This window comes from Bianquea renquensis, from assembly GCF_014384895.1.
Classification (GTDB): Bacteria; Bacillota; Clostridia; order Lachnospirales; family Bianqueaceae; genus Bianquea; species Bianquea renquensis.
On the sequence record NZ_JACRSQ010000009.1, the window covers coordinates 1 to 115,343 of the forward strand.

Consider the following 115,343-nt stretch of genomic DNA (forward strand, 5'->3'; position numbering starts at 1 on the left):
TTCTCAGGGCAGCGCCCTGAGCCCTCGGAGAGCTTTTCGGAATCAATATCTGCAATTTTCAAGGTTCATTTGAGCCTGTTTTTTTCGGCTCAGTTTTTCATAGATTACTTGACACTACCAATGAGTTTGTACCCAAGTCCTTTAACCGTTATTAAAGAAACAGGCTGGGAAGGATTCGCTTCAATTTTTTCTCTGATACGGCGAATATGTGCCATCAGCGAATTTTCATAGCCGAAAGGATTATCGCCCCAAGCTGCTTCACATAGCGCGTCGATCGTAACGATTCGTCCTGCGTTTCGATATAAAGCAGCGAGGATGTCGTGTTCTTTTGCCGTAAGAGAAATATGCTCTCCGTTCTTTATGATCTCTGCACGCGCAAAATCAATTTCGCTGTCGTGCAGTTTCACAAAAGGATTATCAGCTTTATAACTCCTGCGAAGAATGGCGTTCACACGGAACAAAAGCTCTTTTGGCAAAAACGGCTTTACCATATAATCGTCTGCACCAAGACCAAAGCCACGGAATTTATCGTCATCTTCGCCACGGGCGGTTAAAAACAGTACGGGATAATCATCCGCTTTTTTAAGTCGTTCCATCAGATTAAACCCATTTCCATCAGGGAGCATTACATCAAGAATTGCAAGCTCAGGTTGGTAAGTTTCAGAAATAGCAATCGCCTCAGCCACCGTTTTTGCCGTTTTGATATTTTGAAATCCGTCCTCATGTAAGATAGAAACAACCATATCGAAAAGCTCCTGTTCGTCATCGACAAGCAAAAGGCGTTTTTGTTTCAGGTAATCAAAGTCCATAGGTCTACCTCCTTTAGGATTCCTATTATACCATGGCCTCCGGCCATACTATCGCTCCGCGAGGTTGCACACGTCCGCGCAACGGTTTGTTCGCTTCGCTCACTGCGCGGCCGGCGCTTATAATCGCTAATGCGATTATTATACCATGGCCTCCGGCCATACTATCGCTCCGCGAGGTTGCACACGTCCGCGCAACGGTTTGTTCGCTTCGCTCACCGCGCGGCCGGCGCTTATAATCGCTAATGCGATTATTATACCATAGAAATGTGTCATTTTCTAATGTGCGATGAAATGTAAGGTAAATGTAAGGACACGAGAAGGTTAGCACAAGGCCCGTAAGTTACAATGTACTTGCGATGATAAGAAAGGAGCAGACACAATGAATATCATTGAAACAAGAGATTTAACGAAATCATATGCTGATTTTACAGCGGTTTCGGGTATCAATCTGCATATTCCGAAAGGTGCTGTCTATGGCTTTCTCGGTCCGAACGGAGCCGGCAAGTCCACTACTATGAAAATGTTTTTGGGGCTTACCAAACCGACAAGCGGCTCATTTACGATTGACGGAAAAAAGTATCCCGATAACAGGGTGCAAATTCTGAAAGAAATAGGCTCATTTATTGAAGCTCCCGCCTTTTACGGAAACCTAAGCGGTGAAGAAAATCTCGAAATTATCCGTAAAATATTGGGACTTCCCAAATCCTCCGTAGCGGAAGCTCTTGAAATTGTGGGGCTGACGCAGTATAAGAAACGACTTGCCAAAAAATATTCTCTTGGAATGAAACAAAGGTTAGGTCTTGCAAGTGCTTTAATCGGAAAGCCGCCAATCTTGATTTTGGACGAACCAACAAACGGACTTGATCCTGTCGGTATCCACGAAATCCGAACGCTGATCCGTTCCTTACCGGAAAAGTTTGATTGTACCGTTTTGGTATCATCGCATTTGCTTTCCGAAATAGAACGAATGGCTGATACCATCGGTATCCTAAATCACGGTCATTTGTTGTTTGAGGGAACGCTCGACCAGCTTAAACTCAGCGCAGCGTCACAGGGCTATCCTACGGATAATTTGGAAGATACATTCCTTGCCTTGATCGACGCTGACAACGGACAAAGGGGTGCGGTGCGATGAGCGTTTCTTTGGAATGTAAAAAGGTAAAACGAACTGGATTCTTGCCTGCGTTTTTAGGCGGCGGTATTTTGGCGGCGGCTGTTCCTGTTATTAATATGGCTGTTCGTTCGGAAATGTATCTTGACTTGCCGGGAAATTCGATACAAATTTTGCTTGACGCAAATTGGCAGATGATGACGATGTTAAATGTGCTGCTCGTTGTAGCCGGAGCTTGCCTTTTATATCATACTGAATATGCGGACAATGCTATGCAGAAAATGAAGTCTTTACCGATTCGGGAAAGTTCGATTTTCTTGGGCAAAGCAGTTTTAACGATTTGTATGAGCCTTTTTGTGCTTGCAATAGAGGCGGGAGCAGTCGCATTTTGTACCTATCATTGGTTTGAAATCGGAAATGGCTTTTTTAGTGAACTGTGCAAATATTTCGGGTTTTCATTTTTGTTGATGTTACCCTGTGTGATTTTGTCGCTTCTTATTTCGGAAGCCTGCAAAAATATGTGGGTATCGCTTGGAATTGGCGTCGTCTGCGTATTTACCGCAACTATGCTGCCGACAACAAACTTTGCCCTTTCACTCTTTCCCTTTGCAATGCCATTTCAGGTATTTGCGAGTACAGATGTAACACAGTCAATGCACTATATCGATTCGGCAATCGCAGAACTTGCGGTTCTTTGTTTGGCACAGTTGGCGTTTGTAAAGGCAAGGAGGTTATTGGAATGAGTTTTTTATCACTTGTTGGCGTAGAGTTCAAAAAAATTAAGCGCTCAAAGATACTACTGATTCTCCTTGTGGCGACGGTTATTTTATGGATACCATCCATTTTGAATGTTCACATGAATTTTGATATGCAGGCAGAGGGAATTTCGCCGGAAAATAATTTCTTTATACAGGGCTTTATGGGGATGTCATGGTTTATGTTCCCTGCAAGTATGGTAGTCGGGACAGTTCTTTTAAGCCAAACAGAAAGAGCAAACAAGGGCATTTTGAAAATGCTCTCCTTACCGATCAGCACAGCGAAGCTCTGTATGGCAAAGTTCGTCGTTCTGCTTGCGCTGGCAGCCCTCCAAATCGGTATGGCAGTCGGTATGTATTATGTAGGCGCAGCAATAGCTTCCAGTACGCAGAACTATAATTTCATTTTGCAGCCGTTGTTTGTTTTTAAGGAGGCAGGCTTGATATTTGGTGCAGCAATTCCAATGCTTGCATTTTTCTGGCTTTTGTCGGTGTGTATTCAGACACCGATTTTTTCTATCGGTATCGGCTTAGCTTCGATTGTGCCGTCCGTATTGATGATCAATACAAAAGCATGGTTTGCCTATCCGATGTCGTATCCGTTCTTTGTGATAACAGCAGAATATGGAAAACTTGCAACTAATCTTGACACAGCGCAAGTTGAACTAATACCGTGGATACCTGTTGCCATTGGTATAACAATCTTAGCTTTAAGCATTTCCTGCCTTCGTTTCGGGCAGGCTGAAAGGAGATAATTACTGTGAAAAACAAAATTTTAACCGTTGTTAGCGCCATTATGCTTTTTGTGCCGTGGACAATCTTACCGCTTCGTACTTTCGATTGGGCTTTAGAGTCACCCATTGCTGAAATTATGATTTCCTGTTATGCAGCGTTTATGATTTTCAGCGGTGTGTTTACAATCATTTCTTATGTTAAGGCAAAAGCCCAAAACAATTTGATGAAAGTCTGTTTGGTTGTGAACAGTCTTTATGCTGTTGCGGGTGTCGCAACATTTGGAATGATGGTTTTACCGAAAATTATGTAAGGAGATCATACAGACTATGAAAAGAACAAAAGTGTTTATTTCCCTGCTCTTGGTTCTATGTTTGACAGTTTCTTTTGCGGGCTGTAGTTCCAATCACGATAAAGGCAGTTTGAAAGATAATCTTATTGACGGTTGGGATAATTGGATTCAGTCTTTCAGCAAACACGCATTGACAAAAGAAAAAGATTTGCAGGGCGAGAAGACCAAAGGCGTAGACGCATATACAGGAACTTATACGGCTACCTATGACGGATTTAACGGAAAAGAATTTATCTTTGGTGGAACTGCGTTGGAGCGTGAAAATGGTAATCATCTACAAGTAACCTATAAGCTAACCATAGAGGAGGGGAGTGCGAAACTGAATTGGATTGCGGGTAGCGATGAATATTCGGTTGCGAATGCCAATTCAGAAGATACGAAAGAGTACACCATTTCATCCGGCGATAATTATATTGTTCTCAAAGGTGAAAATTTCAGCGGAAGCCTTGAACTGACGGTCAAAGATGCGGAAAACTAAGAAGTACAGAAAATTGGTAGTATATGCTGTAATGGGTATCGGCGGTATCTTTATAGGGATATTACGGATACCCACAGGCATGTCATAGTCTTATAAGCGTAATGGCAGAGATTAAAAAGAGCCGCGCTTGGGAAAAGCCGAAACGCCACGCACTTACAGAACGGCAGCAGGAGTCATTCGTGAATTTTACGGCTCAGTCTCACCAATATAGCCATTGGCTTCCGTTAATAACGACAATGTTGGGAACGGGCTGCCGCATAGGTGAAATTCTTGGCTTGCGCTGGGAGGACTGCGATGCTCTCCTCATCACAAAATGCAGACTCATGCCTGTAACAGAATTTCATTGATAATCTGTGCCATTTGCTTATTGTTGATCTGATCCCGGAAATGGACGGTATATCCTTCTTTGGATAGAATCTCAAAGAACACGCGGGCGCACTCAATTTTGGCAGCTTCATTACCTCTTAGTACATCTTTGCCCTCAACATCCTTCGTTTCAACGACAATGTTGAGTTCTTTTTCGCCAGATGCCTTCTTTACCACATACATAAAGTCTGGGCTATACATACTGCCGGTAATCGTTGGAATGGCAATGCTGCTGCATGGGATTTTTCCGTACACAACAACTTCTTCAATGTCTGCTGTGATATTATCCTTTTCCAGCGGCGAATCGTATGCATAAGCATCATACAGATATTTGCCGCTGGGCGTCCCTGGAACAATTTTGGTGCCGATACGGCCTTGGGCAATCTCTTCTCTTGGGGTGCCGTCGGCATAGGTCAATGCAGTAGCGCCGCATGGTGTATTATTCTTGACATAACGAAAGCGTCCTTGTAGCTTAGTAACTTTCCAATTCTGGAATTCGGCACAGAATGCGCTTGCAGAATTTTCGTTGATATACTTGGCATCAACCATTCCGTGTCTTTTGCTGTAAGCAACCATCGCCTTATGAAGAACTTCAATTGGAATACTGGTTACGCGCATAATACGAGTCAAAAATGTGCCGTATGGAATGGGGCGCATAATCGTATACTGCACGCCTGTACCCGTTGTCGTGCTCATTTGCGTACCATCGCTATGAACAATATCACGACTGCTTGTCATTACAACATCCGTGAAGACACCCGGCTTTTCAAGAAAAGAAAGTGCGACTTCTGCCATATCTGCATCCAAATCAGCATCGTAAAACAGCATATAACGCTGATTGATTCGCTCCCAGAATTCCCGCATTTCGTTGTAAACCGCCTTGCGGATCTTGATTGGCTTCAGTTTGATCTTATTTCTGTCTTTGACCTTGCCCTCTGACAAGCCAGACGCAAACGCAGGGTATTCTTCAAAGAACTGTGTCCTTGTTTCCGGACGGATGTTGTTGTGTCTGTCGATATAGCGCTTATCGTACAGTTTATCAAACAAATCATCGGCACTCATTCCGAGCTTCTGAGCCACTTGAGCCAACCGTTCCTCGGTAATAACAGATGCCTGCGGTATTTCGCCGTTAATTTGATCTACCAAGCGCTGCGCAAAGTCCGCTTCAGTGAAATCAACGATGTAGTTCAGCTGAAACTCCTCGTTGGAGATACGATTGCCATTTTCATCTACAGGCAGACGCAACCCTCTGCCGACTTCTTGTAATTTACTGTTATCACTGCCGCTGGAACGTAATTTAGTGATCGTAAACACATTAGGGTTGTCCCAGCCCTCTTTAAGAGTCCATTTAGAGAACAGGAACCGCAAGGTGTTGTATGCGCCATCCGCATTTCGGAAAGATAGCAATTGCATTTTACCATTGAGAATCGCATCTACCTCTTTGGCAATTTCTTCATCAGAATCACTGTTATCCTGTGAGAAATAGCCCGCATGGCAAGCGGAAATATCCGCAAGTGAAGCCTCCAGATATGTACGATACTCCGTATCATGCTCTGTGAGCGTGGAAATGGTGAGTTCAATTCGTTCTTTCAGAAGCCGCTCAAATGCAGTAAGCAGATAAGGATTCTTCCCTTTATTATTCGGACGATAGGAGGAAATGTCATCAATGAAGAACAGTGCCAGCGTCTTTATTTTGAACGAGCGATTACAGAAATTCTCCCGCTCGGTTTCAAAATGCCGCTCCAGAGCCAGCCGGAGCAGCTGCTCCTGGTAAGAGGACATATACACATCGACATCCATTTCTTCACCGGAGGTCTTACTCACACCATTAGAGAATTCGACGGTGTTGGCAGTAATCGCAGTGATGGTTATGCCCTCAAAGGCGTCGCTGACAATAGCAAGAGAATCACCTGTTTTCAGTACGAAGGTTTTTGTTCCTTCGTCTTTTTTCTTTCGTTGGAAGGTGACGGAATCCCTGCTTGCGATAGAGAGAAGTTTCACCTTTTCTTCCTGTTTGGATAACGGATTAAAATGCTCCTTTGCCACACCTTTAATCAGTCCCTGGTTGAAGGACTCACAGGCGTTGAGATCGTACAGGAGGTTTTGATAATCTTTTACTGTGATTTTATTCTTACCGTGCCCGGTAGTAATCTCTGGGAATGTAGCGCCGTAGCGAATGATGCACTGCGGCTGAATTTCGTCCATAATGACCTGAAACGCCTTCTGGTCACGAGAGAAACGATGCGGCTCGTCCATAATGACCACAGGCTTTGTTGCCCGAAGAGCGTCAAAAGGACGATAAAAACCCTCTGCGCCGTAATCGTAATCATCACGCCACAGCAAGCCGGCATCCCTGCCGTTGCGTTTGGAGTTGCTGGTTAAAAGCTGCATATTCACCAAAAGCACATAGATTTTCTTTGTGTTCTGGCAGCTGCCCTTAACGAAATCACTTACTACGCCGGGGAAATAGCTGCGCCCCTTTTTCTTATTCTTGGGAGCTTCGAGCACGCCAAGCTCGATTTCTGTGCCGTAGCCGCAACCATCGGCAAAGTGGCGGCGTGCATATTCATTCTGCATGAACTGCGCCGTGCCAGCCTTGATAGCCAGTGACGGTACGGCGATAATGAACTTGTTGATGCCGTAGCGCTTATACAGTTCATAAATGGTTTTCGTATACACATACGTCTTGCCGGTACCCGTTTCCATTTTTATGTCCAGATTCAAACAGGTACCCACTGGCGCAGAACTGCGGTATTCTGCTGGAACGGCATTCTGCAAAGTGCGCAGATTGGCAAACAGCTTTCTATCCGCCAGATCAATATGCGGATTTTCGTAAAACTGTACCGGCGGGGTCATTGTTACACCATCAAGCGCATCGCATACGGCATCGATTGCTTTTTGCTGATGTGGTAAACCTTGTTGGAGGATCAATTCCATAATGTCAGTCCTCCTTAATAGCGAACATCGAAATTGATACGCAGATTTTTTTCCGTGTCCTTTAACCGGGCAAGGTTGGTTTTCAGAGATTCCATCTCCGTCCACTTAAAGCTATAACCAAACAGAACCACATTCTCCGGGTTGAAAGCACCATCGGTTTCGCATTTTTCGGTAATAGCCGCAATGGCTTCGTTGCTCAGATCCTGTGTAATGAGATATAGATGCTTGTCCATGTAATAACCTGTGTATCCGGCAAAATCCACAGCTTCCACAGGTGCAGTAAAGCCATAGCCATCACGCACAAGCCAGGTTGCAAGAACTGTGGACAGGCCAAAATCCTCCAAAACGGTATTGGAGACAAACATTCCGTTGTCGTCAGGAGAGAACTGCTCCAATTTATCCAGCGTGGTGCCGGAAGGCTCTGTCAGTGTAAAATGGCGAAATCCCAGATCTGCCGTAACGCCAGGATATTCTTCACGAATCTGGGCAGATGAAAGGGCTATACGTGTCCTGCCGATATCGCATATTGTTCGATATCCTGCTTTATATGCGGTGGTAGACTCTGCACATAGTTCCGGCAATTGAACCATAATAAATTGGCGCGACTTTTGGTCAACACAATTTTGCCGCATTACTGCCTCAGCAGTTGACGCAGAACCCGAAAAGAAATCCAACACAATATCATCTTCCTGCGTACAAAGGGACACCAAAAGTTGCATTAATGAAATTGGTTTCGTATGTTCAAAAATTTTTTTACCAATTGTTACTGCAATATCTTTTGTTGCATTGTCATTAGAGTAACTATTTTCCGTAGTTTCCAGTGTGGATAAGCACTTGGTTCGGTCATCATATTCAATATAATAACCGTTATCATTTTCTTCAATAGTTGCCTTTTGATATGTCTTAGTATAGATTCTACTACCTTTTTTGCCCTTCTTTACAACAATAAATCCGTTAGCATATCCGAAGTCAAACTTAGCTCTACTCCAACGCCATGCCCAGTCGGCAGTATTATGAGTTCCACTCTGGCGCTCTTGCCATAATTCCTCTGAAGAACCAGGATAAAAAATTTCTCCGTCAATTTCAAGAGGATAGTCAAGGCTTTTACTATACTGTAGACTATCGTAATCCAAAGTTTGATTCAGTTTATAGAATCCTCTTTCCTCCAAAAACTCGTCTTGATATTTGAATGCGCTATCATCATGGGCAACAGCGAATAAAGCGGGTTGTGTAGTTTTGGAATACATCAACACATAATCATGGTTTTTAGCAATCACTTCAGATGATTTACCACCACGTTTGGTTATGCGAGGAAATTCTGCAATATAATTCTCTTCTCCAAATACATCATCGCATAGCAATTTTAAGTTATGACATTCATTATCATCTATGGAAATATACATCACACCATCATTACGAAGCAGGTCTCTTGCGAGTAATAGTCTCGGATACATGTACATAAGCCACGCAGAATGAGAAGCGCTGCCACGCTTGGTCAGATCCAAAATACGCGCTGCCTCGTTTTCGCTAATACTAAGCTTTTCTACAAGTTCATCGGCGGTATAGTTAAAACTATCGTTATATACGAAGCCATCCGATCCTGTATTGTAGGGAGGATCGATGTATATGCACTTTATCTTTTTAGCATAGGACTTCAATAAATGTTTCAGAGCATCAAGGTTGTCACCGCTGATATACACATTTTTACTATTTGTATTTTCTGATTTACTGTTATGTTCCTCATCTGGCACGATAACCGTAGTGGTATCCACAGATGCCAGCAACCGCGCGTAGTTTTTACCGAGAAAACGGAGTTCATATCCCTCATTCGCAACAGCAACCTTATCGCTCAAAAATTCTTGAAAGCGCACCAAATCAAAACTGCCATCGCTGTGAAAGCAAGAAGGGAAATGCTCCTTCAGAATGGCAACCTCTTTGCTGCCCGGTGTTATGCCTTCATTGGCGGCAATGATATTCTTAATCATATTTTATTCCTCCTTGCCGCAATCCGGCACAAATTCCAAAATATCGTCAGGGGTACAACTCAAAGCAACACAAATGTTTTCTACTTTATCAAGAGCCATATATTGACCGTTTTTAATCTTTGATATGATATTCGCCGAAATATTTGCTTTTCGCATCAATTCAGCGTTGGATATCTCTCTTTCTATCATCAAATGCAGCAGCTTTTTATAACTTACAGCCATTCCGCGACCTCCTCTGACAGCTGTTATTTGAATAATATCACATTTCTGTGAAAAATTCAACAGATTTGAAATCAGGTTCCTAATGCGTTTACTGTTTATTGTTGCCTGCTGCGGCACTGCGACAAGGAGAATGGTTTCTGCTTTCCTTCACGAAAATCGGAACAGGAAGGGATGCCCCGCCATTGAGGAAGTCATGCTCCTGCGGAAAGAATGGTCTGCTTAATTAAAATAGCAGCAGCCGGAAGGATCTCTCCCTCCAGCTACATACTACCTCTTATTCTACGTTTATGACCGCACGCAATCAGGCGGGCGTTTTCTCTTATAAGGGAACACAAAATGAAAAAAACAATATGTACTATACTGATTGTGGCAGCATTTGTTCTCTGTTTTCCTCGGTACAGTTTGCGCATAAATATTTTCCGGCTGGCAGAACCTTTATCCGTCCATATCCACATAACGAATACGTGTGCTGAATATATCGCTGTCGTAAACGCTGTAAATCGAAAATCTTGTTGGGGCTGTGATGATGAGCGACAGGATTCACCGGAAGCGGTCACCGATTTGCAGCAGGCAAAAGCGTATATTACTGAGGAGCTTTGCAATGAGCAGGCGGCGGTGGATACGATTGCATATATTTCTGGCTTTCCTGAGAGCGGCGCTCCGCTTTCCTCTATCGTAGGCTTTGAAACGGACTACCGCATTTTGGTCTGCGGCAATGATACAGCGCTTTACCGAATCGAAAATCAGACGGTAAATATTGTCCGTGTGCTTTACGGACGGAGGAACTCTATGCAAATTCTGTTTGGAGAGCCGAGCGATAACTAAATACTGTGTAACAGAGCAAACGAATCGTCATCTGAAAAGGATGGCGATTTTTTTTGTTCAGTAGATGTGATTACAGGAAATTCAGATGCTGTTGATTTTTCGCCCATACAATTATATAATTGTGAGAGTGAAAGGAGGGAGATGCCCGATGCCCCGCAATTCTTTTGAAAACTATCCAATGTCATGGCGTCCAACACTGAAAAACGGCACAGGGCCTTTATATATTCGACTTGCCACACAGTTAGAAAATGATATTGCTCACGGCGTATTGCGGCCCGGAACAAAACTCCCGCCACAACGAGAGTTAGCAGACTTTTTAGACATCAATATCAGCACCGTATCGAGAGCGTTCAAAATCTGCTCTCAAAAGGGCTTGTTGAGCGGCACCGTAGGCAGCGGAACCTATGTTGCATACGATATTTGTACCAACATTTTTGCTACATCTACATTCAGCAAACCTCACTTAATTGAATTAGGCTCCATGATGCCTGAAACGATACCACAGGACGAAGTAGTTTCGCTGTTTCAAAAGATGTTGACAGAGCCGGATTTTGGGAAACTTTTTCAGTATTCTCACGGTATCGCAGACTGGCAAAGGGAGGCCGCCGCTAAGCTGATGGAGCGTGTGGGCTGTCCTGTCCCAGCAGATCAAGTGCTTACTGCAAGCGGCGGTCAAAATTCCATAGCGGCAATTTTTGCTGGATTATTTCAGCCGGGAGATCGCTTAGGTGTTGATCCGCTGGTCTACCCGGGACTAAAGAGCGCCGCAAAGTTATTTGGGATTCAGCTTGTTCCGATACAGCAGGAAAATGGTGAAATGTCGGAAGCTGGTTTGCGCTACGCAGTAAAAAATGATGGCATCCGTGGAATTTATGTCATGCCAGATTGTCAAAATCCAACGACACATACCATGACCGCTGGGTGCCGTGAGATGATTGCTCGTGTTGCAAGAGAACGCAACTTGATTGTGATAGAGGATGGCATCAACAGCCTTTTGCTGGAAGAAAAACGAAAAGCGATTTATGCGGACGCCCCGGAAAAAACTATTTTCTTGTTGAGCCTGTCAAAAACAGTGAACCCGGCTCTGCGTCTGGCCTACCTTGCTGTCCCCAAGCGATACTATCAGGAGGTAGATAACGCCCTATACAATATCAATCTTTCCCAATCGTCACTATTGCTGGAACTTGCATCCAGACTGATTGTTTCAGGACAGGTAGATGCCCTTTTAGAAAGACGGCGTAAAGGCTTGCTACTCAGAAACCAGATTACAGATCAAGTGCTGAGTCATTATGATGTTTTGGGGGATAGTACCAGTTTGAGTAGATGGCTGCGTCTGCCGTATGGTATTACCGGAACAGAGTTTGAGCATATCGCCTTAGAACATGGGGTATTTGTATATGGATCGGAGCGGTTTACTGTTGGGAAAGACGCTCCAGCCGGTGCCGCTCGACTGGCGATCTGTGCGCCTGACAGTATCAAGGCGTTAGAGCATGGGCTGCTGATTTTAACTGGATTGTTGAACTCGCTGTAAGCGGAAAATTGTATTGCACACAATTCTTCCATTGTGTGCAATACTTTTTTGCGCTACAATAAGAGTCAGAAAACTGTATTGTAGCCTAAAGGAGATAGTACCATGAAACAATATGTTGTGGATGCGTTTACCGACGAAGTGTTTGGTGGAAATCCCGCCGCCGTATGCGTTATGGAAAACTGGCTTTCTGATGACCTGCTTTTGAAGATCGCCTGTGAAAATAATTTGTCCGAAACCGCTTTTGCCGTATGGGAGCAGGACCAATACCATCTTCGCTGGTTTACGCCAGGTGGAGAAATTGATTTGTGCGGACACGCCACTCTTGCGACAGCCTATGTCATTATGCGTTTTCGTCATGCGGACACTCAAATTGTCCGCTTTAAGACCAAAAGCGGACAATTGACCGTAGAAAAGAAAGGCAACCTGTTTGAGATGGATTTCCCAGCCTACAAACTGCGTCCAGTTCCTGTCACAGATGAAATGGCGAAGGCGATTGGGGCAAGGCCGGAAAAAGCCTTTATGGGGCGCGATCTGTTGTGCGTCATGGACAGTGAGGAAACGGTACGGCAGTTAAGACCGGATATGCATAAGCTACTTGGTTTAGACGGATTGCTTCTACAAGTGACGGCGAGAGGAACGGACTATGATTGCGTGTCCCGCTCTTTTGCCCCCAAATTGAATGTAACAGAAGATCCTGTTTGCGGTTCCGGGCACTGTCACATCATGCCATACTGGGCACAGGAAATGAACAAAACAGAACTTGTCGCATATCAGGCATCCCGGCGTGGTGGTGTCTTATATGGGAAAATGGATGGAGAGCGCATCCGTATCAGTGGAAATGCCGCCTTGTACTCGGAGGCAACAATCTATGTCAAATAAAAATCCAAAAGCACAATATTTTACGGGAGTGCGTGCCGGCATCCCTGTGATCCTCGGCTTTGTTCCTGTCGGTATCGCTTATGCGATTATGGCAAGGCAGGCGGGTTTTTCGGCCTTTGAAACAGTTTTCATGTCCATAGCTGTTTTTGCGGGAGCCAGCCAGATGATGGCGGTTGGTATGTATGTGCAGGGAGCCAGTATTATCGCTATGATCTTGGCGACTTTCATTCTAAACCTTCGTCATCTGATTATGAGTACCTGCGTTGTCAATCGGATGAAAAATGAGCCGACAAAGCGCAAATTGCTGGCAACCTTTGGCGTAACAGACGAGTCCTTTGCAATTTTTACAACCGAAAAGAAAGAAAACTGTTCTGGATTGTATTTTCTCGGATTGATTACGGTTACTTATTCTTCATGGATTGCTGGCTCTGCGATTGGCGCAATTGCATCCGATTTTCTTCCGGCCATTGTAACTGCAAGTTTGGGAATTGCTTTGTATGCGATGTTCATTGGAATTTTAATTCCCAATCTGACACATAATCTAAAGCTGGGCCTGTTAGTCGTTCTGACTGCTGTTTGCAATTCTATTTTGACGCAGCTCATGGCTTCGAGTTGGGCGCTGATCCTGTCAACTCTTGTTTGTGCGGCCATCGGTGTGTTTTTTGTTGACTTGGACGGACAGGAGGTGGCTGACGATGAACACTAATATTTTGATTCTGATTTTAGGGATGGCCATTGTAACCTACATTCCCCGAGCGATGCCGGCTGTCCTGATCGACAAGATGAAGTTCACTCCAAAAGCAGAAAAATTCCTGCGGCTAATTCCCTATACTGCTATGGCGGCGTTGATCTTTCCTGGCGTGTTCTCGGTAGATAGTGCCCGCCTTGAGATTGGTATTGTTGGAGGTACAGTAGCCGGAGTGTTGGCGTGGAAAAAACTTCCCGTCATGGTATGTGTGCTTGCGGCTATTGCAGCGGATTTTATTCTCTATCTTGTGATTTAGTAAGCATCATTTTTGATTTATATACCCGCCCGTTGCTTTGGCGGGCAAGTAGTCATGCTCATTTCAACTTAAAGCAAATTGCCGATATAACAACGACAGTGGAGATATTGGAGGGGAAAATCAAGATATGCCGATACAGGGTAGCTTGCCACGACTGGCAGGCTACTTGCTTTTTAGGCTTAAATGTGCTATAGTATTTCTCACTTACACCTTACACCAAATTTACACTAAACGGTGCAGGAAAATGTGCGGGGGCGAAACTATCGCATATTTTACAGATTGAGTGGGCAGTCCCGAAGTGGATTGCCCATTTTCAAAAGGAACGGAGAATCGAGCTACTGATTATAGTGGAACGATAAATCCTCGATTATTGGAGGTGCATTATGATTATCGAAACTGAAAGATTGATTTTGCGCCCTTTCCTTGAAAGCGACGCGGCGGATGTGTTTGAATATCTGGCTGAGCCGGCAGTGAATTGTTTTGCTTCTATGAAACTGAAATCTGTTGACGAAGCAAAGGCAGAAATGAAAGAGCGGGCAAAAGAAACGGAATATTATTTTGCCATTACTTTGAAGGATACAGGAAAGGTCATCGGTGAGATTGACGCTTTCCCTGAGCGAGGAGAACAGCACGATACAACTTCTCCTTTGGATACCTTCAGCCCGTGCTGGATGCTCAATGGAGCGTATCAGGGAAATGGTTATGCTTACGAAGCGGCACACGCTTTTATCAAGTATCTGTTTGAAGAAAAAGGCGCAAGGCGTATATATGCCTATGTTGAGGACTATAATTGCGCAAGCGGACGTCTTTGCGAAAAGCTTGGTATGCGTAAAGAGGGACTGTTCAAAGAATTTGTTTCTTTTGTAAACAATCCTGACGGAACACCGCGGTATGAGAACACAGTGCAATACGCTATTCTGAAAAAAGAATGGCGTGGATAACAGTGTATTATGTTTTTGAGGGCAAAAGGTTTGTCATATTGCGCAGGCTGACGCCCAGCGTGGACAGGTTGTGGAGCATGGCGGAGGTGGCTGGGGCCAGAACGCCAAGAGCGCCCAGAACAATCAGGCTTCCGTTGAAGCCGATAACAAACCGGTAATTGGAGTGAATCCGTCCCATCAGCGCCGCAGAAAGGGCGCGCAGCTTGACCAGCTCGAACAGATCATCTGCGGCAATGGTGATATCCGCAATCTCCCGGGCGATGGCCGCCCCGTCGCTGATGGCAACGCCCACATTGGCGGCGGAAAGGGCGGGAGAGTCGTTGATTCCATCGCCAATCATTACCACCGTGCGGCCCTGTTCCCGTTCTGCCTGGACAAAGTGAGCCTTGTCCTCAGGCAGAACCTCCGAACGATATTCGTCCGCGCCTACCTGGGCGGCGATGGCGGCGGCGGTGCGCTCACTGTCTCCCGTGAGCATGACAATCTTGCTCACACCCAGCTTCCGCAGGGCGGCTACCGCGTCAGCTGCCTCCGCCCGCAGCGGGTCGGAGATGCAGATTACAGCAGCCAGTACGCCGCCTACCGCCAGATACAAGTGGCTGAATTCTCCAGGGAGGGAGTCAAAGACATTCCGCTCTTCCGGCGGAATGACACAGCTCTCATCTTCAAAGACGAAGTGGGCGCTGCCGATAATGACGCGCTGCCCATCCACTGTGCTGGAGATTCCGTGGGCAACCAGATATTCCACTTGGGAGTGCATTTCTTCATGGGCCAGCCCCCGGTCCCGGGCAGCCTGAACCACGGCGTTGGCCATAGAATGGGGGAAATGCTCCTCCAGACAGGCGGCCAGGCGGAGCATTTCCCCCTCATCCCGTCCACTGAAGGATATCACCTGGGCCACCATGGGGCTGGCGTGGGTCAGGGTGCCGGTCTTGTCAAAGATGATGGTGTCCGCCTGAGCAACCGCCTCCAGATATTTTCCGCCCTTTACTGTGACATGGAACCGGCTAGCCTCGCCCATGGCCGACAGCACTGCCAGCGGCATGGACAGCTTCAATGCGCAGGAGAAATCCACCATCAGCACCGACAGCGCGCGGGTGGTGTTGCGGGTGAGCAGATAGACCAGGCCACTTCCCGCCAGGGTATAAGGCACCAGCCGGTCCGCCAGATGGGATGCCCGGTTCTCCGCCGCAGCCTTGAGCTGTTCCGACTGCTCAATCATAGCTACGATCTTGTCATAGCGCCCCTGACCGGACTGCTGGGTCACCTGGAGGACGCACTCGCCCTCCTCCACGACAGTGCCGGCATAGACGCTGCTGCCGGGTCGCTTAGGTACGGGGCTGGATTCGCCGGTGAGAGATGCCTGGTTGACCATGACCTCCCCCTCCACCAGCAAGCCATCCAAGGGGACCATTCCGCCCATGCGGATAGCTACCCGGTCGCCGGTCTGAATCTGATGCAGCGGAACCAGCACTTCACCGTCCTCTGTTTTGAGCCACACCCGGTCGATGTTCAGGGACATGCTCCTGGCCAGATCATCCACGGATTTCTTGTGAGTCCACTCCTCCAACAGCTCTCCCAGACTCAGCAGAAACATCACGGAGCCTGCCGTGTCGAAATCCCGCCTGAGGATGGACAGCCCGATGGAGATACCGTCCAGCACCTCTACACGGAGATGACCCCGGAGCAGGCAGCGAACTGCCCGGAACAGATAGGGGATTGCCTTGACCACCGCATAGGCCGCCCGCAGGGATGCGGGAAAGAACAGGGAGCGCACTGCCTTGAAGACCGCCTTGCCCACCAGCTTTTCCTCATAGGTCCGGTTGAGGGCGCGGCTGCTATGTACAGGGGACAGTTCCCCGGACGCCTGAGTCTGGTAGGAAAAGCCTTTCAGAGACTCCAGCAGGGCCTGACGGTCGCCCTCATACTCGATGATGGCACATCGGGTCCGCTCATGGACGATTGCCCGCGATACATCCGGCAGGGCCTGAAGCCAGGCCTCCAGGCAATCGGCCTGCTCAAGTGTCATCCGGGGCTGCACGATTTCCACGCGGATTCGTCCCCGGCATTCGTGTTTGATGCGAAATTTCATAGTTTGCCTCCAGAGAGCAAAGGGGCCGCCCTTCGGCAGCCCCTCGCTCGTTTCTTATGCTTCCGCGCCTTCCGCTTCCGCGACGGCGTCTTCCTGATCGCGCTGCTCATTGATTTCCTTGGCAGCGGCCAGAACATCAGCTGCATTCTCCTGAACGCAGGTGACCGTTTCCATTACAGAATTCTTCATCCGCAGAACGGCGGCAGTCGTATGTGTATATACCTTTTTGGCGTCCTTGCTGGACAACAACTTGATACCAGCGGAACCGAACAGCACACCGCCTGCAAACAGGGCAAGTCCTTTATACAGATTCATATTGCATTACCTCACTATTAATGGTGACGGTACCCGGTGATCATGACCATGACCATGCAGATCACGGCGCCCCAGGCCCAGAATCGATGATGCTTCATATGGGTCCTCTCCTTTACCAGGCAATGGTAACCAAAATGTTCTACTATTATACTGCGTTTGTTTGACCATTTCGCTCCAATTTAGTCAAAAATAGTCGGAAATAGACATTTTTCTTCCTTCCTTTCTGAATTGAGAAGGAGACATTTGATAGCGGGCCTTAAACGCAACACCAAACTGGCTGACGCTCCCATAGCCCACGGCCACTGCAATTTGCAGAACGGTTTGGCCTGTGGAGCAGAGCAGGTGCGCTGCCTTTGCCATGCGGCGATCCAGAAAGTATTGGTGGATGGGCGTACCATACATCTGCCGGAAACAGGATTTCAAAAAGGTTTCGGAGATGTGGAATTGCTGCGACATCTGGCGGATGGTCAGCTGCTGATCCAGGTGTTCCAGCATGTAGTCATGAATTTTTTGTACGGTCTGCAGCTGGCGCCGGTCGTAATAGCTGCCCGCACTCGCCTGGAAAATACCAGCCCCCCCTGCGTGAAACAGATAGAGCAGCTCCAGGACTTTGAGCGCACAGAAATATCCGTGGCGCTCTTCAGGCAATTGATCCAGCGCGATGAAAAGTGCCTCGCACCAAAGGTTAATTTTAATTACTGCGCAGCCAAGACCTTTCTCTGGCAGGGATTGTCCAAGACTGGGCCAGAGAGCGCACAGCGATGTCAGTGCGGAATGTTCATCCTCCTGCACGAGAATTCCCTGAAACGGCTCCTGCACAAACCGGCAGCGGAAGGGCTCCATCCTCCCCGGGAGGAAAAGCGCTTGCCCGGCATTCACTTCCAGCCGCCGCCCGTTGGACATCTCAAGCTGAAACCCTCCCTGCCGGCAGAACAGCACTTCCAGGATGCTGCTTTCTTCTGAGATGGGGAGCTCGGTCGCCGGAGGAATGCCATTCAACATGTTTACCTCGGCGCCATCCGCAGGCAGAGCGGTACAATCCCAGCCGGTCCAGGATCGCATTGCATTCAACATCGCGCTACTTTCCAAAGGAGAACAGCCCCTTTCTCGCATAAGAGGCAGACTGTATGGGCAATACCCCATAGCCCGTGGCGGAAATGGCCTGCCGCATGACGTCCTCGGCCACGGGGGCCTCTGAAACCACCGTGGTTTCCTTTTTGCTGCGGGAGGAGGACACTTTTTTCACCGGCAGCGCCTTGCGCACTGCATCATTGACAGGACTCTCGCACATCCCACACATCATGCTATCTACCTGCACCGTATATATCCACATAGGTTGTTCCTCCTGTTTTCTGGAGGTTAGCTATTGCTAACTACCATATAATTATATCCACACCTCCCTGTTTTGTCAATGTGGTAGGCCAGCTTTTTGGCGTTTCAGACTGATATGCATATCTATACCGATCAGATTTTGATGAACGCCACAGTACGGCGGAGAGTGTTGTGACTTTTATATGTGCAGAAAAGGTTCCCAGTGGGACTGGGAGAAACAGCGGGAGAGCAGAGGTCAAAGGGATATTGCAACTGAAATCCTGCCTGGGTTGCTACAAGAAAAAAGATTGAAAATCGAAGGATTTTATGGTAGATTTATAAATATACAGGCACAAAATCAGAAGGCGTATTCTGCCCAGTCTACCGTGGGTGGGAGGCACCTTTTTGGTTATATAAACTGGCAATACAAAATAAAGGAGAATGTTGGATGAAAAAGAAAAAACGACGGGCGGTACTGCTGGCAGTGGTGATGTTGCTGGCGATGACTCCCATGACGGCGTTTGCCGTGCCGGAAGATGAGGTTATTGCTGTTGTCATAGGCAATAGCGACGGGACGGGAATCGGATTGGATGCAGACACGCCTTACTATGTAAATGGAGATCTCTCGGCTACCGATGTGGAACCGCAGAATTGGAACGCCTACTTCGATGCCGGGAGCAGTACGCTCTATCTCAATAATCTGAGCATCAGTGGCTATTACAAGTATCACGATTCCTATTACTGGACAACCGGACTGCTTGCCCGCCGCGACCTGACGATCTCCGTCAGCGGCACGAACACAATACGAAACACGGCCCCAGATACCACAGCATTTCCGGCGAACTACAACGGCCTCCTTGCGTGGAGCAACGACGAGGTCACATCCGGGCAGAACTACGATCTCGTCATAACCAGCAGCGACGGGGGCAGCCTCGAGGTATCTACGCCGAGCCAGACGGCGCAGGACAACAACGGCATCGTCTGCAAGGAGATGGCAATCTCCGGCAGCGCGCAGGTCAAGGCAACGGGTGGCGTGAGCACTGCATCCGACAGCTCGGGCATCACCGCCCGCTCGCTCGCCGTTTCCGGCAGCGCACAGGTTGAAGCAACCGCGTCCGACGCCGGTAGGGAAAGCATGGGGGTTGCGGCCGTTCATTCCACGACCTCTGCGGTGACAGTTTCCGGCAACGCCAGCTTGAAGGCCAGCTCAGGAACAAGCAACACCAATGTGAACTGCGGCATCTACACAGGCACGTTCAGTGCCTCCGGCAACGCACAGGTGGAGGCGCGCGGAAACTCCGGCTCCGGGTACAGCGCAGGTATCTACGCCCGTGGTGGAAGCGTGGTCATCGAGGACAGCGCTTCGGTCTACGCGGCTGGCGGGGAATCAAGGGCATCCTCGATCACTGCGTGGAACGGCAGCTACGGCGTCATGTGTTTGGGCTTAACCTCGCAAACCTTTTTCGATGCAACCCTCACCATAAAGGGAGGATCTCTGACCGCCATCGGGAACCAGTGGGCTGTCTACTGGAACCCGGTCGATCTGAGCGGCTATACCGCCCCGTACACGGTGACCTCCAGCGCCAATATAGACGGCAGCAACCCCGCCACCTACGCCCCCAACGATAATCAGACCTACAAGTATCTGAGCATCGCCCTCCATGAGCATCAGTGGGGCGAGTCTTGGACAGGCGCCTCCACCCACCACTGGCATGAATGCCTGGCGGCAGGCTGTCCAGTCACCGATAACAGCGCAAAGGATGGCTATGCAGAGCATGTGTATAATCAGAAAGTTGTAGACGATGGCTATAAAGCAAACGGCGCCACCTGTACGGAACCAGCGGAGTATTATTACTCCTGCGTGTGCGGCGCAAAGGGAGCGGAAACCTTTATCAGCGGAGAAGCAACCGGCCATGACTGGGGTGAGCCGGTATGGAACTGGGCGGAGGATTACTCCAGTGCCACAGTGACATTCACCTGTCAAAACGACCAAAGCCATACAGCGTCCCCGGAGGTTACTGTCACCAGCAGGACTACAGCCGCTAGCTGTACTGAAAGCGGAGAAACGACATATACTGCCAGCGCGACTTTTAATGGTATGAACTATACCGACACAAAGACGGCAGGTATCCATGCTACAGGACACACCCCAGGAACAAAGTGGATGTCAGACGGGACAAACCACTGGCACGAGTGTACTGCCTGCGGCGAGAAGCTGGACGAAGTTGCCCACTCCTTTGAATGGGTGACGGATAAAGCCGCCACCGCAACAGAGGCAGGCTCAAAGCATGAGGAATGTACGGTCTGTGGATACAAGAAAGCATCGGTAGAAATCCCCGCAACGGGAACATCGTCCGAGCCAGCTGAACCGTCTGAGCCAACTGAACCGACTGAACCGGCAGGAACGCCGTCGGCATCGGGAGATGAGACAGACAGCACAACCGCTCCGGCGACCGGCGATAACACGAATGTCATCCTCTGGCTTGCCATCCTGCTGACAGCGGGCGCTGCCCTCACCGGCACGGTGATGTACAGACGAAAGAGAGCCTATAACCGATAACAACATCAGCGCCCTGTGGATACCGAAATCCACAGGGCGCCCTCTGCCTTGCGGTAGGCCGCCATGAACGCCTGCATATCGGGATAGCCATCCTCTTTGGGCTTTTCGGGCGCACTTTTTCTCTTTTTGGGAGCCCCCAAACCCTGTAATTACTCGAACTTTCTATCGTATAGCAAGGCCGCAATCAAGACGACAAAACAGGAGCCAGCATTATGTACCAGTGCCCCGGTAGTAGGGGTTAGCACTTCCATAAGCGACAGGGCAATCGCCACAAAATTGATGCCCATCGATAGCAAAATGCTGACTTTAATTGTCTTAACAGTTGCGTTGGATAAGCGTTTTAAATAGGGTATTTTGGATATATCATCACTCATCAGAGCAACATCTGCGGCGTCTACGGCGATATCACTTCCTATGCTTCCCATCGCCACGCTCATATCAGCCGTTATCAAAGCCGGCGCATCGTTGACACCATCGCCGGTCATGCATACCGTATGGTTTTCTCTCTGCAATTTCTCAATGGTCTGTACCTTTTCTTCCGGAAGCAGATCCGCCCGGACTTCGGAGATACCGACCTGCTCCGCAAAATAGTTAGCCGTCTTTTTGTTATCGCCGGTAAGCAAAACTGTGCGGGTGTGCATATCGGTCAAACGGGAAACCATATCCTTCGCTTCCGGGCGCAGCACATCAGAAAGTGCGATAACACCAATGCATTTTTGGGTATCTGCCACAAGAATAGCGGCTTTTCCCTGTGTGCGCAGACGCTCCAATGCGGATTGAGCGCTGGTATCAATCGAGACTCCGTTTTCGGCAAGGAACTTTTCATTGCCGCAAAGCAATTTGCGGTTCTTAACCTCTGCCAATATTCCCTTGCCGGCCGTCATACTAAAAGCAACCGGCTCAACCAGCGGCACTTCTTTCATTTTAGCATAAGACACAATCGCCTTTCCCAGCGGGTGTTCGCTTTTGGATTCGGCAGAAGCCGCCAGCGAAAGCAATTCTGTTTCGCTGACCGCTTCATCGAAGGAAATACTATCGCTGACATCTAAGCGGCCATAGGTCAAAGTGCCGGTTTTATCGAAAGCAATTGTGTCCACTTTTCCCATTTTTTCAAGGGCCTCGCCGGATTTGATAATGACACCGTGTTTGGCCGCCTGACCGATTGCCGCCATGATCGCCGTTGGCGTTGCCAGCACGAGAGCGCAGGGGCAGAACACAACTAGCACTGTTACGGCGGTAACAATATTCCCGGTGAATACAAAGGACAAAATCGCAATAAGCAGGGCAACCGGCACCAGCCAACTGGCTACCCTATCGGCAATTCGCTGCATAGGGGCCTGTTTACTCTCTGCGTCCTGTACCATGTGGATCAGTTTTTGTAGAGAACTGTTTTCGCCTACTTTTGTTGCCAAAATATCAATCGAACCGAACCGATTGATTGTGCCACAAAAGACTTCCTCCCCCACACCCTTATCAATCGGCAGGGATTCACCTGTCATAATGGACTGGTCAACGGATGTTTCACCGCTTATGATCTTTCCGTCAACCGGGATTGTTTCACCGGGCAGAATACGCAGAATATCGCCTTGTTCTATTTCCTCTGCCGGTATCATTTCTTCTCTGCCATCATTCAGCCTGCGCCCTCTTGTAGGCGCAAGGCGAATCAGTTTTTTTAATCCCTTTTTTGCCCGGTTGGTTGTGGCTTCCTCCAAAAGTGCGCCGATAGCCATGATGAATACGACTTCCCCCGCCGCAAACAAATCCCCGATTGCAATGGAGGCAAACATGGCAATGCAAATCAAGAGAGCGGAAGAAATCTTGCTGATACCGGGGTTATGGAGAATCCGCCATATTGCCAGATATAGCAAAGGAATGCCGCTGATGGCGATAGTTACCCATGCAGGATCAAAAGGTAAAAAGGCCAGTTGTACCGGATTCCCACCGAACTCCTCAATCAAATGAGGAACTAAATCCAGCAGCAGGAATACACCAGCTACAATCGTCATGGGAAGTCCGGCAAGAAAATCGTGGAGTCTCTTTAACATTGTGGTTCCTCCAATCTGCACGGCACTCCAAACAGTCTGCCCTTGACAGATCACTGTACTTGCCGTACAATAAATTTGGTAACAAACATTTTGTTCTCTTTTATTGTAGGCAAGACGATGACAAAATACAAGGGATAATATTGTCCCTGCGTTTCGTATGGAACACTGTTGAAAAATTGTACGGAAGGAGCCACTATGGACAGACGGCAGCAGAAAACACGAGCGGCTATTTTTGCTTCATTTAGCGCCCTATTAGCAGAAAAGAGTTACAGCAAAATTACGGTGCAGGACATTATTGATACCGCCAATGTAGGTCGGACTACATTCTATGCGCACTTTGAGACAAAAGACGACTTGCTGAAAGCCCTATGCGAAGAACTTTTCGGGCATATTATCAGCAGCGCAATGGACTGTACCCATACTCACGGGCTGTATTCGGGCAGGAATGCACCGGAATCGGTATTCTGCCATTTATTACAGCATTTACAGGAAAATGACAATAACATTCTCGGACTGCTCTCCTGCGAAAGCAGCGAACTTTTTCTACGGTATTTCAAGGACAGTTTGAACGAATTGATACAAAATCAATTTGTAAACCGAAATCGGAAAGCCAATCAAGAGATTCCGCAGGACTTTTTAGTCAACCATGTTTCCGGCAGTTTTGTGGAAATGGTAATGTGGTGGATCAAGAGCCGAATGAAGCAGACACCAGAAGAATTGGACCGATATTTTCGGGCGGTTATTGAGCCAGTTTTGTAGACCGTTTCGATGCTTGAGGGCGCTGGGGGATGGGGGCTTCTTCTTATCAGCCGCTCTGCTTGGAGTGACCTACGGTTACAGGTTTTATGAAAGCGAGAGCCATCCCGGCAACTAGAAGAGAAATCCCCATATACCAATCGATCCTGGTCAGACGGTTGGTTGTTCCATAGATGTCCAGAATTCCCTGCACGATGCTGCCGACGGTGAGCGTCGCAATTCCGGAGTGATACAGGTTCCGGCCAATCGTTCCCGGGTACCAGCGGATGTGGAATAGAAGAATGCTTAGAATTAGAAAGGGAAGCGCGCCGCCGGCCAGCGGGAACACGAAGGCATAAATCATATAGAAGGAATAGACCTCATGGCTGAACATTTCGTAGACCGCGCCAAACAGAGCGCAGAACAGGGAGATAAGCAGATAGACGGAGGAGGTTTTGGCCGCCTGTTTTATAAAATCAATATCCGATATATACAATGTCGCTCACGCTCCTTTCCTTAATGCTTCGACCGCTTGAGGTTGGATTGTTGATGACTTCGCCGTTGAAAACCATAGTCGAGGATCCGCCACCGTCCAGGTTATAGCCGGTGGTAACGCCGAGGGACTGCATGAAGTCAGCCAGTTCATAGAGAGAAAGCCCTTCGCTTTCCTCTGTTCGCCCGTCGGAAACGACAAAGACATAGTGAAGGGGATCGATGACGCCGATGGCAGTCCTGGGGTTGCTGCTTTTTGCTTTTCCAACTTCCTCGCCCTCCGACACGGCAATGGTGCCATCAACGATGAGGGCCGGACCAAAGGAGAGTATCTGCTGGGCGCCGTCTGCTAACAATTCCTCAGCGGAGATTTCCCCTTCCGTGATAATGGAGAAGGAGCCGTCTGCGTTGATGACCAGATCCTCCTGATTTTTTGAAGCGGAGCTTCGGTACAATACGCCGTCGCGAAGGACATAGCCGGTTTCCTGAGCACCATAGTAATCGCCGTTGATGGCCAGAATCGCGCCGTTTCGCTCTGCAATAGAGGAGGTCTTTTCCGTCACGTTTTTGCCGTAGGAGTCCTCTGCAAATGCTGTTTTTAAATATTCCACAGACGAGAGCTGAATGTCTGCAACATAAACCGCAGAGTCATACACCCGGCACTCTGTAATGGCAATGGAAATGGTTTCGTCTTCATACGAGCGGTCGGTTATGGTCACTTCTTTTGAAGAACTTTCCGCATCATTGCCTGCGGAGTCTAGATTGGATTCCGTTAAGCCAGAGAGATTTGACAGATCTGCCTCTGTGTCCCCATGGGAGGCTTGGTCCTGTTCAGAGGGGATGACAGTATAGACCTGTTTGAGCACAAACGTGTCCAGGAGGATATAGCCAGTAAAGGCAGTCAGGAGAATACCATAGCAGATTCCCCAGAGGTATTTCTTGAAACCCATGGTGTTACTCTCCTTTCTTTTTGAATATGAGGAACCGCTGTACACTCCAGTTGATCAGGAAAAACAGAATTTCCGTAAGGAGTTTTGCGAGCATTTGATGGATCCCAATGGTATTGACAAGAAGCTCCAGGCAGAGGGTATTTCCAAGCAGGACGGCCATAGCCAGAAGCGCATACTGGGAAACGGATTTTACAAGGCGGCCTTGACTTTGAAAAACAAATTTGCGGTTGACCGTGTAATTGACCGCCGCGCTGACGATCCTCGCGCCCACATTTGAAAACAGAAGATTTCCCGTCAATAGAAGCAGCAGGCTGTAAAGCAGGTAGTCCACCAGAAACCCGAGAAAAGAGGAAGCGGAGAATTTCAGGATTTCTTTATAAATGCGAATGGAATCCCACAGGGCGTCAAAATGAGAAGCAGCGTTATTGTCGATATAAATGGTCTCAATTTCTGTTTCTATGATTGGAATTTTCCTGCGGGCAAATTCCAGAAGCACATTCATCTCATACTCATACCGGTTTCCGGGAACAATCAGCAGATCCGGCAGGAGCCGGGCGCTGAATGCCCTCAGCCCAGTCTGGGTATCGTATACCGTTGTATGAGTGGTTGCGCGGTAGACATACCGTGTGATGGTATTGCCAATCTTGCTTTTAGCAGGGACATTGTCCTGCAGGTTTCGGCTTCCCAGGATCAATGCATTGGGATGCTGCCTTGCCATCTGGCACAGCAGAAGTGCATCTTCAGCTCGATGCTGTCCGTCACCGTCCACTGTAACGATGACGCTTTCCGTACCATAGGCGGCATTGATATAGCTCATTCCCGTTTTCAATGCTGCACCTTTTCCCTTGTTTCCAGCATGGGAAAGCACCTTGGCAGTGGAGGAGGCCCGGTCGAAGATGCCAGAATAGCGAGGCCCGCTGCCGTCATCGATCAAAACGATCTCCATACCCGATGTCTTGAGCTGGTCCAGTACTTCCAAAAGGACTGACTGCGGCTCAAATGAAGGAACGAGCGCTATATTTTTACAGGTCAAAGAAATCCCTCCCTTCCGGTTAAAAATTGCGGGCAGGGGCAAGTTTCGATTGCCCCTGCCCTTGAGTGTCAACTGGCGGTGAAGGTGTTGGAGGAAGAACCTACCGTGACGGTATAGGTTTCCCCGCTGATGATCGCAGGACTGCTGAGAATGACAACTGAGAAATCAAGGGCCGGAACATATGTGATCACAGTGTTTCCCTCGCTGTCAGATAGCTGGATTTGGGTTCCGGCGGACTGTGTGCCGGCATTGATCGAGATAACACCCTGTTTGGAACTGCTGAAAGTTTGGGCCATGCCAGAAGCGCCGGTTCCAATAAAGGTGCCGCCGGAGATGGTGCCGCTCACATCATAGTCAAGAGTGGCGGTATCACCCTGCGTCGGACCGCAGACGGTAATATAGCCGCCGGTAATCTCTAACGTGCCGTTTGCGTCGATGCCGTCGCCGTATGCGGTAATGGCAATGGTACCGCCGGAGATGAGGATAGTCCCATTGGAGGAAGAGGAGGAGCCAGGGCCGCCGAACATACCGTCCCGTCCGCCGCTGCCGCTGGAATCCGTACCACCTGCGGCATTCAGGCCGTCGTCGCTGGCAACCAGCGCTATGTCGCCGCCGGAGATCACCACATGAAGACCTTCCAATCCTTCATAGCTTTCCGTGATGTTGATGGTTCCGGCTGTGACAGTTAAGGTATCATCGGCATGGAAGGCGTCGTCACCGGAGGCAATTTCAAAGGTGCCGCCATTCACAGCCAAAGAGGCATTGGAATGGAGGGAATCATCTGCAGAGTCGATGGCAAATGTGCCGCCGTTGATTGTCAGACTGTCAGAAGCTTTGATCCCCTTCATGCTGGTGCTATCCGTAGAATCTGTTTCGGCCGCGGATGTACCAGAAGAATTACCCGTGAAACCGTTCATCTGGCCGCCTCCATGGCGGCCGCCACCCTTGAAATTCCCCCAAGAGTCTGAGCTTGCGGATGCGGCGTTAACGCTTCCGCCTCCAGCCGTGATATCGAAGCTGCCATCCTCAATCTGCAGCCAGGAGGAGGCGCTAATGCCGTCGCCCTCGGCGTCGATGGAAAACGTGCCGCTTTGGATATAGACATAGCCCAGGGAAGCGTCGTCCTCGTTGTCCGCGTGAATCCCATCCTTGCCGGAAACCATGGTAAAATCGGCGTTTGCAATGCAGACTTCATCCTTGCCGGAAAGGGCGTGGGACGCGCAGTTGATGTCATAGCTGCCGCTGGTAATTCTCAGTGAATCTTTGGATACGATGCCGTGTCCCGCCGGGGAAGTGATACGCAGAGTGCCGGAGCCGTTCAGCGTCAGATCTTCCTTGGAAAAAATAACGGCGTCGATGGCATTTTCGTCAATCGCAGTGAAAGTACCGCCGTTGGAGAGGGTATTGGTGGAGCCGGAAGCCATTGTGATAAATACCTTATCCGCCTGTAAAATGTAGATTGGCGCACAGGTTTCGCTGTGAATGGTTACAGTATCCAGAACTAGCTGGACCTTGTCTGATTTATCGGTATCGATTATGATCATGCCGTCGTCCAGCGTTCCCGAAACAATATAGGTCCCTTCATCGGTAATGGTGATTGTGCTGCCGGAAATTTCCACAGCATCGGAGCTGCAGGATGCCGTGTCGCCGTTTAACTTGATCAGAGCACTCTCACTTTCCTCATAACCGACCTCGAAATCCCGGTTGGAAAAGATGTCGCGGGTATCGGTTCCAACCGAAGTTTCGGAGGTTGCAGAGCTGTCAGCGTCAGAATCAATAATTGAAGCAGCAGAGTTGGAATCATTGCGGACAGAAGAACTTTCTGTGCCGTAGACGGACTCGATATTTTGTTCGCCGCACCCGGCTGTTATCACGGCGAGCATGAGAAAAATCACAAGGATCGATAAGTTTTTCATCATGACGGGGGCCTCCTTTCTTTTATAGCTCCGCTGCAGAGGTTTCCTGTTTGGATACGGAGACTTCCAGATTCCCGTTCCTGCAGCGGAGTTTGTCAATCATTTCTTTTTCCTTTGTGGCGTCCTGAAGGGTTAGATTATAGGTCAGATGAAACATGCTTCCCATGTTGGTGGTTTTGACCCGAACGAGCTCACAGGAAGTGGTATACCGGCTGAGAATCCCGTCAAACACGCCGGTATAATCCAAGTCTTCTGGGATTGTGATGTTCAGCGTCTTATAGAGGGCCGCACTTTTTGTCGTGCCAAAGCTCAAACGGTTATAGAGAATGACGAGGGCGATCATAATGACCGTAAACAGCAGAGCGAAGCCGAGATATCCCATGCCGGCAATCAGGCCGGCGCCCATGCCCAGAAACAGCATCGTGATCTCTTTGCCTGTACCGGGAACAGAGCGGAACCGAACCAGACTGAATGCGCCGGCCACAGCGACGCCTGCCCCCACGTTGCCGTTGACCATCATAATGACCACACAGACAACCGTGGGCAGCAAAGCCAGAGTGACGAGAAAGCTCTTGGTACAGCGGGAGCGGTACATGTATCCGAATGCCAGAATCAGGCCGATCAGCAGGGAGCAGCCGATACAGAGCAGGAAGTCGGAAACACTGATGACACTTGTCATATCCGTATCGAACAGACCGTGAAAGAATGAATTAAGCATAGCAGGCAACCTCCTTTAATTGGGGAAAAATTATGTTCTGGTAAGCCGTTCCATATTTCGAGAACGAGGTTTTGTAAATCTGATTCTCTGTCAGCACATGGGTCATCCAGAGGGGGATGCCGCCGGAGCATTTGATTTCCATCAAGGCCATGTCCTCTGGGAGAAGAGGGGTTCCATAGACCTCAGATCTCAGGGAAAGATCCTCCTGCCGACACAGAATGTGATCATCAAAGGTAATGCGGAAATCGGAGCCGTCCCGGGAATAGAAGGCTTCCCTTTCATAGGAAAGAAAGACCGCCGGGTACAACCTCCTGTAATAGTCGAGGAAATAATCGATTTCTTCGGAGATCTGAGAAGAAACCGGACAGTCACGCTCTCCGCACACCCACCCCATGGCGTCCTCTTCCGAAAGGGAGATGCGGCGTTTGTAGACTACCTGGCGATATTTCTTCTTTAACTCCACGAACACAGTGCTGTCCGGAGCGGCCCTGTCATAGCTGCGGATCCGCAGTTTCTCTTTGTAAGCCGGCCTCTCAATGGAGTGACGGACAAGCCGGTAACTGCTTGTGTCAAAATAGATGTTGCGGATGGTGGTGCGGCCAAAGGCATCTAAGGCCATGTACGGCGCCATCGCATCGGTAATCTGTTTCTTCTGCTCGATTGTGAGCAGGTATTTCAGTTCATATCGCGTAAATACGGCTTGATATTTCATAGGAAGCCCTCCTTTTGCGGAAAAGTATAAAGGGGTTAACCTAAGTGGACTTAAAAAAATCATAAAAATTTAATTTTTTTCCGCCGCCGCTTTTTTTGCTGAAGTAAGTTTGCATTCTCCTTTCGCTTCAAGTATAATGATCTTAACTCCGCGAGGAGAGCGTTTCCAGGATGGCTTTCCTATTTTTAATCCCATTTTAGGTATGTGTAGTATCGTAAAAAAAAACAAATAGAAAGCAGGTGTGAGATGAAACTGTTATTGGCCGAGGACGAACAGTCCTTGTCGCGGGCTGTCGTGAAAATATTGGAAAAGAACAAGTATACCGTTGAGGCGGTTTACGACGGAGAGGATGCGCTGGCCTATCTGGAAATGGGTGACTATGATGCGGCAATTTTGGATATTATGATGCCGAAAATGGACGGGATCTCTGTCTTAAAAAAGCTGCGCGCAATGGGAAACCCGATTCCGATTCTCATGTTGACGGCAAAATCCGAGATTGACGACAAGGTTTTGGGATTGGACAGCGGCGCCAATGATTATCTGACAAAGCCCTTTGACACCAAAGAGCTGCTTGCCAGAATCCGGGCCATGACTCGCACACAGACGGCGCCGGACAATAAGATGAGCTTTGGGAATATTGCGTTAGATCGGGCGACCTTTGAGCTGGCCTCCCCAACAGGCAGCTTCCGGCTGGCCAATAAGGAATTTCAGATGATGGAGATCCTCATGTCTCATCCCCAGCATGTGATTTCCACGGAACGGCTAATGGAACGGATCTGGGGCTATGAGGCGGATGTGGAGATCAATGTAGTTTGGGTCTATATTTCCTATCTGCGAAAAAAATTGGCGGCACTGCACGCCGACATCCAGATTAAAGCTATGCGCAATTCCGGATATTCCCTGGAGAAACTACAATGATTCGAAAACTGCGAATTAAGTTTATCGCATTATCCATGGCGGCACTGTTTGTGCTACTGGCGATCATCCTGACGAGCATGAATGTGATAAACTACAGAACGGTTGTGGCAGAAGCGGACACCACGCTACTTCTGCTTGCGAAAAACGGGGGCGTATTCCCAGACTTTGATGGAAGCAAAAAAAACGATCTGCCGCGCGATATGTCGCCGGAGACACCTTATGAGACTCGCTACTTTTTCGTTCTGCTGGACGGAAATGGCAATGTCATTCAGGCGAATACCAGCAGGATCAAGTCAATTGATACAAAACAGGCGATTGAGTATGCCACACAGGTACTGTCGGATGGAAAGCAGGATGGATTTATCGATGACTACCGCTATGTGACGTATGCAGAAGAAAATCGAATCCGGATCACGTTTTTAAACTGTGAGCAGAAGCTGAAATTCTTTTATTCCTTCTTGATGACCAGCTTATGGATCGCACTGACCGGGTATCTGCTCTTCTTCGCTGTAGTCGTATTCTTTTCCAAAAAAATCATGCGGCCGGTGGCGGAAAGCTATGAGAAACAGAAGCAGTTTATCACCGATGCGGGGCATGAAATCAAAACGCCGCTTACCATCATTAAGGCGGATACGGATGTCCTGGAAATGGATTTCGGTGAAAACGAATGGCTGTCCGATATCAGGAAACAGACTGTCAGGCTGACATCCCTGACCAACGATTTGGTGTACCTATCCCGCATGGAGGAAGCTGGAGATTCCATGGCGATGATTGAATTCCCCTTCTCCGATGTGGTTGGCGAGGCGGCGGCTTCTTTTCAGGCGCTGGCCCAGACGCAGGGGAAGGAATTTCAGTGTGACATACAGCCAATGCTTTCCCTGAACGGAAATGAAAAGGCCATACAGCAGTTGGTCGGAATCCTGTTAGACAATGCCTTGAAGTACTCGCCGAAAAACGGAATGGTTTCATTAAAAGTGTGGAAGCAAAACAGAGCGGTATACCTGTCTGTATTGAATACAACGGAAAGCCCCGTGCAGAAAGACAAACTGGATCTGTTGTTTGAGCGGTTTTACCGCACGGATACTTCCCGAAATTCCCAGACAGGCGGTTATGGGATTGGCTTGTCAGTGGCAAAGGCGATTGTTTCCGCTCATAGCGGCAGGATACAGGCAACGACAACAGAGGATGGCATGTCCTTGCGGATGACCGTTTGCTTTTCTGCATAAGGAAACAATTCGCAATTCCATAATGAAAATGCGGCTGGAGGGAAGCTTTTGACCTATGAAGAATTTTACGGGTCTTCTTATGAAGTTATGAAGAAGGCCGAGGGGCAATTACTTGAACTGATACGACAGTATCCGGGAACCGAACCCGAAGATGTAAATTCCATTATCTATTGCTGCTCCCGGATCAAATCCCCAGAAAGCATGACAGAGAAGCTGGAAAAACGGCAGTTGCCTGTTACATGTGAAGCGGCACTTCATGAGGTATACGATGCTGTGGGCATACGTGTTGTATGTGCCTTTGCGGAAGATGTCTATCAGGTCGTGTCTTGGCTGGCGGATCGGCCTTATATAAGGGTGATTCAGAGCAAAGACTATATTGCGTATCCAAAGCCCAACGGCTACCGGAGTTATCATATGCTGATTGAGCTGCAGGAAGGGGAAGAAAAAGGATATTTCGCAGAGATACAGGTACGAACCATCGCCACTGATTTCTGGGCGACTCTGGAGCATCAAATCAAATACAAGAAGAGCATTCCCAATGAAGCCTTGATTCGGGCTGAACTGAAGCGCTGTGCCGACGAGATTGCCTCCGTTGACTTATCCATGCAGACAATTCGGGAGATCATACGAGGACTGGGCGAATGACGGAGCTTTACGCCCCTGCAATAAGGTAAAGACCAGATACTGTAAATAGCATAGGGCAGAGATTTCATTGTATCGGTGAAATCTCTGCCCTATTTTATATTTGTCGATTCCGTCCAACAGTTTGAAAAAATCATAGAAAAACACATGCCAACATGATACAATGATGCTGGCGGGAGGCTATCGCCTTTAAAAAAAGCCATGGAAAAGAATTTTGACAGCCGATTTTTGTGAATGGAAAAGCCGTTTGATAGACATTGTCTCTGCTTTAGCACATAATAAAGGAATAGGAGGAACCCATCATGGAAATAGGACAAAAACTTAAGAGCGCACGTGTGGAGGCAGGTTTAACGCAGGAGACCGTAGCTGAAAAAATCGGGGTAAGCCGGCAAACCATATCGAATTGGGAAAACAATCGTTATTATCCCGACATAATCAGTGTCATATCGTTGAGTGACCTGTATTCCATCAGCCTTGATGAATTGCTGAAGGAGGACAAAAAAATGATTCAATATTTAGAGGAAAGTACAGATGTAGTAAAGAGCAGACAGAAAGTTTCAAAACTGATATTGAGTATCTCCTATCTGTTGGTATGGGCGCTGTCAATTTTAGTCTTCTGGATTGGCGGGGCATCAGATGCCATGGGCTATTCAATCGTCACCTTTTATTTGGTCTTGCCGATCACCACATTCATTATTTCCATTTTTATTGGAAAAGACGATGGATGGGCGAATCACAGATGGAGTATGCTTCTCTTCTTTGGCTTCATGTACATGGTAGCCTCATACGCAACATTTTCGCTATCCAATATGCTTTCCTTTGAAAAGGTCAACGCCCCTGAACTTGAGGGAATGCTGCCGGGAATCCTAAGTGCGGGATTGGGAATGTTTGTTGGCTCAGTGATACGGTTGTTTGTAGAAAAGAGGAAAAAATAATTCTGCTTAAGTCTGGGTTCCGATATGAAGCTCGAACATGAAGGTTGCAATATTCTTCCATGTGTAGTACAATGTCGCTAGGCGTTTTATTTTGGACAAGAGGCAACTTTACTCAAGGAGGACTCACATGAAGAAAACAGGAAGCATTATCATCTGTATCTGCGAGCTGTTGGTCGGGATCCTGCTGCTTATCAATCCAGTTGGTTTCACGACAACCATCATCATCGCGGTTGGTATCGTTTTAATCTTGACAGGCATCGGGAGTCTCATCTCGTACTTTCGCACAGAGCCGGTCTATGCGGCGAGATCGCAAAATCTCGCAAAGGGCTTGATTTCCATTGTGGCCGGTCTCTTCTGTGCATTCCGATCCCGTTGGTTTATTGCGGTCTTTCCTCTGCTGACAATGCTGTATGGTGTGGCCATTTTGCTGACCGGCATTGCAAAGATCCAATGGGCTGTGGATATGCTGCGTTTGAAAATGTCAAAATGGTTTTTGGCGGCCATCGGCGCCGCGCTGTCGATTCTGTTTGCCGCTGTCATTTTGATGAATCCATTTAACTCCACTACATTTCTGTGGACTTTTGTTGCCGTATCTCTCATCGTGGAGGCCGCGCTGGATGCAATCGCATTGCTTTTGAGCCGGAGCAGAGCACATTCCGACCTGTATTAAAGTTCGCGAATGATGGGGGACGGCAATGCAATATGAAATCAGAAAATGGAGGCAGAGCGATGCAAAGGCTCTCGCCGCTGCTTTGTCCAATATGAATATTTTGAATAATCTGCGGGATGGACTTCCCTATCCCTACACCGAGACCGCTGCATTGGAATATATCAATGCGATGCTGTCAGCGGACGAACATGCTACCTTTGCCTTTGCTGTCACAGCCGACGATGAGGCAATCGGTAGCATTGGCGCGTTCCGTCAGGGAAATATCCATAATCGTACCGCCGAGCTCGGCTATTATCTTGCGGAAAGCTATTGGGGACAAGGGATCATGACCCATGCCGTAAAAGAACTTTGCCGCTATATCTTTGAGAATACAGATATCCTACGAATTTTTGCCGAACCCTTCGCCTATAACATCGGTTCATGTCGAGTGCTAGAGAAAGCGGGATTTCAGTGTGAAGGGACGCTGAAAAGCAATGCCTTCAAAAACGGCAAGGTGTTGGACATGAAGATGTATGCACTGACACGCAAGGTTTTTTAATGCAACAGTACGGGACAGCGGGGAGCGACCTCCGCTGTCCCTTTTTCGGGAACGGTTTTGCTGAGAAAGGATTGAAAATCACTACAATCTGTGATATAGTACTTCACAGAAGGAGGAGGGGATTTGATGGATAACAATATTGCCGACTCAGAAAAACGATTCCATCTTTTCCACGGAAATGTTTCAGAGAAATATAAAGATTGGCCTTCGCCCGATGTGATAATCTCGGATGGAGCTTATGGTGTTAGAGGATTCAGGGGCGATACGTCAGACGCATATGAGTTGAGTGAATGGTATCAACCGCATGTTCTGGCATGGGCAAAGGCAGCAAAACCGTCTACAAGTTTGTGGTTCTGGAATACAGAAGTTGGATGGGCTACAGTTCATCCCCTTCTGCTTGCGACAGGTTGGGAATATGTTCAATTAGCCATATGGGACAAGGGGCTGGCCCATATTGCTGGGAACGTTAACGGCCAGACGATACGCCAACTTCCCGTCGTAACTGAAGTATCTGCGCTTTATAGACGTAAAGTATTTCTGGATACTGGCGATGGTCAGACGCTTGATGCTAAAGGTTGGCTTCGGGCTGAGTGGCGAAGAAGCGGCTTGCCTATGTCAAAATCAAATGACGCATGTGGAGTCAAGAATGCGGCGACGCGAAAATACCTAACTTCGGATTGGTTGTGGTACTGGCCGCCGGGTGAAGCTGTTCAAAAAATGGCTGAATACTGCACGAAGTATGGAGCTCCGACAGATTGGCCCTATTTTTCCTTGGACGGAAAACACCCCATAACTGCGGCAGATTGGGATAAGTTGCGTGCAATATGGAATCATAAAAACGGAATTACGAATGTATGGAGCCGTCCGCCATTGGCAGATTCAGAGCGGCTTAAAGGTACGATGGAGAGAAGCGCACCGCGGACTTATAAGCCCACGAAGCAGTCCGCAGCGCATCTCAACCAGAAGCCGTTAGACTTGATGCTGACACAGGTTGCTTCAACCACAAATGAAGGGGATATAGTATGGGAACCTTTCGGCGGTCTTGCCACTGGGTCTGTCGCGTCTGTTCTGCTTGGACGGTATTCATATTCTGCTGAGATAGATGATACATTCTTTGATCTTGCCCTAGCAAGACTGGAAGAAGCCAATGAATATTTCAGAATGAACGGGATTTATGAGGGGGTACAGTGATGCCAGAAAGATATGAATTGCCGGGAGATGACGAGCGTACTTTACTTCGGGAAGGTGTGGTACGGGCTTTAAGGGCGGTTCCGATGCATTTTACATCCACAATCAACATGGAGGGACTTTCAGCAATCGATCTGTTTGCCCTGAACACCCTATTAGGTGGCGCAATTGAAGAGCAGACGGTGGCCACTCTAAATGAGACACGTGCGATCTGGGATCCAGAAGGGAGATGGGCCGATTATGAGTTTAAGAGGTATGCTGAGAGTTTTCCAGATGTTCGTCTCGAGCGTAATGGCGGGGATGCCCCTGTGATAGGCATTGAATTAAAAGGCTGGTATCTTCTTGCTAAAGAAGAAATGCCGTCTTTCCGTTTCCGAGCCTCTGCAAATGCAATGACAATATGGGATTTGATCGCGGTGTTCCCGTGGTCACTATCGAATGTGATATCTGGCACTCCTATACTGGAATCACCTTATATTGAGCAGGCAAAATATGTAGCCGACCTTCGGACCTATTATTGGGAGCATAGAAGCGCGACCGCCAAACCTGTTGATCATGCGGATACTCACCCATATCCCGATGCAGGCAGTTCATATTCGGATACCGTCCATGATGACAAGGGAGGGAACTTTGGAAGAATTGCCCGCGTACCTGGTCTGATGGATGATTGGATAGAAGAGGCAATGAAGACCAATCTTGCCGGTATTGAAGCCCGGTGGTGGGTGCGATTCTTGAAACTGTTTGATGAGCGCGGTGACGAGGAAGCGATTCGGATACGGTTTGAACGATTGGCACAATCCATAGGTCGGGGGACAGAATGGACGGAGGAAGTCGTCCAACATGTGATGAGGCTTATGGAAATGTGAGAGGCTCTAATGTCCCTGTCCACAGTTACAGCGAGCAATAGTGAATAGTGAAATCGGCGGACCACAGCGGTCACGCCGATTTTCATCATATCCAAAAGCAGTCATCAGGGCGCCTTTCTTGCGGAGGGCGCCTCGACTGCGATCTTTTTTTTAAATACACCATTGACAAATATGTAATTACTGTATATACTGTTTATATACAGATGAGCGAAAGAGGTGACAAGGTGAATATCTTCATTGATAATAAAAGCGGTGCGCCGATATACGATCAGATCTATTCCCAGATCAAAAACCAGATCATTAGCGGAACGCTGCAGGAAGATGAGGCGCTTCCTTCGATTCGAAATCTGGCAAAGGATCTTCGGATCAGCGTGGTGACAACAAAGCGCGCCTACGATGAACTTGAAAAAGAGGGGTTTATCTATACAGTGGCGGCAAAGGGGTGCTTTGTAGCCCCCAAGAATGTAGAGCTGCTGCGCGAAGAGAATCTAAAAAAGATCGAAGACTATATGCGGAAGATTGCGCAGCTAGCCGCATCTTGTAATCTGACAAAGCGGGATATTTTGGAGATGTTCGATATCATTGAGGAGGAGTAAGCCATGAATGCACTTGAAATCAAAGGTTTGACTAAATCCTACGGCGGCTTCACGTTGGAACATATCAATTTGGTGCTCCCATGTGGATGTATTATGGGCTTGATCGGTGAGAACGGAGCAGGTAAGAGTACTACCATCAGACTGATTCTGGACATGATCCGAGGAGACAGTGGAAGCATAACCATTTTGGGAAAAGACAATCAGGATGAAATGAGGGCGACGAAAGAGGATATCGGCGTTGTCCTGGACGAGGTAGGTTTCCCAGAATGCTTAACCGCAAGACAGGTTCACAACATCATGCGCAATACCTACCAGAGGTGGGATGAAAACGTATATATTGCATACCTGAATAAACTGGATATCCCCAGGGACAGAGAGTTCAAGGATTTTTCCCGCGGAATGAAGATGAAACTAGGAATTGCAGTTGCCATGTCGCATCACCCGAAGCTGCTGATTCTCGACGAGGCCACGAACGGGCTGGATCCGGTGGTTCGGGATGAAGTACTGGATATGTTCAGTGAATTCACAAGGGATGAGACCCATGCTGTCTTGATTTCGTCCCATATTGTCAGCGATCTGGAAAAGATCTGCGACTATATTGCATTTCTGCACAAGGGAAAACTGTTATTGTGTGAAGAAAAGGATGTGCTTCTGGAGCAGTATGGGATACTCCACTGCACGGCAGAGCAGCTCAGAGAGTTGAACCCGGCTGCAATCCGGGGGAAAAAGGAATCGGCCTATGGCGTTGAAGCCATTGTACAGCGGGATGCCATCCCGCCGGGCATGAATATCAGCCCGGTCAGCATTGAGGAACTGTTTGTGTTCATGGCAAAGGAGGCGAAATAAGATGAAGGGGTTAATTTTGAAGGATTTCTATATGGCAATGAAATATTGCCGGGTCTATCTCGCGATTACAATCATTTTTGCGATTGCGTCTATCTACGGCAACAGTACATTTTTTCTATTCTATCCGGTGCTGATGGCGGGCATCATTCCTGTCAACCTGATCTCCTACGATGAAAAGAGCAAGTGGAATGTGTATGTAGGCGCCTTCCCCTATACGCACAGGGAGTTTGTATCGGTGAAGTATATTGTCACCCTGATTTTCTTAGGGATCGGCATAGGTTTGATTGCCATTGTGCAGGCTATCCATATGTTCATCTCCGGGGATGTGGATTGGAACTCATACTTCACGATACTCTCCATTCTCCCGGCGTTAGGCCTGATCCCGCCGTGCATATTGCTGCCTACGGTATTTAAGTTTGGCGTAGAAAAAGGGCGGATCGTATATTTTGCGGTCATTTTGGCTGTCTGTGGCACATTTGGTGCCCTCGGAGCGCTGAGCCTTGATATCAACACGGGCCAGCTCCTCTCCAATATCGGTTCTTGGTTGATACCAGCGGCGCTTGGCTTAGGCGGACTGCTCCTCGTGGCTTCCTGGAACCTCTCGACATATCTCTACCAAAGACGAGAGATATAAGTCCATTCCCGGCGATGGTGAGAAAACTTTTCTTCGCGCCCGGCGCAACGTCAAAGGACGCGCACGCGCTGGTAAAGAAGATCGGGAAAACGACCTATGTTGTTTTCATAACCGAGAATGACGTGATGGGAAAAGAGAAACCTTTATATCGGATTGAGCGCTGTATACTGGAAACCGGCGAAAGGTTTGAGGACGGTACGCATATCCTGTATGTGAACGGAGCATACCGCGACGAATCGCCAATCGGAAAGTTAATGCACGATTTTTCCTGTACGAATCCATCGGATATGTACTACGGCGTGTTAGCAGACAGGGTAAAATTTTTTAAAGAAAGTAAGGAGGGAATCGCAGTCATGTGTAAGGCTATGGAAGATATGAGAAACCAAACACTTAAAGAGGGCATGATTAATGTTGCAAAGAGAATGTTAGCTGATGGTACTTTAACTCTTGAGAAAATTGCCGAATATGCTGGACTTTCTCTTGAGGAAGTAAAGAAGTTAAAAGCAGACAAAACTGCATAACAAGCAATATTTCCCGCGGGCCGAGAATCTGGAAATAGGTTCCCGGCCTTATTTTTATGCCTTAAATATAAATACTCCTTTGACAACTCGCGCCCAGATGGACCATGCCATCTGAATAATTTTGAGGATTGACGGCGCGCATCTCCGGAAGTATAATCAAAGGATAACGGTGCCCGGTTACAGGTGCTGAACTCAAAGGGGGAGGCAATGTATAAGATATTAATTGTGGAGGATGACAGAGGGATTGCCGAGGCCATCAAGGAACAAGCGAAGATGTGGGATTTACAAGCCCAGTGTGTTCAGAATTTTCGAAATGTCCTGGCGGACTTTGCGGACTATGATCCGCATCTTGTGCTGTTGGATATTGCCCTGCCATTTTTTAATGGATATCACTGGTGCAGCGAGATCCGAAAGGTGTCAAAGGTACCGATCATCTTCATCTCATCGGCATCGGACAATATGAACATCGTCATGGCCATGAATCTCGGGGCCGACGATTTTATTGCTAAGCCCTTTGATCAGGGCGTCCTCATGGCTAAAATCCAGGCGATGCTGCGCCGTACCTATGATTTTGCGGCGGCCGTTCCGGTTCTGGAGCACAGGGGAGCCCTTTTGAATACAGGGGACAATACGCTGACCTATGAGGGGGAGCGGATTGATCTGACGAAGAATGAATACCGCATCCTGCTGGCCTTGATGGAGAACAAAGGAAAAGTGGTAAGCCGGGAAAAACTGATGGAACGTCTTTGGGAAACTGATAGCTTTGTCGATGAAAATACACTGACAGTCAATGTGAACCGCCTTCGAAAGAAGCTAGACGCCGTGGGACTTACCGAGTTCATCACAACGAAGTTTGGGGTCGGCTATATCATTACCTGACAGCGGAGAAAGGAAATTTGCATGAAATTTTTTGCTGCCTACTTGAAACAGCGCCGGATGGGAATTGCAGTGTTTGGACTGTGTTGCTTGATTTTCCTCTGCGCTTTTGCGCTGTATCATCTGCCGACAGGCGCCGTGGGGTACCCGGCCCTTGTCTGCGCGCTGTTGGGCGCGCTCTTTTTTGGCTTTGATCTCCAAAGAGCATACCGCAAGCACCGGCAGCTTTTGGAGATGCAGAAGCTATCCGCTGAGATGATGGCGGAATTTCCGGCCATCGCTACGCTGGAGGATGCGGACTATCAGCAGATCATTCAGACGCTCCAGGAGGAGCAAAGGCAACTGGAAAATCAGATGAATCTCCGGTACTCTGATATGGTGGAGTATTATACCATCTGGGCGCATCAGATCAAAACTCCCATCGCCTCCATGCGGCTGAACCTACAGAACGAAGATTCGGAGTTTTCCCGCAAGATTGCGGAGGATCTCTTTCGGATTGAGCAGTACGTGGATATGGTACTGTGCTACCTACGGCTGGATGCAAACTCAACCGACTATGTGATCAAAGACTATAACCTGGATGCCATTGTAAAGCAAGCGGTTAAAAAGTTTGCAAGCCAGTTTATAAAAAGAAAGATACGGCTGGAGTATGAGCCATTGGATACCTGGGTATTAACCGACGAAAAATGGCTGCTCTTTGTCCTGGAGCAGGTGCTTTCCAATGCGCTCAAGTACACAGAATCTGGGGCGATCACCATCGGGCTGGAAGCGCCCAAAACTCTGTATATTCGGGATACGGGGATCGGCATCGCCCCGGAGGATCTTCCGCGGATCTTTGAAAAGGGATATACCGGATACAATGGGCGCAGCGACAAGAAGGCCAGTGGTATTGGACTGTATCTGTGCCGGCGGATCTGTGGAAATCTCGGACATACCATTACGGCCCATTCTTCTCTGGACAGCGGGACGGTGATCCGCATCCAGTTGGAGAAGAGAAAATTGGAGATGGAATAGACTTCTTACAATTTTGTAAGAAGGGAAAGGGGAAATGTAAGCCAATTCGATGGCAGCGCATTTCTCCTTTTTGCTACAATATAGGCAGCAAAGGAACAAGGAGGAAGTTTGATGAGCATATTAGAAGTCAACGGGCTCAAAAAGGTGTACACCACTCGTTTCGGCGGGAATAAGGTGGAAGCTCTCAAGAATGTATCGTTTACCGTGGAGCAAGGCGAGTATGTGGCGATTATGGGGGAATCCGGTTCTGGAAAAACAACGCTGCTCAATATTCTGGCGGCGCTGGATAAGCCCACCAATGGCATCGTAAGCCTGGATGGGCGAGACCTCTCGAAAGTCAAGGAGTCTGCTGTCTCTGCTTTCCGCAGGGACAATCTGGGATTTGTATTTCAGGATTTCAATCTGCTGGATACCTTCACACTGGAGGATAACATCTATCTTCCCTTGGTACTGGCCGGAAAGCATTATACGGAGATGAAGCAGCGCCTGACGCCCATCGCTTCGCAGCTGGGGATTGCGGATATCCTGAAGAAGTATCCCTATGAAGTCTCCGGTGGGCAGAAGCAGCGGGCAGCGGTGGCGAGAGCTTTGATTACAAACCCAAGACTGATACTGGCGGACGAACCCACCGGGGCGCTGGACTCAAGGGCGACCGATGAGCTTTTGCGGCTTTTTAGTGAAATCAACCGGAAAGGGCAGACCATCCTCATGGTGACCCATTCTGTAAAAGCAGCCAGCCATGCGGGGCGGGTGCTGTTTATTAAGGATGGAGAGGTGTTTCATCAGATTTATCGGGGTAACAGCACCAATGAACAGCTGTACCAGAAGATATCCGATACCCTGACGATGTTGGCGACAGGCGGTGACCGGCGATGAAGCATAGCTTTTATCCAAAATTGGCATGGACCGGGATTCGAAAGAACAAGCGCCTGTACACGCCCTACATCTTGACGTGCATGGGAATGGTCATGATGTTTTATATTATGTCTTTTCTCACGTCCAGCGCCCTATTGACCAGTATGCCGGGAGGGGATATCATGCAGGGGATGCTGGGACTTGGAGTGAGAGTCATCGGCGTGTTTGCCCTGATCTTCCTGTTTTATACCAATTCCTTTCTGACTCGCAGGCGTAAAAAGGAATTTGGACTCTATAATATTCTCGGCATGGGAAAACGAAATCTGGCCCGCGTTCTTATGTGGGAGAGCCTGATCATCGCCGCAATCTCCCTGGGAGGCGGCCTCGTTGCCGGCATTGTGTTTTCCAAATTCGCAGAGCTGGGAATGGTGAATATTCTGCGGGCGGAGGGATCCTTTGTGCTAACGCTGGAGCCAAAGGCAATCGTACAGACCCTCCTCTTGTTCGCTGTCATTTTCTTTCTCATCCTGCTGAATACACTGCGGCAGATTCATCTGTCCAACCCCATTGAACTTTTGCACAGCGAGAATACCGGTGAGAAGCCGCCGAAGGCAAACTGGTTTCTAGCCTTAGCTGGCGCAATTATTTTGGGCGCTGCATACTATCTTGCCGTATCCATTGAGAATCCCATAGAAGCTATGGTCTGGTTTTTTGTCGCTGTGATCATGGTCATCATCGCCACCTATCTGCTGTTCATCGCAGGGTCTGTGGCCATCTGCAGATTGCTGCAAAGAAAGAAAGCCTATTACTATAAGACGAACCATTTTGTATCCGTATCGTCCATGGTGTACCGAATGAAGCGCAACGGCGCCGGGCTTGCCTCAATTTGCATCCTCTGCACCATGGTACTGGTGATGATGTCCGCCACCGTGTGCCTATATGTGGGGACAGAGGATAGTTTGCGCACCCGTTACCCGAGAAATATTAACCTGGATGTATCGGTAACCACGCTGGATCGACTCGAAGCAGAGCCAGTCGAAAAGGTTCGCCAGCTTGCCAGTCAGATTGCAAGGGAGCACGGACAATCTCTGGATAACGTATTAGATTACCGGGTAGCAGCTATGGTCGGGTATATCGACGGCGGGCGCATTGACGTCGATCAGTCCTCCATTTATACGTTTCAATTGAGCGCGTACACGGATGTCTGGCAGATATTTTTTGTCCCGCTGGAGGACTACAACCGATTGATGGGACAGAATGAAACACTGGATCCTGGAGAAGTTCTGCTCTACACCACAAAATCAAATTATGAGGAGGATTCCATTGCCCTGGGAGATGGAGAGCCCATGAAGGTCAAAAAAGTGGTCCCTGATTTTGCCGACAACGGCGTGGATGCCATGCAGATGATCCCGTCCATGTATATCTTTGTGCCAGATTTCAACAAGACCTTGCAGCCGATAACAAATGTAGCCAATTGGAGGGGGGATCCGGTCATAGAGCTTCACTGGTTTTATGGGTTTGATCTGGATGGCTCCGACGAGGTTCAGGTACAAATTCAGGAGGAACTTCAGGAAAGCTTACGGCAACTCTCCATCTCCGGCGGAACCTCCTGGGGAGGGGATGATTTTACAGTATCCTGCGAGGGCGTTGCGAAGGAAAGAGCTGGATTTTATGGCATGTACGGTGGATTGTTTTTCCTTGGAATCCTTCTAGGCGTGGTGTTTATCTTCGCCGCCGTGTTGATTATGTACTATAAACAGGTTTCGGAGGGATACGAGGACCAGTCCCGGTTTGGGATCATGCAGAAGGTTGGGATGACGCAGAAAGACATCAAGAGAAGCATTAACTCTCAGATTCTGACAGTGTTCTTCCTGCCGCTGTTGACAGCCGGTGTACACCTGGCCTTCGCCTTTCCCCTCATCCAAAAAATCCTGGTTCTGTTTAGTTTGACTGACCTAAATCTGTTGATCCTCGTTACCGTCTGTTGTTTCCTCATATTTGCATTCTTCTATGTGCTGGTGTACCACATTACATCCAAGGCGTATTTTGCCATTGTGAGCGGTGCAAAGGGGGAGCCGGCATGAAGAGATGGATTTTTATCGCCGTTGCCCTCTGCATGATTCTGGGCCTGGCAAGCTGTGGGCTTAAGGAGTTAGAGCCGGAAACGGTGTATAACTTTATCGACGGCATCGCAGAGGAATTTGGACAATCCCAGCTGACGAAGGATACGAATCTGATTGGCAAGCGCAGCGCTTCCGGCGATACCTATACCGGGCAATACTGGGCGGACTGCGGAGGAAGCACAGGGCGCGACGTGGTTTTTGGCGGTGCTTCCGTAAAACAGAGAACCCTGCGAGTACGCGGACATATCAACACAGAGTCTGGCCAAGCGTGGATTCGAATCAGGATGAACGAGGAAGTGACGGAATTGCAGGCGGATCAAAGCGGGTTTTTTGAGACCGAGCTAAGTTGTAACAGCGGTGGCCACTACATCATGGTCTGCTATGATGCTTTTGAGGGTACGGTGGAGATGACGTCGGAGTTAAAATTTGACTCGTCTTCCAGCGTGGACTTGCAGAAAGGATGGGCAAAATGGATGCCACGGGAGTTCTCAATAGGTGGAGTCATAGGCAGTGTCTGAAATCTATGGTAAAGAAAGGGTTGAGTCAGATGATGACCGGGCTCAGCCTTGGAATCATAGGTCTCCTCATCATACCGACAGGGATCTTAGTCGCGCTTATTTCGATTTTCTGGTCGGTGGCAGATAGAGTAAGCACTATGGGGCGATGAACCATAGAAAGGCAAGAGCCAAGGCCGCGGGAAATCGATCAAGGTCCGCCACACGGCGGACCTGATTCCAAAGAACCGAAGGTTCTTCCAAAGATCGCGAATGCGAACTTTTTTCCAATAGGAAAGTCCGCCGAAAGGCGGACGCAATTCTGAAGAACCGAAGGTTCTTCCAAAGTTCGCGAAGCGAACTTTTTTCCAATAGGAAAGTCCGCCGAAAGGCGGACGCAATTCTGAAGAACCGAAGGTTCTTCCAAAGTTCGCGAAGCGAACTTTTTTTATAGGTACAAAAAGGAGAGGATTGAAAAGAGGACTTGCAGAAAAGGTGCATCTCTGCTATAATATATAAGCTATTTGGCCCTTTACAGCAATTGGAAAAGCATCCAGGGCTTGCCTGGGCGGCTCTGGTGAGGGCTGTAGTCAAGCCTGGGAATGATTTCATTTTTATTAAAAAAAGGTGAAAAGACTGGCAAACAGTGGGATCCTGTGCTATTATAGAACAGCGAGCGTAAAGTCTAGATAAGGATGTGTCTCGATGATCAATAAAGAAAAGATACGGATGATGACGCAGGCGGCAATCTATGAAAAACGGTACTATCGCAGGGACGCCTTCGTTCAGCGCTACTATAAAAACGACTATATCGGAATGGAGAGACTGAAATCGAAGATCTGGCTTACGATCTTCTACGGGATTTCCCTGGTGGCGTATATGTTTGATCAAGTTTATAATCAAGCGGTCGATCTTTTGCACTATGACTATCAAGGGTTTGTCATAAAAGCGGTGCTGATCTATCTGGCGCTGGGCATCATCATTTCCATTATCACATCCAGCGTATATGGCCCTCGGTACGACAAGGCAAATCGGCGGCTCGACGCGTATTACCGTCAGATTGATAAGATCAATACCATGGAGTAAGGGGAATGAGAATGAATCTAGGAACGGTCTTTCAGGTCAGAGGAATCGTTGCGAAGCTCATCAAGCAGTATGAGTTCGTGTTGAAGATTCTGCTGAAGTTCGCTGCCTTTTTGCTGGTCTTTCAACTGGTCAGCGGGTACGATGGCTTTACGGGTAAAGGAATCTATAACGCCCTTCCTGTCCATATGCTTCTGGCCATGGCGGCAGTGCTTCTGCCACATCGATGTGGAGTATTGCTTTCATTTGTTTTAGCTATTGTCAATATGACACAGGTTTCACTTATCGGTGGTATCATAGGGGGCGTCTTTTTAGTTATCCTATACATTACCATTGCTAGGTTATTTCCCGATCATGTTTACATGCTGCTGCTAGTGCCGCTGTGTATCAACCTAAAAATGTATCTTTTGGTTCCCCTGTTTGCCGGGCTTTTTGTGGGAAGTATAGCCATTGTCCCAATCATAGGAGGAACTCTGCTGTGGGGATTCATTCAGGTTCTGCCCAAATTTCTTGAGATGGAGCAGGCCGCCCTGGACGCCCTGCCGAAGATGATATCGGATGTTGTGGTATATAGTTTGGAACAGATTTTCCGCAATGAGACGCTCATCTTTTTAGTTTTCGTCTTTTCGGGAGTCGTATTGCTTGTCAACTTGCTCAATAAGATCAGCATGGACTATATCCAATACATTTCCATAGCTGTCGGAATGGTTATGGGGATGGTATGCCTTATTGTGGGAAAAATCGCGCTGGGCCTGGATTGCGGGTATGCTGCCATTATTTTTTTGAGCCTTTTGAGCTTGCTGTTAATCGGGCTGTTGGAATTCATGCACATGGCTTTAAATTATCAGGCCGCGCAAAAGATTGCCTTTGAGGATGACGACTACTATTATTATGTCAAGGTCATTCCCAAGATCAACATGGGCAAGATGCGGCGAGAAATCAAGAAGATTACCGGAGCGGACGCGGCACAGGAGACGGTTCGCGCGTCAGAATGGGAGAGGCCTGCTAGGAACCCTGAGAAAAAGCCGTTGCCGAGGGAAGCGCGGCCCGCGGAGGAGAGGAGCAGAACCGCGAAGCAGGATAAGCCGTCGCTTATCAGTACGATTCGAAAATCCTTCGATACCAAGAAAAAAGACAATGAAGAGGAGTAGCATTATAGCGGAGGGAGCGCTGGCCCTCCGCTTTTATAGTGCGCCCGACGGCGCTAGTATTTCGAAAATTGTAAAGTAATTGCCAGAAAAATTTTATATAAGTTCCCGATCCGGCCTTTTTTTTTGCCGGAAAGAATGGTATAATAAGAGAAGGCTATCGGATAAGGCAAGGGCGGTGGCAGACAGGGGTGTAACCATGGAAGAGTTTGTTCGGTCTTTCTTTGAGGTTGATACGAATATCAGCGCCTGGGCGCTTCCAGACATACGGATTACGGATATCATCGATATATTAGTCATAGCCTTCATCATCTATGAACTTCTGATATGGTTTCGTAAGACGAGAGCCTGGATTCTCCTCAAGGGGATTTTTTTCCTTTTTGCGTTTGCGGGTGTCTCGATCGTTTTACAGCTCAATATGACACAGTGGATTTTTAAGGCTACGATCAATGTAGGGGTTATCGCGGTCATCATTATATTTCAGCCTGAACTTAGACGGGCGCTGGAGCAGATCGGCCGCGGGAGCTTTTTGTCCTCGGTTTTTAATGTGGAATCCCACACGTTGTCCGAAGAGAATGTGGAGGCGCTGGTCTATGCCATGGAGCAGATGTCCTCTGTGAAAACGGGAGCGCTGATCGTCATTGAACAGGAAGTCGCGCTGGGGGAATATGAGCAGACGGGAATCCCCATCGATGCCGCCATAAGCTCTCAGCTGATCATGAATATTTTTGAACACAACACCCCTCTCCACGACGGCGCGATGATCATACGGGAGGATCGCATCTTGTCGGCAACCTGCTATCTTCCGCTGTCAGAAAATCAGGAGATCAGCAAGGAGCTCGGGACCCGGCACCGGGCGGCGCTAGGCCTCAGCGAGATCTCCGACAGCAAGATATTCGTGGTCTCGGAGGAGACGGGGCATATTTCCATGGCGTACAGTGGCCAGCTCTACCGCCATATCGACGGAGATTTCATCCGGAGGGAGCTTCTGGGAGAGAAGCGGAGCAAAGTGAATAAGCTGAAAGCCAGGCTCATGCGCAGGAAGGGCGGTGATGGATCGTGAAGAAAGAGATCCTGGAGTTCTTTACGAGAAACTGGATTTGGAAGCTGATCGCCATTGTCTGCGCGACGCTGGCTTGGTTTCTTTATATCAACTTGGAGGATCCCATCATCAAGCGAGCGTTCACGGTCAAAGTCGAGATCCTGAATGAGCAGGAAGCGGAGAGCAACAACGATCAGACCATTGAGTACGATCCCAGCGATTTTACCGTTGCCGTTTGGGTCCGGGGAAGGCGCTCTGAGCTGGACGATTTCAAATCCTCCTACATCACGGCGACCGCTGATTTTAAAAACATTCAGCCGGGCAAGAGTCAGGTCAATATCCAGTATTCCCTGAACGCTGGGAAAGCGGGAACCTTTGAGCTGGTGGACAACCAGAATGTGCATACCATCGAGGTAAAGGTGGAGAGCAATATTACGGTGAATCTGCCTCTCGAATATGAGATCGAGGGGACTCCGGCGGAGGGGTATGTCCGGCTGGAGGATGACTCCACAGTGTATGCGTCCCCAGATGTCATCAGTATCTATGGGGCGGAGTCAAAAGTCAACGCTGTCGAGACTGCGAAGGTCATCGTCAACATTGACGGCGCGACGGCTAGCATGCCGGCAAAGGGTGAGGTATTGCTTCTGGACAAGGATGGAAATACGATCCCGAGGGATTCCTTCAAACTGGTCTCTGCCAACTTGGCGTCGGTATACGTGTCCATCTATAAGACTAAGACCATTTCGATTATATCCAATATTACAGGGGACACGCCGGATGGCTATGTCTACATGAATGACGCCGGGCTGTCACAGAAGCAGGTGACGGTTTACGGATCTGAGGTGGATGTGGCGAAGATTGACCGCATAGTGCTTCCGGAGGTGAAGCTGGATACCTGTACAAGCAATTTTGAACAGGAATACGATTTAGAGGCCATGCTGGAGGAAGCGACGGAGGGGACGGTCCATTTGTACAATCCCGAGTCTACGACAGTTAAGCTGACCTTTACTGTCAAGAAGAAGGAAGTCGCCAATCTCACACTGCCGCGGGATCAGATCGAGATTGTAGGCTTGAGCAGCCTTTATGAGGCGTCAATTCCCGCAGACAGTGTGAATATCAGTATTACTGGCCTTCAAGAGGATCTGGAGGCTGTAGAGGTAGCCGATCTGAAAGGTAAAATCGACGTCAGCGCACTTTTGGAGGGGCTCCAGTCGGTCAAGCTGGAGGTCACAGGACTGCCGGAGGGCGTGACGATATATGGGTCGGAGCCAGTCGTATCCGTTCAGATGAGTTTGATCCAGCCGGAAACGGGATCATCCGTACCCATTCCTGATTTGTAGAAGAAGCAGAGAGATGACCGCCAGGGCTGGCGGCCATCTCTTCCCCTAAAAGTCCGCCGCAAGGCGGACGAAATTTTGTTGTACCGAAGTCTTTCAATGTGGGTGGAGTAAAGCCAATGGACGATAGAAAAAATTGGAGGGAATAAAGTGGGACGATTATTTGGAACAGACGGAGTTAGGGGTTTGTATGAAAAAGAGTTGACGCTACAGTTGGCCTACGCGCTTGGAAGGGCTGGGGCGCAGGTTCTGGCTGAAAATCGGCGCCATAAGCCGGTCATTGTGCTAGGCCGGGATACTCGATTTTCTGGGCCAATGCTGGAGGAAGCGCTGGTGAAGGGCATCTGTTCAACGGGCGCTAAGGCGCTTTTGCTCGGCGTGGTTCCAACCCCGGCGGTTGCATATTTGACGAGGTTTTACAGGGCGGACGCGGGGATTGTGATCTCGGCTTCCCATAATCCAGCAAAGGACAATGGGATCAAATTTTTTAACCACGAGGGATACAAGTTACCGGACGCTGTTGAGGATTCCATCGAGGCCCGCATTGAGGAGGAGGGGTTGCTTGCCCGGCCGATGCTGGAGCCAGAGCAAATCCGGGTGGAGGACATACACGAGCAGGCCGTGACAGACTATGTTGACTTTGCCGCATCGATTCCCGCTGCATCCTTTAAAGGGCTAAAGGTTTTTCTCGACTGCGCCAACGGAGCTGCCAGCGAGACGGCGGAAAAGACATTTCGCAAGCTTGGGGCTGAGGTCAGCGCGATTTTTGCTAAGCCGGATGGGTATAATATCAATGACGGCTGTGGCTCTACCCATATGGAAGCATTGCAGCGGAAGATGAGAGAGGGCGCGTACGATGTAGGGTTTGCCTTTGACGGGGATGCGGACCGCTGCCTGGCTGTGGACGCCAGGGGCAATCTTGTGGATGGCGATCAGATTATGGCCCTCTGTGCCACGCAGATGAAACAAAAGGGACTGCTAAAACGAGATACCATCGTCGTGACAGTTATGAGCAATCTGGGCTTGCATCTGTTTGCAGAGAAGGCGGGGATGCATTTGGAGGTCACTAAGGTGGGAGACCGCTATGTGTTGGAGAGAATGCTTGAGCAGGGATATAACATTGGAGGCGAGCAATCGGGACATGTCATCTTTTTAGATGACAATACGACAGGGGACGGTCTGCTGTCCTCCCTCCATGTATGCCAGACCATGCTAGAGTTAAACCAGCCACTGGAGGAGTTGGCGGGCTTGATGCAGGTGCTGCCTCAGGTTTTACTCAATGTGCAGGCGACAAAGGAACAGAAAGAGCGATATGAGCAGGATCCTGCGGTTTCAGCGGAGATCGCCTTTGTTGAAAAACAATTGAAGGGGGCTGGGCGGGTGTTGATCCGTCCTTCGGGGACAGAACCGTTGATCCGCGTTATGCTGGAAGGCGAACATCCAGAGGAGATCGAGGCGTACGCACACCGCATTGCGAAAGCTATTGAAAATGTGAAATGAGACAGTTGTAAGCGGCTGAGATAAGATTGGGAATCAAATCGAGGGTAAACGGCTAGGGGAACGGCGTTTTGGAATGAAATATGGTATAGACCAAAATAAACAATGGTCTATACCATATCGATAAAAAATTTCAAAACGCCGTCCTTTTTCTTGTTTTTTTTCATATAGTACAGTATACTTAAGTGCGCTTTGGTAAAGATAGCATGGGAGGGACTTGTATGTGTGGAATAATAGGATATATCGGGACTGACAGGGCAACGGATGTGATTTTAGATGGCCTGTCGAGTTTAGAATACCGTGGCTATGACTCGGCGGGAATCGCGATCAATGATAGAGGCCTGCGGATCCGAAAGGCAAAAGGACGGCTTTCGAATCTTCGAGATCAGATCGAGGAGTGCCAATTCCCGGAAGGACATGTGGGAATCGGCCATACCCGCTGGGCAACCCACGGGGAACCATCCGATGTGAACTCTCATCCGCATCTGGATGAAGGGCGTCATATTGCGGTGGTTCACAATGGAATCATCGAAAACTTTAGCGAGTTGCGCGAAGAATTGCAGGCGAAGGGAGTTCATTTCGCTTCCGAGACGGACACGGAGGTGATTCCCAACCTGATGTATCAATACTACCGCCAATGTGGCAACGCCATGGAAGCCATACGACTTGCAGCTGGCGATATGCGGGGCTCCTACGCGCTAGGGGTTATCTTTGCGGATGACGAAGAGCGGCTGTACGCCGTGCGAAAGGATAGCCCTTTGATTCTTGGCAGAGGGGACGGAGAGAACTTTATTGCCTCCGATATCCCTGCCATCCTGCCCTATACGAGAGACATCTATCTATTAAATGACAATGAGATTGCGGTTTTGGGCCGAAAGACCATTGAAATCTACGGGGCCGGCGGAGAAAAAGTGGAGCGGGAGATCTTCCACGTCCATTGGGATGTAAAGGCGGCGGAGAAAAATGGATATGAGCATTTCATGCTCAAAGAGATTTTCGAGCAGCCTGAGGTGGTCAGAGCGACAATTGTGCCAAGACTGTCAATGAACGAGGAACAGGTGAAGTTGGATCGGATTCACATTACAAAGGAGGAGCTGGACAACACGAATCGAATCTATATCGTGGCATGCGGCACGGCCTATCATGCCGGTCTAGTGGGAAAATACCTGCTGGAGAAGATGGCGCGTCTCCCCGTGTGGGCGGAGACGGCATCGGAATTTCGATATCGGGATCCGGTTCTTGACTCTCACAGCCTGGTCATTGTGATCAGCCAATCGGGGGAAACGGCGGATACGCTGGCGGCGCTACGAATGGCAAAGAGGGCCGGCGCACGGGTTATGGCCATTGTGAACGTTGTGGGATCGACCATGGACCGGGAAGCGGAAAACGTCTTGTATACCTGGGCAGGCCCTGAGATTGCCGTGGCTTCAACGAAGGCATACTCTTGTCAGCTGGCGGCCATGTATCTGTTGGTTCTGTATTTGTCCAGGATGCAAGGAACGCTATCCCGCGAAGAGTTTGCGATTCTGCGGCAGGAGCTGTACGCGCTGCCCGAGGAGATCCAGTCAATTCTAGAGCGAGCGGAATCGATCCGCCATATCGTTGCGTCCACAGTACAAAAAAGTGTGTTTTATATCGGCCGCGGACTCGACTATTATGCCAGTATGGAGGGCTCGCTGAAACTGAAAGAGATCGCGTATATCCACAGTGAAGCATATGCGGCGGGGGAGCTGAAGCATGGGCCAATTGCCATGATTGACGGTGATACCTTGGTCATCGGATTGATCACACAGCAGGAGCTGACAGAGAAAACTGTCAGCAATCTAAAGGAAGTCAAGGCCCGTGGTGCAAAGGTCATCTGCATTGCGGAGGAGGGAAATGAGAAGGTGACAGAGGCGGCAGACGAGGTTATCTGGATTCCCAAGAGTCATCCCATGGCTGCGTCGCTGTTGGCCAATATCGTGCAGCAACTATTTGCCTACTATATGGCGGTGAAGCTGGGAAATGACGTAGATAAGCCAAGGAATCTGGCCAAATCTGTGACAGTTGAATAGACTGCACATTGCTACAAAGTAGAACCATGACAGGCGTTGACATGGAGTACAGAAAAAGACGGGCAAGAAGCGATTGCTAATTGCCCGTCTTTTTCCCTATTGGGAGACCTCCCCAAAATTCTATATGATATGAGGGCAGATTGCCATGGCCTATTGCCCCATAATCTTGATCCATCCGGCGGTGTAGAAGTCTCGCATCTCTTTTAGATAGTATTCCGCTTCTTCAAGTGGCATTTCATGTAGAATCAACTCAAAAAATGTGTTAAACATTCCTGTAATCAATATATGCTCTAACCGCTCATCGATAGGCGGCGACGGCCTGCCCAGCTTTTCAAGCACCGCTAAATAATCATGTGTTCCTTTTGTTTCGATCTCAACCATTTCGTCGATGAGTTTTGAAAAACGTGTTCCCTCTGAACGGCAGAGAATGAGCTTAAATTCATTCAAGTGTTCGTAAGCATATAAAAGCATATCGTGCATACATTCACCGGAGATACGGCCAAGATTATCTGGCTGATTCTCAGGCGGTAAATCAGCAAACTCCTGCTGTGCTCTGCAAAAGCAATTCATAAAATAGTCGTATTGTTCACCCACCAATGCTTCAAATAAATCTTCCTTGCTGTTATAGTAACCATAAAATGCACCGGTTGTAACGCCCGCTTTTTGGACAATATTTCGCAAGGAAGCAGACTTGAACCCTTTTTCAAGAAACTCCTGCATAGCCGCCGAAAGAAGTAAGTTTAATGTTGTCTGCTCTGCTTCGCTCATTACGCCATCTCCGCCTATAACACTGTTATATATGACGGTTATATCATACGTCAAAGCAGGCGATTTGTCAATAGAAGAAAAAATTGGCGGGTATTTTTATGACCACAGGAAAAACCGAAAAAAATGATAAACCTCTTGTGTTGTCTGCTAGAATTTGATACAATGAATACGAATGCATAGCTAAGGCGTGAGTGCAAGGGAGGAACGGTATTTGCCAAAGATATTCAAGAAGAGCGTTTTCAAATTTGTTCAATCGCAATGGGGCAAAGAAGATGAGGATACCGATATGGTGTTCGAGGACATGGAAGAATTTTTCGTGGACATGCTCAAGAAGCGAGACTGGATTTTGGATGACCAGACGTGGAATGACATGGATATGAATCGAGTCTTTCGCAAGGTGAATCGGACATTTTCATCGTCAGGCCAGCAGGTGCTGTACAATACGCTGCGGACACTTCAATTTGATGAGGCGGAGCTCAAGAGGCGGGATCGGCTCATTGATTTTTTCCAGCACAATAAAGACGAGCGGGAGAAGTTATCCTGTGTTTTTTATTTCTTAGGAAAAGAGGGCTATGATGGCGCAGCCTCTATTTTATTTAAAGGAATGCCGAGCTTGCCCGATTACGCATCGTGGGCGCCGGTCTTGACGGTCTGCATGATCCTCTCAATTTTGTCGGTTTTCCTGATCGGAGTCAGGGCCTTGATTCCGATTCTGATAATGTTCATCGTCAACACCGTCTTCCACAATAAACTCAACGCCCATACGGAAGCCACCATGCCCGCTATCAAGTACATCGGAAAGATGATCTATGCGGCGAAGGTGATTGAGCAGCTGGGATATCCACAGCTGCAAAAGGACTATAACGAGTTTTTTGGAAAATGTGCGGTCAAGTGCGCGACGATCTTGAAAAAGGCCAGGAGTGTGGGCCTGGGCGGCGGTGATCCTTTCGGACTTTCTGAATATGCGAAGATGTTGTTTCTCTCGGAGGCAAGAGGTTTTTTGCGAGCCCTAAAGCATGTGGAAGAGGATGTGGCGGTCCTGCGCGTTCTATATCGGAAGCTGGGAGAGTTGGATGCATTTCAGTCTGTCGCCTCCTACAGGAGAGGACTGCGAATTTTCTCCAAGCCCAAGTTTGTTGAGGCGGGGCAGTATATTCGCGCTGAGAGCGTCGGGCATCCGCTGCTGAGCAATCCGGTCTATAATTCCATTACCATCGATCACAAGAATATTGTGGTGACCGGTTCTAATATGTCGGGTAAGTCCACCTTTCTTCGCACTGTCGCCATCAATTCTGTTTTTGCCCAGACCATCTACACCACCGTTTCAAAACAGTATGAGACGTCATTTTTCAATGTATTGACATCCATCAGCCCTAGCGATGATCTGCTGGAAGGAAAGAGTTATTATATGGCGGAGGCGGAAGCCCTTCTGCGGATGGTCAATGTCCTGGAGGAAGATCGATGTTCCCTGTTAATCATTGATGAGATTTTTCGGGGGACCAATCCCCTGGAAAGGGTGGCAGCGGCTTCGGCCCTCCTGCAATACTTTGCCAAGCGGAACACATTGGTCATTGTGGCGACCCACGATATGGAGATTACGCAGAATGTGGATGCAGATTACACCAGCTATCATTTTTCTGAGAATGTAACCCGTGACTCCCTTGATTTCGATTATAAGTTGAAGGAAGGACCGCTGACAAAGCCAAATGGCATTCGAATTCTGGAGTATATCGGGTACCCTGAGGAGATCACGGAGAGGGCTTTTGCCAACACAGGGTATGTCTTGAATCCGGAGGATGCTGCTGAGAGTGAGAGAATGGAGTTGAGTCACGATGGAGTCTAGAGAAGAAATCTTTGCAGGGAAGCTCAATGTAGAAATCGATTGCCAGTGCGGACGAAAGCACAAAGCCGCCATCGATCGAATTATCATTGGAAGAGGGGCTTTGGACCATCTTCCAGAGATTATGCAGGAACAGGGGAAGGAGAGCGCCTTCTTGCTGGCGGACGAGACAACGTGGCAGGTAGCGGGCCAGCGCATCGAAGAAATGCTCCGACAGCAATCGCTCCGAACCTATGCCCATGTATATCACCGGGATGGCGTCCTGGAGGCGGACGAGAGAGCGGTGGAGGAGGGGTGTGCAGCTGTGGCACAGCTGGGGGAGAGGCCGTCGGTGCTCATCGCTGTCGGCTCCGGAACGCTCAATGATCTGGGTAAAGCAGTTGCCCATGCGGCGGGATGCCCGCAGTGGGTCGTCGGCACCGCGCCTTCCATGGATGGCTACGCCTCCACCGTGGCAGCTCTCACAAAGAATGATATCAAGATTTCTGAGTACTATGATCCTCCCGCTGTGATCATCGGGGATACACAGATTATGCAGACAGCGCCCCGTTCCATGGTTTTAGCGGGAATCGGGGATATGGCGGCTAAGTACAATGCAATCCTGGAGTGGAGGATCAGCCATCTGGTAAATGGAGAGTACTATTGTGCCTTCATAGCGGATGGCATGCTGGAAACGACGGACCAAGTTATGAGGCTTGCCCTTGAAGCTCCCACAGAGGGACCACTCGCCGACGAGCTGTTAGAGCGGTTGATGGAGGGACTTGTGGCCTCCGGAATCTATATGAGCTATACAGGTTCCTCAAGAGCCGCCTCCGGCGCGGAGCATCATCTGTCTCATTTTTGGGAGATGTGGCTACAGCTGTCAGGAAAACCGCCGATTTTCCACGGCGTCAAAGTTGGGGTGGGGTCGATGATTTTGGATAAGCTCTACCGAGAATTTCTTCCCTATACCATCCCCCAGCAGGAGGCAAAGCGATTCCTGGAACAGTTCGACGAGGAGGCTGACAGGGCGGAGATTGCGGAAGTCTATGGAAAAGCGGCGCCTACGGTTCTGGCCGACTACGATTTTCAGAGGGACGTCCGTTTACAGCGGCTGGAACGCTTAGTCCAGCTAAAACCACAGATCGATGAGGAGATTACCCGCATGTTGCCCCGCCTGGATTTGATGAAACAGGCCATGTTCCATACAGGGGCCACTGTGGATTGGCGGCAGTTGCCAGGTATTACGGCCAAAGTGGTACGGCAGGCGATCCTCCGCGGGAAAGAGATCCGTCCTCAGTATACGATTTTGCAGATGGCACTGGAAACCAGGTTTCCCATGGATGATTTTGTGGATCAGGTCCTTCACGATGGTGCAGGGGGGGAGCAGCGCCAGGATATCCCGATTCTTCAGCCCCGTGAAAGGGAACAGATAGACCTTGAACAGATGGAACAGAAGGTAACGAGTCTTGATAAAATGGAGGAAACGGACATGGAAGACGAGAAAGTGATGGCGGCAGCCGTGGAGACGCAAGAGGAGACCGTCGCGGAGGCGGGTAAGGCTGTTGACGCGATAAAACAGCCGGAGGAGGAAAAGAAGCTGGCAGCGGCAAAGCGGCGAGGACGCCCTAAGAAAGAGGAGGGCGAAGCCAAGCCGAAAGCGGCGGCTAAAAAGACCACCGCGAAGAAAGCGCCGTCCACCAGGAATGCGGCGAGTGCCTCTACAGCAAAGAAAAAAGTGGCAGAAAAGGCAGCGCCCAAAGAGGTAAATCCGCCAGCGCGCCGCAAAAAAGAGGAATTGCCGTATTATTTGTTGTAATAAAAAGTTCGCCGTCAGGCGAACTTTTTATCCTGTAGGGAATTTGGGAAGGAGGAAAGCCGATGGGGGATAAAAAAGAATTGCGGATCCCTGTGCGCCAGATGGTGGAGTTTTTATTCCGCAGTGGCGATATTGCCGGAGGCTTTTCCGGAACCCAGCGGGCGCAGGAAGGAACAAGGATTCATCAGAAGCTCCAGAAGAAAGCGCCGGATGGATATGAGAAGGAAGTGTTTCTGCGCTACCGGATGGAGCTGACGCCGGAGGTGGATATGGTCGTGGAGGGACGGGCCGATGGAATCTTTCAGGAGGAAGGGGTCTGGACTGTGGACGAGATCAAGTCCACCTATCTCTCTCTGGAACGGCTGGCGGTGAACCCGACACATCTGGCGCAGGCTAAGTGCTATGCCTATATGTACGCGCAGCAGCATTCCTTGGAGCGGATGCGGGTGCGGCTTGTCTACTGCCATGTGGAAACGGAGCAGGTGCGAAATTTTGATGATGACTTCTCCTTTTCCGAGTTAGAAGTTTTTTTCCAGGACGCCCTCAAGCAGTATGGAATCTGGCTTATCTGGAGAGAGCGGTGGGAACGGGGGCGCAATGATAGCGCGGCTCAGATATCCTTCCCTTTTTCCGACTTCCGGCCGGGACAGCGCACGATGGCGGCCTATATCTTCAAGGCGATTGCGGAGGGAGAGCGATTATTTTTGCAGGCCCCCACTGGAATCGGGAAAACCATGAGCGCTTTGTTCCCCGCGATTAAGGCATTTGAGCGGGGAAAGGTGGAGCGGATTTTTTATCTGACCGCGAAGAATGTCACGGGACAAGCGGCCCGCAATGCGCTGGAGATTTTGCGGGCGGAGGGATTGAAGGTGAAGTCCATCTCCCTGACGGCCAAGGACAAGCTCTGCCCTATGGAGGAGCGCCTTTGCCATCCAGATATCTGCCCTCGCGCAAAGGGGCATTTTGACCGGATCAATGAGGCCCTGTACGCGGCTTTGGAGGCGGAAGATTGCTTTTCCAAGGAATCCATTTTGAGATGGAGCGAGGCGTATCAAGTCTGCCCCTTTGAGTTTTCCTTGGACTTGTCTCTCTGGGCGGATGTGATCATCTGTGACTATAACTACGCCTTCGATCCCACGGCGTCCCTGAAGCGGTTCTTTCAGGAGGAAAAGAGGGACTATGTTCTGCTGGTGGATGAGGCGCATAATCTTGTGGATCGGGCGAGGGACATGTTCAGCGCTCACATATCAAAGCGGTCCTTTATGGAGTTTCATAAGAAGCTAAAGGCAGACAGCGGGCAGGATCAATTTCAGAGCTTGAAGAGGAGCTTAACCCGGATCAATCAGGATTTTCTGGCGCTGCAGAAGCGGTTTGATGGAGCGGACTATGGAATTGAGGAGGCGCCCGATGAAAAGCTGTACTATGATTGTACTCTTTTCTCTCAGGCCTGTGAGGAGTATCTGCTGGAAAATGGTGCCGCCGCAGGCCAGGAGACCATGGAGCTGTATTTTAATGTCCTGTTTTTTCTGCGGATCTGGGACGTCTATGGAGATGGGTATCTCTGTTATGGGCAGAGGGTAGGCCAGGATTTACTCTTGAAATTGTTTTGTATCCACCCGGCGAAGCAGCTACAGGAGGTGTACGCCGGCGTCCGGAGCGTCGTGTTTTTTTCTGCCACATTCACGCCCATCGAGTACTACAAAGATTTGCTGGGAGGGCAGGGGAGGGACAAGGCAATCGCCCTGGAATCCCCTTTTGACCCAGAGAAAAAGCTTGTTATGATTGCGGACGGAATTCGGGCCACCTATGATGCGAGAGAGCGGACTCGGAGCGAAGTGGTCTCGATGCTCTATCAATTTTATATGGCAAGAGAAGGACATTATATGGTATTCTTTCCCTCGTTTCAATATTTGAACTTGATTTATGAATTTTTCATCGACGCGTATCCGCAGGTGCGAACGGTGCGCCAGGAAAGCGCCATGACCGAAGAGGACAGGGAAGAGTTTCTTTCCTACTTTGCTCTGGAAGAGGGCGCGGTGCTTGGTTTCTGTGTATTGGGCGGCGTCTTTTCTGAGGGAATCGATTTGAAAGGGGATAGGCTGATCGGCGTTGCTGTCGTCAGTGTGGGCCTCCCCCAATTAGGGCTGGAACGAAACCTGATTCAGGACTATATACAGGAACGCAGCGGGCTGGGCTTTCAGTATGCCTATATGTATCCGGGAATCAACAAAATTTTTCAGGCGGCAGGTCGAGTGATACGGACAGAGGAGGATCAGGGGGTGATTTTGCTCATGGATGAGCGCTTTGGACAAAGCCGGTATCGAGATTTATTTCCAAAGGATTGGTTTCCGTGCTATCGGGTCACACCGCGGTCCATAGGGCCGATAGTAAAAGAATTTTGGAAGGGGCAGGGGTGTTAGCGTATGCGATATTGTTCGGTCGCAAGTGGCAGCAACGGAAATTGTCACTACATCGAGAGTGGGGAATATCGAATCCTGGTGGATCTCGGGCTTAGCGCGAGGCAGATCGAGGACGGATTAAAAAGCGTTGGAATCGATCCCGCTTCAATCAATGGGATTTTTGTTACCCACGAGCATTCAGATCATATCCGAGGCATCGGAGTCTGGGCAAGACGCTATAAAGTCCCGATTCTTGCCACCGCCGGAACGTGGAAAGGGATGGAGAGGAGCCTGGGACCTGTATCCGGTGAGTTGGCTGTGACCATCCGGACCGGTAAGGGATACCGGCTGGGCGATATGCGCATTGAAGCGTTCTCTATTTACCACGACGCCAATGAACCTGTCGGATACTGTTTTGAGAGCGGCGGTCGAAAAATAGCGGTGATGACGGATACAGGAATGGTGACATCGGATATGAAGCACAGGCTGATGGACTGTGACCTCGCTGTGGTCGAGAGCAATCACGATGTGGATATGCTGATGCACGGGCGGTATCCATGGCCTTTGAAGAAGCGAATCCGAAGCAATCTGGGGCATCTCTCCAACGAGGATTGTGGCAGTATTCTCGCGGAGGTTTTTGTAGAAAATGCCAGAGGGACATTTTTGTTGGGGCATCTGAGCGAGGAGAACAATCGCCCAGAGCTGGCAATGGAAACGGTCCAGACGATTTTGGAGGAACGCCTGGGAGAGAGAAAGGATTCAGTATTTTTGACAAAAAGGGGAGCGCCTACGGACATGTTTACACTGCCGTAATTTTCCCTGGGCTGGATTTGACATCTGGATAAAAATCATGTAAAATGTCCTTTGGAACACAGTTTGATTCAGTAGAAGGGAGTTTCTTAAAATGAAGAAGATGTATGCGTTACTTCTTGCGGTTATGTTGATCGTTTCCATGACCGCATGCACCAAAGGTGGCGGCGATGTCAAGGCTGATTTGGACAAGATTCAGCAGGCATCGACGAAATCCACGGAGCAGAATGCTTTGGACGCCAAGGTTTCCATGACGATGAAGATGGATGCGGACGGCGAGACCATGGAGATCCCGATCACCATGGACATGAAGATGAAGGCTCTCGATACCGCCCCTCAGATGTACATTACCATGAATATGGAGGCAGAGGGAGAGTCCATCGACATTGCATACTTTAATGATGAAGAGTATCTGTACATGGAAGTAATGGGAATCATGATGAAGTGCCCGATGCCGGAAGGCTATTTTAACAGTGAGAATTTTATGGGGAATACGGCGGAGGATTTGGCGAATACATCCAATTTGACTGAGGAATTGGTCAAATCGGTGAAAACAGAGTCCGTGGATGGCGGTACCAAATATACCATCACCTTTAAGGAGGATCAGCTGTCGAAAATCCTGCAGGATGAAAACGGAGCGCTTTCAGAATTTGCGAGCCTCGCGAACACAGATCTAAGCGGCGTCACGGTGGATGACATAGCGGAGAGCGTATCGGTGAACAAAGATGGATATATGACACAGCTGGCCATGACCTTTAAGATGACCGTGAAGAGCGGCTCGGAGAGTGGCAAGATGGATGTTGCCATGACGCTGGATGTCAACAATCCAGGTCAGGATGTGACCATTACCCTTCCGGATACCTCCGGCGCCGTGGAAGTTACGGCGGAGGAGATGGGACTGGAATAAGAAAATCGGCGAAGGATGCTGCCACAGTGGGATGACAATTGTGCGGCATCCTTTTTTACTCCTATAAAGTCCGCTGGGAGGCGGACGTGATGTAAATTCGTATGTGTATACCAAAAAGAATAAAATTCTACCTTGTACCGGGGAGCGGGATTCGGTATACTGTATATAGAGAAAGATTTATGAAGTATATAGGAGGCTGCTAAATGGACGCGATAACGCCAAGAGAAATACAATATTTGCGGGAGTTGGCTAAGAGACAGATGGAATACGCCCATCTTCCCATTATGGAGGAGCGAAAGCAGTTGTGGTATGATCACAATGCGGTGATGAGGAAAAAGCCAGTGGTGGTCATCGAAGAGCTGTCCTTTCAGCAGGATCTGCTGCCGCCAAGCCAATGTGAAACCCCTCTCGCCAAGGAGTTGGAGTATACAATGCAGATGGCGATTGTCAACCATGAGATGGTGGGGGATGATAAGGTAACGCCAGATTTCTGCAGGCTAAACCGTGCCATTGAGTTTCGGGAATTCGACGAAGACTGGGAGACGATACGGCCGGCAGAGGAATCCATTGCCTATCAGTATGAGCCGATTATCGAGGATCTAGAGGAAGATTTTCCTAAATTGAAACCGTCAGTCTACCGGTATGACCCGGAGGTGGATCGCATTCGCATGGAGATGGCACAGGATGCCATTGGGGATTGTCTTCCTGTGGTGTTTGGAAATAGCTCCCTGGAATGGCACGTCATGCCCAGCAATAAGGCGGAGAAGCTCATGGGATTGGAGACAATGCTCATCGAGATGGCCTCCAATCCGGACGGATATAAGCAGCTGATGGAATTTCTCGTCCAGGATATCCAGCGGTTCCTGGATTGGCAGGAGGCCAATGGCCTGTTGGTGATGAACAACGGAAATACGTATGCAGGTGCTGGCAGTTATGGCTTTACCAACGAGCTTCAGCAGACGGGGGACAAGGTTGTGACGCAGAATCTTTGGGTCAACATGAATTCCCAGGAGAGCTCCACCATCTCACCGCAGATGTATGGCGAGCTGGTCTTTCCCTATTATAAAGAACTGGCGTCCCGCTTTGGATTGGTGTACTACGGGTGCTGTGAGCCGGTGGATGCCATTTGGGAGCCGTACCTTTCCACCCTGCCCAATCTCCGCAAGGTTTCATGCTCTGCGTGGTGTAATGAGGAGATTATGGGAGACGCTCTCCGCAAGGTGCCGGTCATCTATTCCCGAAAACCGAGCCCGAATTTTTTGGGAGTCGGCAAAGATTTGGATGAAGAGGCATTCCGGGACTATATCGCGCATACGCTGCGGGTGGCCAAGGGATGTGAGATCGAATTTATTTTCCGGGATATTTATACGTTGGAAGGAAATCAGGGCAAGGTGAAAAGGGCCGTCCAGATTGTCCGCGATCTCATTGAGACCATGTATTAATCGTCAGCTATGGAGACGGGGTTTCGCTGCTACGTTGAGCAGTGGAACCTTTTTTTTGCGGCCTATACCTGATACGTGCTCAGTTTTTGAAATCGAATCTTAAAAATTCCTTGCCATTTGGCAGAGGGTAGTCAGTTTCATAGAGAAGGCGCTGTGCGATTTGTCCCCGAGAGGCGGCTCCGGGGTTGACTTTTGTGTGGCAGAAACTCTTTGGGGAAATGATACAAGGTATGCATTTTTTTTAGCCTCCGGCCATATATATGGAAAGAAGAAGGACAAGAAAGGATTGTCCCCCTTGTTACTGCTATCTTACAGCAAAAAAGCCGCTGTTGGCGGTGAACGGAGGCTACCATGAAAGTATTTCGCGATATACCAAGACGAGACATTGGACGCCATGCGCCAAAGCCAAGACAATACCGGCCTGCGGCCGACAGGGCGAGATCCTATGATCGATCCAGAAGATCGTATCAGAGGGGGCCGCGCCGCGGGTCAAATGCAGGGGGATCGGGAAAAAGCGTTTACATTTTCGTAGCACTTCTATTGATCATCGCAGGTATCGTCTATATAAAACTCAATGATGCAAAGGGTTCCGAGCAAGGAAGCGATTCAACATCATCAGAATCCGACGAGAGCGGGAACACATCCGAGGTTTCCATCAACACGTCTTTAATTGAGGGAGAAAAGACGTACACGGTCAAAATATATCGAGTCTACGATGGAACGTTGGATACGTCGAAAGGACGATTGCTGCTGGCGGAGGGAGCGAAAGCCTTTACTCCGGAACAACCCGATGGAGGACCTGTAACCAATGCAATTTTAGGAGCGGAGGAGGCGGAGATCTTTACAAACGCGGATGGAAATGTCAGCGCTGTAACGGTATCCGATCTTCCTTCCTTCCCAGAGCGAATCCGAGTCGTGTTACAAAATGCAGAAGGTGGCTACCTCCACGCAAGCGCGGTGATTTCCTGTGATCAGGATTTTTGGGTACAGGCGGGGGAGGAGATCTACCCGCACAGAGCGGGGGAGGCGGTGACCATCTCGCCGGAGGAAAACGCAGATCTCTTAGGAAAGGGACGGTTTATCTTTTGCTCTGCCTCGGAGAATGGCAAATTCACAGTGCAGACATTGACGAAGGGTGACGGGGGAAATCCATCCTACCGGGGAAATCTGGAAGTCGCCTTGGAGGAGGGAGGGTATACCCTGGTCAATGAGGTGTTTTTTGAGCAGTATTTGTACGCGGTTATCCCGTCAGAGATGCCGACGGGGTACGGAGTCGAGGCGGCGAAAGTGCAGGCCGTATGTTCCCGCAGTTATGCCTATAACCAGTGGAAGGGGTCGGAGAGGTATGCGCAGTACGGAGCGCATGTGGATGATTCCGTCAGCTGTCAGGTGTATAACAGCGTGGCAGAAAATGAAACTTCTATCGCGGGGGTGGAGGCGACCCGTGGAATGCTGTTGCTCTTTGAACAAACGCCGGTCTCCGCGAATTTCTTCTCGACCTCCTGTGGGCATACGGCCAGCGCCGGCGATGTGTGGGCAAACACAGCAACAGAAGAATTTCCGACGGCGTCGGCCGCATATCTGATAGGGCAACCTCAGTACACAGAAGGCGACTATGGCGATCTAAGCCAGGAAGACGCCTTTCACGAGTTTATAAAGAACATGGACGTCAACGCCTATGATAAGGAGAGCCCGTGGTTCCGGTGGAATGTGACCATGACCCAGGCACAGCTTCAGGCGTCGGTGGAAGCGGCCCTCGGCTCTCTGTCCGAATCCCGGCCATACTTAATCAAAACCCTGAAAGGGGATGTGTTTGAAAGTGAACCTGTCACATCCGTGGGTGTTTTGCAGGATATATATGCCTACTCCAGAGCGGAAAGCGGCATCATAACCGAGCTTCTCATTGTGGGAAGCGATCGGACAGTCAAGATCGGGGGGGAAAATAGCATCCGAACGATTTTAGCGCCGGTGGACCGAAATGGAGGCGAGATCGCACTAAACCGAAAGGACGGAAGCGCAGTCAACAACTATTCCTTGCTTCCCAGCGCTTTTTTTACCATGGAAAAAACGAAGAATACAGAAGGCGCCCTGGTCAGCATTATGTTTTACGGCGGCGGCAATGGCCACGGTGTCGGGATGAGTCAGGAAGGGGTGAAGGGGATGATCGATGCGGGGATCTCGTGGGACGAGATTTTAAAACATTTCTATCCCGGTGTCGAAATGGGCTTTCTGAATCTTTCATGATCCATAGGTTAAATCAGATAAGGAGAAAAGATGTTATAAAGGCAGGAGTATATATTTTTTCTCCTGCCTTTCCTAATCTCGTTAATAAAGTATCATATTGCCATGAATCAATCTGGCAGATATTTTTCGCAAAAATCTCTTGCTGTAACAATCTGGATATTTTCATATTGTTTAATTACAAGGAGATCTTTATCGCCGCTGACTATATATAGAGCGTTAGAATCTTTTGCGCATTCCAAAAATTTGTCATCCTCCGGGTCACGGCATATTTCAATATAAGAAATGGGTTCAAAAATTTCCATAACCTCAATCAGCGGAACAAGGATTGCCCTGTTAATATGCCCTTTCTTTCGAACAATCATCTCTTGTACAACTTCTTCATATTCATTAACGATTTCAGTCGTAGCGCAAGCCGTCATTTTTCTATTGACAATAGCGCTAAGGATTTTTCTGGGAAATCCACCAAAAAAAACGCCAGAGATCAGGACATTTGTATCCACCACAATTCTCATATCCTTTTCTTCCTTCTTGTAGACTTAATAATATCATCGACATCGCTTTCAGTATAACCGACAGAAGCTGCCCATTTCTGTGCTTCATCCAGCGACTCTTCAAATTCTTCTGCGGAAGGAAGTTTTAACGTCTTAAGCATGATGACATCTCCTGAAGTATATGCTACCAGTTTATCCCCGGCATTAATCGACAGCAGATTACGGATGGCAACAGGTAGAGAAATTTGGCCTTTGGAAGAAACGGTTAATATTTGCATACCCATTTGAACAGTCTCCTTTCAAGTAAGAATTTCTTACTTATATTATGCCACATCACGCCCATCTATGCAAGTAATTTATGAATATTTCTTTTCTCCCTATCTGATTTAACCTATCTCGCCGAAACTAAGAAAAATGGTTGACTTTTTATTTTTTTCCGCTACAATAGAAGGGATGGAAACGCTATCGCGGAATGGAGGATACAAATGCGGATCGAAACAAATGATGTATTGGTTTTGCAGGGAGACTCAACCACAGACTGTGGACGGGCGAGACCCTATGGCGAGGGGTGGGGTTCCCTTGGCAATGGCTACGCGCAGAATGTGGGGGCGCTTCTGGACGGCGTGTACCCGGAACGCCACATCCGGGTGATAAATATGGGAGTTAGCGGCAATACAAGCCGGGATCTGAGAGCCCGCTGGGAAGAGGACACCATGGCGCTAAAGCCCAATTGGGTGACCATCATGATCGGGATCAACGATATATGGAGACAGTATGATCGCCCCCTGCACAAAGAGCAGCATGTTTATGTGGATGAGTACGAGGCCAACCTTCGGGCCATCATTGAGAGGACGCTACCGGATGTAAAGGGGTTGGTGCTCATGACGCCCTTCTATATGGAGCAATACCGGAAAGACGCAATGCGCGCCAGCACGGACCAGTACGGCGCTGTGGTCAAGCGGCTGTCGGAGGAGTACGGCGTGCTGCTTGCCGATACGCAGGCGGCCATGGACGTATATTTTCAACAGTATGACCCCATTTCCATGTCGTGGGACCGGGTCCATCCCAACCATGTGGGCAGTATGATTCTGACGAGATGCCTGCTGGAGGCGCTGGAGTTTGACTGGCGGAAAGGCCTGTAACAGCTGAGTTCTGTTGGAGTAAGGCGTTTCGCGCATAAGTTTGGAACGTATCTTCAATACATGTTTCGGAGAGGTGAACTGCACCCCACGGATTCGATCGTCTATCGCGACGCCGGATCCGTGGGGTGCAGTGCGTTACATTCAGAGGTATCGGGATCGATCTTTTTGGCTGTGGTGTCAGCTGCAAGGCGATCGATCATGGCTTCTCGTCCATCTCGTACAACACAGCGTTTAACTCGACGCCCAGCATGAGGATATTGCTGATGAAATACAGCCATAAAAGGATGACGATAATGCCGGAGATGCTGCCATACAGGGCGGAATAATTGGCGAAACGGCCCACGTAAAATGAAAACAGCTGACTGACCAGGAAGCTGGCGACTGTGGCAAATAAAGCGCCGACAAAGACATTGCGAAATTTCAGGGGCTTGTTGGGGATCGCCCGGTAGAGCAGAAGATACGTCACAAGCATGAATAGCACAGGTGTTAAATACCGAAAGAGATTCCATATCCAAATGTACAGTTGATTCAAGCGAAGGTACGAGAAGAGAAGCTGACCAAACCAGTCTCCGAAGAATACAAGGACGAGAAAGAGCACGATCATAATGGCAAAGGAGATGGTATAAAAAAAGGAGAGCAAAAATTTGACTACGAGAGAGCGAGATTCGCGGGTCCGATAGCACATTTGCATGCCTGTCATAATAGCGCGGACGCCGCGGGATGCAGACCATATGATGACGACGATGTAGAGTGACAGAGAGTTATTGACAAGCCTGATCTCAGAAAAAACGGTCTCAATCACATCGATGGCCGCGCTGGGGATTACATAGCTGCTGCGAAGCATGTCGAAGATGGATTCCAGATCAAAGGATGCGAAATCCAAGCGGGATAAAATGTTTGTCAAAAGAAGAAGAAAAGGGAAGAGCGAAAGCACAATGTAGAATGTAATCTGCGCTGCGTATGCCGTGATGTCGTCGTGTCGAAGGCGGCGAAACATGCGCAGCAACAATTCCTTGAACAAGGCAGGCCCTCCTTTCTTATTTCCAAGCGTACTCTATTGTATTCAAAAGGAAAATAGAGTAGAATACTGGATAGAATACGTTTGCAGATGTATTATAAGTATATCATTTTTTTGGAAATCGTCAATAAAATTCTGCCTGTTTTATCCCTATTTTGTCCGCAGGATACAAAAATGATACATTTTGAGGGTAGGATAGGCGTAAGAATGAGGGTGAATGGGGAAATCATGACACGGATTTTTATTGTTGAAGATGAAAAACCCATCGCAGACTTGATCAAAATGAATTTAACCAATAAGGGATATCTCTGCGAGGTGGTTCATGACGGAAAACAGGCGGCAGACATACTGGAGCGCAAGCGGTACGATCTGATTCTTCTGGATATTATGCTGCCTGGATATAATGGATACGAATTGATGGAGTATATTCGGACACTGGAGATGCCGGTGATTTTTATTACAGCCAAAGGGTCTGTGGAGGAGCGGGTCAAGGGGCTTAACCTGGGAGCTGAGGATTACCTGGTCAAGCCCTTCGCCGTCGTGGAGTTGCTTGCCAGGGTCGAGGTCGTGCTCAGGCGGTACCATAAGAGCGAGCGAATCATTACCTTTGAGGACGTGACCATCGACACGGCTTCCAGAATCGTTCAGAAAGCAGGCCGCCCCGTGGCGCTAACAATGAAGGAATATCAGCTGTTGCTGCTGTTCGTTCAAAATCGGAACATTGCCTTATTCCGGGAAGTGATATTTGAGCGTGTGTGGGAGAGCGAATATATAGGGGACAGCCGTACAGTGGACTTGCATGTGCAGCGCCTGCGAAAGAAAATGGGCTGGGAGCATAAAATCCGCTCGGTCTATAAAGTCGGTTACCGGTTGGAAGGATGATCCGAATATGCGGTTTACTTGGAAACTTTTTGTCACGATCCTGTGCATCGTCGCCATCTCCCTGTCAGCGAGCGGATATTACCTGGTGGAGGATAGCTTCACAACGACCATGGAGCGGGAGGTCAAGCGATCCTTTGAGGACCTGATTTTTATTCGCTTTTCCTATGAGACAGCGGCGGCCAATACGCCTGGACGGGAGCTGAGCGATGACAAGATCGAGGGCATCGGCAGCAAATTAAAAGAAAGCGGGCTTCCCCACTCCTATTCGTTCTGGATTCGGGGAACGAATGGGGAGGTTTTATTTCAAAGCTCCTCCGATGAACAGGACCTGATCTCTCTGGAGGGTTTGCAGGGGGGGAGCGGCCGCTACCGGGTCGTGCGGAAAGAGGCACGATATCGGATTGATATAGCCTGCCAGGTGACGGCGGGGGAGAGGGCCGTATATCTAGAGTTGAGCCGCGACATCTCCGATATCTTTTTGGCAAGGCACCGGCAGATGGAGGTCCTGGTGCAGCTCACAGGGGTGATTCTATCCCTTAGCGCCATTTTGATCTGGCTGCTCTCCTATTTTTTGACGCGACCCATTCGCAAACTTTCGATCGGAACACGAGAGATTGCCAGGGGGGACTATGCTAAGCGGGTGCTTGTCCGGGGACACAATGAGGTGTCAGAGCTGGCCCAGGATTTTAATCGGATGGCCCAAGCCGTGGAGGAAAAAATCCTGTCATTGGAGGAGGCGGCGCACCGGCAGGAGGAGTTTACCGCTAATTTTGCCCATGAGCTCAAGACGCCTTTGACTTCCATCATCGGATATGCGGACATGCTCAGGTCCAGCCCCTTGTCCCAGGAAGAGCAGCTCGTCTGTGCAAATTATATCTTTGGGGAGGGAAAGCGCCTGGAAGCGCTGTCCTTTAAGCTGTTGGACTTATTTGTTTTGCGCCGCGGCGACTTTTCAAAAAGACGTGTTGAGGCAGAGTGGCTGTTGCAGTCAGTCTGCAACATCTATCGCCCCGCAGGCGATCAAGCGGGCGTTGTGCTCCGCGTCTCCGCTCAAGAAGCCGCGTTGCATGTGGAGCCGGATCTGATCAAAACGCTGCTGCTCAATCTGGTCGATAATGCCAGGAAGGCTTCCCAGCCGGAACAAACCATAACAATCGAAGGCCGGGTTTCGGGGGGACGGTATCGAGTTGAAGTGCGGGATGAAGGGCGCGGAATGGAAGAGACGGAACTTGGGCGAATCCAGGAGCCCTTTTATATGGTGGACAAGTCAAGGGCGCGGCAACAGCATGGAGCAGGCCTAGGGCTATCGCTGTGCCGGGAGATCGCGCGGTTTCATGATACCGATTTATCTTTTTGGAGTCAGGTGGGAAAGGGTACAAGAGTATGGCTGGAATTGGAGATCGATGTTGGAGAGGAGCCAGGTGAGTATGAAGGGTAGCGGTGTGATTCGGTATGGGCTGTCTGGTATGCTGCTGGCTGCTGTCATCGCCACATCCATATGGCTTCCCTGGTCTATGATGCAGAAGGCGGAGGATGCGCTGGTCGGCCGTATGTATGAAGAGAGTTTCAATCCGGCGGATGGGGGATATAAATACAGCGTCACGGCGGAAGAAAAGCGGCGGCTCTTTACCTATCTCGGCAGGGAGGGCGTGGCTTTGTTTTCCGATCCGACGGAGAAGACCCAGCTGACGCTGGAGCGAGCCCTTGACGCCTGTAAGAGGGAACTGGATACATGGGTGGAGCTAGGCATTCTGCCTGAGTATTTTGCCCACATGAAATATGAGGTCTCTCCACAGTTCTTGACAATCTATGACCCGGATACTCCAGCGCTCAGCTATGATTTTTGGTTTTTTATACTGTATATCTATGATTTCGGGGAGGGAAACGATGAATACGATTTCCTGAATTTCCCTAATATCTTGGTCTATCTGGACGGGTACACAGGCGCCATCTGTGATTTTTCCCTTTACTTTGACCAGCCTGATTGGAAGTTTATGGGTGGGGAAGAGTGGAGTATAGAAAACGCGATGAAGGCCTTTGGCGAGTACCACGGCGTTGAGATTGACAAGATTGGCATCCAGAATATAGAGTACGGTGACTTTACCTTTGTCCAATATAAAGCCACACTGCGGTATGAGGATGTGTGGATCCTGGGCAATGTGGTAGAAGATTGGGGAATGCATCTGGGGTGGGCACTTGAAGAGGGTGGATAATCCGGGGATTGAAACTTGTAGATTTCAAATTCGAAACTTGACAAATAGCGTGATGGCTGATATAATGGAAGCTACAAAAAGAAGCAATGAAGAGAAGAGTAGGCGCTGAGATGACCTGGCAGAGAGCTTCCGACACGGTGAAAGGAAGCAGGTGTGGCAGCGCTGAAGATGGCCTCTGAGCCGCGCGGTTGAGACTTTTGTGTTGAGACGGCGACGGGACCGCCCGTTATAGCGGCAGGGTATAAAGCTGGCGTTTCTACGCCTCGCCGGTTCGTACCTGATGAGGCGTCTGCTGTGAGGCAGGCGCGAATCCAAGGTGGTAACACGAAGCGTTCGCTCTCGTCCTCGGCTGTGATAGGGGATGGGAGTTTTTTATTTTCCGGAAAGGATGTGGAACCATGATTCGTACAGAGGGCCTGACGAAAGTGTATGAGAGCAAAAGCGGCAGGCAGGAAGCCTTGCAGGATGTCTCGATTCATGTGGACAAAGGCGATATATTCGGTATTATCGGAATGAGCGGGGCGGGAAAGAGCACACTTTTGCGCTTGATCGGTATGCTGGAGCAGCCGACGAGCGGCAAGGTCTGGATCCAGGGACAGGATGTGTCAATGTTAACGCAAGGGCAACAAAAAGAGCAGCGAAAAAAGTTGGGGATCGTCTTCCAGGGCTATAATCTTTTGATGCAAAAGACGGTCCGGGAGAATGTAGAATTTCCCCTGCGGCTTTCCAAAACGCCTAGAACCCAAAGGCGAGAGAGGGCGCAGGAACTGTTGAAAGTCGTCGGATTGGGGGATCGGGAGGGAGCATATCCCGCCCAGCTCTCAGGCGGTCAGAAACAGCGGGTCGCCATTGCCAGGGCATTAGCGCCCAATCCTGAGCTATTGCTTCTGGACGAGCCAACCAGCGCGCTGGATAGCTTCACGACGGCATCCATCCTAGAACTCCTACAGGATTTGAACAAGCGAATGGGCATTACCATCGTCATCATTACCCATGAGATCGGCGTGGTGGAGCGAGTGTGTAACAAGACGGCGGTTCTGGATTTAAGCCGCGTGGCGGAGCAGGGATATACCAGCGAAGTCATGGCGAATCCCAGAGCCGAGGCGACGAGACGCCTACTTGGATTGGGAGGTGGATTTCATGGTTGACTATATTCCAATCCTTGCTAAAGGGACGCTGGAGACTCTCTACATGACGGTCATGTCCACGCTCTTCTCCTATTTGTTTGGGCTTCCCCTGGGCGTCTGGGTTTACATAACGCAGAAGGGCAATCTGCGGCCCAATCGCGGGCTGAATATGATACTGTCCTGGATCGTTAACATCGGCCGGTCGATTCCCTTTATTATACTCATCGTAGCCCTCATTCCCTTCACTCGTCTGATCGTAGGGACGGCCATTGGCCCGACAGCGGCCATTGTGCCGCTGATCGTGGCGGCAATTCCCTTTGTGGCGCGGATGGTGGAAAGTTCTCTGGAGGAACTGGACCGGGGCGTGATTGAGGCGGCCAAGGCCATGGGGGCCTCGGACCTCCAGATTATTCTGCATGTATGCCTTCCCGAGGCGGTTCCGTCCATCATCCGTGGAGTTTCCATCACGGCCATTACCCTGGTGGGGTATTCGGCGATGGCAGGAGCCGTCGGAGGGAGAGGCCTGGGAGACATCGCCATCCGCTACGGCTATCAGCGGTATCAGGGCGATGTCATGTGGATAACGGTAGTTTTGTTGGTCATTATCGTGGCCATGATACAGTTTGCGTTTAACACCCTGGCGAGGGTGATTGATAAACGAAATAAATAGAGGAGGATTTTGCTATGAAGAAACTATGGTATATTGCACTTGCGCTGCTGTTGGCCGTCAGCCTGCCGGGCTGCGGCTCAAAGAAAGAAGACAAGACGATCAAAGTCGGGGCCTCGGCGTCTCCCCATGCGGAGATCTTAGAAGCTGCCAAACCTCTCCTGGAGAAGGAAGGCTACACCCTTGAGATCGTGGAATTCTCAGATTACGTTCTGCCCAATGAATCCCTGAACAACAAGGAGTTGGACGCCAACTACTTCCAACATGAACCCTATATGCAGGATTTCAATGAGAAGAAGAATGGAAAGCTCCTAGCTGCCGCTTACATCCACTTTGAGCCCATGAGCGCCTACTCCAAATCCATATCAAAGCTGGATGAGCTCAAGGATGGCGATACAGTGGCAATCCCCAATGATACGACCAACGAGGCTAGAGCCCTGAATCTGCTTCAGGCCCAGGGATTGATCAAGCTAAAGGAGGGAGTTGGACTGGAAGCGACCCCGCTGGATATCGTGGAGAATCTGAAGAATCTCCAATTCTCCGAATTAGCGGCGGAACAACTGCCTCGAGCCTTGGACGATGCGGCCATGGCCGTGATCAATTCAAATTATGCACTCTCGGGGAATGTGATCTCCTACATGTTGGAGGGGGTACAGGAGGATCGGGGGTCCGATCTGGCCAAACAGTATACAAACGTCATCGCGGTGTACAGCGGCACAGAGAATTCGGAGAAGATCCAGGCGCTGATCAAAGCAGTGGAGAGCGATGAAGTCCGAGACTTTATTGAGACCAAATACGGCGGAGCTGTAATCCCTATGTTTTAAATGTGGAGTGGAATCTCCCTTGTTGGCAGTAAGGGGGGTTCCATTGCCATCTTAGTCAAGTCCGGACCTGAATCCATAGAAAGGATGCAATGCCATGCCAATTAAAGTGCCAAATAATCTGCCGGCTGCCCAGATCTTGATGAAGGAACAGATCTTCATTATGCCGGAGGAACGGGCGATTCATCAGGATATTCGGGAACTGCGCATCGCCATTCTAAATTTGATGCCCTTGAAACAGCAGACGGAAGTGCAGCTCCTGAAGCTAATCGCCAATTCACCTTTGCAGGTGGAGGTTACGCTCCTAGCCATCTCGTCCTATGAGGCCAAGAATACGTCGAAAGAATACCTCCTGACCTTTTATAAAACCTTTGACGAAGTGAAGGATCAAAAATTTGACGGCGTGATTATCACCGGTGCGCCTGTGGAGATGATGGAATTCGAGGATGTGGCGTATTGGCCGGAGCTGTGCAGGATCATGGAGTGGACGAAGACCCACGTCACGTCAACCCTCCACATCTGCTGGGGGGCCCAGGCCGGCCTGTATTATCATTATGGTATCCCCAAAAAACAGCTGCCGGAAAAGATGTTTGGAGTCTTTCGCCACAAAAGAATTCATGAAAATTTCAATCTGATCCGAGGATTTGATGATGAGTTTTTAGCACCCCACTCGAGACATACCTACACGCCCCTGGAAGAGATGGAAAAACATCCGGAGCTGCTTATACTCTGTACGTCCCAGGAGGCGGGGCTGTATCTGGCCTCGTCTCTGGATGGGAAGCAAATCTTCGTAACAGGACATTCTGAATACGATTCCTATACGCTAAAGGATGAGTATTTCCGGGACCTGGACAAAGGCCTGCCTATCGCCATGCCCAAAAATTATTTTCCCGATGATGACTGCCACAAAACTCCCATCAAAACATGGCGGAGTCACGCCAATCTCCTATTTTCCAACTGGCTCAATTACTACGTGTATCAGGAGACCCCTTACGAATTTTAGTGGATCATTTTTTTGATCTCCTGCATATCATTTTTGGAGAGGGCCGATGTGCCCAGAACGCCGAGGAAGTAGAGGAGCGAGCAGACAAGTCCTAGCAGCAATATGGAGACCGGCAGAGAAAAATGCGGGTAGATGAGATGGCTGCCAAGAAAGACGCTGACGAGGATCGAGGCGGCCGCGGCTAAAAGCGGTTTGAAGAAAATTTGGTTGAAGGAAAGGCGCATGTTGGCAGTCGATAGGAGTTTGCGCAGATTTAGAATGGACGCCAGAATGCTGCTGAGAAACATGCCGGCGATAAAGGCGTTGAAGCCATACTGAGGCACGAAGTATAGAAGGATCAGGATTCGCAGGGCATCGCTAATCAGATTGTGGAGAAATGAATAATTGTGGAGCCCCAATCCGTTGAGCAGGCCACCGAGAGTGGATTGTAGATAGAGGAAGGGGCATAAAAATGAGAGAATGAACAGAAGATTGCCCACAGTGGGCTGATGATAGAGAAAAAGACCGAGGGGACGTCCCAAGGTGGCGAAGAGCGCCGTGAACAGGAAAGCGATCAAAAAAGTGAAGCGCAGGGATTTGGAAATCGCGGATTGAATCCGGTGGTTGTTGGATACGGCTTGTGCCTGGGCGACCATGGGCAGGAGATTCATGGACAGGGCGCTGGTCAGAAGCGAAGGGAATGTGATGATCGGCATTGCCATACCGCTGAACTCACCGAAGAGGCTGAGAGACTGCGATGCGTCCAGGCCATACCGCTTTAGGGCTGAGGGGATCATAATGTTTTCAAAGCTGGATAGAACCTGGGAGATGGCGCGGTTCGCTGTCAATGGAATCGCCATAGCCAACAGAGATGTTATGAGGGCAAGAGTCGCCTTGCGCTGTCCCTCCATGGCGGAGGCGCGATTTTTTTTGCGCTCCCAGGAATAGGCGCAGGAGGCGTATAGACAGGATACGGTGTCGCCGGCCACGGTTCCGATGACGGCCATCTTACACATGGCTTCCAGCCCTTTGGGAACCATGAGCGGCGCGATAAAAAAGATGACCAGCATTCTCGACACCTGCTCGAGGACCTGGTCGATGGCGGGGACAGTCATTTTTTGAATACCATAAAAATAAGCTTTAATACAGGAAGAGGTCACGCAGAAGGGCAGCGCCAGACTGACGATTCGAATCGAGGAGGCGGTGCGGTTATCATGGAGAAAGTGAACGGCGATAAAATCCGCCTGGGTTATCAGAAGCCCCACAAAGAGCAGGCTGGATATGGCGGCCATAGAACAGCCGACCAAGAGAATCCGGGACATGTTGCGATCATTTCGGTTGGCCTTTTCAGCGGCCACCAGTTTGGATATGGCGAGATAGATGCCCGATGCACAGAAGGTATAGGCAAGGAAATAGACCGGAGAGATGAGTTGAAAAAGTCCCATACCCTCCGATCCCATAATATTGGATATGTAGATGCGGTACAGAAATCCAAGGAGCCGGGAAATGAGGCCAGCGGCTACAAGAATCAGGGTTCCAGTGAGAAATGAGTTTTTTCGCATGTGGTGTCCTGCTTTCAAAAGTCTGGTACCATCCTATTCCAAAACGTACCGGCCTATGACAGACAATCAAAAATTTGGAGGGACAGCATGGCGAAACGAATCTGTTTTTCAGGTAAAAGCGGCATAGGAAAATCCGTGATACTCTCCAACCTCAGCGAGGCTTTGGCCCGGATGGGATATGGTGTATTGCAGATTGGCAATGACTGCGGTATGACCTCGACCTTCCTGCTGATGAAGGGCCAGGAGATGCCCGCCATGATGGAGGAGTACCGGGAAAAGTATACCGTTTCGGCAAAGGAGTATATCGCAGAGAGCCCGTGTGGCGTCTACTGCCTGGAACTAGGCGGTATCGCAGCTGGCTGCGGCTGCCAGGCGCGGAGTGTCAGCATTGCAGATGAAATTCTGCGAGAACAGCGGATTGAGGAGCAGTTGGGGCTAGATTTTATTTTGTACGATATCTCCGGGGACATTCCCTGTACGGGATATAGTCTTCCTGTGCGAGACGGAACAATGCAAGAGAGCATCATCGTGACCAGTGGCGCCTACTCCTCCATTTCCACTGCCAACAGCATTTTGACAGCCATACTGAAAATCAGGAAAAGTCAGGAATTTCCCATTCGCCTGCTGGGCAGCGGCGCGGAGGATGGTAGGACCGAGGAGCGTTTGACAGAGTATAGCCGGCAAACAGGGGTGGAGATTCTGGATTTTCTTCATTGCGATGGGGAGATTCACCGGCTTGCCGGGAAAGGGCGCACTGTCTGGGAAGCGGAGCCACATTCGCTGGCGGCTGCGCAGATTCGGGGAATCGCAGAGCGGCTGTTACAAGATCCAGTGGGCAATCCTTTGCAAGCCATGGACCGCAGGGAGCTCTTTCTCTGGTCACGCCGCTGGGCCGGCGGCGGGTGGGGGAGTGAGAGCATCGAGCCCTGTCGGAGAAATTTCGAGGAGGCGGATGAGGGTGGAACTGGATCTTGCCATCAATGATGGAAGCGTAATCGATACGGAGAAGCGAAGGCGGCGGCCTCTCAATGTGGGCATACGCGGCGATAAAATTGTAGCGGTAACAGCGCAAAAGCTGAAAGCGAAGCGGGTTATCGATGCCTGCGGTCTCATCGTCAGCCCTGGATTCATCGATGTACACGCCCATTTAGATGGCGACGCCTATGGGGGAGAGCTAGCGGCCTGCCAGGGAATCACCACATCCATCGGAGGGAACTGTGGCTTGAGTCCCATCGAGATGGAAGATTTTTTTCAAGCGCAAGAGCGAGATGGATATCCGATTCACCAGGCGGAATACGTGGGGCATTCCTTTTCCCTGCGCCGGGAAGCCGGCCTGAAGAATCCCTATGTGCCTGCTTCGCCGGAGCAGATTGCCAGAATGGAGTGCCTAGCGCAAAAGGCGCTGGAGGAGGGGGCCTGTGGCATTTCCTTTGGACTCGACTACTCCCCAGGCGCGTCGCTGGAGGAGATTCGAGCGCTGGCCGCCCTGTGCGCCGCCAAAGACCGGGTCATGCCGGTTCACACAAGATTGTTCACCAGGTACGACCTGGATTCCCTGACGGAGATTCTCAGTATCGCCAGGGATACAGGGGTGCGGCTGCTTTTTTCACATTTTGTGTACCAGTATGGCGAAGGGGATCTGGACAGTGCCCTTGAGATTGTGGACAAAGCTAGGGACGCTGGATTGGATATCCATATTGACAGCGGGATGTACACGGATTGGGCCACATACATCCACACCGCAACCTATGACCTTCAGACGATCCACGACAATGGGATGCATTTTCACGACATGATGGTGGCAACAGGGCCGTACATAGGTCAGCGCCTTGACTTCGAGTTATACGCGAAGATACGAAACGAGTACCCCGATGAATCCATCATTTACTGTAACCATTTGAAGGATGAAGCGCATCGGACATTGCGCTGTCCCTACGCCATGCCGTCAACGGACATGGGGGCGTATTCACCTGGAGAAGGACATCCGCAGATTGCCGGCACCTTCCCCAAGTTCATAAAGGATATGGTGCGAATTCGCGGGGAGCTGAGCCTGGAAGAGGCCCTCAGCAAAGCGACTCTGCTGCCTGCGAGACTCTTTGCTATCCCCGGGAAGGGCAAGATCGAGGAGGGCTTTGACGCGGATCTCACCGTCTTTGACTTTGACCGGCTGTCTGATTTGGCGGTGTATCCCGATCAAGGACGGCCGGACGCAAAGCCGGTTGGAATTGAATACGTTATGGTAGCGGGAAATTTGGTGGTGGACCAGGGAATCTATCAAAATTCACAAAGACCAGGCCGTGTCATACGATACATGCGATAAAACAGAAAAAAATACTGACAGCCCCTTGACAAAATTGTGAAGGGGTGTTATGTTATATATAAACCTGAGTAAAATACTCGGAATTAAAAACAAGCGGGTGATTCAGTTGAAGCTTTCAACAAAAGGACAGTATAGCCTGAAAGCAATGGTAGATCTGGCGATTCACTATAGCGACGATGTGGTGACGATATCACAGATTGCAAGCCGCCAGGGCATGTCGGAGAGCTACCTGGAGCAGCTGTTTCCAAAGCTCCGCAAGGCAGGACTTGTGGAGAGTGTCCGGGGAGCAGGAGGCGGATACAGGTTGGCGAGATCCTTGGAGAGCGTGAGCGTAGGCGATATCCTTCGCGCCGCCGAGGGGGATCTGATACCTGTAGAATGCGTTCTGACCAGCGACAAAGAGTGCAGCAGGGAAGATTCCTGCGTTGTCAAGTATGTTTGGAAGAAAGTGACAGACAGTATCAACGAGACAGTGGACAACATAACACTGGCAGATATGGTGAAGCAATATCAGGAAATCAAAGCTTAGGGCAGGAAACGGAGGAGTAGCAATGGAGAGAAAGGTTTACGCGGATCATTCCGCGACTACGGCGGTGAGACCAGAAGTGTTGGAAGCGATGCTGCCATATTTTACGGAGGAATATGGGAATCCATCCAGCATATATGCCATCGCCAGAAGCAACAAACAGGCGGTGGAGACAGCGCGGGAACAAGTGGCCATGGCGATCAACGCCAAGGCCGACGAGATTTTCTTTACAGGGTGTGGGACAGAGTCTGATAACTGGGCATTGAAAGGCATTGCGGAAAGTTATGCCGGCAAAGGGGATCACATCATCACCACGTCGGTGGAGCACCATGCAATCCTTCACACATGCCAGTATTTAGAGAAGCAGGGAAAGCGCATTACCTACTTGCCGGTGGACGAGGATGGCGTAGTCTCCGTGGAGGCGCTGAAAAATGCAGTGGATCAGGATACCATCTTGGTCAGTATCATTATGGCAAACAATGAAATTGGGACAATCAATCCCATTGAGGAAATCGGAGCTTTCCTTCATGAGAAGAAGATCCTATTTCATGTGGACGCCGTGCAGGCGGTGGGGAGCCTTCCAATTGATGTACAGGCCATGCACATTGATCTGTTATCCCTGAGCGCACATAAATTCTATGGCCCAAAGGGTGTGGGTGCCCTCTATATCCGCAAGGGCGTCAAGCTCCGCTCCTTTATCCACGGAGGAGCCCAGGAGCGAGGACGCCGCGCTGGAACAGAGAACGTGGCTGGCATCGTGGGTTTGGGAAAAGCCATTGAGCTGGCAACTTCGGAGTTGGAAGCAAGACGGGCCCAGTTGATCCCCATGCGAGACCGCTTGATCGATGAGGTTTTGCGCAGGATTCCGTATGTTCGCCTCAATGGTGCGCGGGAGAATCGCCTGCCGGGTCATGTGAACTTCAGTTTTCAGTTCATCGAAGGGGAGTCCCTGTTGATTTTGTTGGACATGGCGGGCATATACGCATCCAGTGGATCAGCCTGTACGTCGGGGTCCTTAGATCCGTCCCATGTATTGCTGGCCATCGGGCTGCCCCATGAGATCGCACACGGGTCGCTTCGCCTGACCTTTGGCCGGGAGAACACCATGGAGGATGTGGACTATATTTTGGAAAAATTGCCGCCCATTGTGGAGCGGCTTCGGGCGATGTCGCCTCTGTATGAGGATTTTATCAAGTCACAGAACTAAACAACCAAAGAATCCTGTGGAAAGGTGGACGAAAGATATGTATTCGGAGAAAGTAATGGATCATTTTATGAATCCGCGCAATATGGGTGAGATTGAGGACGCCGATGGTGTAGGGACTGTTGGAAATGCAAAATGTGGCGATATTATGCGGATCTTTTTGAAGGTGGAGGACGGCGTGATCCAGGATGTCAAGTTTAAGACCTTTGGCTGCGGCGCCGCGGTTGCAACCTCCAGCATGGCGACGGAGATGGTCGTGGGAAAAACTGTGGAGGAGGCGCTGAAGGTTACCAATAAAGCGGTCATGGAGGCTCTTGACGGCCTGCCCCCGGTCAAGGTGCACTGCTCGCTGTTGGCAGAGCAAGCCATCCACGCGGCGCTGTGGGACTACGCGCAAAAGCACAACATCACCATTGAAGGGTTGAAGCCGCCGGTGGAGGATATCGAGGAGATTGAGGAAGAAGAGTAATGGGGCGCTTATAATCGGGACAAGGTGGGAATCCTCGAACGAGTCGATTCCCACCTTGTCCCGAATTTAAAAGTAAGAGAATTTTTTGTCAAGCGGCGAAATACAGAATGCAAATATCACAAAGCTTTATCAGAATCAAGAATCGCATGATCTAAAAATTCGTCAAAGGTAGCTTTTGCGTACCGCAGATATGTCGAATTTAAAGTATAATAAATCTCTGGACCAGATTTGCGTGACCTAACAATGACAAGTTCATTCAATAAATCCTGTACATAGCGTGAAATAGAGGTTCGCGCAAGATGCAGACGGCGGGCTAGCTGAGATATGGTTAAATCTCGCTTTCGAAGTTCATTTACAATCTCAACCTTGACGGGATGACCTAAGGCAGTCATGACGGATTGCATAGTGACGTGAGGTTGATTGAGCGCAAGGGAAAACACCCTAGGCCAATCGACGCCAAGGATAAAAATATATTTTTTGTCAATGCAGAAGTCTGCAACGATATATTGGTTAAGATGGCATACACTATATACCTGTTTTTCGAGCTGAACTTCGTGGCTGTCATCAGACTTTAGCCGTCTTTTTTTGACTAGAAGCTGGATGTCATTTACCATAAATTTTTGGAGGGTATCCAATGCTTCTGTTTTTCGTCTCGAACGGTACGTCTGAATAAAGGGAATGAGTTGCTTGAAGTATTCGATTGCCGCATCAATGAAGTCGTTATGCAATATAAACACGGATTTTGTAGGGAGATTTATGAATTTACAATTGACTTAATCAAAATGCTTACAAAATCTTGCATTCCAGAATCCTTTGTGGTTTAATAAAGAGAAAATAGAAGGGGGGATAGGATGAAGAACTACAAGATCAGGCTTCAATATGACGGAACGCGGTATGATGGGTGGCAAAAGCAGGGCAACACAAAAAATACCATCCAGGGAAAGTTAGAAGAGGTTTGTTCTCGGATGCTGGGGGAAGCTGTGGAGATTCACGGTTCGGGGCGGACGGATGCCGGTGTCCACGCGGCGGGGCAGGTGGCGAATTTTAAGAGTGAGAGGGCAATGAAGCCGGAAGAGATGCTGCGCTACTTGAATGCGTATCTGCCTCAGGATATCGCCGTCCTCTCTGTGGAAGAAGCACCAGAGCGCTTCCACAGCCGGTTGCTGGCCACATCCAAAGAATACCGGTACCGCGTCTGGAACAGTCCGATTCCCAATGTGTTTGAAAGGCGATTTGTGTACCAGGACGCCAGATCATTTTCCACAGAAGCCATGCAAAAAGCTGCCGCCTACTGCCTGGGGGAACATGATTTTCAATCGTTTTCCTCGGTCAAGCGAAGCAAAAAGTCGACAGTGCGGACTCTCAGGCATCTGGATGTGGAGCGAATGGGGGATGAGATACGCTTTACATTAGAAGGCAATGGATTTCTATACAATATGGTCCGGATTTTAGTTGGAACCCTTCTGGAAGTGGGGGAGGGGAGGCGACAACCGGAGTCCATCCCCTGGATTTTTGAGCAAAAAAATCGGGAGGTGGCAGGGTTTACCGCGCCGCCACAGGGGTTGACCTTGATGCAGGTCCATTATAAAGTCTGAGTCATGGCCCTCGCAGCACAAGTACATGATTTTGTGCAAGGAGGGGAAAATACAGGCAGGTTTCTTGTTTTGCATACGTTTACAAACGAATGCCTTCTGTAGTATAATAAAGGAAGATAAGGAGGCCGCTATGACGAAGAAAAAAGTGGTAGTTGGGATGTCCGGAGGCGTCGATTCTTCCGTTGCCGCATATCTCCTAAAAGAACAGGGCTACGACGTTATCGGCGTCACGATGCAGATCTGGCAGGATGAGGATCGCTGCCATGTGGAAGAAAATGGAGGCTGCTGTGGCGTTTCCGCAGTCCGGGATGCGTCGGCCGTAGCCCAGACTCTGGGGATTCCCTATTATGTGTTGAATTTTAAAGACGTCTTTCGCAGTAAAGTGATGGATTATTTTGCTTTGAGCTATTATCAGGGCAGAACTCCCAATCCCTGCATCGCCTGCAACCGGTATGTGAAATGGCAGTCAATGTTGCAGAAGGCACTATCCCTTGGAGCGGATTTCATCGCCACCGGGCACTATGCCCAGGTGGTTCAGTTGCCCGATGGCCGCTATACATTAAGAAAAGCAGATCACGGCAAAGATCAGACCTATGCCCTCTACAATCTGACACAGGAGCAGTTGGCCCGCACGCTCATGCCTTTGGGCAAGTACACAAAAGTGCAAGTTCGCGCCATAGCAGAGTCCATCGGCTTACCTGTGGCGAACAAGCCGGACAGTCAGGAAATCTGTTTTGTGGAAGACAGGGATTACGCCGGATTTTTGACAAAGTACACGGGAAGGGAAGCGGAGCCGGGGCATTTTGTGGATACCAAAGGCCATGTCCTTGGAAATCACAGGGGAATCATCCATTATACTATTGGACAGCGAAAAGGGCTGGGAATCGCAATGGGCCGGCCAATGTTTGTAGTAGAGATCCGTCCCGAAACGCGGGAAGTCGTTTTGGGGGAGGATCAGGACTGTTTTTCCCCTGGCCTGTTGGCAGACGACTGCAATTGGATGCTGCTTTCGGACCTTGCGGTTGGGCAGACGGTGAAGGCCATGGGAAAGATCCGGTATTCCCACGAGGCAGCACCGTGCACCATTGTGCGGCGCGGGGATGGCCTTGTGGAATGCCGGTTTGAGGAGAAGCAGCGGGCGATCACGCCAGGACAAGCAGCCGTCTGGTACAGGGATGGCTATATTTTGGGAGGCGGCTGTGTTTTGCAGCGCATCCATGCTTAGAAGAAAGGGAGGTTAGTGTGAAAAATAAGCTCGATCGCTTATTTTTCACACAGCAATTTGTGCCGGAGCGTCACAAATTGCTCTGGTGGCAAAAGAGAAATCGCCTTCGCGAATTTCTCTTTGCCCCGTCGCTAGCGCTCCAGAAAGGGAGGTTCATATGCAGTATGTCATTATTGGAAATTCTGCTGCTGGCGTATCGGCAGCGGAAGTGTTGCGCAAAGCGGATGCAGAATGCGATATTACCATCGTCTCGGAGGAAGAATACCGCGTGTATAATCGTCCATTGATTGCCCGGTATATGGGCGGTGAGATAGCAGAGGAGAAGCTGTGGTACCGGCCAGATCGCTTCTATGAGGATAAACGGATTCATCTGTATAAGGACACGCAGGCAGTGAGGATCGATCCTAAAGAGAAGTACATTTTTTTATCCAACGACGATCGATTGCCATATGATCGATTGTTGCTGGCCACAGGAGCTCAGCCTTTCGTTCCCCCTATGGAGGGGCTGGAGAGCCATCCGAACTTCCACACCTTTCTGGAATTAAAGGACGCCAAGCTTGTAAAAGAGAGTGTCAGTGAGGAGACAGAGGCGGCAATTCTGGGCGCCGGGTTGATTGGGTTGGAGGTGGCGGAGGAGTTGCGCCATTACACAAAGCAGGCGGTACATGTGGTGGAACTGGCGCCGCGACTCCTTCCCACCATATGCAATACGGCAGCCTCGGAGATTCTCAAGCAGGCCATGGAAGCGGAGGGTGTTGTATTCCATCTAGAGAATACGGTGACGCGCGTGGAGGGATCACGTCTCCATCTCAAGGATGGTACCGTCCTTCCCTCAAAGGTTTTTATCGCAGCTGTCGGCATCCGCGCCAACGTGAAGCTAGCGCAGACTGCGGAGATCGAGATCAATCGGGGAATTGTGGTCAATTCAAGGATGGAGACTTCCGCATCGGACATTTACGCGGCCGGCGACGTTATCACCACCGTCGATCCCGTTACAGGAAAGCCTGCGGCCATTTCCCTGTGGTCCGCTGCCTACGCTCAGGGACAGTGTGCAGGAAAAAATATGGCGGGGCAGAGTACGGACTATTCGCCAGTGCCCATGGTCAATGATATTGCATTTTTCGGCGTTCATGTTATCAGCGCATTGGCCTCCAATATCGAGGACCCAGAGGCCAGAATCTATGAACAGAGATGGGACGATGAGTATCGCCGGGTCGCGGTTAAGGAGGGCCGGCTTCTAGGATTGCTGGCAATCTCATCTGGTGAGAAGGCGAGCGGAGTCACTAAAAAATTCCGAAAGGCGCTCTCAGAAAAATCCATTTCTCAGGAGTTACTTGACGATCTGTTGGCGGTGGGCGAATGATCCACTGGCCCTATGCGCTTGTCACCTGGTATCGGGGCGTCAAGCGTGATCTGCCGTGGCGCAGAACAAAGGATCCATATGCCATCTGGGTTTCAGAGATCATGCTACAGCAGACGAGAGTGGAAGCGGTGATGGGATATTACACTCGATTTATGGCAGCGTTTCCCACCATTGCGGAGCTGGCCTATGCCGACGAGGACGCGGTGTTGAAGCTTTGGGAAGGGCTTGGATACTATTCGAGAGCGAAAAATCTCCAGCGGGCGGCCAGGGTGGTCTGTGAGCGGTACGGAGGGATTTTTCCGTCTGAATATGAGGCAGTGCGGGCATTGCCCGGCATTGGGGACTATACCGCGGGAGCCATTCTCAGCATCGCTTTCGACAAACCGTATCCCGCGGTGGACGGCAATGTGCTCCGAGTGATGGCAAGACTGTATGGCATCCAACAGGACATTCTGTTGCCAAAGACGAAAACAGTGATAACGGATATCCTAACGGAATGCTATCCCAAAGACTCAGCTAGCGACTTTGCGCAGAGTCTGATGGAATTGGGAGCCATGGTGTGCATTCCCCAGACGCCGCGGTGTGGACAGTGTCCCATCTGTGACCATTGCTCCGCGTACTCCGCAGGAACGCAGGCGGACCTTCCCTTGCGGCGAAAGAAGGAAAAACCGCAGGAAATTCAACTGCGAATTGCCATTCTGCGCAATGAAAAAGGGGAGGTGCTGATGACTCGCCGGCCAGATACAGGACTTCTGGCAGGGCTTTGGGAATTCCCCGGAGTCGAAGCCCGCACGGAGGAGGAATTCGAGCAAAGGATGGGGGAAACCTATGGTTTACAGATCCGTCCCACCAGGCATCTCGTCAATGCAAGGCATGTATTCTCCCACCAGGTCTGGCAGATGCAGGCCTATGAAGCTAGGCTGGAGAGGCCTGCTCCGACCCTTGAGACCATGCGGTGGGTTGGCGAGGAGGACCTAGACGCCATCACGATTCCCGCAGCCTTTGCCAGGATTCGCCAGGTAGTGTTTGAAGAATTGATATAAAGGACAGACAGTCCGCCGGAAGATTGTACAGGATGAAAGACAGCGAACGGAAGAAGCGGCAGTGCCATTGAGGCTAGCCGCTTTTTTATATGGGATCGATGGTTGTGGCGGCGCTCTGTGCCCGGCGGTAAGCGGCAGGTGTCAAGCCAGTAGCGGATTGGAAGGCCTTGATAAACGAGGAGACATCCACATATCCGATTCGTTCACTGATCTGTACCACAGAGAGGGACGGCTGTGCCAACAATTCGGTGGCCTTGCGAATTCGAATGTCGAGTACATATCCTTTGTAGGTCATACCGGTTACGGAGCGTATATCATTGTTGATTTGCTTGGTGGAAAGCTGAAAGACCTCCGCCAATTTTTGTAGGCTGATGTCGTATGTCAGAGCATGCTGATCGATATACTGTCGGATTCGCATGGCCCGGTCGCTGGCAAGGCGTGCCCGCTGCTCATCCAGGCGGTCGAATAGACGGTTGACCAGCGCGGATAGATCCCGGCAGACGGCACTGCTGTGTTGATATACAAGGATTGCACCGGTTTCTTCCGGGAGAATGGGCACCTCCAGCTCATGGGAAAGCCGAACCATTTCGCTTAAGATGTCCGCAACGACACTGCGCTGTAACATTAGGCTTGTGTAACGGGTCTGTATGTCAGTGAGCAGCAATTGCAAGTGAGTAAGCCCTGCTTCGCGGTTGCCAGACCGAATATCGTCGAGCAGCATGGCAAGAAAGCGGCAGGGAATCCATTCTCCCGAAGCCTGGCGGGGCGGCCCAGCCTGTTCCTCCTGTTTTGTATCCGGCTTGCATTGAGCCGTGTAATAGGAAGCCGGCATTTTTTCGAGAGCGTCAACCACCATACCCTTCTGCACGGTTACGTCGCAATTCAGGGCAGACGAGATTTCCTGAATCAGTTTTGGAATGCCGTCCGTGAGATCCTCCACGGCGAAGCAGCCGATGGCAGCCGCCTGTTGTTCTCCAACCCGAAACGCATATAAGGTCGCGTCCTCGTCGGAAAGCTTTTCGATGGATCTCAGAATATCAGGCTCCACAGTTTCCCCAAAGTGGAGCAAATATACGCAGTAATAGGCGCCATTGAGGGAGAGATGCAAGGTTGTCAGCTGCCGCCGGACACCTTCACTGATGTTGCCGTTGAGCACCAGCAGCAGAACCTGCTGGCGCAGCAAATCCGATTGCTCTGTCAGAAGCTTCATCTGATCGGCCAGCAATTGCTGGTTTAGGTTATTTTGTTGATGTGTTTGCTGTAGGGCAAATTCGATTTGTCTCAGCTCGCTGGCCTCGTCGGCGGAGCCGTCACGGGGAAGCATGTCTCGCACCTGGGCGGCCAGCCTGCGAATGGGGGCATGATTTTTTCTGGCGATCAGATACATCGCCAGCAGTACCAGCAACACAGAGATTGCGCCCATGGCCAGGATAATGACGCGAAAGCTGCTGAGGCCGCTGTACCATCCTCCGGGAGGAATCTGCTCTGAGAGCAGAAAATCACCCGATGGGGAGGAAACGACGATCCAATTTTTATCCGAATAGATGGCGCCCTTCTCCAGCGGTAGCTGTGAGATAGCTGTATTTTGGGGGCCGGCCAGCCGCTCTCCGTGATAGTAGATCGAGAGTGATCCGGTCTGCTTCCCGGAGACGGAGAAGACGCGTTCCAGCCAGACAGAGCGGTCCATGACAAAGCAAAGCACGGCTGCGATCTGGGTCGTGCCTGCGGAGCCAAGCCGCACAGGATATACGATCATAATTTTGTTGGCACCGGTCTCTAGCAGAGTGACGTCGGAGATGAGATTCAGCGCACGGGTAAGAGTATGCAGCTCTGATTCTTCTGTGACAACGCGGTTTATTGAACTCAAATAGTAGTCGAGCTCATATTTGGCCTCCCTGGCAAATACACTGTCGGTTCCCCGATAAAAGAGAAAATAATCGCTGGACAATACAGAGTAGGAATTATACTGTGCAAAATTGTGAAGCAATTCGACCTCGTGGTATTTATTTTGAGCTAAGTAGGATGTGCGGTAAAAGCTGTTGCTGCTTATCTCATCACGGATCGTCTCAAATACTTTCAGCTGTGTGTCCAGATCCTGAGCTGCGATTTGCAGTTGGGTGCTCTCCGCGTGTTCTGCGGTGTTGCGCAACTCAGACACAGACAAAAAGAAAATGGCTATGCCGATTGCTGCACAGCCGATCAGGGCAACACTGATATAGGACAGATAATACATGATCAGTGAGGACACTTTATTTCTGGTCACGGGAGCACCTCCATTGAGAACTTTTACTATATCATAACAAAAGTTCTTACGGAAGTCAATAAGGATTGGTATATTTGAATGAATACGGCGTGGGAATAGAGGGTAAAATCATAAATAATTCATAATGGGCAAAATAGCCGCTTTCAGGCAATTTCCATGTCAATTTTCGCTGTGAACTTCTCATTTTTCATCTTTCCATTTCCCTTTTTTCAACTGCCGTGGCCCTTTTTTCCCGCTGGCGAATCCTATTTTTCAACTTGTGTTCCCCATATGGGCTCTACTATACTGAAATCAGCCGCCGGGTCATTGAACCAATACCCCATCTGCCATCAGCAGGCAAAATGGCAATGGACCGGATTCACAACAGAAGGGAAGGGTCAGAGGGATGAGACACTCCATTACTACACAACCAAGCGCCGTATATATGAAAAAGAAGATAAGCCAGCGGCCGCTTCGTTCATTCAATAAAGCTCTGAGCATGTGGCAGCTGTATGTTTTGATATTGCCAGCGGTTGTCTATCTCATCATTTTTTCATATTTTCCAATGTACGGTATACAGATCGCATTCAAAAATTATCGCGTTAGCAAAGGCATTTGGGGCAGTGAGTGGGTCGGCCTGGATCACTTCGTCCGTTTTCTTACCTTTCCAAACTTTTGGAAGATTATGCTCAATACATTGCGCATCAGTTTCAAATCCTTGATATGGGGCTTCCCATTTCCGGTACTTTTGGCACTGTTATTGAACGAGTTGAACAATGTAACGTTCAAAAAAATCGTACAAATGATTACATATGCACCGCATTTTATCTCGACAATCACCGTATGTGGGATGGTGCTGCTATTCTTCAACAGGGAGTACGGTATCGTGAACGCTGTGATCAGCGCTTTAGGCGGCGAAAAAGTTGACTGGCTGTCTAACGCCTCCTATTTTGATGCGCTGTATGTTGGCTCTGGCATCTGGCAGAGCCTAGGATGGGGAACGATTATTTATCTTGCAGCCCTGTCCGGCGTTTCGCCTGAGATGGTAGAAGCTGCGAAAATTGATGGCGCCTCCCGCGCCAAGGTGGTATGGCATATTAATATTCCCACGATTTTGCCAACCATTGTTATCATGCTAATTCTAAACTGTGGGAGCTTGCTGGGAGTCGGGTTTGAAAAGGTATTTGCACTGCAAAATGATCTGAATCTTGAGGTATCCAATGTGATCAGCACCTATACCTATCAGATTGGCTTGCAGGGCGGCCAGTTCAGCTATGCGTCAGCTATTGGTCTGTTTAACAATATCGTCAATGTCATCGTGCTTATATTTGTCAATACCATCGCAAAGAAGCTGTCGGACATCAGTATTCTGTAATCAGAAAGGGCCGGTTTAAGTATGAAACAGAAAAAAAGTAAAATACGGAGCAGCCGCTCGGATAAAATCTTCGATACAATCAATGTCTGCCTTATGATTCTGGTGCTGCTCATCATGCTATATCCGCTGTGGTTTGTCCTTATCGCGTCATTTTCCGATCCGAATGCGGTCAATATGGGGAAAGTAACGCTGTATCCCGTTGGATTTACCACGGCGTCCTATATCAACGTGCTCGGCTCCGACAAAATCTGGAGCGGGTATTACAATACGATTTTCAATACGCTGTTTGGCACAGCGCTCAATCTAGCGCTGACCATCCCCTGCGGTTACGTGCTAAGCAAGAAGGAGTTGCCCGGCCGGGGATTTCTCTCGATTCTATTTGTAATCACGATGTATTTCGGAGGCGGCATGATCCCGGCCTACCTCAATGTATACAACCTTGGTCTGCTGGATAATCGCTGGACACTGGTGATACTCGGAGGAATCAGTGTCTACAATATGATCATCACGCGCACCTATTTTCAAAATTCGATTCCCGGCGAGCTGTATGAGTCGGCTACCATCGATGGCGCATCCCATTTTCGATCTTTTTTCCAGATTGCGATTCCGCTGGCGGCGCCGATTATCGCCGTCATAGCACTGTATTATGCCGTGGGCCGTTGGAATGAATATTACAATGCGTTGATTTATGTTAACAAAACGGAGCTGATGCCGCTGCAGATTGTCCTGCGCAATATCTTGATCAACAATCAAAACTTATTAGATCAGCTGCTAGCGGATCCCAACGCTACGGAGGAACAGATCTCCAATCAGGCAAGGCTTGCCTATATGGCGGAAAGCATGAAATATGCAATCATCTATGTGGCGTCCCTGCCAATGTTGCTTCTATACCCATTTATTCAGAAATATTTCGTCAAAGGTGTGATGATTGGCTCCCTTAAAGGCTGATCCACCAGATCCCTCACGGTGAAGGGGCGAACGTCTAAAAAACGTATGCCATTTCATACAAATCTTGATACAGAAAACAGAAAGGAGAGAGATTATGGTAAAGAAAGGACTTGTGTTGTTTCTAGCTCTCTGCATGACCCTGTCGCTAGCCGCCTGTGCTCGCAGTTCTGACAGTGAGGCATCTGACGCCGGCAACAGCTCCGCCAACTCAGATGGCTCCATCGCCTCCCAGAACTCGGTCGTGGAGGAAGAAACAAAAGCTCCGGATTATGTCAATCTGGACAGTGCGCTACCGTTTGTAAAGGAGGACAGTGGAGAAAAGGTAACACTTTCCATGTATGTTGCCGCGCAGGACGCAGCCAAAAACGTCGATGATACGTGGCAGTGGGTCTATCTACAGGACCAGGGCAATATTACACTGGATATTACGCTGATTCAGTGGGGAGCCAAGGAGGAAAAGAAGAATTTGGCACTGTCCTCCGGTATTATTCCGGATATCATGTATAATATGCAGTTAAGCTCCACCGATATTGTCAACTATGGTTCCAGCGAACATATTTTGGCGGACTTGACAGATCTGATCGCCAACTATGCGCCAGACATTCAGGCCACACTTGATCAGTATCCTGATTTTAAGTCAACGCTGACGACGCCGGATAATGCGATTTATTCCCTTTCCGGTCTTGGCGATGACAACGCGGCAGCGAATTATGCCATGTGGGTTCACTCTGACTGGCTCAGCGGAATTGGCATGGACAAAACGCCTTCCACCCTCGACGAGTTTACAGATATGTTAGTCCAGTTTAAGGAAAAGAATCCTATGCAGGTGGAGGAAGATAAGCTGGTTCCGCTGGCAGGATATTCCGGCGCTGATTATCCGACTGCCTTTATTCTGCAAGCCCTCGGATTCCAGATCAATACATTTCGCGTTGAGCGCATTTATGACTATGCCGTTGTGGGAGATCACTGCTCTATTATCTGCTGTGACGATCTGTATGCGCGGTATCTGGAAGTTGCCCGGGACTGGTATGAAAAAGGCCTGATTTCCCAAGACTATTTCTCCATTGACTGGAAGACGACCCGCGCACAGGCTGGTTCTGGGTATTGCGGCGCCTACGCGCAATTCAGCATGAGTACCATCGTTTCCAATGGATTTGCCGGAGACGATTCCTTCGTGGAAAAATGGGTAGCTTGCTCACCGCTGACCTCAGAGTGGAATGACACACCGGTAGCCAAGAGTGGTTCCGGCAATTCCATCGGCAATTTTACGATATCGGAAGATTGTTCCAACAAGGAAGTTGCCATTCGGTTCGCAAACTGGTTCTTTACAGAGGAGGGGGCGCTCCTCAAGAAATACGGGCCGGCAAAGGGATCCGATGTGGATACCTATGGCCTGCTGGATGGCTGGTATATGGAGAAGGATGAGACCACCGGCGAGCTGAAAATGCAGCAAAATGAGCAGCTGGCCATCTACTCTGGGTATGAGTGCCTGGGGTATATAGCCAACTATAAACCATTCCCGAACACGGGAAACCTGCTCATTGCCAACCAGTATAAGGTAGCCGGATATGAAGGGGAATACGCGAAGGAGGGGGAATTTGATCTCAACACCATAACGGGCCGGGTGAATAAACAGCGGTATGATGCCGTTGCTCCATATGCGGTCAGCGGTGCGCCGGATATCCTGTATTTTGATGCAGACACGGCGGCAAGAGTCAGCGATCTAACTTCGGTTGTACAAACCTATGCCCTGTCGGAAACTGCAAAATTTATCACCGGCGCTCGGGATATCTCCGAGGTAGAGGATTACCTCCGCGAAGTTCGCGCAGCAGGAGGCGACGAGCTCAACGAAATCTATAACAAAGCGTATCAGGAATACCTTGCCAACCTAAAATAATGGAACTGAGCAGACGTGTCCGCGTTTTTTAGTGGAAAACGCGGACATTCTTTCATCCTATAGGAAAGTCCGCCGAGAGGCGGAACTGGAAAGGAAAGTATAATGAGCATTTACTATGAGCCGGATCACGCACTATTTTGTATCCAGACGGCCCACACGACGTATGCCTTCGCACTCAATGCCGAATCGCGACCTGTGCATCTGTACTGGGGCGCGAAGCTACAGACTCTCTCCGACCTTGCCCTGCTAACCGGCAATCTCCATGTGGAAACAAATGGCGACAGTTCGTTTCGTCTGCGCACGAACAATCAATACGAATATCGCGCAGGGGAGCCATATTCCTACGAGGAACAGGCCCTAGACCTATTCTATTCGGACGGGGTGCGGGGAGCGCAGCTGGCATACCGCAGCCATGTCATTTCTGCGGACGGACGCGCGCTGGCCATTGAATTGGCCGATGGCCAGTACCCGTTATCGGTTACACTGCGCTATGAAATATATCCAGACCTTGACCTGATCACGCGGCGGGCAGTAATCCGCAATGAGGGGAGCGAGCCGCTGCACCTAAGAAAAATGCAGTCAGCATCCTTTCATTTTCCGCGGGGAGTGCAGTACCGGGTAACCCATTTTGCTGGAAACTGGGGAGCGGAATATCAGAAACAGCAAGAGATGCTGCCCCTCTGCCGCACGGTGATCCAGAACAACCACGGCAACACCTCCGGCCCCCATGCGGTGCCATTTTTTGCCCTCGACCCGTGGGGGAAGGCGGACGACACCAGTGGGGAGGTCTTCTTTGGAACTTTACATTGGAGCGGGGATTTCAAGATTACATGTGAGCGAACGGAACTCGGTGCGGTAAGCGTGACAGCTGGAGTCAATGATGAGCAGGCTGCGGTGACACTGCACAGCGGCGAGAGCTATGAAACGCCAGAGATAACCGCTGGCTTCACCACAGGTGGATTCGGGGGTATGAGTGAACAGCTATACGATTTTCAACTGGACCATCTGCTTCCGCAAAAACGCGCACACAATGTGATTCCCGTCATCTATAACTCATGGTACGCATATGATTTTCGCATCGATGAGGAGAAGATTCTGGGCCTGATGGACCGAGCAGCGGAACTCGGCGTGGAACTGTTTGTGATCGATGATGGGTGGATGCCTGGCCGGGACTGTGACAGCAAAGGCCTAGGTGACTGGGTGCCAGATCCGCTGCGGTTCCCAAATGGCTTGCGGGTCTTTGCCGAGCGGGCCCACGCACAGGGAATGAAGTTTGGCTTGTGGATTGAACCGGAAATGGTCAATCCCGATAGCGACTTATTCCGCGCTCACCCGGACTGGGTGCTGCAAAGTGAGTCTCGTCCGCAGACAACCTCGCGCAACCAGCTGGTGTTGAATCTTGCGCGGGAAGACGTGCTTGCCTATGTTTTGGATGTGCTTGACCGCACGATACAGGAAAATGAACTGGACTATCTCAAATGGGATATGAATCGCTATATAACGGACTGGGGTTGGCCTACGGGCAGCAAAGAGCAGCGCGAAAAGTTGCCGCTTACCATGATTGAGAATATCTATGGCATCTGGACACATCTCAACGAGGCGTATCCCGATCTATTGCTGGAGAATTGCGCCCATGGCGGGGCACGGTCGGACTATGGCATGGTCCGCTATACTGACCGGATCAACCGCAGTGATAACGCCACTCCAGCGGATGTATTGTTGCTGCACGAAGGGTTCTCCACACTCTTTGTGCCCAAAAGCGCAGGCGGCGCTGGAACATTCAACGGCACTCCGGGGGTTCCCTATGCATTCCGCGAAAACCTTGGCTTTACCGGGTCTATGAGTATAGGAGTCAATCTGTTGCGGTGTTCACAGGAAGAATTGAATGCATATGGCGCGAGCGTGGCACAGTTCAAAAGGGAGCGGGCAGATCTGCAAAATTCCTATGTGTATCACCTGGTCTCAGCGTGGAACAGCCCATACGCCGTATGGCAGTATGTCCGCCGTGACCGGCAGGCATTCACTGTGTTCGGCTTTTGTTTTGGTCGCCATTTTCCAGATGACCGTATGGCTCGGGTGCGGTTAACCGGCCTGATTCCGGAAGCCTTCTACGAGTGCGTAGTGGATACTTGCAGTTCGGAGGTGGATGGACAGAGGTATACAGGGGAAGCGTTAATGCAGATCGGTCTACAGCTGCCGCTGGAGCGGAATTATGATTCTGTTCGCCTGGTGTTTCGAAGGGTGATGTGAGGGAATCCGATATCAAAAGAATTTTTGTACTCGTCCTCCAGCACAAAAGAGAAAGGGGAAGAACTGCATGAATAAACGATTAGGTCAACTTTTATGTATCCTGGTTTCTTTTTGCTTGTTAGGCCAAACATTTCTTGCTAGCACGAGGCCGGTATTGGCAGACGCCATCCGGGTAGTGTATCTAAATGGTTCAGTGGAATCCTCCGGTAATGGTACGACCCCAGAGATGGCGGTCAAAACCCTAGGGGAGGCCTACTCGTTGTTGGATGCGGATAATGCTATGGCGCAAAATATAATTGTTGTCTGCGGTGACACGGCAATTGATCTGAGCAGTACCGTGACACTACCTGCAAAAGAAGCAACCATTACGGGAGCATACGGAGATACAGACTATGAGGCCTCCCTTGCCGGAAGTGACGGAAATGGGAAGATTTCATTGCAAGCGGATACAACCATCGAAAATCTGAATTTTAGTTTCGTAAATGCAAGTCAGCTGGAAAACAAGAATCATAAATTAATCCTAAAGCATACAGGTTCTACGCCGACGGTAGCAGGTTCCGATATTGAAGTATACAGCGGAACCTATGTCAATGTTTATGCGGATGCACCCGATGGCGATGCCACTTTGCGGATATACGGCGGTACAATTTCGAATCTTGCGATTTCCAGCAATTCTATGAATAAACTAAACATATTGATTGCAGGCGGGACAATTACAAACGTATATGGCGGCCGCCGCTGGGGTTCTGTAACCATCGACACTGTCAATATTACCCTCGAGGGTGCGCCGAAGATTGCGGCGATCAATGGAAAGTATAATCTCGCGCAGTCATCGCAGACGGAGAGCTGGCTGAATTTCTGTGAATATAGCGGAAATTTTGGATACACACTCCGCAATATTGACCATATCGCTGTTTCCGCCGCAGAGGGAGAGACGGCTGCAACCTTTTCCTCCCTTCAAGCCGCATATGCCAACAGCAGAGAAGGCGGAACGATAGTGCTGAGGGCGCCTGTGGTCATAGATCAGTCCGTCTTTTCCGGAAATCATACCGGTACCGTGGAGATAATCGGGGAAACGGCAGGGCAGGCTGTGACTTTTACCACGGATTGCGCTGTCTTTACGGGAGATTTTAAATTTGACGGTCTCACGCTGAATTTTTCCCAGGAGGAATCGAGTCCGACAATCCTCTTTCACCCTGTGGGAAAAGCGCCGGTCTTTACCTCGTCTACAGTCATCAATGGATATTATCAATTGCGGGCCATAACGGCTTCAGGTGGAGATATGAATCTTGATTTTGGAGAAAAACTTACGCAGCAGGAAATAAACGGCTATGCCGCCATTACTGGCAGCACGGCCTATGAGCGATTTCAACAGACGATAGCAGGGCTGCCGGAGGAAGTTCCGGTACTTGCCATGAAAAATATCAGTGCAGAAGACTATGGCACTGTATTGTATGTAGCCCCAGATGGCAGCGATACAACTGGAGACGGATCTCTGACCTCACCCTTTGCGACGCCGAAGCATGCCCTGGAAGCGGTGACACAGTTGTCAGTACTCCAGCGCGCAGAAGGCGTGGCCATTTTCTTCCGGGAGGGCAAGTATGCTGTCACAGAAGGGTTAGCCATCAGCGACGCCCATGGCGATCCGATCAGCAGAACGAAGCTCACCCTGGCGGCATATGAGAACGAAAACGTTGCATTTGTCGGCGGGTCATCCCTCACGGGCAGCGATTTTCAGCTGGCGACAGAAACGGGAATCGGATCGGAAGACTGGAACCGTTTGAACAGCGCAGCGAAGGGCAAAGTCTACGTGGCGGATCTGGCACAGCTTGGGCTGACAGAGTACTATCAATTTAAGGAAGAGAAAAATGGAGGCGCGCCGGCGCTGACGGTCAACGGCACACAGATGACCATCGCCCGCTACCCGGACGTAGGGGAGGTAACCATCAAGCGGGTGATCGATTCCGGATTGAATGGCGGTTCCTGCTTTGAGCTACAGGATACAACCCCCCTGAACTGGAAAAATACTGGACGCATTTACGTGCGGGGGTCATTCTGGGCAGAGTGGTGGAAAACCGTCGGACGGATTACGGAGATCAATGCTGAGCAGCGATCCATCAAGACCAACGGATATCTTGGCTGGTCCAGGGAAGGCATGAAAGCGGCTTCAAGCAATACACATTATTATTATAACGTATTGGAAGAGCTGTCGATTCCGGGGGAGTGGTTCTTAGATGAAGACACAGACCGGCTCTACGTGTATCCGATGGACGGCGCAATGCAGCCCTCAGATGTGGTGTGTACCACCACCACAAGCGCCGAGTATCTCGTAACCGTGTCTGGGGCTTCCAATGTTTTAATCAGTGGTATTACATTTGAAGTGGGCAATGGAGGCATCAGGATCGAGAACAGCGAGAATGTTTTATTGCAGCGCTGCACCGTGCAGGATATGAGCAGCTATGGCGTCGATATCTATGAATCCTTTAAATGCGGCATGACGTATTCTACCATCCGGCGCACAAGTTATGTTGCGTTTCAGTCCTCCGTATCGGCACAGACGCGAAGACAGCTGACGCCTTCCCGCTGTTTCTTGCAGAACAGCTTAATCCAAGATATTCAAGTGACCGCCTGTCAAATATTGGGGGTGGGGGATATCTTCTCCCACAATACGGTGCAATACACCCGCAGTATGGGCGTCTCGGTTGTGGGAACAGAATGCATTTTAGAATACAATGAAATGACGGCGCAATCCTACGCACAGCGAGATGCCGGCGCATTTTACGTGTCGGGAGCCGCCTACAATGTAGGAAACGTGATACGCCATAACTATATCCATGATTCCAATCCGCCCGGCACGAACAATGCCCGTGGAATTTATATGGACGACGGGTGTTCCGGAAATTACGCCTATGAGAATGTTGTAGAAAACATGTCCTACGGGATTTTTGTCCACTGTGGGGATGACAATGTGTATAAGCAGAATACCCTCATAGACTGCCACGTGAGTGCCGAAGTATCGGATGGCGCTTCCACGACGGCCAATTTAGCGTCCAGCACATATTATAGCTTTTATAATGGAATGGTCAACTGGTATGCGCAGGTCAAGGATGGCCCCTGGGAGACACGATACCCGTACTACGAGGATATGGCGGAAAAATGTGGGACCGCAATTGAGGCTTGGGAGGACAATGACACAGAGAATGCCACCCTTGCCTATGTTCGGGCTGCAACGGGTAATACCTTCACCGGCAACAAAATCATCAACAGTCCTGCCATCAATACCAACACCTATGCGGCGCCCTATACGGTGCTCAGCGATAATCAAAATCTATCATTGACCACCGAGGAAGAGAAGTTGGCCTACACCCGCAGTTCCGACCTCTATGAAAAGCTAGGATTTACCAATTCACAGCTTCCCGGTGACGCACTCGCCATGGGATCCCCGCTGTCCCTGCTCACCCCGACACAGAATGAGTCAGTTAACGCTGAACAAGTCAATTTCAAATGGAAAAAGCTGGGCGGTGTCAATTTCTATGTGTTGACCATTGCCAAAGATGCAAATTTTACTCAGGACGTCAGGGACTTTACAACATCGGAGGCGGAGTACAAAGTTGAATTAGCGGGCTACGAGCAGGAGTATTACTGGAAGGTGCAGGCGATATCCCTGGCGAAATACAATTACGGCCAGACGGTTACCTCCGCTGTAGGGCCCTTTGTATTTACCCTTGGCACAGGACTGTCTGCCACGGATGTGAGGTATTACACTCCCGACGTGGATGGCGTGCGCGATGCCGCGTATGCCAGTTCCGCGAGGATGGTGTTAGGACAGGAATACCAGGCGTCACCGGACGCCTCAGCCGTACCGGCCACGGATACAACTGCCACAGGCTACCTTATTTGGGACGAGAATAACCTGTATGTGTACGCCGACGTCAACAAAACAGGAATTTTCAGCAATCCTCTGCTCAACGGGGGGACATCGGAAAACGCATATTTACAGGATTGCGTGCAGATTGACCTTCAGACGAAGAATTCACAGCTATACTCAGTGATTGTACACGGAGATGGAGATGGCTACTACTGTACACTCAATGGCTGGACGGGCGATGCAAAGTACGCTGTCGTGCCAAAAGCGGATGGGTCCGGCTACTCCGTAGAATTTGCGGTTCCCTTTGGCGAAGGGATGCAGGCGGGGGATGAAGTGGAGATTCGCTTCCGGGAGACGAGTGCAGACGCAACCCGCTGGGCGAACTATCTGGAGCAGGTTGCCGCAGGTACAGCTACCGCACAGCAGGCCCCTGTTTTCCGCTATGGCAATTCCGACGTAACGACCTATACACTTTCATCCGAGACTTGGAGTGAGGAGAGCAAAATCCTTCGCACTGCGCCGGTAGTGGATGGAAGGCTGGACACCGCGTATCTGCGCAGCGCGCGCACGGAGCTTGGCCCTATGTGTTACGCCCTCTTGAACGATGTAGAGGAGCAAGAGACCACCGGCTTTCTCTACATGCTCTGGGACGATACGAATCTCTATTATTATGCCGATATTTCAACGGCCAGCATCAACAGCAACCCATTATTGGATGCCTATCTAGCAGCGGGGGATCTGACAAAATGGCGTACCTTTATCCGCTTTGAAGACTGCGTGCAGCTAAGTGTGAAGACAGAAATCGGGACGGCCCATGTTACGACGATTCACGCAGACGGTCAGGCATACTTGAACAGCTATGATAACAGTACCCAGGGGAATTATGTTGTCCGAGTCAAAGAGGACGGTTCTGGATACATCGTGGAAGCGGCTGTTCCGTGGAGAGATAGTTCCGTAGCCGCGGGGCAGATCGTTGGAGTGCATTTCCAGGCGAATTCCATCGACAATACTGGCATGTCGCCGGTGGATACCGCCAAAACGAAATTTGCATATTATCAGACGATTGCAGCGGAATACGGAATTGATACACCGTACAACGGACAGGAGGCAATCCGTCAGACGCCGCTGTATCTGTACCGCAATGAGGATAATACCTACCGTTGGTTTGATCTGACGGCTGATACCTATGTTGCGCCGAGATTTCGAATTACCTTCAACTTAGAGCCAGACAATACCCTACTTGTTGTGAAACAAAATGGGACAGTGATTGCGCCCCAGGCGGACGGCACCTATCTCCTTCCGGAAGGCGAATACACGTGGTCAGCTACCGCCAAAGGGTATGAAGCGGTGGAGGACATGACCTTTACCGTTGCCGGTGTCAAACAGATACCGGTTACACTGACAGCCCTTGCAGATGAAACGCCACAGTAGCCGGGGAAGCGGCTGCACAGGGGGACAATCATGATCGAAGCATTTCAATCACAAAACACGGTTGCATTTATCGGTGACAGCAATACATCCGCCGAAGCGACAACCATCGCCTATCCACAGTTTGTTCAGTATTGTTACCGCACCCGTTTTCCAGAACGGACAATCCAGATGGTAAACTGCGGTGTGGCCGGGGATACGTATGCAGGCGCGGTACGGCGAATGGACTGGGATATCCTTTCAAATCGGGCGACCCACGCGGTGATTCAGCTTGGCACCAACGACGTGGAGTATGAGCAGTATCCGCGAGGTAACGCCATCAATCATTGGAAGCTGGACTGCGCGGCTAGGGCATGTGGGAAACTTGTGGAGACTCTGCAAAGTCATCAGGTGTCGCCCATATTGCTTCTGCCCGGAGGATTTTACGAGGGGAGGGACCATCCCCGCGCAGAGACCTTTCTGGGAGCGAATGCAGCACTTGCGGAGCTTGGCCATCGAATCAAGGAGGTCTTTGAGGGATCCCAAATTCCCGTGCTGGATCTGGGCCCTGTGTTCAGGCAGATGGGGGAGACCATGCCTCCTATAACAATGACTCCCGACCGCATTCATTTTCGCGCGGTGATGCATCTGCTCATAGCAGCGGTTTTGACCATGGAGCAGGGATTTGGTTCAGTGGTGGCCTCAGCGCGGATCGGAAGCCATATAAGCACCCACCGGGCTACTGTGCAGGATGTGAACACAAGCTCAAGTGCCGCCTCCTTTACGTATAGACCTGAATCCTTCCCCTGTTATGACAGTGAACCATATCGAGAGCTTGACGCATATTTTCCCATAACAGAAAGATTCAATCAGGAAATCCTTGCAGTGGAAGGCTTAGATGAGGGACGGTACCTGCTTGCCCTGAATGGGCGGGATGTAGGGATTTACACGGCGGCGGAGGTCGCCGCTGGCATCAACATCGCCTGTTCAGAGGCAAATCCCAATAGGCAGATTTCGGCAGAGCTGTACCGTCTACTCTGCGCGGAGTGGTATACACCCATGCATGATTTGCGCCGCCTTGCCTATCAGATTGTACGCTGTAAGGAACGAGGAATTGATCTTCAGCGGATCCCAGGGTATCGTGTCGAAGAAAGCCAGGGCGTGGAGCCAGCATTTTTGGAATTTTGTGGTCCCCACTATGAGACGATTCTTCAGTTGTTCCGCCATCGGGAAGCGAATGAAGCCAGACTCACAGAGCTGCTGGCGGAAGCAGATGGAATAGGCGGGCCCACCGCCTCACGTGTTACGGTGCGTCAAGTGGGAATTGGTTGATACGAAAGATTAGCTTTTAAGGCCGCCGCAGATTTATATTTGCGGCGCATCCTTTGCAATACATTGATTTAGATGGAGGATAGTGCGAAAAATAAGCTTGATCGCTTATTTTTCACACGGCTATTTGTGCCGGAGCGTCACAAATAGCTCTGGTGGCAGAATTCGCCGCTGTCGCTAACGCTCCAGAATGGAGATTTTTATGAGAGAACAGGTAACTGTAACTGACGGCAGCCTTGTCTTGCCCACATATCCAGAGCCGCCGGCGGAAGTGCTGCCAATGTTTGCCGAAAACCGAGTTCATCAGCGTACATCCGGTAACCCATACCCGAACCCTGTGGTACTCCAAGTATGTCGGGAGAAGAAGGTTGAAAAATCATACCGCTGTATCACCCTGGAAAACGAGTATCTCAAACTTGAGATTCTTCCTGAGCTCGGGGGACGGATTTATTCTGCACTGGATAAAACGACAGGCTACGATTTTTTCTATAAGCAGCATGTGATCAAGCCCGCCCTGATTGGGTGCCTTGGCTCGTGGATTTCGGGCGGTCTTGAATTTAACTGGCCATTTCACCATCGCGCCTCCACCTTTATGCCCGTGGATGTTTTTGTGGAGCGGACCGCGAGCCAAGGCGTGGTGGTGTGGCTGTCGGAGCATGATCCCATAGACCGGATGAAGGGCATGGTTGGCATCTGCCTGGAGCCCGGCCAGGCGATCTTTGAGACGCGGATGCGCCTGTGCAACCGCACGCCGCTACGCCACTCGTTCCTCTGGTGGGAAAACACGGCTGTGCCGGTGAATGAGGCGTATCAGATTTTCTTTCCGCCGGATGTATCCTATGTCCAATTCCATTACAAGCGCTCCATCACCACCTACCCGGTGGCGTCCAACGCGCTGGGGGTATACAATGGCATTCGCTACCCGCAGGATACGGATATCTCCATGCATAAAAATACCCGTCAGCCAACCTCGTATTTTTGCGCGCCCTCCCAATATGACTTTTTTGGCGGGTATGATCATGGCCGCCAGTGCGGCGTGGTACATGTTGCGAACCACCACATATCGCCAGGCAAAAAGCTGTTCACCTGGGCGTACAATCAGCTCGCCACATCATGGGAAAACGCGTTGACAGACGAGGATGGCGCCTATGCTGAATTGATGGCAGGCTCTTATTCCGACAATCAACCTGACTTTTCGTGGCTAGAGCCATATGAGACCAAGTGTTTTTCTCAGTTCTGGTTTCCAGTGGGGGCCCTCGGTGTTCCGACTTACGCAAATCGTCAAGGGGCGCTGTACTGGGATGACACGGTGCTGCGGATTCAGTTGACGGGTAGCGCGGATGTGACGATCACCGTCACAGATGGCGATACAGAGATTTATAGTGCCGCCTGCGCGCTGAGAGCAGGTCGTGTGGCTGAATTCCCCGCTGGCTGTGCCGGAGCCGGCAGCCGTGTAAGGGTGACGGCGGGAGAGCGCCAATTGCTTGACTATACGGTACAGAAAAAGTCTCTGTATAATCTACCTGAATGTACACAGGATATGCCCAACTTCAAGACAGTGGGCTCTGCGCAGGAGCTGTATCTCGAAGGGATACACGTGCAGCAATACCGCGACCCGGCAGTGGAGCCAGATGTATATTGGGAGGAAGCGCTACTCCGAGATCCGTGCCATATCCCGTCTCTCATATCCCTGGCCGATTACCGGTATCGCCAGTGCCGGTTTGACGATGCTTCCGAGCTGGCAGAGCGAGCGATAACTGTCATGACGCGGTATAACAAACGGCCTGAAAGCGGTCGGCTATACCAATTGCTTGGATTGATCCGACTGGCGCAGCACAGGGAGGAGGATGCCTATGATTTGTTCTGGAAAGCATCGTGGAATATGGATACCTATAGCGCCGCCATGGTACAGATCGCTGCTGTGGAAGGCCGGTGGCATGACTATGAAGCAATGGCGGAGCACAGCGCGGAGGCTCTGCGGTATAATGGGGATCATCCATTAGGCGGCGTGTACCACGCGCTGGCGCTGTGGGAACTCGGCCGGACAGAGGAAGCGCAGCAGGAGATAACCTTACTCATCCAAAAGGACCCGCTACACCATCTGGCGCGGTACGCCGCCGTGCTGTGCGGCGTAATGCCTGCGGATGAATTTTACGCTGCGCTGCACAGTGATCCAGCCCAGACTGCGCTGGATGTGTATTTTGATCTAGCCCAGGCCGGTTTTTCCGAAGCTGGAAAGGCGATGCTTCGCGGTATCGCGGAGCCAAATCTGGAAATCTGCCTTCTCCTGGGCGAATGCCACGAGGCAGAGCCGATGGCGCCGGCACACGCATATCCGTCCCGCATTGAAGAATACGAATTACTCCGACAGACAACAGAAGAGCACCCAGAGTTTGCCGAAGCGCAGTATCGCTTCGGCTGCCTCCTCTATTCAAAACGACAGTATGAGCGAGCGGCTGACTGCTTTAGGCGCGCGGTAGAGGAGCAGCCGGCCATGTACGCGGCGTACCGCAACCTGGCGGTTGCATATTATAGCCATTTGAACCGAAGGGAGGAGGCACTTCCCCTTCTGGAAAAAGCGCTGAGCCTTGCGCCCCAGGAAGAGCAGCTGGTGTTGGAAACGGCGTACGTCCGGGCAAAACTTGGTTTGCCGCCGGAGGAAACGGCGGCGTTTATCCGGAACCACAGCATGGAGATGAGTCGAGACGATCTCTTTGTGGAGCTTGCGAGGGCGTACAATTTGGCTGGGCAGTATGAACAGGCGCTGGACGTACTTCACGGCCACACCTTCGTGCCGTGTGAAGGCGGAGAACATGCGGTGGCGGATCAATACATGTTTGCGCAGCATGGGATTGGCCGCAAGCTTCTGGCGGCTGGACATTTGGACGCGGCGCTGGAAAAATTCCGCGCGGCAAAAATCTTGCCACAAAATCTGGGCGCCGGGCTTTGGAACGAGGTCAAGCTGATTCCCCATGAGTTCTATGAGGCGCAGTGCCTGGACGGACTTGGCCGCAGGGCGGAAGCCGAGGCGGTGTATCAGCATATTCTTGCGCTGAAGATCGATTATTTCTCAGAAATGCATCTCAAAGAGCTTGCGTATTATCAGGCAGAAGCCTTAGTGCGGATGGGGGATTTCCTCTCCGCCCGTGCCGTGATGGACGCGTACCAAAAAAAGATCCGCCGCGGGCTAGGGGTGACGGATCCTGGTTATTATGACACGACGCCATTCTTTCTGTCCTACTGTGACAGCAGCAGGACAGCCCGCGCCGCTGTGATGCATCGTTTGCTGGGGTATTTTGCTTTGTTTGTGGGGGATGACCGTGCAAAAGAGCATTTTAAACGGGCGTCCCAGCTGAATCCCATTGATCTGTACCCGCGGCTGGAGTTGAGAATGCTGGAGATCAATCGGCCGTAATTTGGACAAAAAAGGCACTGGACATAGGAACCAGTGCCTTTTGGCGACTTTAGGGGGAGACCCCCTCTCTGACAAGCTTTCTCTGCGGTCTATCTGTCAGAACCGAATTGCCAGTATGGCCGCCTTGGGGATAACAAACGGCCTCGCAGGATCGATATGGACCGCTGTGGGAGTGACGGCCTCAGGCGTTTCAAAGGTATTATGGGCATGCATGTCCTCGGCATACAGCAAGGTCGCCTGAGCCTCTGCCGGTATTGTCTTGCCCACGCCTTCCAACAAAATCTCCACATCGCCGGTGCAAGAGAGATTCCCCACGGTCAGCAATGTTTTTTCATCCTTCACCGACGCAGAAACGGAAATCGAAGAAGCAAAATCGTCATTGTCTGTAACCGTCGCTTCGATGGCCTCTGCCCCCTGGTGCTCCTTATACATATCAAATACGTGGTACGTGGGAGTTTCGATGCAGTGTTCACCGCCTGCCAGGAAGAGCGAGTGGAGACAGTTGACCAATTGCGCCACGTTTGCCATGCGGATTTTGTCACAGTGATTATTGAAAATATTCAGTGTCAGCGCTGCAACCATGGCATCCCGCATTGTACTCTGCTGTTCGAAAAGATTGTAACCGTGGCTGGGGCCGGATCCATCGGAATGCCAACAGCCCCATTCATCGATGACCAACTTACCGCAATTCTGCATTGAATAGCCACAGATAATATGCCAATTCCGTACGATAATGTCTTCGATATGAGCCGCCTGTTTCAAGAGGCAAGTCCACTCATCTTTCGAGAAAGTCAGCGGGTCACCCGCCTGGCCACAGTAATAGTGCATGGCATAGCCGTTCATATGATGTTCGGAATCCACCGTTCCCTCCATCAGCTTGTTCGTCCAATGGAAGTCATTGGCGTCCTCGCCGCAGGCAAAGAGCTGGACGCTCGGGAAGGCATTTGCCATCAGAGCTGAAAATCGACGAAACTCGCCGGCATAATACTCGGGAGTCATATTTCCGCCACCGCCCCAATTTTCGTTGCCCACACCCCAATAGGGAATGGTAAAAGGCTCGGGATGGCCGTTTTGTTCGCGCTCCAATGCCAAGCTTGTTGTGCCGCGGGGTGACAGACAATAATCCATCCAGTTGCGGATATGAAGCGGTGAAACGCTGGTAAGGTTAGCGGCAAAATACGCATCAGCGCCAACCGCCTCGCAGAAATCCATAAATTCATGGGTTCCCACTTCGTTGGACTCATACCGCTTGTCGTTTTTTGTCCACCAGTTCGGGCGAGTGGGGCGGTGTTCTCCGATTCCATCGCGCCAATCATAGGTCTCAGCAAAACAACCGCCCGGCCAACGGATCACAGGAGCTTTGATGGCCCGCAGTTTTTCAATGATTTCTTTTCGGAATCCCTTGATGTTGGGGATAGAGGAATCTTTTCCTACCCACAGTCCATCATAAAAGACACCCCCGAGATGTTCCGTAAAATGTCCGTATAGCTCTGGCGCGATCCTTCCCTTTTTCTGGGGATACAGTAGATAGATTTTTTTCACTTCCGTCTCTCCTTTTGCGTATCTGCAATCCATAACCAAGAATGGGGATTGGTATGCCCGTGATGCGGCTCTTGTGTTATATTAGCTCATCGAGGTGTCTCGGTACAGGATTCCTTCCAGTATAAAGGAGGAATCCGCCTGGGTAAAGATCAGCGTCAATTCCTTCCAGTCCACGGCGCCCGGGTACATATAGCTGACAGCCTGCGCGCCTGGGTATACCTCCCGAATCTGCGACAGGGCCTCCGTCTCATTGATGGAAATCGAAGCCTGGGAAAGAAAGTCCACGGGATATAAGAATTTGTCGTAGTATTCCGAGGGCGTCAGGGTAATGTCTGCGCCGCTCCCCGGATAGCTGCCGAACGTTATAGCGGTGGTGCCGGACAGCCAATTGGAGAGATTCGATTTGGATATCACGATGTCCGACGTGGCCTCTACACTGCCGGCAGGGGAGAGGCGAAGGCCAGCGTCCCCCACATAGGAGCTCAGAGCGCGAAAGTCTTTTTGTTTGATTGCGTCCATAACAGACTGAGACGCTGACTCCAGGGTTACAGGTTCCGCCTGGGAGCTTTCTTCTCCCTGAGAACTCTCATCCTCCTGCGAGGACTCATCCTCCGGCTGGCTCGCCTCGCTAGTCTCAGAGCTTTCCTGGGGGATGGACTCCTCCTGGGACGATTCCTCCTGGGAGGAGTCATTCTCAGAGGAGGAATCCGGTAACGACTCTCCCACAGAGCTTTCCTCCGATGATGAGGAAGCATGATCCTGAAAAGGTTTGACCAGCAAGTACACGATGCAACCGATGAGGAGGAGCAATATAAGAATCAGTAAGACCTTGACGAATTTCTTCATTGTTTGAACCTCCATAAAAATATTTGCAGCCTTATTGTAGCACGCCTATCCAAGAAATACAAGAAAACTCCAGCTTTGTTCAAAAATCTGTAAGATCCGCCTTCCGAGTTTGCCACTTAATAAACCGCAGCCATAAAAATTTTTCTTTATATAGCAAGGGGTTCCTTGTTTTAAAAATTAGAGATGTAGAATATCCGATTCCTGAAAACAAACGAATAAACAAATATAAAGAAAATGGTGCGCATAGAAAAATACCTGCATCTCAAACCGAAATACAGGTATCACCAGCACTAAATTTTAGATATTTCACCTGTCTACTTGACAAGAGGCATATCATTACCTAGAGGGCTATCTTTATTTTGGTCTTCATCTCAGAAGTCCCTTTCTGCTATACTCTCCGCTACTTTCTCTATGATATTATTTTTCAATTGGTACAACTTCCAACTTCTGCCCCAATGCGGCTAATATCTTTAGCAAAGTATCAAGTTGCGGAGTTGCATTCTTGCTTTCCATTCGTGCTATTGCAGGCTGTGCCAGATTTGCAGCCTTGGCTAGCTCCTTCTGTGTCATGCCGCTTTCTTTTCGTAGCTCTATAATCTGGTCAATTAAAACAGCACAATTTTCAGGCATTATCGACACCCCCAGTAGGCTTACTGTTTTGATATAAATGTTCTGGCGCTATGTCTATATCTTCGCTCCAAATCACTGTATCACCATCCACCCTTGCCCCCAAAAAAAAAGCAAGATTTTTGAGCGGTGCATAAATGGCTTTCTCCAGCAACGGACGGGCATTATATATGCGTTTTTCTCCGCCTGTAAAGGTAAGCAACAGCGTGTAATCTCTCCGCGGTTCCACAGCCTTTACTACCCATGCTGGGCAGCTTGCTTTGCATACATAATCTTTACTTTTTGCATCGTATACAATTTCCATAGTCTACTCCTTCTCATATAGCGTATAGACGCTTCACTTATCGCAAGGGGGCTATCTTATATAGTGGCTGTTCATTAATTGCCAGCTCCCAGTTTGCTAAAAGCTCGTCCTTATGAAGTTCTGCCCATGCTGCAATGAACTTTATTTGACGCTTGGGCATTTCACCCTCTATTAATTCACCTTCCATATTGAAAATGCCGTTATAGCCTTGATATGCAGCATGAAAGTGCGGCGGATTATGTTCACCGTTGTTATACATTCTGATTATAATTCCTAGAAACATTGAAACTATTGGCATTAGCTCAACTCCTTTGCTGGCTATATTATACCATGGCCTCCGGCCATGATATCGCTCCGCAGGGTTGCAAACGTCCGCGCAATGGTTTGTTCGCTTCGCTCACCGCGCGGCCGGCGCGTATAATCGCTTACGCGATTATTATACCATATTCGCTATTAAGCATCAATAACAAATTTGTTATTTTTACTCAACAGCTGTGAGCTATTCTTGTAACCTTGTAGCACGCCTATCCAAGAAATTCAAGAAAACTCCAGCTTTGTTCAAAAATCTGTAAGATCCCTGCGGCCAAGTTCGACAAAAAACGCTATTGACAGTATACTATATATGGGATATAATTTTTTTATTCGAGAGAGGGAGACACAAGATATAGTGTAATCGAGAAAGGGGAACCACGAGGGATGATCAGCACAATTACAAAGAGAGACGGGCGGAAAGCAACCTTTGACCTGCAAAAAATTGCCAGTGCGATTTTTAAAGCGGCACAGGCGACGGGAGGCCGCAATTATGACGAGGCGATGGAGTTGGCCAGTCAAGTGGAGACTTATCTGGTGCAGGAAGGAGAAATGCAGCCGTCGGTTGAGCATATCCAGGATGTCGTGGAGAAAGTGCTGATTGAAAATGGACATGCCCGCACAGCGAAAGAGTATATTTTGTATCGGGCAGAGCGCACCAGAGTCCGTGAGATGAATACGCGTCTGATGAAAACCTACGAGGATCTCACATTCAAAGACGCAAAGGATAATGATATCAAGCGGGAAAACGCCAATATCGACGGCGACACGGCCATGGGGACTATGTTAAAGTATGGGTCGGAGGGAGCAAAGCAGTTCTGTGAGATGTATATATTGAAGCCAGAACACGCCCAGGCCCATAGTGCCGGGGACATCCACATTCACGATATGGATTTTCTGACGCTGACCACCACCTGTTGCCAGATTGACATTGACAAGCTATTTCAACGAGGGTTTTCCACAGGCCATGGCTTTCTGCGCGAGCCCAACGATATCGCCAGCTATGCGGCATTGGCCTGTATAGCCATTCAGTCCAACCAGAATGACCAACATGGAGGCCAGAGCATTCCAAACTTTGACTATGCCATGGCGAAGGGGGTGGCGAAAACCTATGACAAACTGTACCGCCAAAATCTGGGGAGAGCGCTGGAGCTGTTGGCGGAGGAGGAGAACGGTGAAGAGGTTGCCAGGAGAATCTCGGATGAAGCGAAGGCAGCTAGCGAAGCCATGCCAAAGCTAGATGACGGCGAGACCTATATGGAAGCGGAGCTGGAGATCCTTGCCCGTGCCTACGGAACGTCCATAGCGCGAAGGCTACAGAACTTTGCCTTCGCACGAGCGAACAGAGAGACGGACCGAGCCGTGTATCAAGCGATGGAGGCTTTTGTCCATAATCTAAATACCATGCATTCCAGGGCGGGCGCACAGATACCCTTTAGCTCTATCAATTATGGGATGGATACTACGCCAGAGGGGCGCATGATCATAAAGAATGTGCTCTTAGCCACGGAGGGAGGGCTTGGCAATGGTGAGACCCCCATCTTTCCAATCCACATCTTTAAGGTGAAAGAGGGCGTAAACTACAATCCGGGGGATCCAAATTATGATTTGTTCAAGCTGGCCTGCCGTGTGAGTGCGAAACGGCTGTTTCCCAATTTTTCATTCCTGGATGCCCCTTTTAACGCATGTTTTTATAAAGAAGGGAAACCGGAGACGGAGATCGCGTATATGGGATGCCGTACTCGTGTAATTTCCAATGTTCATGACCCGGAGCGGCAGATTGTGAATGGGCGTGGAAACCTCAGCTTCACATCCGTTAATTTGCCGCGACTGGCAATCCTGAGCAATCGCAACCTGGATCTATTCTTTGAACAGCTGGACCGGAAGATCGATTTGGTCATCGATCAATTGCTTGAGCGCTTTGAGATACAGGCACAGAAGGTTGTCCGAAATTATCCCTTCCTAATGGGGCAGGGGATCTGGATCGACTCTGAGAAGCTGGGATCGGAGGATTCCATCCGGGAAATCTTGAAGCATGGAACGCTTTCCATGGGCTTTATCGGCCTGGCAGAATGCCTGAAGGCATTGACCGGCTTCCATCACGGGGAGAGCCGGGAGTCGCAGAACTTAGGGTTGGAGATTATTGGATATATGCGGCGCAGGATGGACGAGGCGGCGGAGAAATATAAAATGAATTTCTCCTTGATCGGTACCCCGGCGGAGGGGCTGTCGGGTCGCTTTGTGCGGATGGATGCGAAAAAATTCGGCGTTATACCGGGTGTCACAGATCGGGAATACTATACGAACTCTTTCCACGTGCCGGTTTACTGTGACATATCCGCTTGGGACAAGATCCGCCTTGAGGCGCCGTACCATGCGCTGACCAACGGTGGGCACATTACCTACGTGGAGTTGGATGGAGATCCCACGGAGAATCTGGAGGCGTTCGAGCAGGTGATTCGCTGCATGAAGGAAGCTGGGGTGGGCTATGGGTCCATCAATCATCCAGTGGACCGGGATCCGGTGTGCGGCTATACCGGGATCATCGGGGACACATGCCCTAACTGCGGGCGGGCCGAGACGGAGGACCAGCCCTTTGAACGAATCCGCCGCATTACCGGCTATCTGGTTGGAACGCTGGACCGGTTTAACGATGCAAAACAGGCGGAAGTCCGGGATCGGGTTAAACATTCCCTTGGGACAGGCCTGGGAGAAATGGAGCGGATTTAGATGAAGGCGCTGCGCTTGGCGGGAGTGATTCGAGAATCGATAGTGGACGGGCCGGGTATCCGGCTCGTTATTTTTGCCCAGGGTTGCCCTCATAAGTGTCCAGGGTGCCATAACCCCGCAACCCATGATCCGGAGGGCGGGTATGACAGTGACCCACAGCAGATTCTGGAGGCGATCCGAGAGAATCCCATCCTCCAGGGGGTGACCTTTTCCGGCGGTGATCCCTTTCTCCAGGCGGATGGCTTTGCCCAGCTGGCCAGGGAGATTCATGCCCTCGGTCTCTCTGTCATCACCTATACCGGGTATACGATGGAGCAGCTGTTGGCTGGGATTGATGAACATCCAGGGTGGAGGAAACTGTTGGAGGAGACGGACACTTTGATTGACGGTCCATTTCTGTTATCGGAAAAGAGTATGCTTCTTCCCTTCCGCGGGTCCCGAAATCAGCGGGTGTTGGACCCGCGAGCCTCTCTGGCGGCGGGGAAGCCTGTGGAGAAGGATTTTTCGATATAAAAGCATTTGACAGAATAGGAAAACAACGGTAGAATATAGGAGTCCGCAGTTCAAGGCTGAGATGAGCTTTAGCGGGGAGAGGGGCAGTTTAGCCGGGCATTTGTGTCGGAGCGCCACAAATGCAAATCGCAGCCGCAAATTTGAGATTTGCGCTGCGCACCTTCGCGCAAGAGCGCTCCGGAATGGAGGATCGATATGAAGCTTTCCAAACGAAATAAGACCTTGCTGACGATCATCGGAATCTCGATTGTAATGTTTGTCGCCATCTTAAATCTGGGTTCAATCTTTAAGGTGCTTAAATCTGGGTTCGCGCTGGCACAGCCTGTTTTGGTGGGATGCGCCATTGCCTTTATTCTGAACGTATTTCTGAAATTTTTTGAGGACCGCGTCTTTCGGCGGTTGCAAGGCCCTCAGCACAAAATTTGGAATAAAATTCACCGGCCCGTCTGTATTGTGTTGACCCTTCTCGTTGTTCTCGGAATCATCCTAGTTGTGATCCGACTCATCCTTCCGGAACTGGTGGAAACCATCAATACCCTTGCCGATAATATTCCCTCGTATATCAAGCAGATTCAGACGTGGATTGAGCAGGCGATGGGGGCGCTCAATATTTCGGAGGCGACTTTCGCCGATGTGGAGATCGACTGGAACAAGCTGAGCTCCATGGTGGTGGATTTTCTGAAGAACGGGTCCGCCCAGGTGCTGACGACCACAGTTACCATCACCTCTTCTATCTTTAGCACGGTCGTGAACTTTTTCATGAGCGTCATATTTGGTATTTATATACTGGGGCAAAAAGAAAAGCTCGGCCGTCAGCTGAAACAGATTCTCTTTGCCTACCTGCCAAATGCGAAAGCGGCCAGGACATTGGAAATCGGCCGCCTCTCCAATCGTATTTTTTCAGCATTCGTATCGGGACAGCTGACGGAAGCTGTGATTATAGGCGTGCTATGCTTTTTCGGCATGACCATCTTTCGAATGCCCTATGCCCCCATGGTCGCGGTTCTGGTGGGCTTTACGGCGCTGATTCCCATATTTGGAGCCTTTATCGGAACCGCCATAGGCGCCTTTTTGATCTTGATGGTCAGTCCGATCAAAGCTTTTTGGTTTGTTATTTTCATCATTGTACTGCAGCAAGTGGAAGGAAATTTAATCTATCCCCGTGTCGTGGGGACGTCGGTGGGGCTGCCGGGAATTTGGGTTTTAGCGGCCATCATCATAGGAGGAGGGGCTTTCGGCATGATCGGGATGCTCATCAGCGTGCCCATCGCCTCAGTCCTGTACTGTCTGATACGGGAGTCTGTTGGAAAGAGGCTCAAGCGAAAGTCCATGTCCCCCGACGTGCTGAAGGAGATTGGTCAGAATGGAGGTAAACAAAATGAATCCGATGCATCTGTTTCCTAAAATACCGGGGAAGGCGGTGGTGGTCTTTTCGGGCGGTCAGGACTCGACAACCTGTCTGTACTGGGCACTGCGAGTCTTTGACGAGGTGGAGGCGGTCACGTTTTTTTATCAGCAGCGGCACCATCTGGAGGTGGAGGCGGCAAAACAGTTGGCTAAGAATGCAGGAGTCCGGCATCACCTCCTGGATGTCTCGGTGATGAATCAGTTGGCGCCGAGTTCGCTGACGAGGGAGGAAGTTCCGGTTCTCTCTGCGGAGGAGGCCCGGGAGGGGCTCAGCAAAGGGGAGCTGCCGAGCACCTTTGTGCCGGGTCGCAACATGGTATTCTTAACCTTTGCGGGCATTCTGGCGCGGCAGGTGGGCGCGAAGCATATTGTGACGGGCGTCTGCGAGACAGATTTCTCCGGGTATCCCGATTGCCGGGACATGTTCGTCAAGAGCCTAAATGTGACGGTAAACCTGGCAATGGAAGAGTCCTTCGTCATCCATACGCCCCTCATGTGGCTGGACAAAAAGGCGACCTGGAAAATGGCCGATGACTTGGGTGTGCTGGATATCATCAAAAATCAGACCTTGACTTGCTATAACGGGATTATGGGGGACGGCTGTGGGACATGCCCATCCTGCTATCTGCGCAGGCGAGGATATGAGGAATATATGGAGAGCAAGCATGGTACAGATTGCGAAAGAGTTTGAATTTGAAGCGGCCCACCAGCTGGAAAGCCATGACGGGCAGTGCGCCAATATCCATGGCCATTCCTATCGGCTGCGGGTGACGCTGAAGGGAAGCCCTCGGGAGCAGGAAGATGCGAAAGAGGGCTTTGTCATTGATTTTAAAGAGTTAAAACAGAGGGTTAAGGCCGCATTTTTAGATGAATGGGATCACGCCTTTCTGGCAAAGGGCACAGAGGCAATTCTGCCGCAGATGAAATCCCAGGGGCTTAAAATCGTGGAATTGGGATTTCGAGCTACGGCGGAAAATATGTGTCAGCACATCGCATGGCTGTTGTACAAGCAGGGGCTTCCCGTGGACTCGGTCCGGCTGTATGAGACAAGGACCAGCTACGCGCAGGTTGCCATGGAGGACCTGCTCCGGCAGGGGGGACCTTCCTGTTATAACCGGCCAAAACCCGTTTGTCTGGACGAAAAGCTCCCGGTCAGCGAAATTTTTGGCCCCACGATACAGGGCGAGGGGATGGCCATCGGGCAGAAGAGTTTATTTCTGCGGATGTATGGATGCGACGATCACTGCAGCTGGTGCGACAGCACATATGCGTGGGATGGGCAGGAAGCACCAAAGCACTGGAGCGTTGAACAAATCGTTCAAAAGATTCAAGATTTAGGACAGTCATGTGGATGCCGCTATATCACTCTAACAGGGGGAAATCCTTGTATTCATGAGGGGGCAGCCATGAACTCTCTCATTACAGTTTTGAAGAAGTATGGCTATCACATTGGGGTGGAAACCCAGGGGACAAGGAATCCAGGTTGGTTACGGGAGGTGGACGCTGTGACCATCAGCCCAAAGCCGCCATCCAGTGGAAATCCGACTTCCGCCGCCGCCGTCCTGCCATTGGTCCGACGGCTACAGCAGCATCGGATTCCTTTTTCCTTTAAGGTCGTCCTGTTTACAGAAGAAGATTTTGACTATATGAAACAGCTTTACCGTCAATTTCCAGGGCCTGAGTACCCTTGGTATGTTCAACCGGGAAATTCGAATGCAAAGGATACGTTTGAGCTTGCGCAGGCGGTTTCACGCTATGAGGAGATATGCCAGCGGATCCTGCAAGATCCTGAGTTAAGTTGGGTCAAGCCCCTACCCCAACTGCATACTTGGCTATGGGGAAATGAAAGGGGAGTGTGAGTGTGGAGACCGGATTCTCAGATAAGGAAAGAAAAAAGCTACTGGCGTCGGGCGTCGATCCGGACCGATTTTCCCATGAGGAGCAGCGGGATATGAAAGAGCGAATCCTGCCGGCGTTTAAGCGGTTGATTGAAATCTGCGGCGATGATCCATCCAGGGAAGGGATGGAGGAGACTCCATTTCGCGCCCTTAAAGCTTTTCTGGAGTATACAAAGGGGTATGGAACAGATCCGGCGGATCATCTGGCGACAACCTTTCCAGCGCAAAACCAGGATTTAGTCTTGATCCGTGATATTGAATTCTTCTCCCTGTGTGAGCACCACTTGGCTCCGTTCTATGGTAAATGTCATGTGGCCTATATTCCGAAGCAGAGGATAACGGGATTGTCGAAGCTGGCGCGGGTGGTGGAGGGTTACGCGAGACGGTTTCAGGTGCAGGAGCGAATGACAGAACAGATCGCCGATGCGGTTATGGACCGGCTGGACGCTCAGGGAGCTATCTGTGTCATTGAGGCCCGACATATGTGCATGGCCATGCGAGGCGTGGCAAAACCAGATGCAGTCACAACAACGTCAGCCATACGGGGAATCTACCATGACGATTCCGATCTTCGCATGGAGACGATGAATCTGATCAAAGGGTAGGGGACGAGTATGCAGGGAAGAAATAGAGAAGAATTATCTGGAATACATTTCCTGGGAAATCAAA

General features: G+C 50.0%; 102 protein-coding genes (1 of these 102 running past the window's edge). 74 read left to right on the forward strand and 28 right to left on the reverse strand.

Annotated elements, in window-relative coordinates; translation table 11 throughout:
* Positions 1 to 104 precede the first annotated feature (104 nt).
* Complete coding sequence (locus tag H8730_RS07475; RefSeq protein ID WP_177715441.1) at positions 105 to 809, reverse strand: response regulator transcription factor; 705 nt, start codon at positions 807 to 809, stop codon at positions 105 to 107.
* Between the two features lie 379 nt (positions 810 to 1,188).
* Here H8730_RS07475 and H8730_RS07480 point away from each other — a divergent pair, with 379 nt between their 5' ends.
* The 5 genes from H8730_RS07480 to H8730_RS07500 are packed head-to-tail and all read left to right on the forward strand — an operon-like array spanning position 1,189 to position 4,237.
* Positions 1,189 to 1,944 carry an ABC transporter ATP-binding protein gene (locus tag H8730_RS07480; protein ID WP_177715443.1) on the forward strand — a complete coding sequence of 252 codons (756 nt, stop codon included), beginning with the start codon at positions 1,189 to 1,191 and terminating at the stop codon, positions 1,942 to 1,944.
* The gene (locus H8730_RS07485) at positions 1,941 to 2,663 is read left to right on the forward strand and encodes an ABC transporter permease (RefSeq protein WP_177715445.1); all 723 of its coding nucleotides are present in this window, start codon (positions 1,941 to 1,943) and stop codon (positions 2,661 to 2,663) included. The genes H8730_RS07480 and H8730_RS07485 overlap by 4 nt, the downstream gene beginning before the upstream one ends.
* On the forward strand, positions 2,660 to 3,430 hold the full coding sequence (locus H8730_RS07490; RefSeq protein ID WP_177715447.1) for an ABC transporter permease: 771 nt from the start codon (positions 2,660 to 2,662) through the stop codon (positions 3,428 to 3,430). The genes H8730_RS07485 and H8730_RS07490 overlap by 4 nt, the downstream gene beginning before the upstream one ends.
* A gap of 5 nt (positions 3,431 to 3,435) precedes the next feature.
* The gene (locus tag H8730_RS07495) at positions 3,436 to 3,720 is read left to right on the forward strand and encodes a hypothetical protein (protein ID WP_177715449.1); all 285 of its coding nucleotides are present in this window, start codon (positions 3,436 to 3,438) and stop codon (positions 3,718 to 3,720) included.
* Between the two features lie 16 nt (positions 3,721 to 3,736).
* Complete coding sequence (locus H8730_RS07500) at positions 3,737 to 4,237, forward strand: hypothetical protein (protein WP_177715451.1); 501 nt, start codon at positions 3,737 to 3,739, stop codon at positions 4,235 to 4,237.
* A gap of 321 nt (positions 4,238 to 4,558) precedes the next feature.
* On the opposite strand, the gene H8730_RS07505 is transcribed toward H8730_RS07500, so the two are convergent.
* The 3 genes from H8730_RS07505 to H8730_RS07515 are packed head-to-tail and all read right to left on the reverse strand — an operon-like array spanning position 4,559 to position 9,747.
* Entirely contained in the window at positions 4,559 to 7,540 is a 2,982-nt protein-coding gene (locus H8730_RS07505) for a type III restriction-modification system endonuclease (protein ID WP_177715453.1), read from the reverse strand.
* Between the two features lie 14 nt (positions 7,541 to 7,554).
* Positions 7,555 to 9,525 carry a site-specific DNA-methyltransferase gene (locus tag H8730_RS07510; protein ID WP_177715455.1) on the reverse strand — a complete coding sequence of 657 codons (1,971 nt, stop codon included), beginning with the start codon at positions 9,523 to 9,525 and terminating at the stop codon, positions 7,555 to 7,557.
* Between the two features lie 3 nt (positions 9,526 to 9,528).
* Positions 9,529 to 9,747, reverse strand: coding sequence for a helix-turn-helix domain-containing protein (locus H8730_RS07515; RefSeq protein ID WP_177715456.1), 219 nt, complete (start codon positions 9,745 to 9,747; stop codon positions 9,529 to 9,531).
* A gap of 336 nt (positions 9,748 to 10,083) precedes the next feature.
* Here H8730_RS07515 and H8730_RS07520 point away from each other — a divergent pair, with 336 nt between their 5' ends.
* From H8730_RS07520 to H8730_RS07545, 6 genes are all read left to right on the forward strand, one after another.
* Positions 10,084 to 10,572: a type II toxin-antitoxin system RelE/ParE family toxin gene (locus H8730_RS07520; RefSeq protein ID WP_249289619.1), complete on the forward strand. Its 489-nt coding sequence runs from the start codon at positions 10,084 to 10,086 to the stop codon at positions 10,570 to 10,572.
* A 148-nt stretch (positions 10,573 to 10,720) separates the two neighbouring features.
* Positions 10,721 to 12,103, forward strand: coding sequence for an aminotransferase-like domain-containing protein (locus tag H8730_RS07525; protein ID WP_177715458.1), 1,383 nt, complete (start codon positions 10,721 to 10,723; stop codon positions 12,101 to 12,103).
* A gap of 102 nt (positions 12,104 to 12,205) precedes the next feature.
* Positions 12,206 to 12,982 (forward strand): PhzF family phenazine biosynthesis protein, encoded by a 777-nt coding sequence (locus H8730_RS07530; RefSeq protein ID WP_177715459.1) that lies wholly within the window; start codon positions 12,206 to 12,208, stop codon positions 12,980 to 12,982.
* Positions 12,972 to 13,688, forward strand: coding sequence for an AzlC family ABC transporter permease (locus H8730_RS07535; protein ID WP_177715461.1), 717 nt, complete (start codon positions 12,972 to 12,974; stop codon positions 13,686 to 13,688). The genes H8730_RS07530 and H8730_RS07535 overlap by 11 nt, the downstream gene beginning before the upstream one ends.
* On the forward strand, positions 13,678 to 13,986 hold the full coding sequence (locus H8730_RS07540; protein WP_177715463.1) for an AzlD domain-containing protein: 309 nt from the start codon (positions 13,678 to 13,680) through the stop codon (positions 13,984 to 13,986). Before H8730_RS07535 ends, H8730_RS07540 begins: the two co-directional genes overlap by 11 nt.
* A gap of 383 nt (positions 13,987 to 14,369) precedes the next feature.
* Positions 14,370 to 14,927 carry a GNAT family N-acetyltransferase gene (locus H8730_RS07545; protein WP_177715465.1) on the forward strand — a complete coding sequence of 186 codons (558 nt, stop codon included), beginning with the start codon at positions 14,370 to 14,372 and terminating at the stop codon, positions 14,925 to 14,927.
* Positions 14,928 to 14,934: 7 nt separating this feature from the next.
* Here H8730_RS07545 and H8730_RS07550 read toward each other — a convergent pair whose 3' ends face one another.
* The 5 genes from H8730_RS07550 to H8730_RS07565 form a co-directional block, all read right to left on the reverse strand.
* Positions 14,935 to 17,019, reverse strand: a complete 2,085-nt coding sequence (locus H8730_RS07550; protein WP_249289621.1) for a heavy metal translocating P-type ATPase — start codon at positions 17,017 to 17,019, stop codon at positions 14,935 to 14,937.
* A gap of 54 nt (positions 17,020 to 17,073) precedes the next feature.
* Positions 17,074 to 17,334: a DUF6110 family protein gene (locus H8730_RS07555; protein ID WP_249289622.1), complete on the reverse strand. Its 261-nt coding sequence runs from the start codon at positions 17,332 to 17,334 to the stop codon at positions 17,074 to 17,076.
* Positions 17,335 to 17,351: 17 nt separating this feature from the next.
* Complete coding sequence (locus tag H8730_RS18180) at positions 17,352 to 17,432, reverse strand: DUF6219 family protein (protein WP_488153848.1); 81 nt, start codon at positions 17,430 to 17,432, stop codon at positions 17,352 to 17,354.
* An 85-nt stretch (positions 17,433 to 17,517) separates the two neighbouring features.
* The gene (locus tag H8730_RS07560; protein ID WP_249289623.1) at positions 17,518 to 18,408 is read right to left on the reverse strand and encodes a helix-turn-helix domain-containing protein; all 891 of its coding nucleotides are present in this window, start codon (positions 18,406 to 18,408) and stop codon (positions 17,518 to 17,520) included.
* A gap of 4 nt (positions 18,409 to 18,412) precedes the next feature.
* A complete protein-coding gene (locus tag H8730_RS07565) occupies positions 18,413 to 18,667 on the reverse strand; it encodes a copper resistance protein CopZ (protein WP_249289624.1) in 255 nt (84 codons plus the stop codon).
* Between the two features lie 426 nt (positions 18,668 to 19,093).
* On the opposite strand from H8730_RS07565, the gene H8730_RS07570 reads away from it, so the two are divergent.
* Positions 19,094 to 21,205 carry an autotransporter outer membrane beta-barrel domain-containing protein gene (locus tag H8730_RS07570; RefSeq protein ID WP_249289625.1) on the forward strand — a complete coding sequence of 704 codons (2,112 nt, stop codon included), beginning with the start codon at positions 19,094 to 19,096 and terminating at the stop codon, positions 21,203 to 21,205.
* 149 nt (positions 21,206 to 21,354) lie between these two features.
* Here H8730_RS07570 and H8730_RS07575 read toward each other — a convergent pair whose 3' ends face one another.
* Positions 21,355 to 23,250, reverse strand: a complete 1,896-nt coding sequence (locus H8730_RS07575; protein WP_177720036.1) for a heavy metal translocating P-type ATPase — start codon at positions 23,248 to 23,250, stop codon at positions 21,355 to 21,357.
* A gap of 195 nt (positions 23,251 to 23,445) precedes the next feature.
* Here H8730_RS07575 and H8730_RS07580 point away from each other — a divergent pair, with 195 nt between their 5' ends.
* Positions 23,446 to 24,009 (forward strand): TetR/AcrR family transcriptional regulator, encoded by a 564-nt coding sequence (locus H8730_RS07580; RefSeq protein ID WP_177720035.1) that lies wholly within the window; start codon positions 23,446 to 23,448, stop codon positions 24,007 to 24,009.
* 46 nt (positions 24,010 to 24,055) lie between these two features.
* Here H8730_RS07580 and H8730_RS07585 read toward each other — a convergent pair whose 3' ends face one another.
* The 6 genes from H8730_RS07585 to H8730_RS07610 all read right to left on the reverse strand — a co-directional run bounded on the left by H8730_RS07585 (position 24,056) and on the right by H8730_RS07610 (position 29,806).
* Complete coding sequence (locus tag H8730_RS07585; protein WP_177720034.1) at positions 24,056 to 24,481, reverse strand: hypothetical protein; 426 nt, start codon at positions 24,479 to 24,481, stop codon at positions 24,056 to 24,058.
* Entirely contained in the window at positions 24,462 to 25,427 is a 966-nt protein-coding gene (locus H8730_RS07590; RefSeq protein ID WP_177720033.1) for a phosphodiester glycosidase family protein, read from the reverse strand. The genes H8730_RS07585 and H8730_RS07590 overlap by 20 nt, the downstream gene beginning before the upstream one ends.
* Positions 25,428 to 25,431: 4 nt before the next feature.
* Positions 25,432 to 26,460, reverse strand: coding sequence for a bifunctional glycosyltransferase family 2/GtrA family protein (locus H8730_RS07595; protein WP_249289626.1), 1,029 nt, complete (start codon positions 26,458 to 26,460; stop codon positions 25,432 to 25,434).
* A gap of 68 nt (positions 26,461 to 26,528) precedes the next feature.
* On the reverse strand, positions 26,529 to 28,379 hold the full coding sequence (locus H8730_RS07600; RefSeq protein ID WP_249289627.1) for a carbohydrate-binding domain-containing protein: 1,851 nt from the start codon (positions 28,377 to 28,379) through the stop codon (positions 26,529 to 26,531).
* A 19-nt stretch (positions 28,380 to 28,398) separates the two neighbouring features.
* Positions 28,399 to 29,094, reverse strand: a complete 696-nt coding sequence (locus H8730_RS07605) for a DUF4956 domain-containing protein (RefSeq protein ID WP_177718316.1) — start codon at positions 29,092 to 29,094, stop codon at positions 28,399 to 28,401.
* A complete protein-coding gene (locus tag H8730_RS07610; RefSeq protein ID WP_249289628.1) occupies positions 29,087 to 29,806 on the reverse strand; it encodes a polyphosphate polymerase domain-containing protein in 720 nt (239 codons plus the stop codon). Before H8730_RS07610 ends, H8730_RS07605 begins: the two co-directional genes overlap by 8 nt.
* A 246-nt stretch (positions 29,807 to 30,052) precedes the next feature.
* Between H8730_RS07610 and H8730_RS07615 the strand changes: the two genes are divergently transcribed.
* The 23 genes from H8730_RS07615 (at position 30,053) to glmS (ending at position 52,909) form a co-directional block, all read left to right on the forward strand.
* Positions 30,053 to 30,724, forward strand: a complete 672-nt coding sequence (locus tag H8730_RS07615; protein WP_177718320.1) for a response regulator transcription factor — start codon at positions 30,053 to 30,055, stop codon at positions 30,722 to 30,724.
* A complete protein-coding gene (locus tag H8730_RS07620) occupies positions 30,721 to 31,950 on the forward strand; it encodes a sensor histidine kinase (RefSeq protein ID WP_177718322.1) in 1,230 nt (409 codons plus the stop codon). The genes H8730_RS07615 and H8730_RS07620 overlap by 4 nt, the downstream gene beginning before the upstream one ends.
* A gap of 48 nt (positions 31,951 to 31,998) precedes the next feature.
* Positions 31,999 to 32,595, forward strand: coding sequence for a GTP pyrophosphokinase (locus H8730_RS07625; protein ID WP_249289629.1), 597 nt, complete (start codon positions 31,999 to 32,001; stop codon positions 32,593 to 32,595).
* Positions 32,596 to 32,894: 299 nt separating this feature from the next.
* Entirely contained in the window at positions 32,895 to 33,527 is a 633-nt protein-coding gene (locus H8730_RS07630; RefSeq protein WP_177718327.1) for a helix-turn-helix transcriptional regulator, read from the forward strand.
* Between the two features lie 127 nt (positions 33,528 to 33,654).
* Complete coding sequence (locus tag H8730_RS07635) at positions 33,655 to 34,197, forward strand: HdeD family acid-resistance protein (protein WP_177718329.1); 543 nt, start codon at positions 33,655 to 33,657, stop codon at positions 34,195 to 34,197.
* 25 nt (positions 34,198 to 34,222) lie between these two features.
* Complete coding sequence (locus tag H8730_RS07640; RefSeq protein WP_177718331.1) at positions 34,223 to 34,735, forward strand: GNAT family N-acetyltransferase; 513 nt, start codon at positions 34,223 to 34,225, stop codon at positions 34,733 to 34,735.
* A 126-nt stretch (positions 34,736 to 34,861) separates the two neighbouring features.
* Complete coding sequence (locus tag H8730_RS07645) at positions 34,862 to 35,926, forward strand: DNA methyltransferase (RefSeq protein WP_177719582.1); 1,065 nt, start codon at positions 34,862 to 34,864, stop codon at positions 35,924 to 35,926.
* On the forward strand, positions 35,926 to 36,789 hold the full coding sequence (locus tag H8730_RS07650) for a hypothetical protein (RefSeq protein WP_177719583.1): 864 nt from the start codon (positions 35,926 to 35,928) through the stop codon (positions 36,787 to 36,789). The genes H8730_RS07645 and H8730_RS07650 overlap by 1 nt, the downstream gene beginning before the upstream one ends.
* Positions 36,790 to 37,013: 224 nt before the next feature.
* Positions 37,014 to 37,385 carry a GntR family transcriptional regulator gene (locus H8730_RS07655; RefSeq protein WP_177719584.1) on the forward strand — a complete coding sequence of 124 codons (372 nt, stop codon included), beginning with the start codon at positions 37,014 to 37,016 and terminating at the stop codon, positions 37,383 to 37,385.
* Between the two features lie 3 nt (positions 37,386 to 37,388).
* Positions 37,389 to 38,231, forward strand: a complete 843-nt coding sequence (locus H8730_RS07660) for an ABC transporter ATP-binding protein (protein ID WP_177719585.1) — start codon at positions 37,389 to 37,391, stop codon at positions 38,229 to 38,231.
* A gap of 1 nt (position 38,232) precedes the next feature.
* A complete protein-coding gene (locus tag H8730_RS07665; protein ID WP_177719586.1) occupies positions 38,233 to 38,865 on the forward strand; it encodes an ABC-2 transporter permease in 633 nt (210 codons plus the stop codon).
* Between the two features lie 125 nt (positions 38,866 to 38,990).
* On the forward strand, positions 38,991 to 39,386 hold the full coding sequence (locus H8730_RS07670; protein WP_346726565.1) for a hypothetical protein: 396 nt from the start codon (positions 38,991 to 38,993) through the stop codon (positions 39,384 to 39,386).
* A gap of 207 nt (positions 39,387 to 39,593) precedes the next feature.
* Positions 39,594 to 40,265 carry a response regulator transcription factor gene (locus tag H8730_RS07675; RefSeq protein ID WP_177719587.1) on the forward strand — a complete coding sequence of 224 codons (672 nt, stop codon included), beginning with the start codon at positions 39,594 to 39,596 and terminating at the stop codon, positions 40,263 to 40,265.
* Positions 40,266 to 40,286: 21 nt separating this feature from the next.
* Entirely contained in the window at positions 40,287 to 41,276 is a 990-nt protein-coding gene (locus tag H8730_RS07680) for a sensor histidine kinase (protein ID WP_249289630.1), read from the forward strand.
* Between the two features lie 111 nt (positions 41,277 to 41,387).
* A complete protein-coding gene (locus tag H8730_RS07685; RefSeq protein WP_177719589.1) occupies positions 41,388 to 42,152 on the forward strand; it encodes an ABC transporter ATP-binding protein in 765 nt (254 codons plus the stop codon).
* Positions 42,149 to 44,215, forward strand: a complete 2,067-nt coding sequence (locus H8730_RS07690; RefSeq protein ID WP_177719590.1) for an ABC transporter permease — start codon at positions 42,149 to 42,151, stop codon at positions 44,213 to 44,215. Before H8730_RS07685 ends, H8730_RS07690 begins: the two co-directional genes overlap by 4 nt.
* Positions 44,212 to 44,772 (forward strand): LptM family lipoprotein, encoded by a 561-nt coding sequence (locus H8730_RS07695; protein WP_177719591.1) that lies wholly within the window; start codon positions 44,212 to 44,214, stop codon positions 44,770 to 44,772. Before H8730_RS07690 ends, H8730_RS07695 begins: the two co-directional genes overlap by 4 nt.
* A 681-nt stretch (positions 44,773 to 45,453) precedes the next feature.
* The gene (locus H8730_RS07700) at positions 45,454 to 45,834 is read left to right on the forward strand and encodes a hypothetical protein (protein ID WP_177719592.1); all 381 of its coding nucleotides are present in this window, start codon (positions 45,454 to 45,456) and stop codon (positions 45,832 to 45,834) included.
* 5 nt (positions 45,835 to 45,839) lie between these two features.
* Positions 45,840 to 46,982: a hypothetical protein gene (locus H8730_RS07705; protein ID WP_177719593.1), complete on the forward strand. Its 1,143-nt coding sequence runs from the start codon at positions 45,840 to 45,842 to the stop codon at positions 46,980 to 46,982.
* 196 nt (positions 46,983 to 47,178) lie between these two features.
* Positions 47,179 to 48,042, forward strand: coding sequence for a diadenylate cyclase CdaA (gene cdaA / locus H8730_RS07710; protein WP_177719594.1), 864 nt, complete (start codon positions 47,179 to 47,181; stop codon positions 48,040 to 48,042).
* Positions 48,039 to 49,361 carry a CdaR family protein gene (locus H8730_RS07715; protein WP_249289631.1) on the forward strand — a complete coding sequence of 441 codons (1,323 nt, stop codon included), beginning with the start codon at positions 48,039 to 48,041 and terminating at the stop codon, positions 49,359 to 49,361. Before cdaA ends, H8730_RS07715 begins: the two co-directional genes overlap by 4 nt.
* Positions 49,362 to 49,508: 147 nt before the next feature.
* On the forward strand, positions 49,509 to 50,858 hold the full coding sequence (glmM, locus tag H8730_RS07720; RefSeq protein ID WP_177719596.1) for a phosphoglucosamine mutase: 1,350 nt from the start codon (positions 49,509 to 49,511) through the stop codon (positions 50,856 to 50,858).
* 218 nt (positions 50,859 to 51,076) lie between these two features.
* The gene (glmS, locus tag H8730_RS07725; protein WP_177719597.1) at positions 51,077 to 52,909 is read left to right on the forward strand and encodes a glutamine--fructose-6-phosphate transaminase (isomerizing); all 1,833 of its coding nucleotides are present in this window, start codon (positions 51,077 to 51,079) and stop codon (positions 52,907 to 52,909) included.
* Between the two features lie 150 nt (positions 52,910 to 53,059).
* Here glmS and H8730_RS07730 read toward each other — a convergent pair whose 3' ends face one another.
* Positions 53,060 to 53,677 carry a TetR/AcrR family transcriptional regulator gene (locus H8730_RS07730; RefSeq protein ID WP_177719598.1) on the reverse strand — a complete coding sequence of 206 codons (618 nt, stop codon included), beginning with the start codon at positions 53,675 to 53,677 and terminating at the stop codon, positions 53,060 to 53,062.
* A 211-nt stretch (positions 53,678 to 53,888) separates the two neighbouring features.
* On the opposite strand from H8730_RS07730, the gene H8730_RS07735 reads away from it, so the two are divergent.
* From H8730_RS07735 to H8730_RS07765, 7 genes are all read left to right on the forward strand, one after another.
* A complete protein-coding gene (locus tag H8730_RS07735) occupies positions 53,889 to 55,520 on the forward strand; it encodes a MutS-related protein (protein ID WP_177719599.1) in 1,632 nt (543 codons plus the stop codon).
* The gene (locus H8730_RS07740; RefSeq protein WP_177719600.1) at positions 55,510 to 57,315 is read left to right on the forward strand and encodes an iron-containing alcohol dehydrogenase; all 1,806 of its coding nucleotides are present in this window, start codon (positions 55,510 to 55,512) and stop codon (positions 57,313 to 57,315) included. The genes H8730_RS07735 and H8730_RS07740 overlap by 11 nt, the downstream gene beginning before the upstream one ends.
* 62 nt (positions 57,316 to 57,377) lie before the next feature.
* Positions 57,378 to 59,735, forward strand: a complete 2,358-nt coding sequence (locus tag H8730_RS07745; RefSeq protein WP_177719601.1) for an ATP-dependent DNA helicase — start codon at positions 57,378 to 57,380, stop codon at positions 59,733 to 59,735.
* 3 nt (positions 59,736 to 59,738) lie between these two features.
* On the forward strand, positions 59,739 to 60,527 hold the full coding sequence (locus H8730_RS07750) for an MBL fold metallo-hydrolase (RefSeq protein ID WP_177719602.1): 789 nt from the start codon (positions 59,739 to 59,741) through the stop codon (positions 60,525 to 60,527).
* 91 nt (positions 60,528 to 60,618) lie between these two features.
* Positions 60,619 to 61,431, forward strand: coding sequence for a DUF6612 family protein (locus H8730_RS07755; RefSeq protein WP_249289632.1), 813 nt, complete (start codon positions 60,619 to 60,621; stop codon positions 61,429 to 61,431).
* 203 nt (positions 61,432 to 61,634) lie between these two features.
* On the forward strand, positions 61,635 to 62,873 hold the full coding sequence (locus H8730_RS07760; RefSeq protein WP_177714138.1) for a uroporphyrinogen decarboxylase/cobalamine-independent methonine synthase family protein: 1,239 nt from the start codon (positions 61,635 to 61,637) through the stop codon (positions 62,871 to 62,873).
* Between the two features lie 351 nt (positions 62,874 to 63,224).
* Positions 63,225 to 65,117 carry a SpoIID/LytB domain-containing protein gene (locus H8730_RS07765; RefSeq protein ID WP_177714137.1) on the forward strand — a complete coding sequence of 631 codons (1,893 nt, stop codon included), beginning with the start codon at positions 63,225 to 63,227 and terminating at the stop codon, positions 65,115 to 65,117.
* A gap of 107 nt (positions 65,118 to 65,224) precedes the next feature.
* Here the strand turns inward: H8730_RS07765 and H8730_RS07770 are convergent, their stop codons facing one another.
* Both H8730_RS07770 and H8730_RS07775 read right to left on the reverse strand, forming a co-directional pair.
* Positions 65,225 to 65,629, reverse strand: coding sequence for a putative toxin-antitoxin system toxin component, PIN family (locus H8730_RS07770; RefSeq protein WP_177714136.1), 405 nt, complete (start codon positions 65,627 to 65,629; stop codon positions 65,225 to 65,227).
* Positions 65,626 to 65,892: an AbrB/MazE/SpoVT family DNA-binding domain-containing protein gene (locus tag H8730_RS07775; protein ID WP_177714135.1), complete on the reverse strand. Its 267-nt coding sequence runs from the start codon at positions 65,890 to 65,892 to the stop codon at positions 65,626 to 65,628. Before H8730_RS07775 ends, H8730_RS07770 begins: the two co-directional genes overlap by 4 nt.
* Positions 65,893 to 66,093: 201 nt before the next feature.
* Between H8730_RS07775 and H8730_RS07780 the strand changes: the two genes are divergently transcribed.
* Positions 66,094 to 66,750 (forward strand): SGNH/GDSL hydrolase family protein, encoded by a 657-nt coding sequence (locus H8730_RS07780; RefSeq protein ID WP_177714134.1) that lies wholly within the window; start codon positions 66,094 to 66,096, stop codon positions 66,748 to 66,750.
* Between the two features lie 196 nt (positions 66,751 to 66,946).
* Here H8730_RS07780 and H8730_RS07785 read toward each other — a convergent pair whose 3' ends face one another.
* Entirely contained in the window at positions 66,947 to 67,771 is an 825-nt protein-coding gene (locus tag H8730_RS07785; protein ID WP_177714133.1) for a YihY/virulence factor BrkB family protein, read from the reverse strand.
* A gap of 225 nt (positions 67,772 to 67,996) precedes the next feature.
* Between H8730_RS07785 and H8730_RS07790 the strand changes: the two genes are divergently transcribed.
* From H8730_RS07790 to metA, 7 genes are all read left to right on the forward strand, one after another.
* A complete protein-coding gene (locus tag H8730_RS07790; protein ID WP_177714140.1) occupies positions 67,997 to 68,650 on the forward strand; it encodes a response regulator transcription factor in 654 nt (217 codons plus the stop codon).
* Between the two features lie 7 nt (positions 68,651 to 68,657).
* On the forward strand, positions 68,658 to 70,088 hold the full coding sequence (locus H8730_RS07795) for a sensor histidine kinase (RefSeq protein WP_177714132.1): 1,431 nt from the start codon (positions 68,658 to 68,660) through the stop codon (positions 70,086 to 70,088).
* Positions 70,078 to 70,863, forward strand: a complete 786-nt coding sequence (locus tag H8730_RS07800) for a hypothetical protein (RefSeq protein ID WP_249289633.1) — start codon at positions 70,078 to 70,080, stop codon at positions 70,861 to 70,863. Before H8730_RS07795 ends, H8730_RS07800 begins: the two co-directional genes overlap by 11 nt.
* Positions 70,864 to 71,261: 398 nt before the next feature.
* Entirely contained in the window at positions 71,262 to 72,011 is a 750-nt protein-coding gene (locus tag H8730_RS07805; RefSeq protein WP_177714130.1) for a methionine ABC transporter ATP-binding protein, read from the forward strand.
* Positions 72,004 to 72,660 carry a methionine ABC transporter permease gene (locus H8730_RS07810; RefSeq protein WP_177714129.1) on the forward strand — a complete coding sequence of 219 codons (657 nt, stop codon included), beginning with the start codon at positions 72,004 to 72,006 and terminating at the stop codon, positions 72,658 to 72,660. The genes H8730_RS07805 and H8730_RS07810 overlap by 8 nt, the downstream gene beginning before the upstream one ends.
* Positions 72,661 to 72,674: 14 nt before the next feature.
* On the forward strand, positions 72,675 to 73,481 hold the full coding sequence (locus H8730_RS07815; RefSeq protein WP_177714128.1) for a MetQ/NlpA family ABC transporter substrate-binding protein: 807 nt from the start codon (positions 72,675 to 72,677) through the stop codon (positions 73,479 to 73,481).
* 94 nt (positions 73,482 to 73,575) lie between these two features.
* Positions 73,576 to 74,481 (forward strand): homoserine O-acetyltransferase MetA, encoded by a 906-nt coding sequence (gene metA, locus H8730_RS07820; RefSeq protein WP_177714127.1) that lies wholly within the window; start codon positions 73,576 to 73,578, stop codon positions 74,479 to 74,481.
* On the opposite strand, the gene H8730_RS07825 is transcribed toward metA, so the two are convergent.
* Positions 74,478 to 76,022, reverse strand: a complete 1,545-nt coding sequence (locus tag H8730_RS07825; RefSeq protein WP_177714126.1) for a putative polysaccharide biosynthesis protein — start codon at positions 76,020 to 76,022, stop codon at positions 74,478 to 74,480. The two genes, metA and H8730_RS07825, sit on opposite strands and share 4 nt — an antisense overlap.
* Positions 76,023 to 76,109: 87 nt before the next feature.
* Here H8730_RS07825 and H8730_RS07830 point away from each other — a divergent pair, with 87 nt between their 5' ends.
* From H8730_RS07830 to nifU, 5 genes are read left to right on the forward strand one after another with little or no spacing between them, the layout of a single operon-like run.
* Positions 76,110 to 77,006: a nucleotide-binding protein gene (locus tag H8730_RS07830; protein WP_177714125.1), complete on the forward strand. Its 897-nt coding sequence runs from the start codon at positions 76,110 to 76,112 to the stop codon at positions 77,004 to 77,006.
* Positions 76,981 to 78,342 carry an amidohydrolase family protein gene (locus H8730_RS07835; protein WP_249289634.1) on the forward strand — a complete coding sequence of 454 codons (1,362 nt, stop codon included), beginning with the start codon at positions 76,981 to 76,983 and terminating at the stop codon, positions 78,340 to 78,342. The genes H8730_RS07830 and H8730_RS07835 overlap by 26 nt, the downstream gene beginning before the upstream one ends.
* A 49-nt stretch (positions 78,343 to 78,391) precedes the next feature.
* Positions 78,392 to 78,871 (forward strand): RrF2 family transcriptional regulator, encoded by a 480-nt coding sequence (locus H8730_RS07840; protein ID WP_249289635.1) that lies wholly within the window; start codon positions 78,392 to 78,394, stop codon positions 78,869 to 78,871.
* 22 nt (positions 78,872 to 78,893) lie between these two features.
* Positions 78,894 to 80,075, forward strand: coding sequence for a cysteine desulfurase NifS (nifS, locus tag H8730_RS07845; protein ID WP_177714123.1), 1,182 nt, complete (start codon positions 78,894 to 78,896; stop codon positions 80,073 to 80,075).
* Between the two features lie 37 nt (positions 80,076 to 80,112).
* Positions 80,113 to 80,541, forward strand: coding sequence for a Fe-S cluster assembly scaffold protein NifU (gene nifU, locus H8730_RS07850; protein WP_177714122.1), 429 nt, complete (start codon positions 80,113 to 80,115; stop codon positions 80,539 to 80,541).
* 116 nt (positions 80,542 to 80,657) lie between these two features.
* Here nifU and H8730_RS07855 read toward each other — a convergent pair whose 3' ends face one another.
* On the reverse strand, positions 80,658 to 81,155 hold the full coding sequence (locus H8730_RS07855; protein WP_249289636.1) for an ArsR/SmtB family transcription factor: 498 nt from the start codon (positions 81,153 to 81,155) through the stop codon (positions 80,658 to 80,660).
* A gap of 237 nt (positions 81,156 to 81,392) precedes the next feature.
* On the opposite strand from H8730_RS07855, the gene truA reads away from it, so the two are divergent.
* The 4 genes from truA (at position 81,393) to mutY (ending at position 85,767) form a co-directional block, all read left to right on the forward strand.
* Positions 81,393 to 82,136 (forward strand): tRNA pseudouridine(38-40) synthase TruA, encoded by a 744-nt coding sequence (truA, locus tag H8730_RS07860; RefSeq protein ID WP_177720276.1) that lies wholly within the window; start codon positions 81,393 to 81,395, stop codon positions 82,134 to 82,136.
* A 103-nt stretch (positions 82,137 to 82,239) separates the two neighbouring features.
* Positions 82,240 to 83,361 carry a tRNA 2-thiouridine(34) synthase MnmA gene (mnmA, locus tag H8730_RS07865; RefSeq protein WP_430385380.1) on the forward strand — a complete coding sequence of 374 codons (1,122 nt, stop codon included), beginning with the start codon at positions 82,240 to 82,242 and terminating at the stop codon, positions 83,359 to 83,361.
* Positions 83,362 to 83,518: 157 nt separating this feature from the next.
* Positions 83,519 to 84,724, forward strand: a complete 1,206-nt coding sequence (locus tag H8730_RS07870) for an NAD(P)/FAD-dependent oxidoreductase (RefSeq protein WP_177716094.1) — start codon at positions 83,519 to 83,521, stop codon at positions 84,722 to 84,724.
* A complete protein-coding gene (gene mutY / locus H8730_RS07875) occupies positions 84,721 to 85,767 on the forward strand; it encodes an A/G-specific adenine glycosylase (RefSeq protein WP_249289638.1) in 1,047 nt (348 codons plus the stop codon). The genes H8730_RS07870 and mutY overlap by 4 nt, the downstream gene beginning before the upstream one ends.
* 85 nt (positions 85,768 to 85,852) lie before the next feature.
* Here the strand turns inward: mutY and H8730_RS17865 are convergent, their stop codons facing one another.
* Positions 85,853 to 88,030: a helix-turn-helix domain-containing protein gene (locus H8730_RS17865; RefSeq protein ID WP_249289639.1), complete on the reverse strand. Its 2,178-nt coding sequence runs from the start codon at positions 88,028 to 88,030 to the stop codon at positions 85,853 to 85,855.
* A 424-nt stretch (positions 88,031 to 88,454) separates the two neighbouring features.
* Here H8730_RS17865 and H8730_RS07885 point away from each other — a divergent pair, with 424 nt between their 5' ends.
* The 7 genes from H8730_RS07885 (at position 88,455) to H8730_RS07915 (ending at position 104,498) form a co-directional block, all read left to right on the forward strand.
* On the forward strand, positions 88,455 to 89,384 hold the full coding sequence (locus H8730_RS07885; protein WP_177716088.1) for an ABC transporter permease: 930 nt from the start codon (positions 88,455 to 88,457) through the stop codon (positions 89,382 to 89,384).
* Positions 89,385 to 89,405: 21 nt separating this feature from the next.
* Positions 89,406 to 90,332, forward strand: a complete 927-nt coding sequence (locus tag H8730_RS07890) for a carbohydrate ABC transporter permease (protein ID WP_249289640.1) — start codon at positions 89,406 to 89,408, stop codon at positions 90,330 to 90,332.
* A gap of 94 nt (positions 90,333 to 90,426) precedes the next feature.
* Complete coding sequence (locus H8730_RS07895; protein ID WP_249289641.1) at positions 90,427 to 92,229, forward strand: type 2 periplasmic-binding domain-containing protein; 1,803 nt, start codon at positions 90,427 to 90,429, stop codon at positions 92,227 to 92,229.
* Between the two features lie 102 nt (positions 92,230 to 92,331).
* On the forward strand, positions 92,332 to 94,479 hold the full coding sequence (locus H8730_RS07900) for an alpha-galactosidase (RefSeq protein WP_249289642.1): 2,148 nt from the start codon (positions 92,332 to 92,334) through the stop codon (positions 94,477 to 94,479).
* A 67-nt stretch (positions 94,480 to 94,546) separates the two neighbouring features.
* Positions 94,547 to 99,778: a sugar-binding protein gene (locus H8730_RS07905; RefSeq protein WP_249289643.1), complete on the forward strand. Its 5,232-nt coding sequence runs from the start codon at positions 94,547 to 94,549 to the stop codon at positions 99,776 to 99,778.
* 30 nt (positions 99,779 to 99,808) lie between these two features.
* On the forward strand, positions 99,809 to 101,086 hold the full coding sequence (locus H8730_RS07910; protein ID WP_177716081.1) for an SGNH/GDSL hydrolase family protein: 1,278 nt from the start codon (positions 99,809 to 99,811) through the stop codon (positions 101,084 to 101,086).
* 199 nt (positions 101,087 to 101,285) lie between these two features.
* Entirely contained in the window at positions 101,286 to 104,498 is a 3,213-nt protein-coding gene (locus H8730_RS07915) for a DUF5107 domain-containing protein (protein ID WP_249289644.1), read from the forward strand.
* A 96-nt stretch (positions 104,499 to 104,594) separates the two neighbouring features.
* On the opposite strand, the gene H8730_RS17870 is transcribed toward H8730_RS07915, so the two are convergent.
* The 5 genes from H8730_RS17870 to H8730_RS07940 all read right to left on the reverse strand — a co-directional run bounded on the left by H8730_RS17870 (position 104,595) and on the right by H8730_RS07940 (position 108,115).
* Positions 104,595 to 106,040 carry an alpha-L-arabinofuranosidase C-terminal domain-containing protein gene (locus H8730_RS17870; protein WP_249289645.1) on the reverse strand — a complete coding sequence of 482 codons (1,446 nt, stop codon included), beginning with the start codon at positions 106,038 to 106,040 and terminating at the stop codon, positions 104,595 to 104,597.
* 81 nt (positions 106,041 to 106,121) lie between these two features.
* A complete protein-coding gene (locus H8730_RS07925) occupies positions 106,122 to 106,886 on the reverse strand; it encodes a hypothetical protein (RefSeq protein WP_249289646.1) in 765 nt (254 codons plus the stop codon).
* Between the two features lie 417 nt (positions 106,887 to 107,303).
* Positions 107,304 to 107,516, reverse strand: a complete 213-nt coding sequence (locus tag H8730_RS07930; protein ID WP_177716073.1) for a helix-turn-helix domain-containing protein — start codon at positions 107,514 to 107,516, stop codon at positions 107,304 to 107,306.
* Positions 107,509 to 107,817 (reverse strand): DUF2442 domain-containing protein, encoded by a 309-nt coding sequence (locus tag H8730_RS07935; RefSeq protein WP_249289647.1) that lies wholly within the window; start codon positions 107,815 to 107,817, stop codon positions 107,509 to 107,511. The genes H8730_RS07930 and H8730_RS07935 overlap by 8 nt, the downstream gene beginning before the upstream one ends.
* Positions 107,818 to 107,854: 37 nt before the next feature.
* Positions 107,855 to 108,115, reverse strand: coding sequence for a DUF4160 domain-containing protein (locus H8730_RS07940; protein WP_177716069.1), 261 nt, complete (start codon positions 108,113 to 108,115; stop codon positions 107,855 to 107,857).
* 398 nt (positions 108,116 to 108,513) lie between these two features.
* Between H8730_RS07940 and H8730_RS07945 the strand changes: the two genes are divergently transcribed.
* The 7 genes from H8730_RS07945 to queF all read left to right on the forward strand — a co-directional run.
* A complete protein-coding gene (locus H8730_RS07945; protein ID WP_249289648.1) occupies positions 108,514 to 110,856 on the forward strand; it encodes an anaerobic ribonucleoside triphosphate reductase in 2,343 nt (780 codons plus the stop codon).
* Positions 110,857 to 111,369 carry an anaerobic ribonucleoside-triphosphate reductase activating protein gene (nrdG, locus tag H8730_RS07950; RefSeq protein ID WP_177716065.1) on the forward strand — a complete coding sequence of 171 codons (513 nt, stop codon included), beginning with the start codon at positions 110,857 to 110,859 and terminating at the stop codon, positions 111,367 to 111,369.
* Between the two features lie 195 nt (positions 111,370 to 111,564).
* Positions 111,565 to 112,773, forward strand: a complete 1,209-nt coding sequence (locus H8730_RS07955) for an AI-2E family transporter (protein ID WP_177716063.1) — start codon at positions 111,565 to 111,567, stop codon at positions 112,771 to 112,773.
* Complete coding sequence (gene queC / locus H8730_RS07960) at positions 112,748 to 113,467, forward strand: 7-cyano-7-deazaguanine synthase QueC (RefSeq protein WP_283243903.1); 720 nt, start codon at positions 112,748 to 112,750, stop codon at positions 113,465 to 113,467. The genes H8730_RS07955 and queC overlap by 26 nt, the downstream gene beginning before the upstream one ends.
* The gene (gene queE, locus H8730_RS07965) at positions 113,442 to 114,635 is read left to right on the forward strand and encodes a 7-carboxy-7-deazaguanine synthase QueE (RefSeq protein ID WP_249289649.1); all 1,194 of its coding nucleotides are present in this window, start codon (positions 113,442 to 113,444) and stop codon (positions 114,633 to 114,635) included. The genes queC and queE overlap by 26 nt, the downstream gene beginning before the upstream one ends.
* 2 nt (positions 114,636 to 114,637) lie before the next feature.
* Positions 114,638 to 115,279, forward strand: a complete 642-nt coding sequence (folE, locus tag H8730_RS07970; RefSeq protein ID WP_430385379.1) for a GTP cyclohydrolase I FolE — start codon at positions 114,638 to 114,640, stop codon at positions 115,277 to 115,279.
* A 9-nt stretch (positions 115,280 to 115,288) separates the two neighbouring features.
* A protein-coding gene (queF, locus tag H8730_RS07975) for a preQ(1) synthase (RefSeq protein WP_177716059.1) crosses the window boundary here: on the forward strand, positions 115,289 to 115,343 show its 5' portion. It continues 443 nt past the right edge of the window; 55 of the gene's 498 nt are visible here — the first part of the coding sequence; the start codon lies at positions 115,289 to 115,291; its stop codon lies off the right edge, out of view.

Coding starts and splice junctions, on each gene's coding strand:
- nifU (WP_177714122.1), top strand. CDS start 80,113: ATGTATTCGGAGAAAGTAATGGATCATTTTATGAATCCGCGCAATATG.
- H8730_RS07575 (WP_177720036.1), bottom strand. CDS start 23,250: ATGTTAAAGAGACTCCACGATTTTCTTGCCGGACTTCCCATGACGATT.
- H8730_RS07695 (WP_177719591.1), top strand. CDS start 44,212: ATGAAGAGATGGATTTTTATCGCCGTTGCCCTCTGCATGATTCTGGGC.
- H8730_RS07565 (WP_249289624.1), bottom strand. CDS start 18,667: ATGTGGATATATACGGTGCAGGTAGATAGCATGATGTGTGGGATGTGC.
- H8730_RS07930 (WP_177716073.1), bottom strand. CDS start 107,516: ATGCCTGAAAATTGTGCTGTTTTAATTGACCAGATTATAGAGCTACGA.
- H8730_RS07515 (WP_177715456.1), bottom strand. CDS start 9,747: ATGGCTGTAAGTTATAAAAAGCTGCTGCATTTGATGATAGAAAGAGAG.
- H8730_RS07900 (WP_249289642.1), top strand. CDS start 92,332: ATGAGCATTTACTATGAGCCGGATCACGCACTATTTTGTATCCAGACG.
- H8730_RS07580 (WP_177720035.1), top strand. CDS start 23,446: ATGGACAGACGGCAGCAGAAAACACGAGCGGCTATTTTTGCTTCATTT.
- glmS (WP_177719597.1), top strand. CDS start 51,077: ATGTGTGGAATAATAGGATATATCGGGACTGACAGGGCAACGGATGTG.
- H8730_RS07790 (WP_177714140.1), top strand. CDS start 67,997: ATGACACGGATTTTTATTGTTGAAGATGAAAAACCCATCGCAGACTTG.
- H8730_RS07605 (WP_177718316.1), bottom strand. CDS start 29,094: ATGCTTAATTCATTCTTTCACGGTCTGTTCGATACGGATATGACAAGT.
- H8730_RS07610 (WP_249289628.1), bottom strand. CDS start 29,806: ATGAAATATCAAGCCGTATTTACGCGATATGAACTGAAATACCTGCTC.
- H8730_RS07915 (WP_249289644.1), top strand. CDS start 101,286: ATGAGAGAACAGGTAACTGTAACTGACGGCAGCCTTGTCTTGCCCACA.
- H8730_RS07680 (WP_249289630.1), top strand. CDS start 40,287: ATGAAATTTTTTGCTGCCTACTTGAAACAGCGCCGGATGGGAATTGCA.
- H8730_RS07810 (WP_177714129.1), top strand. CDS start 72,004: ATGGTTGACTATATTCCAATCCTTGCTAAAGGGACGCTGGAGACTCTC.
- H8730_RS07505 (WP_177715453.1), bottom strand. CDS start 7,540: ATGGAATTGATCCTCCAACAAGGTTTACCACATCAGCAAAAAGCAATC.
- H8730_RS07675 (WP_177719587.1), top strand. CDS start 39,594: ATGTATAAGATATTAATTGTGGAGGATGACAGAGGGATTGCCGAGGCC.
- H8730_RS07645 (WP_177719582.1), top strand. CDS start 34,862: ATGGATAACAATATTGCCGACTCAGAAAAACGATTCCATCTTTTCCAC.
- H8730_RS07555 (WP_249289622.1), bottom strand. CDS start 17,334: ATGAATCTGTATAAAGGACTTGCCCTGTTTGCAGGCGGTGTGCTGTTC.
- H8730_RS07685 (WP_177719589.1), top strand. CDS start 41,388: ATGAGCATATTAGAAGTCAACGGGCTCAAAAAGGTGTACACCACTCGT.
- H8730_RS07910 (WP_177716081.1), top strand. CDS start 99,809: ATGATCGAAGCATTTCAATCACAAAACACGGTTGCATTTATCGGTGAC.
- H8730_RS07775 (WP_177714135.1), bottom strand. CDS start 65,892: ATGGGTATGCAAATATTAACCGTTTCTTCCAAAGGCCAAATTTCTCTA.
- H8730_RS07740 (WP_177719600.1), top strand. CDS start 55,510: ATGGAGTCTAGAGAAGAAATCTTTGCAGGGAAGCTCAATGTAGAAATC.
- H8730_RS07765 (WP_177714137.1), top strand. CDS start 63,225: ATGAAAGTATTTCGCGATATACCAAGACGAGACATTGGACGCCATGCG.
- H8730_RS07940 (WP_177716069.1), bottom strand. CDS start 108,115: ATGCCAATAGTTTCAATGTTTCTAGGAATTATAATCAGAATGTATAAC.
- H8730_RS07705 (WP_177719593.1), top strand. CDS start 45,840: ATGAGAATGAATCTAGGAACGGTCTTTCAGGTCAGAGGAATCGTTGCG.
- H8730_RS07745 (WP_177719601.1), top strand. CDS start 57,378: ATGGGGGATAAAAAAGAATTGCGGATCCCTGTGCGCCAGATGGTGGAG.
- H8730_RS07805 (WP_177714130.1), top strand. CDS start 71,262: ATGATTCGTACAGAGGGCCTGACGAAAGTGTATGAGAGCAAAAGCGGC.
- H8730_RS07750 (WP_177719602.1), top strand. CDS start 59,739: ATGCGATATTGTTCGGTCGCAAGTGGCAGCAACGGAAATTGTCACTAC.
- H8730_RS07510 (WP_177715455.1), bottom strand. CDS start 9,525: ATGATTAAGAATATCATTGCCGCCAATGAAGGCATAACACCGGGCAGC.
- H8730_RS07800 (WP_249289633.1), top strand. CDS start 70,078: ATGAAGGGTAGCGGTGTGATTCGGTATGGGCTGTCTGGTATGCTGCTG.
- H8730_RS07925 (WP_249289646.1), bottom strand. CDS start 106,886: ATGAAGAAATTCGTCAAGGTCTTACTGATTCTTATATTGCTCCTCCTC.
- nifS (WP_177714123.1), top strand. CDS start 78,894: ATGGAGAGAAAGGTTTACGCGGATCATTCCGCGACTACGGCGGTGAGA.
- H8730_RS07535 (WP_177715461.1), top strand. CDS start 12,972: ATGTCAAATAAAAATCCAAAAGCACAATATTTTACGGGAGTGCGTGCC.
- truA (WP_177720276.1), top strand. CDS start 81,393: ATGAAGAACTACAAGATCAGGCTTCAATATGACGGAACGCGGTATGAT.
- H8730_RS07795 (WP_177714132.1), top strand. CDS start 68,658: ATGCGGTTTACTTGGAAACTTTTTGTCACGATCCTGTGCATCGTCGCC.
- H8730_RS07485 (WP_177715445.1), top strand. CDS start 1,941: ATGAGCGTTTCTTTGGAATGTAAAAAGGTAAAACGAACTGGATTCTTG.
- H8730_RS07830 (WP_177714125.1), top strand. CDS start 76,110: ATGGCGAAACGAATCTGTTTTTCAGGTAAAAGCGGCATAGGAAAATCC.
- H8730_RS07500 (WP_177715451.1), top strand. CDS start 3,737: ATGAAAAGAACAAAAGTGTTTATTTCCCTGCTCTTGGTTCTATGTTTG.
- H8730_RS07650 (WP_177719583.1), top strand. CDS start 35,926: ATGCCAGAAAGATATGAATTGCCGGGAGATGACGAGCGTACTTTACTT.
- H8730_RS07660 (WP_177719585.1), top strand. CDS start 37,389: ATGAATGCACTTGAAATCAAAGGTTTGACTAAATCCTACGGCGGCTTC.
- H8730_RS07890 (WP_249289640.1), top strand. CDS start 89,406: ATGAAACAGAAAAAAAGTAAAATACGGAGCAGCCGCTCGGATAAAATC.
- H8730_RS07540 (WP_177715463.1), top strand. CDS start 13,678: ATGAACACTAATATTTTGATTCTGATTTTAGGGATGGCCATTGTAACC.
- H8730_RS07770 (WP_177714136.1), bottom strand. CDS start 65,629: ATGAGAATTGTGGTGGATACAAATGTCCTGATCTCTGGCGTTTTTTTT.
- H8730_RS07690 (WP_177719590.1), top strand. CDS start 42,149: ATGAAGCATAGCTTTTATCCAAAATTGGCATGGACCGGGATTCGAAAG.
- H8730_RS07840 (WP_249289635.1), top strand. CDS start 78,392: ATGTTATATATAAACCTGAGTAAAATACTCGGAATTAAAAACAAGCGG.
- H8730_RS07620 (WP_177718322.1), top strand. CDS start 30,721: ATGATTCGAAAACTGCGAATTAAGTTTATCGCATTATCCATGGCGGCA.
- H8730_RS07480 (WP_177715443.1), top strand. CDS start 1,189: ATGAATATCATTGAAACAAGAGATTTAACGAAATCATATGCTGATTTT.
- queE (WP_249289649.1), top strand. CDS start 113,442: ATGGTACAGATTGCGAAAGAGTTTGAATTTGAAGCGGCCCACCAGCTG.
- H8730_RS07700 (WP_177719592.1), top strand. CDS start 45,454: ATGATCAATAAAGAAAAGATACGGATGATGACGCAGGCGGCAATCTAT.
- H8730_RS07525 (WP_177715458.1), top strand. CDS start 10,721: ATGCCCCGCAATTCTTTTGAAAACTATCCAATGTCATGGCGTCCAACA.
- H8730_RS07665 (WP_177719586.1), top strand. CDS start 38,233: ATGAAGGGGTTAATTTTGAAGGATTTCTATATGGCAATGAAATATTGC.
- H8730_RS07755 (WP_249289632.1), top strand. CDS start 60,619: ATGAAGAAGATGTATGCGTTACTTCTTGCGGTTATGTTGATCGTTTCC.
- H8730_RS18180 (WP_488153848.1), bottom strand. CDS start 17,432: ATGAAGCATCATCGATTCTGGGCCTGGGGCGCCGTGATCTGCATGGTC.
- H8730_RS07945 (WP_249289648.1), top strand. CDS start 108,514: ATGATCAGCACAATTACAAAGAGAGACGGGCGGAAAGCAACCTTTGAC.
- H8730_RS07640 (WP_177718331.1), top strand. CDS start 34,223: ATGCAATATGAAATCAGAAAATGGAGGCAGAGCGATGCAAAGGCTCTC.
- H8730_RS07550 (WP_249289621.1), bottom strand. CDS start 17,019: ATGAAATTTCGCATCAAACACGAATGCCGGGGACGAATCCGCGTGGAA.
- H8730_RS07635 (WP_177718329.1), top strand. CDS start 33,655: ATGAAGAAAACAGGAAGCATTATCATCTGTATCTGCGAGCTGTTGGTC.
- H8730_RS07615 (WP_177718320.1), top strand. CDS start 30,053: ATGAAACTGTTATTGGCCGAGGACGAACAGTCCTTGTCGCGGGCTGTC.
- H8730_RS07730 (WP_177719598.1), bottom strand. CDS start 53,677: ATGAGCGAAGCAGAGCAGACAACATTAAACTTACTTCTTTCGGCGGCT.
- H8730_RS07760 (WP_177714138.1), top strand. CDS start 61,635: ATGGACGCGATAACGCCAAGAGAAATACAATATTTGCGGGAGTTGGCT.
- queC (WP_283243903.1), top strand. CDS start 112,748: ATGAATCCGATGCATCTGTTTCCTAAAATACCGGGGAAGGCGGTGGTG.
- H8730_RS07780 (WP_177714134.1), top strand. CDS start 66,094: ATGCGGATCGAAACAAATGATGTATTGGTTTTGCAGGGAGACTCAACC.
- nrdG (WP_177716065.1), top strand. CDS start 110,857: ATGAAGGCGCTGCGCTTGGCGGGAGTGATTCGAGAATCGATAGTGGAC.
- H8730_RS07885 (WP_177716088.1), top strand. CDS start 88,455: ATGAAAAAGAAGATAAGCCAGCGGCCGCTTCGTTCATTCAATAAAGCT.
- H8730_RS07600 (WP_249289627.1), bottom strand. CDS start 28,379: ATGATGAAAAACTTATCGATCCTTGTGATTTTTCTCATGCTCGCCGTG.
- H8730_RS07955 (WP_177716063.1), top strand. CDS start 111,565: ATGAAGCTTTCCAAACGAAATAAGACCTTGCTGACGATCATCGGAATC.
- H8730_RS07560 (WP_249289623.1), bottom strand. CDS start 18,408: ATGTTGAATGCAATGCGATCCTGGACCGGCTGGGATTGTACCGCTCTG.
- H8730_RS07590 (WP_177720033.1), bottom strand. CDS start 25,427: ATGGGTTTCAAGAAATACCTCTGGGGAATCTGCTATGGTATTCTCCTG.
- H8730_RS07475 (WP_177715441.1), bottom strand. CDS start 809: ATGGACTTTGATTACCTGAAACAAAAACGCCTTTTGCTTGTCGATGAC.
- H8730_RS07825 (WP_177714126.1), bottom strand. CDS start 76,022: ATGCGAAAAAACTCATTTCTCACTGGAACCCTGATTCTTGTAGCCGCT.
- H8730_RS07935 (WP_249289647.1), bottom strand. CDS start 107,817: ATGGAAATTGTATACGATGCAAAAAGTAAAGATTATGTATGCAAAGCA.
- H8730_RS07870 (WP_177716094.1), top strand. CDS start 83,519: ATGCAGTATGTCATTATTGGAAATTCTGCTGCTGGCGTATCGGCAGCG.
- H8730_RS07520 (WP_249289619.1), top strand. CDS start 10,084: ATGAAAAAAACAATATGTACTATACTGATTGTGGCAGCATTTGTTCTC.
- cdaA (WP_177719594.1), top strand. CDS start 47,179: ATGGAAGAGTTTGTTCGGTCTTTCTTTGAGGTTGATACGAATATCAGC.
- mutY (WP_249289638.1), top strand. CDS start 84,721: ATGATCCACTGGCCCTATGCGCTTGTCACCTGGTATCGGGGCGTCAAG.
- H8730_RS07670 (WP_346726565.1), top strand. CDS start 38,991: ATGGGAAAAGAGAAACCTTTATATCGGATTGAGCGCTGTATACTGGAA.
- H8730_RS07905 (WP_249289643.1), top strand. CDS start 94,547: ATGAATAAACGATTAGGTCAACTTTTATGTATCCTGGTTTCTTTTTGC.
- H8730_RS07815 (WP_177714128.1), top strand. CDS start 72,675: ATGAAGAAACTATGGTATATTGCACTTGCGCTGCTGTTGGCCGTCAGC.
- H8730_RS07490 (WP_177715447.1), top strand. CDS start 2,660: ATGAGTTTTTTATCACTTGTTGGCGTAGAGTTCAAAAAAATTAAGCGC.
- H8730_RS07570 (WP_249289625.1), top strand. CDS start 19,094: ATGAAAAAGAAAAAACGACGGGCGGTACTGCTGGCAGTGGTGATGTTG.
- H8730_RS07630 (WP_177718327.1), top strand. CDS start 32,895: ATGGAAATAGGACAAAAACTTAAGAGCGCACGTGTGGAGGCAGGTTTA.
- H8730_RS07545 (WP_177715465.1), top strand. CDS start 14,370: ATGATTATCGAAACTGAAAGATTGATTTTGCGCCCTTTCCTTGAAAGC.
- H8730_RS07895 (WP_249289641.1), top strand. CDS start 90,427: ATGGTAAAGAAAGGACTTGTGTTGTTTCTAGCTCTCTGCATGACCCTG.
- H8730_RS07530 (WP_177715459.1), top strand. CDS start 12,206: ATGAAACAATATGTTGTGGATGCGTTTACCGACGAAGTGTTTGGTGGA.
- H8730_RS07855 (WP_249289636.1), bottom strand. CDS start 81,155: ATGGTAAATGACATCCAGCTTCTAGTCAAAAAAAGACGGCTAAAGTCT.
- metA (WP_177714127.1), top strand. CDS start 73,576: ATGCCAATTAAAGTGCCAAATAATCTGCCGGCTGCCCAGATCTTGATG.